The organism is Tepidamorphus gemmatus, assembly GCF_004346195.1.
GTDB classification, from domain to species: domain Bacteria; phylum Pseudomonadota; class Alphaproteobacteria; order Rhizobiales; family Tepidamorphaceae; genus Tepidamorphus; species Tepidamorphus gemmatus.
This window is the reverse complement of sequence record NZ_SMAK01000004.1, coordinates 1-114,012: the sequence shown is the minus strand read 5'-3', so window position 1 is coordinate 114,012 and position 114,012 is coordinate 1. Positions and strand designations below refer to the sequence as shown.

The 114,012-nt window shown below is 65.8% G+C and carries 100 protein-coding genes, 4 tRNA genes and 1 pseudogene (1 of these 105 only partly in view); 66 read left to right on the top strand and 39 right to left on the bottom strand.

Annotated elements, in window-relative coordinates; translation table 11 throughout:
* From EDC22_RS07970 to ruvX, 4 genes are all read right to left on the bottom strand, one after another.
* Window positions 1-1,107 carry the 5' portion of a dihydroorotase gene (locus EDC22_RS07970; RefSeq protein WP_132806114.1) on the bottom strand. 231 nt of this gene lie to the left of the window's left edge, so 1,107 of the gene's 1,338 nt are visible here — the first part of the coding sequence; it begins with the start codon at window positions 1,105-1,107; its stop codon lies off the left edge, out of view.
* Between the two features lie 10 nt (window positions 1,108-1,117).
* A complete protein-coding gene (locus EDC22_RS07965; protein ID WP_132806113.1) occupies window positions 1,118-2,074 on the bottom strand; it encodes an aspartate carbamoyltransferase catalytic subunit in 957 nt (318 codons plus the stop codon).
* Between the two features lie 152 nt (window positions 2,075-2,226).
* Window positions 2,227-3,528, bottom strand: coding sequence for a GGDEF domain-containing protein (locus tag EDC22_RS07960; RefSeq protein WP_132806112.1), 1,302 nt, complete (start codon window positions 3,526-3,528; stop codon window positions 2,227-2,229).
* A 153-nt stretch (window positions 3,529-3,681) separates the two neighbouring features.
* Window positions 3,682-4,170: a Holliday junction resolvase RuvX gene (gene ruvX / locus EDC22_RS07955; protein ID WP_132806111.1), complete on the bottom strand. Its 489-nt coding sequence runs from the start codon at window positions 4,168-4,170 to the stop codon at window positions 3,682-3,684.
* A gap of 280 nt (window positions 4,171-4,450) precedes the next feature.
* On the opposite strand from ruvX, the gene EDC22_RS07950 reads away from it, so the two are divergent.
* The 6 genes from EDC22_RS07950 to der all read left to right on the top strand — a co-directional run bounded on the left by EDC22_RS07950 (window position 4,451) and on the right by der (window position 10,941).
* Window positions 4,451-5,149: a metal-dependent hydrolase gene (locus tag EDC22_RS07950; RefSeq protein ID WP_132806110.1), complete on the top strand. Its 699-nt coding sequence runs from the start codon at window positions 4,451-4,453 to the stop codon at window positions 5,147-5,149.
* A gap of 167 nt (window positions 5,150-5,316) precedes the next feature.
* Entirely contained in the window at window positions 5,317-5,604 is a 288-nt protein-coding gene (gatC, locus tag EDC22_RS07945) for an Asp-tRNA(Asn)/Glu-tRNA(Gln) amidotransferase subunit GatC (RefSeq protein WP_132806109.1), read from the top strand.
* A gap of 202 nt (window positions 5,605-5,806) precedes the next feature.
* Window positions 5,807-7,285 carry an Asp-tRNA(Asn)/Glu-tRNA(Gln) amidotransferase subunit GatA gene (gene gatA, locus EDC22_RS07940; protein WP_132806108.1) on the top strand — a complete coding sequence of 493 codons (1,479 nt, stop codon included), beginning with the start codon at window positions 5,807-5,809 and terminating at the stop codon, window positions 7,283-7,285.
* Window positions 7,286-7,454: 169 nt separating this feature from the next.
* Window positions 7,455-8,192: a tetratricopeptide repeat protein gene (locus tag EDC22_RS07935; protein WP_132806107.1), complete on the top strand. Its 738-nt coding sequence runs from the start codon at window positions 7,455-7,457 to the stop codon at window positions 8,190-8,192.
* Window positions 8,189-9,556 carry an outer membrane protein assembly factor BamB family protein gene (locus tag EDC22_RS07930; RefSeq protein WP_132806106.1) on the top strand — a complete coding sequence of 456 codons (1,368 nt, stop codon included), beginning with the start codon at window positions 8,189-8,191 and terminating at the stop codon, window positions 9,554-9,556. The genes EDC22_RS07935 and EDC22_RS07930 overlap by 4 nt, the downstream gene beginning before the upstream one ends.
* Window positions 9,557-9,573: 17 nt before the next feature.
* A complete protein-coding gene (gene der / locus EDC22_RS07925) occupies window positions 9,574-10,941 on the top strand; it encodes a ribosome biogenesis GTPase Der (RefSeq protein ID WP_132806105.1) in 1,368 nt (455 codons plus the stop codon).
* A gap of 166 nt (window positions 10,942-11,107) precedes the next feature.
* Here der and EDC22_RS07920 read toward each other — a convergent pair whose 3' ends face one another.
* The 7 genes from EDC22_RS07920 to EDC22_RS07895 form a co-directional block, all read right to left on the bottom strand.
* Complete coding sequence (locus tag EDC22_RS07920; protein ID WP_132806104.1) at window positions 11,108-12,085, bottom strand: VOC family protein; 978 nt, start codon at window positions 12,083-12,085, stop codon at window positions 11,108-11,110.
* 226 nt (window positions 12,086-12,311) lie between these two features.
* Entirely contained in the window at window positions 12,312-13,706 is a 1,395-nt protein-coding gene (lpdA, locus tag EDC22_RS07915) for a dihydrolipoyl dehydrogenase (protein ID WP_132806103.1), read from the bottom strand.
* Window positions 13,707-13,711: 5 nt separating this feature from the next.
* Window positions 13,712-15,055, bottom strand: a complete 1,344-nt coding sequence (locus EDC22_RS07910; protein WP_132806102.1) for a dihydrolipoamide acetyltransferase family protein — start codon at window positions 15,053-15,055, stop codon at window positions 13,712-13,714.
* The gene (locus EDC22_RS07905; RefSeq protein WP_132806101.1) at window positions 15,056-16,069 is read right to left on the bottom strand and encodes an alpha-ketoacid dehydrogenase subunit beta; all 1,014 of its coding nucleotides are present in this window, start codon (window positions 16,067-16,069) and stop codon (window positions 15,056-15,058) included.
* Between the two features lie 3 nt (window positions 16,070-16,072).
* Window positions 16,073-17,305 carry a 3-methyl-2-oxobutanoate dehydrogenase (2-methylpropanoyl-transferring) subunit alpha gene (locus EDC22_RS07900; protein ID WP_132806100.1) on the bottom strand — a complete coding sequence of 411 codons (1,233 nt, stop codon included), beginning with the start codon at window positions 17,303-17,305 and terminating at the stop codon, window positions 16,073-16,075.
* Between the two features lie 9 nt (window positions 17,306-17,314).
* Window positions 17,315-17,455 carry a hypothetical protein gene (locus EDC22_RS17920; RefSeq protein WP_165926835.1) on the bottom strand — a complete coding sequence of 47 codons (141 nt, stop codon included), beginning with the start codon at window positions 17,453-17,455 and terminating at the stop codon, window positions 17,315-17,317.
* A gap of 355 nt (window positions 17,456-17,810) precedes the next feature.
* Window positions 17,811-21,539, bottom strand: coding sequence for a vitamin B12-dependent ribonucleotide reductase (locus EDC22_RS07895; protein WP_132806099.1), 3,729 nt, complete (start codon window positions 21,537-21,539; stop codon window positions 17,811-17,813).
* Between the two features lie 566 nt (window positions 21,540-22,105).
* Between EDC22_RS07895 and EDC22_RS07890 the strand changes: the two genes are divergently transcribed.
* A complete protein-coding gene (locus EDC22_RS07890) occupies window positions 22,106-22,798 on the top strand; it encodes a response regulator (RefSeq protein WP_132806098.1) in 693 nt (230 codons plus the stop codon).
* A gap of 37 nt (window positions 22,799-22,835) precedes the next feature.
* Here EDC22_RS07890 and EDC22_RS07885 read toward each other — a convergent pair whose 3' ends face one another.
* Window positions 22,836-23,276, bottom strand: a complete 441-nt coding sequence (locus EDC22_RS07885) for a hypothetical protein (protein ID WP_132806097.1) — start codon at window positions 23,274-23,276, stop codon at window positions 22,836-22,838.
* Window positions 23,277-23,523: 247 nt separating this feature from the next.
* Here EDC22_RS07885 and EDC22_RS07880 point away from each other — a divergent pair, with 247 nt between their 5' ends.
* Together EDC22_RS07880 and EDC22_RS07875 are read left to right on the top strand one after the other, a co-directional pair.
* Window positions 23,524-23,934: an NADH:ubiquinone oxidoreductase subunit NDUFA12 gene (locus EDC22_RS07880; protein WP_132806096.1), complete on the top strand. Its 411-nt coding sequence runs from the start codon at window positions 23,524-23,526 to the stop codon at window positions 23,932-23,934.
* Between the two features lie 83 nt (window positions 23,935-24,017).
* Entirely contained in the window at window positions 24,018-24,449 is a 432-nt protein-coding gene (locus EDC22_RS07875; RefSeq protein ID WP_425385523.1) for a DUF2155 domain-containing protein, read from the top strand.
* Here EDC22_RS07875 and aat read toward each other — a convergent pair.
* The 5 genes from aat to EDC22_RS07850 all read right to left on the bottom strand — a co-directional run bounded on the left by aat (window position 24,389) and on the right by EDC22_RS07850 (window position 29,295).
* Window positions 24,389-25,060: a leucyl/phenylalanyl-tRNA--protein transferase gene (gene aat, locus EDC22_RS07870; protein WP_132806094.1), complete on the bottom strand. Its 672-nt coding sequence runs from the start codon at window positions 25,058-25,060 to the stop codon at window positions 24,389-24,391. The two genes, EDC22_RS07875 and aat, sit on opposite strands and share 61 nt — an antisense overlap.
* A gap of 87 nt (window positions 25,061-25,147) precedes the next feature.
* Window positions 25,148-26,500 carry an acetyl-CoA carboxylase biotin carboxylase subunit gene (accC, locus tag EDC22_RS07865; RefSeq protein ID WP_132806093.1) on the bottom strand — a complete coding sequence of 451 codons (1,353 nt, stop codon included), beginning with the start codon at window positions 26,498-26,500 and terminating at the stop codon, window positions 25,148-25,150.
* A gap of 16 nt (window positions 26,501-26,516) precedes the next feature.
* Window positions 26,517-26,984 (bottom strand): acetyl-CoA carboxylase biotin carboxyl carrier protein, encoded by a 468-nt coding sequence (gene accB, locus EDC22_RS07860; protein ID WP_132806092.1) that lies wholly within the window; start codon window positions 26,982-26,984, stop codon window positions 26,517-26,519.
* A gap of 123 nt (window positions 26,985-27,107) precedes the next feature.
* Window positions 27,108-27,917 (bottom strand): DsbA family protein, encoded by an 810-nt coding sequence (locus tag EDC22_RS07855; protein ID WP_132806091.1) that lies wholly within the window; start codon window positions 27,915-27,917, stop codon window positions 27,108-27,110.
* A 52-nt stretch (window positions 27,918-27,969) separates the two neighbouring features.
* Complete coding sequence (locus tag EDC22_RS07850) at window positions 27,970-29,295, bottom strand: M48 family metalloprotease (RefSeq protein ID WP_245499678.1); 1,326 nt, start codon at window positions 29,293-29,295, stop codon at window positions 27,970-27,972.
* 356 nt (window positions 29,296-29,651) lie between these two features.
* On the opposite strand from EDC22_RS07850, the gene EDC22_RS07845 reads away from it, so the two are divergent.
* The gene (locus EDC22_RS07845; protein WP_132806345.1) at window positions 29,652-30,761 is read left to right on the top strand and encodes a pyridoxal phosphate-dependent aminotransferase; all 1,110 of its coding nucleotides are present in this window, start codon (window positions 29,652-29,654) and stop codon (window positions 30,759-30,761) included.
* A 30-nt stretch (window positions 30,762-30,791) separates the two neighbouring features.
* Here EDC22_RS07845 and EDC22_RS07840 read toward each other — a convergent pair whose 3' ends face one another.
* Window positions 30,792-33,470: an Rne/Rng family ribonuclease gene (locus tag EDC22_RS07840; RefSeq protein ID WP_132806089.1), complete on the bottom strand. Its 2,679-nt coding sequence runs from the start codon at window positions 33,468-33,470 to the stop codon at window positions 30,792-30,794.
* Window positions 33,471-34,147: 677 nt separating this feature from the next.
* Here EDC22_RS07840 and EDC22_RS07835 point away from each other — a divergent pair.
* The 3 genes from EDC22_RS07835 to prfB all read left to right on the top strand — a co-directional run bounded on the left by EDC22_RS07835 (window position 34,148) and on the right by prfB (window position 39,214).
* Complete coding sequence (locus tag EDC22_RS07835) at window positions 34,148-35,401, top strand: N-acetylmuramoyl-L-alanine amidase (RefSeq protein ID WP_132806088.1); 1,254 nt, start codon at window positions 34,148-34,150, stop codon at window positions 35,399-35,401.
* Window positions 35,402-35,601: 200 nt separating this feature from the next.
* Window positions 35,602-38,061 (top strand): penicillin-binding protein 1A, encoded by a 2,460-nt coding sequence (locus tag EDC22_RS07830; RefSeq protein WP_132806087.1) that lies wholly within the window; start codon window positions 35,602-35,604, stop codon window positions 38,059-38,061.
* 33 nt (window positions 38,062-38,094) lie between these two features.
* Window positions 38,095-39,214, top strand: a protein-coding gene (prfB, locus tag EDC22_RS07825; protein ID WP_132806086.1) for a peptide chain release factor 2 whose coding sequence is annotated in 2 segments (ribosomal slippage) — window positions 38,095-38,163 and window positions 38,165-39,214 — 1,119 coding nt in all. Because the reading frame shifts where the segments join, the coding sequence is not laid out codon by codon here.
* Between the two features lie 14 nt (window positions 39,215-39,228).
* On the opposite strand, the gene EDC22_RS18215 is transcribed toward prfB, so the two are convergent.
* Both EDC22_RS18215 and EDC22_RS07815 read right to left on the bottom strand, forming a co-directional pair.
* On the bottom strand, window positions 39,229-40,449 hold the full coding sequence (locus EDC22_RS18215) for a M23 family metallopeptidase (RefSeq protein ID WP_132806085.1): 1,221 nt from the start codon (window positions 40,447-40,449) through the stop codon (window positions 39,229-39,231).
* A gap of 240 nt (window positions 40,450-40,689) precedes the next feature.
* Window positions 40,690-41,187 carry a peroxiredoxin gene (locus EDC22_RS07815; protein WP_132806084.1) on the bottom strand — a complete coding sequence of 166 codons (498 nt, stop codon included), beginning with the start codon at window positions 41,185-41,187 and terminating at the stop codon, window positions 40,690-40,692.
* Between the two features lie 187 nt (window positions 41,188-41,374).
* Between EDC22_RS07815 and EDC22_RS07810 the strand changes: the two genes are divergently transcribed.
* Window positions 41,375-44,872, top strand: coding sequence for a DUF3971 domain-containing protein (locus EDC22_RS07810; RefSeq protein ID WP_132806083.1), 3,498 nt, complete (start codon window positions 41,375-41,377; stop codon window positions 44,870-44,872).
* Between the two features lie 4 nt (window positions 44,873-44,876).
* Here the strand turns inward: EDC22_RS07810 and tyrS are convergent, their stop codons facing one another.
* Window positions 44,877-46,127 carry a tyrosine--tRNA ligase gene (tyrS, locus tag EDC22_RS07805; protein WP_132806082.1) on the bottom strand — a complete coding sequence of 417 codons (1,251 nt, stop codon included), beginning with the start codon at window positions 46,125-46,127 and terminating at the stop codon, window positions 44,877-44,879.
* 83 nt (window positions 46,128-46,210) lie between these two features.
* Here tyrS and EDC22_RS07800 point away from each other — a divergent pair, with 83 nt between their 5' ends.
* Window positions 46,211-47,335 (top strand): anhydro-N-acetylmuramic acid kinase, encoded by a 1,125-nt coding sequence (locus tag EDC22_RS07800; protein WP_132806081.1) that lies wholly within the window; start codon window positions 46,211-46,213, stop codon window positions 47,333-47,335.
* Between the two features lie 229 nt (window positions 47,336-47,564).
* Here EDC22_RS07800 and EDC22_RS07795 read toward each other — a convergent pair whose 3' ends face one another.
* Complete coding sequence (locus EDC22_RS07795; RefSeq protein WP_132806080.1) at window positions 47,565-48,230, bottom strand: alpha/beta hydrolase; 666 nt, start codon at window positions 48,228-48,230, stop codon at window positions 47,565-47,567.
* A 276-nt stretch (window positions 48,231-48,506) separates the two neighbouring features.
* Between EDC22_RS07795 and EDC22_RS07790 the strand changes: the two genes are divergently transcribed.
* The 8 genes from EDC22_RS07790 to EDC22_RS07755 all read left to right on the top strand — a co-directional run bounded on the left by EDC22_RS07790 (window position 48,507) and on the right by EDC22_RS07755 (window position 55,814).
* On the top strand, window positions 48,507-49,655 hold the full coding sequence (locus EDC22_RS07790; RefSeq protein ID WP_132806079.1) for a cysteine desulfurase family protein: 1,149 nt from the start codon (window positions 48,507-48,509) through the stop codon (window positions 49,653-49,655).
* A gap of 43 nt (window positions 49,656-49,698) precedes the next feature.
* Complete coding sequence (gene sufB, locus EDC22_RS07785; protein ID WP_132806078.1) at window positions 49,699-51,168, top strand: Fe-S cluster assembly protein SufB; 1,470 nt, start codon at window positions 49,699-49,701, stop codon at window positions 51,166-51,168.
* A gap of 17 nt (window positions 51,169-51,185) precedes the next feature.
* Window positions 51,186-51,503, top strand: a complete 318-nt coding sequence (locus EDC22_RS18075) for an antibiotic biosynthesis monooxygenase family protein (RefSeq protein WP_132806077.1) — start codon at window positions 51,186-51,188, stop codon at window positions 51,501-51,503.
* Between the two features lie 23 nt (window positions 51,504-51,526).
* Complete coding sequence (sufC, locus tag EDC22_RS07775; protein ID WP_132806344.1) at window positions 51,527-52,279, top strand: Fe-S cluster assembly ATPase SufC; 753 nt, start codon at window positions 51,527-51,529, stop codon at window positions 52,277-52,279.
* A 22-nt stretch (window positions 52,280-52,301) separates the two neighbouring features.
* On the top strand, window positions 52,302-53,615 hold the full coding sequence (sufD, locus tag EDC22_RS07770) for a Fe-S cluster assembly protein SufD (protein WP_132806076.1): 1,314 nt from the start codon (window positions 52,302-52,304) through the stop codon (window positions 53,613-53,615).
* 1 nt (window position 53,616) lies between these two features.
* Complete coding sequence (locus EDC22_RS07765; protein WP_132806075.1) at window positions 53,617-54,867, top strand: cysteine desulfurase; 1,251 nt, start codon at window positions 53,617-53,619, stop codon at window positions 54,865-54,867.
* Between the two features lie 160 nt (window positions 54,868-55,027).
* The gene (locus EDC22_RS07760; RefSeq protein WP_132806074.1) at window positions 55,028-55,399 is read left to right on the top strand and encodes an SUF system Fe-S cluster assembly protein; all 372 of its coding nucleotides are present in this window, start codon (window positions 55,028-55,030) and stop codon (window positions 55,397-55,399) included.
* Between the two features lie 40 nt (window positions 55,400-55,439).
* Window positions 55,440-55,814: a HesB/IscA family protein gene (locus EDC22_RS07755; protein ID WP_132806073.1), complete on the top strand. Its 375-nt coding sequence runs from the start codon at window positions 55,440-55,442 to the stop codon at window positions 55,812-55,814.
* 222 nt (window positions 55,815-56,036) lie between these two features.
* On the opposite strand, the gene EDC22_RS07750 is transcribed toward EDC22_RS07755, so the two are convergent.
* From EDC22_RS07750 to EDC22_RS07740, 3 genes are all read right to left on the bottom strand, one after another.
* On the bottom strand, window positions 56,037-57,095 hold the full coding sequence (locus tag EDC22_RS07750; protein WP_132806072.1) for a GGDEF domain-containing protein: 1,059 nt from the start codon (window positions 57,093-57,095) through the stop codon (window positions 56,037-56,039).
* A gap of 145 nt (window positions 57,096-57,240) precedes the next feature.
* Window positions 57,241-58,665 carry a DEAD/DEAH box helicase gene (locus EDC22_RS07745; RefSeq protein ID WP_132806071.1) on the bottom strand — a complete coding sequence of 475 codons (1,425 nt, stop codon included), beginning with the start codon at window positions 58,663-58,665 and terminating at the stop codon, window positions 57,241-57,243.
* A gap of 160 nt (window positions 58,666-58,825) precedes the next feature.
* On the bottom strand, window positions 58,826-59,278 hold the full coding sequence (locus EDC22_RS07740; protein WP_132806070.1) for a hypothetical protein: 453 nt from the start codon (window positions 59,276-59,278) through the stop codon (window positions 58,826-58,828).
* A gap of 114 nt (window positions 59,279-59,392) precedes the next feature.
* On the opposite strand from EDC22_RS07740, the gene EDC22_RS07735 reads away from it, so the two are divergent.
* Window positions 59,393-60,088, top strand: coding sequence for an alpha/beta fold hydrolase (locus EDC22_RS07735; protein WP_132806069.1), 696 nt, complete (start codon window positions 59,393-59,395; stop codon window positions 60,086-60,088).
* Between the two features lie 19 nt (window positions 60,089-60,107).
* Here the strand turns inward: EDC22_RS07735 and parE are convergent, their stop codons facing one another.
* A complete protein-coding gene (parE, locus tag EDC22_RS07730) occupies window positions 60,108-62,159 on the bottom strand; it encodes a DNA topoisomerase IV subunit B (protein WP_132806068.1) in 2,052 nt (683 codons plus the stop codon).
* A gap of 258 nt (window positions 62,160-62,417) precedes the next feature.
* Between parE and EDC22_RS07725 the strand changes: the two genes are divergently transcribed.
* From EDC22_RS07725 to EDC22_RS07715, 3 genes are all read left to right on the top strand, one after another.
* Window positions 62,418-62,852 carry a curlin gene (locus tag EDC22_RS07725; RefSeq protein WP_132806067.1) on the top strand — a complete coding sequence of 145 codons (435 nt, stop codon included), beginning with the start codon at window positions 62,418-62,420 and terminating at the stop codon, window positions 62,850-62,852.
* A gap of 101 nt (window positions 62,853-62,953) precedes the next feature.
* Window positions 62,954-63,349 (top strand): curli-like amyloid fiber formation chaperone CsgH, encoded by a 396-nt coding sequence (gene csgH, locus EDC22_RS07720; protein WP_132806066.1) that lies wholly within the window; start codon window positions 62,954-62,956, stop codon window positions 63,347-63,349.
* Window positions 63,350-63,545: 196 nt separating this feature from the next.
* The gene (locus EDC22_RS07715) at window positions 63,546-63,986 is read left to right on the top strand and encodes a curlin (RefSeq protein ID WP_245499677.1); all 441 of its coding nucleotides are present in this window, start codon (window positions 63,546-63,548) and stop codon (window positions 63,984-63,986) included.
* A 62-nt stretch (window positions 63,987-64,048) separates the two neighbouring features.
* Here the strand turns inward: EDC22_RS07715 and EDC22_RS07710 are convergent, their stop codons facing one another.
* The 5 genes from EDC22_RS07710 to EDC22_RS07690 form a co-directional block, all read right to left on the bottom strand.
* On the bottom strand, window positions 64,049-64,423 hold the full coding sequence (locus tag EDC22_RS07710) for a hypothetical protein (protein ID WP_132806065.1): 375 nt from the start codon (window positions 64,421-64,423) through the stop codon (window positions 64,049-64,051).
* Between the two features lie 26 nt (window positions 64,424-64,449).
* Window positions 64,450-64,842, bottom strand: a complete 393-nt coding sequence (locus EDC22_RS07705) for a hypothetical protein (RefSeq protein ID WP_132806064.1) — start codon at window positions 64,840-64,842, stop codon at window positions 64,450-64,452.
* Window positions 64,843-64,950: 108 nt separating this feature from the next.
* Window positions 64,951-65,178 (bottom strand): hypothetical protein, encoded by a 228-nt coding sequence (locus EDC22_RS07700; protein ID WP_132806063.1) that lies wholly within the window; start codon window positions 65,176-65,178, stop codon window positions 64,951-64,953.
* Between the two features lie 809 nt (window positions 65,179-65,987).
* Complete coding sequence (gene glnA / locus EDC22_RS07695; RefSeq protein WP_132806062.1) at window positions 65,988-67,397, bottom strand: type I glutamate--ammonia ligase; 1,410 nt, start codon at window positions 67,395-67,397, stop codon at window positions 65,988-65,990.
* A gap of 71 nt (window positions 67,398-67,468) precedes the next feature.
* Complete coding sequence (locus tag EDC22_RS07690) at window positions 67,469-67,807, bottom strand: P-II family nitrogen regulator (protein WP_132806061.1); 339 nt, start codon at window positions 67,805-67,807, stop codon at window positions 67,469-67,471.
* 185 nt (window positions 67,808-67,992) lie between these two features.
* On the opposite strand from EDC22_RS07690, the gene EDC22_RS07685 reads away from it, so the two are divergent.
* The 9 genes from EDC22_RS07685 to EDC22_RS07645 all read left to right on the top strand — a co-directional run bounded on the left by EDC22_RS07685 (window position 67,993) and on the right by EDC22_RS07645 (window position 76,989).
* Complete coding sequence (locus tag EDC22_RS07685; RefSeq protein ID WP_132806060.1) at window positions 67,993-69,519, top strand: NAD(P)H-hydrate dehydratase; 1,527 nt, start codon at window positions 67,993-67,995, stop codon at window positions 69,517-69,519.
* Between the two features lie 162 nt (window positions 69,520-69,681).
* Window positions 69,682-69,766 (top strand) — tRNA-Leu (locus EDC22_RS07680).
* 90 nt (window positions 69,767-69,856) lie between these two features.
* Window positions 69,857-71,314: a trigger factor gene (tig, locus tag EDC22_RS07675; protein ID WP_132806059.1), complete on the top strand. Its 1,458-nt coding sequence runs from the start codon at window positions 69,857-69,859 to the stop codon at window positions 71,312-71,314.
* Window positions 71,315-71,436: 122 nt separating this feature from the next.
* Entirely contained in the window at window positions 71,437-72,084 is a 648-nt protein-coding gene (locus EDC22_RS07670) for an ATP-dependent Clp protease proteolytic subunit (RefSeq protein ID WP_132806058.1), read from the top strand.
* 185 nt (window positions 72,085-72,269) lie between these two features.
* Window positions 72,270-73,535 carry an ATP-dependent Clp protease ATP-binding subunit ClpX gene (gene clpX, locus EDC22_RS07665; RefSeq protein WP_132806057.1) on the top strand — a complete coding sequence of 422 codons (1,266 nt, stop codon included), beginning with the start codon at window positions 72,270-72,272 and terminating at the stop codon, window positions 73,533-73,535.
* Between the two features lie 217 nt (window positions 73,536-73,752).
* Window positions 73,753-76,179: an endopeptidase La gene (gene lon, locus EDC22_RS07660; RefSeq protein ID WP_132806056.1), complete on the top strand. Its 2,427-nt coding sequence runs from the start codon at window positions 73,753-73,755 to the stop codon at window positions 76,177-76,179.
* 160 nt (window positions 76,180-76,339) lie between these two features.
* Entirely contained in the window at window positions 76,340-76,612 is a 273-nt protein-coding gene (locus EDC22_RS07655; protein WP_132806055.1) for an HU family DNA-binding protein, read from the top strand.
* Between the two features lie 148 nt (window positions 76,613-76,760).
* A tRNA-Val gene (locus EDC22_RS07650) sits at window positions 76,761-76,836 on the top strand.
* A gap of 76 nt (window positions 76,837-76,912) precedes the next feature.
* Window positions 76,913-76,989 (top strand) — tRNA-Asp (locus EDC22_RS07645).
* 142 nt (window positions 76,990-77,131) lie between these two features.
* Here the strand turns inward: EDC22_RS07645 and EDC22_RS07640 are convergent.
* Both EDC22_RS07640 and EDC22_RS07635 read right to left on the bottom strand, forming a co-directional pair.
* Complete coding sequence (locus EDC22_RS07640; protein ID WP_132806054.1) at window positions 77,132-79,507, bottom strand: xanthine dehydrogenase family protein molybdopterin-binding subunit; 2,376 nt, start codon at window positions 79,505-79,507, stop codon at window positions 77,132-77,134.
* Window positions 79,508-79,657: 150 nt separating this feature from the next.
* On the bottom strand, window positions 79,658-80,200 hold the full coding sequence (locus EDC22_RS07635; RefSeq protein WP_132806053.1) for a hypothetical protein: 543 nt from the start codon (window positions 80,198-80,200) through the stop codon (window positions 79,658-79,660).
* 319 nt (window positions 80,201-80,519) lie between these two features.
* On the opposite strand from EDC22_RS07635, the gene EDC22_RS07630 reads away from it, so the two are divergent.
* The 22 genes from EDC22_RS07630 (at window position 80,520) to EDC22_RS07525 (ending at window position 102,841) form a co-directional block, all read left to right on the top strand.
* The gene (locus EDC22_RS07630; RefSeq protein WP_132806052.1) at window positions 80,520-80,885 is read left to right on the top strand and encodes an NADH-quinone oxidoreductase subunit A; all 366 of its coding nucleotides are present in this window, start codon (window positions 80,520-80,522) and stop codon (window positions 80,883-80,885) included.
* Complete coding sequence (locus EDC22_RS07625) at window positions 80,876-81,457, top strand: NuoB/complex I 20 kDa subunit family protein (RefSeq protein WP_165926833.1); 582 nt, start codon at window positions 80,876-80,878, stop codon at window positions 81,455-81,457. The genes EDC22_RS07630 and EDC22_RS07625 overlap by 10 nt, the downstream gene beginning before the upstream one ends.
* A gap of 24 nt (window positions 81,458-81,481) precedes the next feature.
* Entirely contained in the window at window positions 81,482-82,084 is a 603-nt protein-coding gene (locus EDC22_RS07620) for an NADH-quinone oxidoreductase subunit C (RefSeq protein WP_132806051.1), read from the top strand.
* Window positions 82,085-82,091: 7 nt separating this feature from the next.
* Window positions 82,092-83,282, top strand: coding sequence for an NADH-quinone oxidoreductase subunit D (locus tag EDC22_RS07615; RefSeq protein ID WP_132806050.1), 1,191 nt, complete (start codon window positions 82,092-82,094; stop codon window positions 83,280-83,282).
* Window position 83,283: 1 nt separating this feature from the next.
* Window positions 83,284-84,363, top strand: coding sequence for an NADH-quinone oxidoreductase subunit NuoE (gene nuoE / locus EDC22_RS07610; protein ID WP_132806049.1), 1,080 nt, complete (start codon window positions 83,284-83,286; stop codon window positions 84,361-84,363).
* A 3-nt stretch (window positions 84,364-84,366) separates the two neighbouring features.
* Window positions 84,367-85,668 (top strand): NADH-quinone oxidoreductase subunit NuoF, encoded by a 1,302-nt coding sequence (nuoF, locus tag EDC22_RS07605; protein WP_132806048.1) that lies wholly within the window; start codon window positions 84,367-84,369, stop codon window positions 85,666-85,668.
* An 8-nt stretch (window positions 85,669-85,676) separates the two neighbouring features.
* Complete coding sequence (locus EDC22_RS07600) at window positions 85,677-85,886, top strand: hypothetical protein (protein ID WP_132806047.1); 210 nt, start codon at window positions 85,677-85,679, stop codon at window positions 85,884-85,886.
* Window positions 85,887-85,907: 21 nt separating this feature from the next.
* Window positions 85,908-88,019, top strand: a complete 2,112-nt coding sequence (gene nuoG / locus EDC22_RS07595) for an NADH-quinone oxidoreductase subunit NuoG (protein ID WP_132806046.1) — start codon at window positions 85,908-85,910, stop codon at window positions 88,017-88,019.
* Window positions 88,012-89,034: an NADH-quinone oxidoreductase subunit NuoH gene (gene nuoH / locus EDC22_RS07590; RefSeq protein ID WP_132806045.1), complete on the top strand. Its 1,023-nt coding sequence runs from the start codon at window positions 88,012-88,014 to the stop codon at window positions 89,032-89,034. The genes nuoG and nuoH overlap by 8 nt, the downstream gene beginning before the upstream one ends.
* A 20-nt stretch (window positions 89,035-89,054) precedes the next feature.
* The gene (gene nuoI, locus EDC22_RS07585; protein ID WP_132806044.1) at window positions 89,055-89,546 is read left to right on the top strand and encodes an NADH-quinone oxidoreductase subunit NuoI; all 492 of its coding nucleotides are present in this window, start codon (window positions 89,055-89,057) and stop codon (window positions 89,544-89,546) included.
* Between the two features lie 111 nt (window positions 89,547-89,657).
* Window positions 89,658-90,272, top strand: a complete 615-nt coding sequence (locus EDC22_RS07580; RefSeq protein ID WP_132806043.1) for an NADH-quinone oxidoreductase subunit J — start codon at window positions 89,658-89,660, stop codon at window positions 90,270-90,272.
* Between the two features lie 2 nt (window positions 90,273-90,274).
* Window positions 90,275-90,583: an NADH-quinone oxidoreductase subunit NuoK gene (gene nuoK / locus EDC22_RS07575; RefSeq protein WP_132806042.1), complete on the top strand. Its 309-nt coding sequence runs from the start codon at window positions 90,275-90,277 to the stop codon at window positions 90,581-90,583.
* Between the two features lie 7 nt (window positions 90,584-90,590).
* Window positions 90,591-92,645 (top strand): NADH-quinone oxidoreductase subunit L, encoded by a 2,055-nt coding sequence (gene nuoL / locus EDC22_RS07570; protein ID WP_132806041.1) that lies wholly within the window; start codon window positions 90,591-90,593, stop codon window positions 92,643-92,645.
* Window positions 92,645-94,156 (top strand): NADH-quinone oxidoreductase subunit M, encoded by a 1,512-nt coding sequence (locus EDC22_RS07565; RefSeq protein ID WP_132806040.1) that lies wholly within the window; start codon window positions 92,645-92,647, stop codon window positions 94,154-94,156. Before nuoL ends, EDC22_RS07565 begins: the two co-directional genes overlap by 1 nt.
* A 10-nt stretch (window positions 94,157-94,166) precedes the next feature.
* Window positions 94,167-95,609: an NADH-quinone oxidoreductase subunit NuoN gene (nuoN, locus tag EDC22_RS07560; protein WP_132806039.1), complete on the top strand. Its 1,443-nt coding sequence runs from the start codon at window positions 94,167-94,169 to the stop codon at window positions 95,607-95,609.
* A 2-nt stretch (window positions 95,610-95,611) separates the two neighbouring features.
* Window positions 95,612-96,442 (top strand): biotin--[acetyl-CoA-carboxylase] ligase, encoded by an 831-nt coding sequence (locus EDC22_RS07555; RefSeq protein WP_132806038.1) that lies wholly within the window; start codon window positions 95,612-95,614, stop codon window positions 96,440-96,442.
* 8 nt (window positions 96,443-96,450) lie between these two features.
* Window positions 96,451-98,121 carry a ribonuclease J gene (locus tag EDC22_RS07550; protein WP_132806037.1) on the top strand — a complete coding sequence of 557 codons (1,671 nt, stop codon included), beginning with the start codon at window positions 96,451-96,453 and terminating at the stop codon, window positions 98,119-98,121.
* 31 nt (window positions 98,122-98,152) lie between these two features.
* Entirely contained in the window at window positions 98,153-98,557 is a 405-nt protein-coding gene (gene mce / locus EDC22_RS07545; RefSeq protein ID WP_132806036.1) for a methylmalonyl-CoA epimerase, read from the top strand.
* Between the two features lie 17 nt (window positions 98,558-98,574).
* Window positions 98,575-98,850 (top strand): DUF1467 family protein, encoded by a 276-nt coding sequence (locus EDC22_RS07540; protein ID WP_132806035.1) that lies wholly within the window; start codon window positions 98,575-98,577, stop codon window positions 98,848-98,850.
* A 501-nt stretch (window positions 98,851-99,351) separates the two neighbouring features.
* Window positions 99,352-100,671 carry a proline--tRNA ligase gene (gene proS, locus EDC22_RS07535; RefSeq protein ID WP_132806034.1) on the top strand — a complete coding sequence of 440 codons (1,320 nt, stop codon included), beginning with the start codon at window positions 99,352-99,354 and terminating at the stop codon, window positions 100,669-100,671.
* Between the two features lie 145 nt (window positions 100,672-100,816).
* Window positions 100,817-102,091, top strand: coding sequence for a lipoprotein-releasing ABC transporter permease subunit (locus tag EDC22_RS07530; protein WP_132806033.1), 1,275 nt, complete (start codon window positions 100,817-100,819; stop codon window positions 102,089-102,091).
* Window positions 102,092-102,094: 3 nt separating this feature from the next.
* The gene (locus EDC22_RS07525) at window positions 102,095-102,841 is read left to right on the top strand and encodes an ABC transporter ATP-binding protein (RefSeq protein ID WP_132806032.1); all 747 of its coding nucleotides are present in this window, start codon (window positions 102,095-102,097) and stop codon (window positions 102,839-102,841) included.
* 105 nt (window positions 102,842-102,946) lie between these two features.
* Here EDC22_RS07525 and EDC22_RS07520 read toward each other — a convergent pair whose 3' ends face one another.
* Together EDC22_RS07520 and EDC22_RS07515 are read right to left on the bottom strand one after the other, a co-directional pair.
* Window positions 102,947-103,996, bottom strand: a complete 1,050-nt coding sequence (locus tag EDC22_RS07520) for a cytochrome-c peroxidase (RefSeq protein ID WP_132806031.1) — start codon at window positions 103,994-103,996, stop codon at window positions 102,947-102,949.
* Window positions 103,997-104,185: 189 nt separating this feature from the next.
* Entirely contained in the window at window positions 104,186-104,818 is a 633-nt protein-coding gene (locus tag EDC22_RS07515) for a MarC family protein (RefSeq protein ID WP_132806030.1), read from the bottom strand.
* Window positions 104,819-105,075: 257 nt separating this feature from the next.
* Between EDC22_RS07515 and gyrA the strand changes: the two genes are divergently transcribed.
* On the top strand, window positions 105,076-107,856 hold the full coding sequence (gene gyrA, locus EDC22_RS07510) for a DNA gyrase subunit A (RefSeq protein WP_132806029.1): 2,781 nt from the start codon (window positions 105,076-105,078) through the stop codon (window positions 107,854-107,856).
* Here the strand turns inward: gyrA and EDC22_RS07505 are convergent.
* Window positions 107,853-108,173: a hypothetical protein gene (locus tag EDC22_RS07505; RefSeq protein ID WP_132806028.1), complete on the bottom strand. Its 321-nt coding sequence runs from the start codon at window positions 108,171-108,173 to the stop codon at window positions 107,853-107,855. The genes gyrA and EDC22_RS07505 overlap by 4 nt on opposite strands.
* 185 nt (window positions 108,174-108,358) lie before the next feature.
* On the opposite strand from EDC22_RS07505, the gene coaD reads away from it, so the two are divergent.
* The 6 genes from coaD to tgt all read left to right on the top strand — a co-directional run bounded on the left by coaD (window position 108,359) and on the right by tgt (window position 112,611).
* On the top strand, window positions 108,359-108,853 hold the full coding sequence (coaD, locus tag EDC22_RS07500) for a pantetheine-phosphate adenylyltransferase (RefSeq protein ID WP_132806027.1): 495 nt from the start codon (window positions 108,359-108,361) through the stop codon (window positions 108,851-108,853).
* Window positions 108,850-109,260, top strand: a complete 411-nt coding sequence (locus tag EDC22_RS07495) for a hypothetical protein (protein WP_132806026.1) — start codon at window positions 108,850-108,852, stop codon at window positions 109,258-109,260. The genes coaD and EDC22_RS07495 overlap by 4 nt, the downstream gene beginning before the upstream one ends.
* Before the next feature lies 1 nt (window position 109,261).
* Window positions 109,262-109,816: a peptidylprolyl isomerase gene (locus EDC22_RS07490; protein ID WP_425385519.1), complete on the top strand. Its 555-nt coding sequence runs from the start codon at window positions 109,262-109,264 to the stop codon at window positions 109,814-109,816.
* A 33-nt stretch (window positions 109,817-109,849) separates the two neighbouring features.
* Complete coding sequence (locus EDC22_RS07485) at window positions 109,850-110,323, top strand: peptidylprolyl isomerase (RefSeq protein WP_132806025.1); 474 nt, start codon at window positions 109,850-109,852, stop codon at window positions 110,321-110,323.
* Between the two features lie 69 nt (window positions 110,324-110,392).
* On the top strand, window positions 110,393-111,481 hold the full coding sequence (gene queA / locus EDC22_RS07480) for a tRNA preQ1(34) S-adenosylmethionine ribosyltransferase-isomerase QueA (protein ID WP_132806024.1): 1,089 nt from the start codon (window positions 110,393-110,395) through the stop codon (window positions 111,479-111,481).
* The gene (tgt, locus tag EDC22_RS07475; protein WP_132806023.1) at window positions 111,478-112,611 is read left to right on the top strand and encodes a tRNA guanosine(34) transglycosylase Tgt; all 1,134 of its coding nucleotides are present in this window, start codon (window positions 111,478-111,480) and stop codon (window positions 112,609-112,611) included. The genes queA and tgt overlap by 4 nt, the downstream gene beginning before the upstream one ends.
* Here the strand turns inward: tgt and EDC22_RS07470 are convergent, their stop codons facing one another.
* The gene (locus EDC22_RS07470) at window positions 112,612-113,067 is read right to left on the bottom strand and encodes a DUF4864 domain-containing protein (protein WP_165926832.1); all 456 of its coding nucleotides are present in this window, start codon (window positions 113,065-113,067) and stop codon (window positions 112,612-112,614) included.
* Between the two features lie 130 nt (window positions 113,068-113,197).
* Between EDC22_RS07470 and EDC22_RS07465 the strand changes: the two genes are divergently transcribed.
* Window positions 113,198-113,273, top strand: a tRNA-Lys gene (locus EDC22_RS07465).
* Between the two features lie 153 nt (window positions 113,274-113,426).
* Here EDC22_RS07465 and EDC22_RS07460 read toward each other — a convergent pair.
* Together EDC22_RS07460 and EDC22_RS07455 are read right to left on the bottom strand one after the other, a co-directional pair.
* Window positions 113,427-113,539: pseudogene (locus EDC22_RS07460) on the bottom strand (IS481 family transposase); the annotation flags it as partial.
* Window positions 113,540-113,608: 69 nt separating this feature from the next.
* On the bottom strand, window positions 113,609-113,890 hold the full coding sequence (locus EDC22_RS07455) for a hypothetical protein (RefSeq protein ID WP_132806021.1): 282 nt from the start codon (window positions 113,888-113,890) through the stop codon (window positions 113,609-113,611).
* Window positions 113,891-114,012: the final 122 nt, after the last annotated feature.

Genomic DNA, 114,012 nt, shown 5'->3' with positions numbered 1-114,012 from the left:
GATCAGCCGCAGCAGTGTCACGTCCCCTGAATGGTACAGCCTCAACGCCGCTGCAAGCAGGGTCTCCAGTCCGATCGCGCCGTCCTCGCATTCCGCGAAGGGATGGCGCTTGGTCTCGACGTCCTGCGGATCGTGGCTCGAGACGATGACGTCGATCAATCCCTCGGCGACGGCGGCGACGAGCGCCCGGCGGTCGTCCTCGCTTCGCAGCGGCGGCGACAGCTTGAAGAAGGTGCGGTAGGCGCCGACGTCGATCTCGTTGAGCGTAAGGTTGTTGATGGAGACGCCCGCCGTGACCGGCAGCCCCTGGGCACGCGCGCGCCGCAGATGGTCGAGCGAGGCGGCCGCCGACAGTTGCGCGGCGTGATAGCGGCCGCCGGACAGCCCGACCAGCTGCAGATCGCGGCTGAGCATGATCGTCTCGGCCTCTGCCGGAATACCGCGCAGGCCGAGCCGGGCGGCGGTCTCGCCCTCGTTCATCACGCCGTCGCCGGCGAGATCCGGGTCCTCGACATGATGTACGATGAGCGCCCCGAAATCCCGCGCGTAGGTCAGTGCCCGCCGCATCAGCCGCGCACTGGTCAGTGCCTTGCGCCCATTGGTGAAGGCGACGGCGCCGGCCTGCGACAGCAGCCCGATCTCCGTCATCTCGACGCCGGCGAGCCCCTTGGTGAGCGCCGCCATCGGCCGCACCCGTACGATCGCCGTATCGCGGGCCAGCCGCTGCACGTAATCGACCAGCGCGACATCGTCGATCGCCGGCTCGGTGTCCGGCATGCAGACCATCGTCGTGACGCCACCGGCCGCCGCCGCCCGGCTGGCTGTGGCGATCGTCTCCCGGTGCTCATATCCCGGCTCGCCGGTGAACACACGCATGTCGACGAGACCCGGTGCCAGCACGCAACCGCCGCCGTCGATCACCTCCGTACCGTCGGGAAAGGGACCCCATGTCAGATGCGGACCGACATCGGCGATGACGCCGCCGGTGGCGAGCAGGCCGCCGATCTCGTCGCGCCCGGTCGAGGGATCGATCAGCCGGACATTGCGGAATCCGAGCGGCGCGGCCGACTGCCGCTCGAACGGTTCGGGCGATCCCCAGACCGGCATTCTGTGCACCTCACCGGTTGGGCAGGTTGCGGGCGAGCGCGTCGAGCACCGCCATGCGTACCGCCACGCCCATCTCGACCTGTTCGCGGATCAGGCTCTGCGGCCCGTCGGCGATGTCGGAATCGATCTCGACGCCCCGGTTCATCGGGCCTGGATGCATCACCAGCGCATTCGGCTTCGCCAGGGCGAGCTTCGCCGCGTCGAGCCCGAAGAAGTGGAAGTACTCCCGCACGGACGGCACGAAGGAGCCGTCCATCCGCTCGCGCTGCAGGCGCAGCATCATCACCACGTCGGCATCGCGCAGACCCGAGCGCATGTCGCGATGCACCTCGACGCCGAACCTGTCGATGGCGGCCGGCAGAAGGGTGGACGGCGCGACAACCCGTACCCGCGCGCCCATCGCGTTGAGCAGCAGGATGTTGGAGCGCGCGACGCGGCTGTGCAGGATGTCGCCGCAGATCGCAACCGTCAGGCCCTCCAGCCGCCCGGTATGCCGGCGGATGGTGAGCGCGTCGAGCAGCGCCTGCGTGGGGTGTTCATGGGCTCCGTCCCCGGCATTGATCACCGAGCAGCCGACCTTGCGCGACAGGAGCTCCACGGCGCCGGCCGCATGGTGACGCACGACGATGATGTCCGGATGCATGGCGTGCAGCGTCACCGCCGTGTCGATCAGCGTCTCGCCCTTCTTCACCGAGGAAGAGGCCACCGACATGTTCATGACGTCGGCGCCCAGCCGCTTGCCGGCCAGCTCGAACGAGCTCTGTGTGCGGGTCGATGCTTCGAAGAACAGGTTGATCTGGGTGCGGCCGCGCAGGGTGGACAGCTTCTTGTCCGGCCGCCGGTTCAGCTCGACGAACGCGTCGGCGAGGTCGAGCAGTGCAGTGATCTCGGCGGGAGACAGATCCTCGATGCCGAGCAGATGTCGGGAGCGGAATATGATCGGCGCGGGTGTCTCGGCGAGGCTCATCAAAGCCGTCCGTATAGGGGCATCGTGGCGCAGCGACAAGCCGCATGACGTTGCGGGCAGTCGAAATCGGACTTGTCCCCAGACCGGTCTGCCCATGGCGGGGGCAGCGTCTTGGCGGTGCGTGCTCAGATCCCGCCGTTCATGGGGCCAGGTCAGGTCGGACGCGGCTGGCGCGAGTCGGGGCCGGTCGGGCTCCAGGTGCCCGCTGCAGTCGCGATGCGGTTGCGACCGTCTTGCTTTGCCGCGTAGAGCTGGCTGTCGGCGCGCGACAGCAACGCGACAAAGGTCCTGCCGTCGTCGGGTGCGGTGGCAACACCGATGCTGATCGTGGCGGGGCCGTGTCCCCCCGCGAACCGGAGTTCGGAGGCCTCCCGGAGCAGCCGCTCTGCCAGGCGCATCGCGCCGCTGACCCCGATGCCCAGTCCCACGACCACGAATTCGTCGCCACCGAAGCGATAGACCTGGTCACTCTCGCGCAGGTTCGCCTGCAGCATCGCCGCCAGCGACCGCAGCAGGGCATCGCCGGCGATGTGGCCATATTGGTCATTGACCATCTTGAAGTTGTCGATGTCGATCAGCAGCACGCTGACCGGCAGGCTGCGCGCCAGCGTCCGGGCGATCTCGCGCTCGCACTCGCGTTCCATTCGTCCGCGATCGCCGACCCCGGTCAGCCCGTCGCGGCCACTCGCCTCGAGCAGGCATTCGTATCGCTGCCGGTAGGTCAGGGCGTCGAATACATCGCCGAGGCGCGGATGGTTCAGTCCGTCGAACATCCGCTTCTCGACGAATCGCAGATAGGCGCCGACCAGCAATGCGCAGGCGACTGCCGTCGTCGATTTCGCCACCCAGCCGCTCAACAGCGTGACCAGAGGCACACCGGTCACCATGTGCAGCACCGGCCAGAACAGGAACTGATCGAACGTCAGCACGGCGACACCGCTGACCGCGATCCGCAGCGTCACGTGGCGGCCGAACCAGCGGCCGATCCTCTCGTAGATGAGGATAATCAGGATGCCGTCGGCGAGCAGCAGGACGGTGCCCCACAGCATCAGCAGCCCCATCTGGTCCATGAAAAGGAAGTCGGGGTTGGGTCCGATGCCGGCGACATGGCCGGTGTGCCGCAAGATCGCGACAAGCCCGATCATCAGCAGGTTGCCGGCAAACAGCCCGTAGATCGGCTGCCGCACGGCGGTGGCATCCTCGCGGATGTAGACCAGGAGCAGCAGCACGATCTTGCCGGCGAACAGGATGGTCGAGCCTGGCGAGACGAGAAATCCCCCGGGCACCGCGACATAGAAGGTCGCTGCGAGGTAGGTCTCGAGGAAATGCATCGCGCCGAGCGCGCAGAAGAAGATGCCGATGCCGTATCGGTGCCGGAGCCCGAACAGCAGGGTCATCACGCAGACATAGAAGACGAGCTGGAGTGCGAGCAGCGCGACGTCCGGATAAGGCATGGTCCGAGCCCGGAAGGGCCTCCGCGGCCGCAGGCGCGAACCTGCCCCGGAAGGTCGATTCTCCGCCTATCTTTACGTCAGCCCGATCGGCATTGGGAGGGCCACATCTGCACAATTTCTGGCCATCTGCGGGATGCGGCGATCCGTTGCAGATCAGCCTGGGCGTTGCGACAGTCGGTCGAGCAGTCCCTGCAGGATGAAGGCCGCCGCCATCTTGTCGATCACCTCGGCACGCCGCTTCCGGCTCGCATCCGCTTCGATCAGTGTTCGGGTCACCGCCGCCGTCGACAGCCGTTCGTCCCACATCAGCACCGGAAGGCCGGTGAGGGCGGCAAGATTGCGCGCGAAGGCACGCGCCGACTGGGCACTCGGACCGGAACTGCCGTCCATGTTCAGCGGCAGGCCGACCACGAGGCCCGCAACGGCATGCCGCGCGCACAGGTCGGCGATCTCGGCGCCGGTCCGGCTGAACTTGCCCTTGCGGATCGCCGTGAGCGGGGAGGCAATGCGCCGGCCCGGATCGCTCAGCGCCACGCCGACGGTTCGCTCGCCGTGATCGAGCCCGATCAGCGCCCCGCGCTCCGGCAATCGCGCGGCGAAGGCGGCCGGATCGTTTGCCGGTTCGGCTGTTGGCTCGGACATGACGTTCTCGTAGCAGCTGCGATGTGATTCACGTAGTCGGATGCCGCACCCACGGGATCGCGGCAGGAGTGCCGAAGGTGCGAAGAGGGGATCGGGAGGCTGCCGCGTTCCGGTCCTGCACTATTGGTCTCTGATCGGCCGGGAAGCCGCCCGGGATGTCGCGGGTCGTGCGCCGACGGCGGTTGTTGGCCGACGGTCCTCGCGCTACGTTCCGCCGCAACTGCCCGATGGCGGCAGTCTGGCAGGACCGAGGCTGGCAGGAGCGAGGGAGAATGACGCCATGAAGATCACCTGGTTCGGACATTCCGCCTTCCGCGTCGAGACGGGCGGTGCGGTGGTGTTGATCGATCCGTTCCTGAGCGGCAACCCGACCTGGAAGGGCGGCGTCCAGGCGGCCGCGGCCGGGGCGACCCATGTCGCGCTCACGCATGGTCATTCCGATCACATTGGCGACACCGTGGACATCTGCAGGTCGACCGGTGCGACGCTGGTCGCCAATTTCGAGATTTGCATGTATCTGGCCGGCAAGGGCGTCGAGAACGTCAGCCCCGGCAACCACGGCGGCCGTCAGGATTTCGACGATTTCTCGCTGGCCTTCGTCCAGGCTTGGCACTCCTCCGCCGAGATCGTCGACGGCAAGCCGCTCTATCTCGGCAATCCGGCCGGCATCGTGCTGATATCGAAGGCGGAGCCGGGCAAGATCGTCTACCACATGGGCGACACCGACATATTCTCGGACATGGCGTTGATCAACGAGATCTACGCGCCCACGATCGGGATCGTGCCGATCGGCGATCGCTTCACCATGGGCGCCGAGCTCGCCGCGATGGCCTGCCGCCGCTACTTCTCCTTCAAGACCGTCATCCCCTGCCACTACGGCACCTTCCCGATCATCGACCAGACGGCGGACAAGTTCGTCGCGGCGATGGGCGGCTCGGGCGTCGTCGTGCCGGAGCGGGGGACGGCCGTCGAGGTATGAGCCGCATCGTACAGGTCGGGATGCCGGGTGGATCAGGCCAGTCGGTTCGGCCGGGACTCGGGGCGATCGTGCGCCGCGGCAGGCGGGGAGGCGTTGCCCCCCTTGCCCGGCCGATGCTATAGCCCCGCCACATTCCTCATCCGCCACGGATCCGGACATCAAATCCCATGTCGGTCGATATCGACACCGTCAGGCGCATTGCCAGGCTTGCGCGTATTGCGGTCACCGAGCAGGAGGCCGAGTCGCTGAAGGGCGAGCTGAACGCCATTCTCGGCTTCGTCGAGCAGCTCGAGGAAGTGGATGTGACAGGCGTCGAGCCGATGACCAGCGTCGTCCATGTCGCCATGAAGATGCGCGACGACGTGGTCACCGACGGCGGCATCGCCGACAAGATCGTCGCCAATGCGCCGGAGACAGAGGATCACTATTTCGTCGTGCCGAAGGTGGTAGAGTAGGCGATGTCGACGGGCCTGCCGGTGGAGGTCGAGCGGCAGCGCGCGCCGGATGTCGGCGCGCCGACCGGAACGCCCGGCGACCGTCCCATGTCGCTCTGTCCCCTCGCAGCGGTCAAAGGCGGCGGTTCCAATCTCGGCTGAGAGGACGATGGCATGTCGATGTTCCTGAAGAAATCCCTCAACGCGTGACGCAGACCGAGGCATGACCGATCTCACCCGACTGACGATCGCCGAGGCCCGCGACTGCCTTGCCCGCAGGGAAATCTCGGCTCTCGAACTGACCGAGGCCTATATCTCCGCGATCGAGGCAGCGCGGCGGCTGAACGCCTACATTGTCGAGACGCCCGACAAGGCTCGCGAGATGGCCAAGGCCTCGGACGCGCGGCTTGCCAGGGGCGAGGCGCGTCCGCTGGAGGGCATCCCGCTCGGCATCAAGGATCTGTTCTGCACCGAGGGGGTGCACAGCCAGGCTGCAAGCAGGGTGCTGTCCGGCTTCCGGCCACCCTACGAATCGACCGTCACGGCCAATCTGTGGGCCGACGGGGCGGTCATGCTCGGCAAGCTCAACATGGACGAATTCGCCATGGGCTCGTCGAACGAGACGTCGTGCTACGGTCCCGTGATCAACCCTTGGCGCGCGGCGAACTCGAACGCCGATCTGGTGCCGGGCGGTTCGTCCGGCGGCTCGGCGGCGGCAGTGGCGGCCTGGCTCTGCGCGGGGGCCACCGCGACCGACACCGGCGGCTCGATCCGTCAGCCGGCCGCGTTTACCGGCACCGTGGGCATCAAGCCGACCTACGGGCGCTGCTCGCGCTGGGGGATCGTGGCGTTCGCCTCCTCGCTCGACCAGGCTGGCCCGATCGCCCGCACCGTGCGTGATGCGGCGATCCTGCTGAAGTCGATGGCCTCGGTCGATCCGAAGGATACCACGTCGGTCGATATCGAGGTTCCGGACTACGAGGCAGCGGTTGGTGGCTCGATAAGAGGCATGCGCATCGGCATCCCCCGCGAGTACCGCATCGACGGCATGCCGGCCGAGATCGAGACGATGTGGGCGAGGGGCGCCGACTGGCTGCGGGCGGCCGGCGCCGAGCTGGTCGACATCTCGCTGCCGCATACCAGGTACGCCCTGCCAGCCTACTACATCGTCGCCCCTGCCGAAGCGTCCTCGAATCTCGCTCGATATGACGGCGTGCGCTACGGCCTCCGCGTCGAGGGCACCGACATCGTCGACATGTATGAGAAGTCGCGCGCGGCCGGCTTCGGCGCCGAGGTGAAGCGGCGCATCATGATCGGCACCTATGTGCTGTCGGCCGGCTACTATGACGCGTACTATCTGAGGGCACAGAAGGTCCGCACCCTGATCAAGCGCGACTTCGAGACGGTCTTCGCCAGTGGCGTTGATGCGATCCTGACGCCGGCGACACCCTCGGCCGCGTTCGAGGTGGCGTCGATGGCAACCGCCTCGCCGATCGAGATGTATCTGAACGACGTGTTCACGGTCACGGTGAACATGGCCGGCCTGCCAGGCATTGCCGTTCCGGCTGGGCTGTCGGCGGATGGACTGCCGCTTGCGCTCCAGCTCATCGGCCGCCCGTTCGACGAGGCGACGCTGTTTCGCGCCGGTCAGGTCATCGAGGACGCCGCAGGCCGCTTCTCGCCCGAGGTCTGGTGGGCCTGAAGCGGCAGGGCTCGGTCGGCGAGCCTTGATATCGGCCAAATGAACGCTTAACACGGCGCGATCGGTCGGCCTGGCACCGCGCGTTGGCGTGCGGCGCGGGGCTTGTTATCGTCGGCCCGGATGGGCCCGCCGATCATGGCGTAACGGGTGAAGGCGCGGGCTTGGCCGCATGTCGGATATCTTTCGCGAAGTCGAAGAGGAAATTCGCCGCGAACAGGCGAAGGTGCTGTGGGATCGCTACGGCATCTATGTCGTGGCGGTCGCCGTGCTGGTCGTCGCCGTCACGGCGGGCTGGCGAGGCTGGCAGTGGTATGTGGCGCGCCAGGCGGCTGAGACCGGCCAGCAGTATTACGAGGCCTTGCAACTTGCCCGCGACGGAAAGCATGCCGAGGCGGACGCGGCCTTCGCCGAGATCGCCCGCAGCAGCACCGGATTCGCGGCGCTGGCGCGGCTGCGCGCCGCGGCCACGCTCGCCGATGCCGGCAAGGTCAGCGAGGCAGTCGCCGCCTTCGACGCCGTCGCCAACGATGCCGCGATCGAAGATCGCCTGAGGGACGTGGCCCGGGTTCGGGCGGCCTATCTGCTGCTCGACGCTGGCGATCTGTCCGGCATCGACGAGCGCGTCGGGCGGCTCGCCGCAGAGGGCAATCCGTGGCGCCATTCGGCGCGGGAAATCCTCGGCCTCGCCGCCTTTCAGGCTGGCGACCTGTCAACCGCCAACGCGCGTTTCGAGGAACTGCTCGCCGACACCGCGACCCCGCAGGACATGCGTCAGCGTGCCCAGCTGATGGTCGCGCTGATTGCGTCGGAGGCGCCGCCGGCTGTGCCGGCCGCAGCGGCCGCGCCTGCCACTGCGACGCCCGAGGCAGAACAGCCGGCTGCATCCGGGGAGGGCGATACGCAATGAGCACCACCATTCCCCCGCGCAGTCGGCTGGCGCCGGCGACGCTGCTGGCGCTGGCCGTTGCCCTCACCGGCTGCAGCGACGTGTCGTCGCTCGAAGACATCAACCTGGTCAGCTTCAACCCCTTCGCCGAGAAGGAGAAGCGTGTTCCCGGAGATCGCCGGCCGGCGATCGAAACGACGGATGGACTGCGCGTCGCCGAGAACACCGCGACGACCCCTGTCAGCCTGCCGGCACCACGTGATCTCGGCGACTGGTCGCAACCCGGGGGCAATGCTGCCAACGCGCCGGGCAACGTCGCACTTGGTTCCGGCGGTGCGACCTGGTCGGTTTCGGTTGCCAGCGTCGATCGTCGCGGCCGGCTCACCGCCAAGCCGATCGTCTATCGCGGTCTGGTCGTCGTGATGGATCAGCACGCCCGCGTGTCGGCCTATTCGCTCGAAGGCGGTGGCCGCGGCTGGTCGGTGTCGCTCAAGCCTGAGAAGGAGAAGAGCGTCGTCTTCAACGGCGGCATCGCCGCGGAGGGCGGTATCGTCGTCGCCGCCACCGGCTACGGTACGATGGTGGGGATCGGCGCCAGTGACGGTGGCGTGTTGTGGACGACCGAGCTTGGTGCCCCGGCCCGCAGTGCGCCGACGATCGCGGACGGCATCGCCTATGTGGTCAGTGCCGACAATGTCGTCCACGCGGTCAACATCGCCGATGGTTCGGTGCTGTGGACCCAGATCGGCATCGGCCAGGCTGCCGGCGTGATCGGCAATGCGAGCCCTGCGGTGTCGGGCGGCATTGTCGTGGTGCCCTATTCGTCCGGCGAGATCCTCGCATTCGACGCCAAATCCGGCGAGCCGCGCTGGATCGATGCGCTGACCGGCGCCAACCGCTTCACCGCCGTCTCCGGCATCAGCGACGTCGCCGCCTCGCCGGTCATCTATGAGGGCGACGTCTATGCGGTGTCGGTGTCTGGCCGCATGATCGGCGTCAGCGCGCGCAACGGCGACCGCATCTGGGCGCAGAATGTGTCCAGCGCCCATACGCCGGCGGTCGCCGGCAACACCATCTTCGTTGCCACGATCGGCGCCCAGGTGGTGGCGCTCGACCGCAAGACGGGCCAGGTTCGCTGGATGACGGATCTGTCCGAGAAGGCCAATCCCAAGGACAAGCTGCCGGTGAATCTTGCCGGACCGCTCCTGGCCGGCGGGCGGCTCTGGGTTGCCACCTCCGACGGGCGGATGATCACCCTCAACCCGGAAACGGGGGCCGTGCTGTCCACGCAGACGATCGGCAGCCCGGTCTACATCAGCCCGATCGCCGCCGGCGGGCGCATTCTCGTGCTCGACAACACTGGCAAGCTCACGGCCTTCAACTAGGACGGAGAGGCCTGGACATGCGCGAGGCCCAGCGGCCGCTCCGGGTGGCGATCGTCGGGCGCCCGAATGTCGGCAAGTCGACGCTCTTCAACCGCCTGATCGGACGGCGTCTGGCGCTCGTTGACGACCGGCCGGGCGTGACGCGTGATCGCCGCGAGGGCGAGGCCAGACTGGGCGACCTGGCACTTGTCGTCGTCGATACGGCCGGTCTCGAGGAAGCCGATCCGAACAGCCTCGAGGGGCGCATGCGAGCGCAGACCGAGACCGCCATCGCCGAGTCCGACGCCGCCCTGTTCCTGATCGACGCGCGCGCCGGCGTGACACCGGCCGACAGGCATTTCGCCGCGCTGCTGCACCGGACCGGCAAGCCGGTGGTGGTGGTTGCCAACAAGTGCGAGAGGTCCTCTGGCGAGCCGGGCTTCTATGAAGCGTTCGAACTGGGTCTTGGCGAGCCGATCGCCGTCTCGGCCGAGCATGGCCTCGGTCTCGCCGACCTTACCGAGGCGCTGGTGCGGATCGATGCCGCGCGTGAGCAGCATCCGACTGAAGCCGAGGCGCACGAAGCGGGGGAGGGTGATCCGGTCAGGATCGCTATCGTCGGCCGGCCGAATGCCGGAAAGTCCACCCTGCTCAACCGTCTGATCGGTGAAGAGCGCATGCTGACCGGTCCGGAAGCGGGCATCACCCGCGACGCGATCGCGGTCGACTGGGAATGGAAGGGCCGGCCGGTGCGGCTCGTCGATACCGCCGGGTTGCGGCGCAAGGCGCGCGTTCAGGAGAAACTCGAGAGGCTGTCGGTCGGTGACGCCCTCAGGGCGATCAGGTTCGCCGAGGTTGTCGTCGTCGTCCTGGATGTGCAGAGCCCGTTCGAGAAGCAGGACCTGCAGATCGCCGACCTGGTGACGCGGGAGGGCAGGGCGCTGGTCATCGCCGTGAACAAGTGGGACACCATCACTGATCCCGATGTGCGGCTGAGGGACCTGCGCGAGGCAGCCGACCGACTGCTTCCGCAGGTGCGCGGCATGCCGCTGGTGCCGGTGTCGGCCCTGACCGGCTTCGGGCTCGACCGCCTGATGAAGGACGTGTTCGATATCCATGCGCGCTGGAACACCCGGGTGCCGACCGGCGAGCTCAACCGCTGGTTTGCGGCGCTGATCGATCATCATCCGCCGCCGGCCGTTGCCGGGCGCAGGATCAAGCTTCGTTACGTCACCCAGACCGCAGTGCGGCCGCCGACGTTTGTCGCCTTCGGCTCGCGCACGGACGCCATTCCCGATTCATACAAGCGCTACCTCCTGAACGGTTTGCGCGACACGTTCGGGCTCGTCGGCGTCCCCGTCCGCCTGCATCTGCGCAGCGCCGACAACCCCTACGCCAAGGATTGACGGTGGCTGGTGGCTGAACGTGCCGGCCGGCCCGCGCCCCCCACTCCATTCGCCACACCGTCATCCCGGGCCGCCAAACCGACGCGGGATCGGGAGGGCACACGCCCGATCCCCGTCAGGTTTCGATGAATGACGTTGCCCCGCCCGAGCGAACCCGGCTTCGGGTCTATTCAACCGTCAATCGCAGGGCCATGCCCCACGGATCGAGGACCTCGAGCACGCCGTCATCCGCCCGCACTTCGTGGCCGAGCCCGACCAGGCGTCCGCCGATTTCCTCGAGACTCGCTGCGTCGGTCACCTTGAACCCGACGAAGGCGAGTCCGCTGGTCGCTTCGGGACGTCGACCCGCACCCGCGCTGTGCCAGACATTGGCGCCCAGGTGATGATGGTAGCGTCCGCTCGACAGGAAGGTCGCGCCGGACAGCCTGCGGGTCACGGCGAAGCCGATCGCGTTGCCGTAGAATCGCTCCGCCTCATCGACGTCGCCGACCCTCAGATGCACATGACCGATCCGCAGGCCGGCCGGAGCCGCGCCCGACCAGCCTCGCCCGTCTGCGGCGCCTTCGGCCATGATGCTCTCGATGTCGAGTGGCGCCGTCGCCATCACCACGCCGCCGCTGTCCCAGGCCCAGCCATCGACGGGCCGGTCGGCATAGACTTCGATGCCGTTGCCCTCCGGATCGTCGAGATAGATCGCCTCGCTGACCAGATGGTCGGCAACGCCGGTCACCGGTATCCGGTTGCCTGCGACATGCATCAGCCAGCGCCCGAGATCGGCCCGCGTCGGCATCAGGAACGCCGTGTGGAACAGCCCGGCCAGCCGCGCGCTGTCCGGCCGGTCGTCCGGCCGCGATTCGAGCGCCAGCAACGGAACGCCCGGAACGCCGAGGATCGCGGTCGTGTCGGTCTGCGCCAGAACCGCAAGCCCGATCACGTCGCGGTAGTAGGCCATCGTCCGCTCCAGATTGCGGACCCGGAGGCCGATCTCGCCGACATGGATGACCGTGGTGCTGGCGAAGGTCGGTCGGTCCGATGCGGACCCGGCCCGGGTGTCGGCGGGTCCTGTCGCCGCGCCGCCGGCCGTCGCAAGCTGGGCAAGACCTTTCAGCACGCTGCGGCGGGTCTGATCATCGACGAAGCTCATGCGCGCTCTCGCAGTGGAAGGATGATGCGCGGTCCGGGCGGCCCGACTGATCCACATTAGGGCATTTTCCGATCAGGTGGGCGCATTCTGTTCGTGAGCGGCGCTGCGATCCTGCGGTCAGCGCGCCGCGGGGCGATGCCGCGCGTCGTTCGCGGCGCCATGGCGTCAACCGTCGGGCCCGACGTGGGGGGTGCCGGAGTCGGTCGCGCGCGACGCTTTCCCGGAGCTAGATGTGCAGCGCGTGGCCGAGTGCCTTGAGGGCCGCTTCCTGAAACGCCTCGCCCTGGGTCGGATGGGCATGGATGGTGCCGGCGATATCCTCGAGCCGCGCCCCCATCTCGATCGCCAGGCCGAATGCGGTCGACAGCTCCGAGATGCCTTGCCCGACCGCCTGGATGCCGAGCACCAGATGGTTGTCGGCGCGCGCGACGACCCGCACGAATCCGTCCTCGGCCAGCTTCGTCATCGAACGCCCGTTGGCGCTGAACGGGAATTGCCCGATCTTGATCTCGCGCCCGCCGGCCCGTGCTTCCTCTGGCGACAAGCCGACCGACACGATCTCGGGATCGGTGAAGCAGATTGCCGGGATCGCCCTCACGTCCCACGAGCGGCGTTTGCCGGCGACGATCTCGGCGACCATCTCGCCTTGCGCCATCGCGCGATGCGCCAGCATCGGCTCGCCGGTGACGTCGCCGATCGCATAGACGCCGCGCATCGACGTGCGGCACTGGTCGTCGATGCGGAGGAATCGCCCGGCCATGTCGAGATCGATCTCTTCGAGCCCGACACCGCCGGTCACCGGCCGCCGGCCGACGGTGACCAGCACCTTGTCCGCAGCGATGCTACGGGCACCTTCGGCTGTCTCCACGATCAGCGCGTCGCCTGCTGGCGACAGTCCGCGCGCCCGCGCGCCGGCCAGGACATCGACGCCGAGCTCCTTCAACCGTTTCGCCACCGGCCGCGTCAGCTCCGGATCATAGAGCGGCAGGATGCGAGGCTCAGACTCGATGATGGAGACCCTGCTGCCGAGTCTGGCGAAGGCCATGCCGAGTTCCAGCCCGATATAGCCGCCTCCGATCACGGCGAGGCGGTTTGGCAGCTCGGTCAGCGTCAATGCATCGGATGAGGAGATTACCGGTCCGCCGAACGGCAGGTCCGGCAGCGTCACCGGCTCGGAGCCGGTGGCGATCACGATCGTCTTCGCCTTGACGACCTGGATGCCGGTCTCGGTCTCGACGGTCACGGTTTTGCCGTCGCGGAAGCGTGCATGCCCGTGCAGCGTCTTGACGCCCGCCCTCTTCAGCAGACCCGCGACACCGATGCTGAGGCGGCCGACGATGTGGTCCTTCCAGGCGATCGCCTGCGCAAGATCGAACGCCGGTGCGGAGACCGAGATGCCGAGCGGGGCGGAGTCCTGTGCCCAGCGCACCGCCTTCTCGAACTCCTCGGCGACGTGGATGAGAGCCTTGGACGGGATGCAGCCGACATTCAGACAGGTGCCGCCCGGCCGATCCTTCTCGACGATCACGGTATCGATGCCGAGCTGGCCGGCGCGGATCGCGCAGACATAGCCGCCGGGACCGGCACCGATCACCAGCAGCGAACAGACGATCTCGTTCATCCCGTTCAGCCTTCCATGAAGATCAGGGCCGGGGTCTCCAGCAGCGTCCTGATGCGCTGGACAAACACGGCGGCGTTCCATCCGTCGACGACACGGTGGTCGAACGAGGATGACAGGTTCATCACCTTGCGCGGCACGAACTCGGAGCCGTTCCACATCGGCCGCACCGCCATGCGGTTGACACCGACGATGGCGACCTCGGGATGGTTGATCACCGGGGTCGTGGCGATGCCGCCGAGCGCGCCCAGCGAGGTGATGGTGATCGTCGAGCCCGACAGCTCCTCGCGTGTCGCCGTTCCCCTGCGCGCGGCCTCCGCCAGACGCGCAAGCTCGGCGGCGCAGTCCCAGATGTCGCGCGCCTCGACATGCCGAACGACCGGGACCGTAAGGCCGGCGTCCGTCTGGGTCGCGATGCCGACATGCACGCCGCCGAACCGCCGGATGAGTCCTGCCTCGTCGTCATAGTGGGCATTGACGATCGGCTGCTCGCGGATCGCGGCCACCATCGCGCGCATCAGGAAGGGCAGAAGGGTCAGTCGCGGCCTGCCTGTGGAGCCGGCGTCGGCGTTGAGCTTCGCGCGGAGCTCCTCGAGGGCCGTGACGTCGATCTCCTCCACATAGGTGATCGGCACGATGCGGGCATGGGCGAGTTCCATCCGCTCGGCGATGCGCCGCCGCAGACCGATGACCTTGATCTCCTCGACCGAAGTGTCCGGCGCCGGACCCGACCGCGCCGGGGTGCCCGGGGTGCGGTTCAGGAAGGCGTCGAGGTCCTCGTGCGTGATGCGGCCGGCCGGGCCGGTACCGGGCACCTGACGCAGGTCGATGCCGGCCTCGCGCGCGCGCCGGCGCACGGCCGGCGAGGCGAGCGGCTTTTCGCCCGCCGGCCGCGGCGCCCCGTATCCAGCCGGTGCCCGTGCGGCGGGCATCGCCGCCAGTGCTGGACGCCGCGCCGGCTTTGCGGCCGCCGACGGCTCAGCGCCTGCCTGGGGCGCCGCGGCCATGCGCTGCCGTTCCGGCTGCGGTTGCGGCTCGGGACCCGTCTGCGGCTGTTCCATCGGCGCCGTTCCTCCCATCTGCGGCGGCTGGCTTGCGGAACCGTCGGAACCGGGGACGCGCAGCCTCACCAGCGGCGCGCCGACGGCAACCTTCTCGCCGATCTCCGCAGCGAGCCAGGCAACCGTGCCGGCGACCGGGGAGGGAATCTCGACCGTCGCCTTGTCCGTCATTACCGCGGCAAGCACCGTGTCCTCGAGCACCGGATCGCCCACCTTGACGTGCCATTCGACGAGCTCGGCCTCGGCGATGCCTTCGCCGACGTCGGGCAGCTTGACCACGTGCTCGCCCATTCAGGCCTCCATCGTGCGCACGAGCGCCTCGCCGACACGCGCGGGACCCGGGAAGTAGTCCCATTCCTGAGCGTGCGGATAGGGTGTGTCCCAGCCGGTCACCCGGGCGATCGGCGCCTCGAGATGGTAGAAGCAGTGCTCCTGGACGAGGGCCGCCAGTTCCGCACCGAAGCCTGAGGTGAGCGTCGCCTCGTGCACCACGACGCACCGGCCGGTCTTGGAAACCGACTCGACGATGCAGTCGAGGTCGAGCGGCAGCAGCGTCCGCAGATCTATGATTTCGGCGTCGATGCCCGTTTCCCGTGCTGCCGCTTCGGCGACATGAACCATGGTTCCGTAGGTCAGCACCGTCACGGCGCTGCCTTGCCGGCGTATCTCGGCCTTGCCGAGCGGCACGGTGAAGTGACCGTCATCGACGTCGCCGAGCGGATGCTTCGACCATGGCGTCACCGGCTGCTCGTGATGGCCGTCGAAGGGGCCGTTGTAGAGCCGCTTCGGTTCCAGGAAGATCACCGGGTCCGGATCCTCTATCGAAGCGATCAGCAGACCTTTGGCATCGCGCGGATTGGACGGCACGACCACCTTGAGCCCGCAGACATGGGTGAACAGCGCCTCCGGGCTCTGGCTGTGGGTCTGGCCGCCGAAGATGCCGCCACCGGTCGGCATGCGCACGACGATCGGGCAGGTGAACTGGCCGTTCGACCGGTAGCGGATCCGCGCCGCCTCCGAGACAATCTGATCATAGGCCGGGTAGACGTAATCGGCGAACTGGATCTCGACGCAGGGTCTGAGGCCGTACGCGGCCATGCCGATCGCGGTGCCCACGATGCCGAGCTCGCTGATCGGCGTATCGAAGCAGCGGGTGACGCCGTATTTCTGCTGAAGCCCGGCCGTGCAGCGGAAGACGCCGCCGAAATAGCCGACATCCTCGCCGAACACGACGACCTTCGGATCACGCCCCATCGAGATGTCGAGGGCCGAGCGGATCGCCTCGATCATGGTCATTCTGGCCATGGATCAGACTCCCGCCTGATGACGCTGACGTCGCAGATGCGGCGGCATCTCGGCATAGACGCCCTCGAACATGTCGCGTACCGAGGGTTTGCCGCCCGAATGCAACGTGCCGTGCTTCTCGGCCTCCTTCTGGGCGGCGATGACGGTGTCCATGACTTCTGCCTCCGCCTGCCGATGCCGCTCCTCGGTCCAGGCACCGCGCCGGATCAGGTGGTTCTTCAGCCGAATGACCGGATCGCCCAGCGGCCAAGCTTCCGACTCATCCTTGGGGCGGTAGGCGGAGGGATCGTCCGACGTTGAGTGGGCACCCACGCGGTAGGTGACGTACTCGATGAGGGTCGGGCCGAGATTGCGCCGGGCCCGTTCCACCGCCCATCTGGCAACGGCATAGACGGCGAGATAGTCGTTGCCGTCGACCCTGAGCGAGGGAATGCCGAATCCGAGCCCGCGCGCGGCGAATGTGCCCGAGCCGCCGCGGGCGATGCCCTGGAAGGTCGATATCGCCCACTGGTTGTTGACAATGTTGAGGACGACCGGCGCCCGATAGGTCGAGGCGAAGACGAGGGCGGCATGGAAATCGCTTTCCGCCGTCGATCCGTCGCCGATCCAGCCGGCGGCGATCCTGGTGTCGTTGCTGATCGCCGATGCCATCGCCCAGCCGACGGCCTGCACGAATTGGGTTCCCAGATTGCCGGAAATCGAGAAGAAGCCATGCTCCTTCGAGGAGTACATGATCGGCAGCTGGCGGCCCTTCAGGGGATCGGCCTCGTTGGAAAAGATCTGGTTCATCATGTCGACCATCGGGTAGCCGCCGGCGATCAGAAGGCCGGCTTGCCGGTAGGTCGGAAAGTTCATGTCGCCAGGCTCGAGCGCCTTGCGGAACGCGCAGCTCACCGCCTCCTCGCCCATGTGCTGCATGTAGAAGGAGGTCTTGCCCTGCCGCTGTGCCATCAGCATGCGCGCGTCGAAGGCGCGCAACGTCATCATGTGGCGCAGCCCCTCGAGCAGGTCGTCGTCCGTCAGCAGCCCCGCCCAGGGGCCCACTGCCTCGCCCTCGCGGTTGAGCACGCGGATGATCGAGAAGGCGAGGTCACGGATCTCGCGCGGATCGACATCGACCGGCGGTCGCGGCACCGAGCCGGCCTTCGGAATCGCCACCATGGAGAAGTCCGGCGTGCCGCCGGGGCGCACCTCCGGCTCGGGCACGTGCAGGCTGAGCGGTACGACATCGTCCATCGGGCAAGCCTATCGGTCCATTGCACCAGTCCACCACGGGGCGGGCGCAGGCGTTCCGACCCGCCCGAGCCGATCATCGACCGGATCGGCGCGGATTTCCACTGCCGGACGGCGCGCGGGGTAGGGAATGAACTCCTCCTCGATACGCATCCGCTGCCTCCGGCGGCTGGACTGCCCGCGTGTAACCCGGCGGCAACATGTGAAATGATTGATGAGTCCCGGGACCGTTCGAGGGAATGAGCCCGGCGGCCCGGCATCGCCAACGCGCCGTTGTCGCCCGGCTCACGCGAGCAGGGCCAATGCAATTCGGGATCAAGACGCCCCGAGCGCCATCGCGATCGTCGTGCCCGCCCGCTTCCGGAACGCCGTAGCGTCGGTCCCCGGAATGACACGGGACAGCGGGACACTCGGGTGTGGGTAAGCCTTGACAGGCCTGCCACGCAGCCGCAACGAAAAGGGGCGGCCGTGGCCGCCCCATCGCTTCTCGCCAATCGGCAAGCGTCGCTCAGCTACACCCGCTCGTCGATCCGCAGGTGTCGCACTTCAGGCAGGTGCCGTTGCGCACCATGGTGAAGTTGCCGCATTCGGTGCAGGACTCCCCGACATAGCCCTTCAGCATCGCCTGCGCGCGGCGTTCGGCCACGGTCGGCTGGGGGACGACGGCGGTCTGCGGTTCGATCGCCACGGCGACCTCGCGCTTCAGTGCCGTCGCCTGGCTGCCGGCCTGACCGGTGAAACTCTGCGCGCGGGCTTGGATCTGGCCGACGGTACCGCCGCGTGGCGTCTCGGCACGGTGATCGTGTCCCCGCCCCTCGCTCCGACCATCGCCGTGCACGACCACCAGCTTCTCGCTGACCTTGCCGCGCACCAGACCCGTCGACACGAACCGAGTCGCCGGCACGGCCGGGATCGGCTTGCCCTCATCGACGCCGGCCCCCATCGCAGTCGAACCGATGTCGGAGGGATCGACATGGCCGAGGTCGTGGCGGCCAAGATACGAGATCGCCAGCTCGCGGAAGATGTAGTCGAGGATCGAGGTGGCGTTCTTGATCGAGTCATTGCCCTGGACGAATCCGGCAGGCTCGAAGCGCGTGAAGGTGAAGGCCTCCACATATTCGTCGAGCGGCACGCCGTACTGCAGGCCGAGCGAGACGGCGATAGCGAAGTTGTTCATCAGGCTGCGGAAGGCGGCGCCCTCCTTGTGCATGTCGATGAAGATCTCGCCGAGCCGGCCGTCCTCGTACTCGCCGGTCCTGAGATAGACCTTGTGTCCGCCGACGATGGCCTTCTGGGTATAGCCCTTGCGTCGGTGCGGCAGCTTCTCGCGCTCGCGGATCGTCTTCTCGACGATGCGCTCGACGATCCGTTCGGCGACCGCGACCGCCTTGGGCTGAACCGGGCCGGTGGCGGCGAGCGCCTCGACCGCGTCCTCCTCGTCCTCCTCGTCGTCGGCCAGAAGCTGCGCCGACAGCGGCTGCGACAGCTTGGAGCCGTCGCGATAGAGGGCGTTGGCCTTGAGCCCCAGTTTCCACGACAGCATGTAGGCGGACTTGCAATCCTCGACGGTGGCCTCGTTGGGCATGTTGATCGTCTTGGAGATGGCACCCGAGATGAACGGCTGGGCGGCCGCCATCATGCGGATGTGGCTCTCGACGGACAGATAGCGCTTGCCGGTGCGCCCGCACGGATTGGCACAGTCGAAGACCGGCAGGTGCTCCTCCTTCAGGTGCGGCGCGCCTTCCAGCGTCATCGCGCCGCACACGAAGGTGTTGGCCCTGTCGATGTCACGGCGGCTGAACCCGAGCTCCGACAACAGGTCGAAGCTCGGGTCCGCCAGTCGGTCCGCCGCTACGCCCAGGGCCCCCTGGAGGAAATCCTCGCCGAGAGTCCACTTGTTGAAGACGAACTTGATGTCGAAAGCGGATTTCAGCGCGCCTTCCACCAGTTCGAGCTTCTCGCGGGTGAACCCCTTCGCGGCGAGGGTGTCGTGATTGATCGCCGGCGCTCCGGCGAGAGTGCCGTGTCCGACCGCATAGGCGACGATCTCGTCGATCTGGGCCGGCTGATAGCCGAGCTTGGCGAGTGCTTCCGGCACGGCCCGGTTGATGATCTTGAAGTAGCCGCCGCCGGCAAGCTTCTTGAATTTCACCAGCGCGAAGTCGGGCTCGATACCGGTCGTATCGCAGTCCATCACCAGGCCAATCGTGCCAGTTGGCGCAATCACGGTGACCTGGGCGTTGCGATAGCCATGTTCCTCGCCCAGCGCCAGCGCCCGGTCCCAGGCATGACAGGCCGCCGCAACGATCGACGCGTCGGGGCAGGAGGCATGATCGAGAGGCACGGGCAGGGTGTTCAGCCCCTCGTAGCCGTCCTTCTCGCCGTGCGCGGCCCGGCGATGGTTGCGGATGACCTGCAGCATGTGCTCGCGGTTCGGCTCGTAGCCGGGGAACGCGCCGAGTTCGCCGGCCATCTCGGCCGAGGTCGCATAGCACACGCCCGTCATCAGGGCGGTGATCGCGCCGGCAAGCGCGCGGCCTTCGTCCGAATCGTAGGGGATGCCGGATGTCATCAGCAGTCCGCCGATATTGGCGTAGCCGAGCCCGAGAGTGCGGTAGGCATAGGACAGTTCCGCGATGCGGCGGGACGGGAACTGCGCCATCAGCACCGAGATCTCGAGCACGATCGTCCACAGACGCGTGGCGTGCTCGAACGAGGCGACGTCGAACGAGCCATCCGCCTTGCGGAACTGCAAGAGATTGAGCGACGCGAGATTGCAGGCCGTATCGTCGAGGAACATGTACTCCGAGCACGGATTCGAGGCGCGGATCTCGCCGGCCGCCGGGCAGGTGTGCCAGTCATTGATGGTGGTGTGGAACTGGATGCCCGGATCCGCGCAGGCCCATGCCGCGTGCCCGATCTTCTCCCACAGGTCGCGGGCCTTGCGCGTCGCGGCGACCGTGCCGTCCAGCCGGCGGGTCAGCTTCCACTCGCCATCGTTCTCGACCGCGCGCAGGAACTCATCGGTGACGCGCACCGAGTTGTTGGAATTCTGGCCGGCGACGGTGAGATAAGCTTCCGAGTCCCAGTCCGTGTCGAACAGCGGGAACTCGACCGACGTATAACCTTGGCGGGCGAACTGGATCACCCAGCGGATGTAGTTCTCCGGCACATGCGCCTTCTTTGCGGCACGGATCTCGCGCTTCAGTGCCGGGTTCTTCTGCGGATCGAAGCAGTCGTCACCGGAGCCCGCGCAGTTCACGCAGGCCTTCATGATCGCCGACAGGTGCTTCTGGCAGATCTTGGAACCGGTCACCAGCGCGGCGACCTTCTGTTCCTCGACCACCTTCCAGTCGATGTAGGCTTCGATGTCGGGATGATCGACGTCAACCACCACCATCTTGGCGGCGCGCCGTGTCGTGCCGCCCGACTTGATGGCGCCGGCCGCCCGGTCGCCGATCTTCAGGAAGCTCATCAGTCCCGACGACTTGCCGCCGCCCGACAGCGCCTCCCCGTCACCGCGCAGCTTCGAGAAGTTCGAGCCGGTACCCGAGCCATACTTGAACAGCCGTGCCTCGCGCACCCAAAGGTCCATGATGCCACCCTCGTTGACGAGGTCGTCCTCGATGGACTGGATGAAGCAGGCATGCGGCTGCGGATGCTCGTAGGCGGAGGTGGAGGCGACGACTTCGCCGGTCTCGAAGTCGACATAGTGGTGGCCTTGGCCGGGGCCGTCGATGCCGTAGGCCCAGTGCAGGCCGGTGTTGAACCATTGCGGCGAATTCGGCGCGCATTTCTGCGTCGCCAGCATGTAGGCGAGCTCGTCGAAGAAGGCGCGCGCATCCGCCTCGCTGTCAAAATATCCGCCCTTCCAGCCCCAGTAGGTCCACGTGCCGGCGAGACGGTCGAACACCTGACGCGAATCGCGTTCCGGGCCGAAGCGTTGGGATTCCGGCAGTTCTGCCAGCGCCTCGGTGTCGGGCACAGAGCGCCACAGCCAGGGCGGAACGGAGCTCTCCTCGACCGGCTTCAACCGCGCCGCGACACCTGCCTTGCGAAAATACTTCTGTGCAAGAATGTCCGCGGCGACCTGTGACCAGGTCGCCGGCACCTCGATGTCCTCGAGGCGGAAGACGACCGAGCCGTCGGGATTGCGGATCTCGCTGGTGGTCTTGCGGAACTCGATGCCCTCATAGGGCGACTTACCCTCGACCGTGTAGATTCGTTCGATCCGCATCTCGGCTCCCCGCTCGCGCCTCGGCGCATTCCTGCCGCCCCGGGTCCAGTCGGCCCGGCCATCAAAGCCCCGTCCCGACACGTTGACTCGACCCGACTGGGGGCCTCACCGACGCCGTCGGAGCAGTCGGATGCCGTCCCCCGCGCCCCAGCCGCAAACAACATCTCGCCCTCCGGCCATGCGCCGGAGATAACGCATTGAGTCTACTGTTGATTTCCCCGGAAACCGGGTCGGCCCGACCCGCCGCCGAGGCAGAATTAACGGTATGAGACTCGACCAACGGGCGTCAAGGCCATTCCCCGGCGCTGACATCAGATTTTCACAAGCTCTAGTATCCCGCCCAATTTCAACGGCAATATATAGTGACGCGGCGTTAAGAATGTCCTAACCGCCGCTGAACAGCGGGGACAACCGGGCCAGGTCCCGCCAATCCGTCCGTGCCGGGCTCGCCGCGCCCGGCACATGGGAGATTGATTCAGATTCGAAGCGAATTGTCGAAGGCCGTTTCAGGCGGACTTAAAGCCGGCCGGGTAGGGTTCCGACGCGATGAGGGGAGCATCCTGCACATGCCGAAAAGCCTCGCCTACGGACTGCCGCTGGACTCGCTGGACGTCGTGCTCGTGCACGACAACCGGGGCGCCCAGGGAATCCTCCGCTCGATGATCTCCTCGATGCGGATCGGCCGGCTGCGCGTCTACGAGCACGCCGAGAAGGCACTCAACGACATGTTGATCGATCCGCCCAGCGCGCTGATCGCCGAGTGGGACATGAAGCCGATGAGCGGCTACCGGCTGACCCGGCTGATACGAAACCGGACGATGGAGCCGCTGTCCTTCGTGCCCATCCTGGCAGTCACGCCGATGCCGACGCTCAGCCTTGTCGACCGGGCCTTCTCGGTCGGTGTGACCAACATCATCGTGATGCCCGTCTCACCGGTCGTCCTGCGCCGGCGCATCGAGCTTCTTGCCCATGACGACCGGGAGTTCGTCCTGCAGGGTGACAACTACGTCATTGATGGCATCGAGGAGGTGCTGGAGGAGCGCGTGCGGCGCACGAACATCGCCGACATGCTCAAGCGTCAGAAGGCGATGCAGGAAGCCCTGGCCCGGCGCGCCCAGACCGCGCAGGATCTCGTCGACCGCATCGTCAATGGGGAGGTCGATCTGGACGACCTGGAAGGCACGTCGCCGCCGCCACCGGTACCGGCCAAGACGCCGCGCAAGCCGCGCAGCACCTGGAGCGGCTGGACCGTGCGCTGAGGCCCGCGGACGCGTCGGTTGAACGAAACATTGCCGCTCAACGCCGCAGCGCGATGCTCAGTCCCTCGAGGTTGACCGAGAGGTCGACGCCCAGCTGGGTTCCGATCAGCTCGAGCGTGACGCCCTTGGCGTTGACCATCACTGCCGCCTTGCCGCCGGCCGCCACAGCCAGGCCCGCTCCGGCCGCCGAGTAGATGCCCTCGATGTCCTCCGGGCGGTTGATGTTCTTGACGGTGCTCTGCAGGTTGACGACCGACAGTGTGAGTTGATAGCCGGCGCTGAGACCGCCGATCGACAGCGGATAGGACCGGCCGTCAAGGACGAGCGTACCCTTGCCGCCCGTCCCGCCGACGATGAACGCCGCCTTGACCAGCTCCATGCTGATCTGCCCGGTGCCGGCATGGGCGGACATCTGACCGACCATGAGGCCCGCAAGCATCATGACCGCGCTCGCGAGCGCCGCAAACCTCTTCCGCATTTCCAAGGCCTCCCGCCGATGGATCGCAGCCGCCGCTCTGCCGTGCACGGCAGCTGCCACGGGCAGCGTCTCACGAAATGGCGAGTCGGGATACGGGCCTTGTCGCATGCCCCTGCCGTCGCGCCGACCACAAGCTGCAATGTCGGGACATCCGACATGCGCATCAGGGGCATCGGTCAGGACCTCTGCAAAGCTGGACACCCGGATGCTTTCCGGCCATAGTCCGCCCGGATTTCAAGGGCGGACGATGCGCGACTTCATCATCCAGATCTTCGCCTGGTGGCACAAGGCGACCCTCGGCACCCGCTTTCTGACGTGGCGCAAGGGTGAATATGTGGGCAGCGACGAGCAGGGCAACCGCTACTACCGGACCCGCGGCGGCGCCAAGGACCCTGCGCTCGGCTTCGAACGGCGGTGGGTGATCTATGCCGGCGAGGTCGAGGCGAGTGCTATTCCGCCCGGCTGGTATGGCTGGATGCACCATCGCTACGATGTGCCGCCGACCGAGGAAGCCTACACGCCGCATCCCTGGGAGAAGCCGCATCTGCCCAACCTTACCGGCACCGCGGCCGCCTACCGGCCACCGGGGAGTGCATTGACTCCGGAGCGCCGGCCGCGCGTGACCGGGGACTACCAGGCCTGGTCGCCGGACGCCTGAGCTGCAGACCGGCAGCTGCAGACCGGCGCCCGGCGACCAGATTTCGGCACAATTCCCTTCGATAGATGCCTGTCATGAACGGCATGATCCGAGACTGTTGCAGGCCAGCGCGGCGTACCCGCCTGCGGCCGGCCGTGCTCGGTCTGATCGTCGGACTGGCCGCTGGTGGGCCTGCGGCAGCGGAGAAGATCGCGAACCCGATCGCCGAATTCACCGGCCTCGACAAGATCACCGGGCAGATCCGGACCTTCGACGTGTTAATTGACGAGACCGTCCAGTTCGGCGCCCTGCAGCTCACCCCGCGGGTCTGCTATTCACGTCCGCCGACGGAACCGCCGCAGACCGACGCCTTCGTCGAGGTTGACGAGGTGACGCTCGACCGCAGGATCCAGCGCATCTTCACCGGCTGGATGTTCGCCGACAGCCCCGGTCTCAACGCCGTCGACCATCCCATCTATGACGTCTGGCTGACCAACTGCAAGATGACGTCGGAAGAGCTCGGCATCGGCAACTGATCGAACCGGGCCTCGCCGGCAAGAGCCGTTTCCAGCAGCCGGTGGTACTGGTGCCGCGAGATCTCGATCGCGCCGAACCGCCTCAGGTGGTCGGTGACGAACTGCGTGTCCAGCAGCGTGTAGCCGCCGCGCCGGAGGATCGCCACCAGATGGACCAGCGCGATCTTGCTGGCGTCACGCTCCCGGTGGAACATGCTCTCGCCGAAGAACGCCGCGCCGAGACTGACGCCATAGAGCCCGCCGATCATCCGGCCGTCCCGCCACACCTCGACCGAATGGGCGTGTCCGGCGTCGAACAGGGCGCGATAGAGACGGCGGATTTCGCGGTTGATCCAGGTCTTGCGGCGGCCGGGACCCGGCTCGGCGCAGCCATCGATCGTCGAATCGAAATCGCGATCGACATGAACCTCGAAGTTGCCCTGCCGGATGGTGCGGGCCAGCCGTGTCGGCACGTGGAAGGCATCGAGCGGTAGGATTCCGCGCTCGCGCGGCTCGATCCAGTACAGGCCTGGGTCGGTCGCGCTCTCGGCCATCGGAAAGATCCCGCAGGAATAGGCCTTCAGCAAGACCTCCGGCGTGATCTCGATCTCTGCGTCGCTGCGGGATGCCATGCGCCGCACCATAGAGCGGCGGCCCATTGGACGGAAGGGGAAAGGCCCGCCCGGTCGCGACCGGCCACGCACCCGACCGACATCAGGTCAGCTGTCCGGGCCGCTCTGCGCCAGATAGCGTTCCAGCCAATGGATGTCGTAGTTGCCGTTGACGATATCGGTTTCGCCGAGCAGCCGCTGGAACAGCGGGATCGTCGTTGCGATGCCGTCGACGACATACTCGCCCAGCGCCCGCCGCAGCCGCATCAGGCACTCGTTGCGGGTCTTGCCGGAAACGATCAGCTTGCCGATCAGGCTGTCGTAATGGGGCGGGATCGAGTAGCCCTGATAGACTCCGGAATCGACGCGCACGCCGAGACCCCCGGGCGGGTGATAGTAGCGGATGACGCCCGGTGACGGCCGGAATGTCTGCGGATCCTCGGCGTTGATCCGGCATTCGATGGCGTGTCCCGAGAAGACGATATCCTCCTGCCGCACCGACAGGGGCGCTCCGGAGGCGACCCGGATCTGCTCGTTGACCAGGTCGATGCCGGTGATCATCTCCGTCACCGGGTGCTCGACCTGGAGTCGCGTGTTCATCTCGATAAAGTAGAACTCGCCATCCTCGTACAGGAACTCGACCGTTCCGGCGCCGCAATAGCCGAGGTCGGCCATTGCCCTGGCGACCCGGGTTCCGATCGCCTCGCGTTCGGTGCCGTTGATGCCTGGGGAAGGCGCCTCTTCCCAGACCTTCTGGTGCCGTCGCTGCAGCGAGCAGTCGCGCTCGCCCAGGTGGACGGCGTTGCCCTGGCCGTCGCCGAATACCTGGATCTCGATGTGGCGCGGTTTCTCGAGATACTTCTCGATGTAGAGCGCATCGTCGCCGAAGGCCGCCTTCGCCTCCGCCCGCGCGGTCCTGAGCGCGGTGTCGAGATCGCCGGCCGACCGCGCCACCTTCATGCCGCGCCCTCCGCCGCCGGCGGCCGCCTTCACCAGCACCGGATAGCCGATTGCGGCGGCGATCTTCTGCGCCGCCGCGTCGTCGGTGACGGCACCCTCGGAACCGGGGACCACAGGGATGCCGAGGCGGGCGGCGGTGCGCTTGGCCTCGATCTTGTCGCCCATGATGCGGATGTGTTCGGGCGAGGGGCCGATGAAGGCGATACCGTGCGCCCGCAGGATCTCCGCGAAGCGCGCATTCTCTGACAGGAATCCGTAGCCCGGATGCACCGCATCGGCGCCGGTGATCTCGCAGGCGGCCAGCAACGAGGGAATGTTGAGGTAGCTGTCGCGGGCCGGTGGCGGTCCGATGCAGACGCTCTCGTCGGCGAGGCGGACATGCATGGCGTCGGCGTCCGCCGTCGAATGCACCGCCACCGTCGATATGCCAAGCTCCTTGCAGGCGCGCAGGACCCTGAGCGCAATCTCGCCGCGGTTGGCGATCAGGATCTTGTCGAACATGAGCGACCTGCCGGGGCTATTCGATGACGATCAGCGGCTCGCCGAACTCGACCGGCTGGGCATCCTGGACGAGGATGGCCGTCACCGTGCCGGCGCGCGGCGCCACGATCGGGTTCATCGTCTTCATCGCCTCGACGATCAGCAGCGTCTGTCCCTGGTGCACCGTGCTGCCGACCTCGACGAAGGGCGCAGCGCCAGGCTCGGGTGCCCGATAGGCGGTGCCGACCATCGGCGAGGTGACCGTCCCCGGCGGCAGGCCACCTTCGGCGCTCTGGCCCGGGCGGGAGGCAGCAGCCGGCTGGGTCGGGGCCGCCAGAGCGGGCGGTGGCGAGGGGACTGCGACGGCAGCCACCGTGACGGTGCGGGCGACCCTGACGCGCAGGCCGTTCTGCTCGATCTCGATCTCGCTGAGATCGGTCTCGGTCAGCAATGCCGCCAATTCGCGGATCAGTCCCTGGTCGATGTCCCGTGCGGGTCGTTCCATCAGCTTCAATCCAACATGGGGCGCCGCGGCGCCGTTTTGGTTCGGCTCGCGCCGCACATATATCCGGTTGCACGCGATCCGCAAATCACGCGCTGCCAGCCACTCATGGCAGATCGGATGTTGTCAGCAGGTGCGGCAGCCGTCGTCACGCACCCGGGCGATCTTCTCCTGCAGCATCTCGAAGCTGACCGCTCCTGGAATGACCTCATCGCCCAGCACGTAGGACGGCGTGCCGCGCAGGCCGAGCGCTTCGGCGATTAGGTAGTTCTCCGCGATGGCGTCATTCACTTCCTTGGACTGGGCAGTCGTGGTGACCGCCTCGGCATCGATGCCGAGATCCTCGACCACCTTCATCGCCAGTGTCTTGTCGGCGCCGCTGCCGCTCTGCGCCGACATCAGCGCGACATGGAAATCGAGATATCGCTCCGGCGCGACCTTGCTGACCGCCAGTCCGATCCGCGCCGCCTCGGCCGAGCCGTCGCTCAGCACCGGCCATTCCTTGAACACGACCTTGAGATTCGGATCAGTCTTCAGGAGATCGAGCATCGCCGGCAGCATGCGTTTGCAGTAGCCGCAATTGTAGTCGAAGAACTCGACCAGCGTCACGTCGCCGTCGGCGTTTCCGGCGACGGGCGAGGTCGGCGAGCGGAAGATCAGGTCGGCATTCTGGCCGAGCGCCTCGGCGCGGGCGGCGAGCTCGTCGCGCTGGCGCTTCTCCTCCAGCGCGGTCAGCGCCTCCTCGAGCACCTCGGGGTTCTTCAGGAGGTATTCGCGGACGAGGGGGCCAATCGTCTCGACGCTGAGACCCGACTGGTCCTGGGCCTGGGCCTGAGAAATGCTGCCTGGCAGGATGCCCCGATCGAAGGCCGGCAGCGAGGCTGCGAGTGCCGCGGCCAGGGCGATAGTCGTCCACAGGCGGGGCAATGTCTTCATTGTCGACGGATCCTTCCTGCCAGTCGTGGATGTCGCAAGCACGGTCGCAGATTCACTGCGGCCGGAACCTGATGATGTCGTCGGCGCGAAGCCAGCCGGGCGAGCCGGTCTTCAGACCCTGCTGGGCGCGTTGAGCGAAGCGCTTCGCCATCTCGTAGTCGCCGTCGTTGAAATATCCCTGCGCCGTCGCGAGCTCCGCTTCGGCGACGCGGCCGGCCTTGCCGTAGGCGATCGCCAGCCGACGATAGCCGCCGCCGAACTCCGTTTCCGACTGAAGCCCCTGCGACATCAGATTGATCGCCTGGTCGAGCAGCTTCGGATCGTCGGTGGCCATCAGTGCCTCGCCGAGCAGCACCTTCAGCAGGCCGGATTTCGGATCGAGGCTGACCGCCTTCTGCAGCGGCGCCACCGCCTCGCGCGCGCGGCCGGACTTGAGCAGCAGATCCCCCTTCAGCTCCCAGAAATAGGCGTGGTTCGGCAGCGCCGCGATCAGCGCCTCCGCACCGGCCAGCGCATTGCGATAGTCGCCCGACCGCATCTGGGCGATGGTTCGGGCATAGCGCGCCGGCAGCGAGGAGTCGGAGGGCGGATAACGCCGCATGACCGAACTGGGGTGGTCGAGATGGCCGTAAAGCTTCGCCCGCGCCAGATCGTGGCGGAACTGCAGTTCCGGCGGGTCGGTCTTGTCGAAATACTTGCTCTGCCGCGCCAGATTCTCGAGCGCCGCGATGCGTTCACGCGGCATCGGATGGCTCTGGGCATAGGGATCGGCATACTTGGTTGTCAGGAACGCCTGGTCGGCCAGAGCGGCGAAGGTGGCCAGCATGCCACGGGCAGACTGTCCGGTGGCATTGAGGTAGGTGACGGCGGCCCGGTCGGCTGCTTGTTCCTCCGTGCGCTGATAAGCGAGGAGGCTGCGCTCGACCATGCTCTGGCCGCCCATCATGATCGCCTGACCGGCTGCGGCGCCGTCGCCGGCGCTGCCCGCCACGGCGCCCGCTGCGACTGCCCCCGCGCCAAGCAGGGTCGCCAGAATCGCCATGGCCTGCGCATTCTGCAGCTCGAGACGCTGCCGAGCCAGGTGGCCGCCGGCGATGTGGCCGGTCTCGTGCGCAATGACGCCGATGACTTCGTTCGGCGTCTTCGCCTGCATCAGCACGCCGGCATTGATGAAGATGCGCCGGCCTGAGGCGACGAAGGCGTTGAACTGAGGGGATCCGATTATGTAGATGCGGACGGCGGACTCTCCCACGCCCGCGGCGCGGATGATCGGCACCGCATAATCTCTGAGCAGGCCCTCGATCTCCGCGTCGCGGATGAAGCTGACCCGCTGGGCATTCGCCGTGGTCGATGATGCCGCGGCCGTGGCAATCGCCATAACCGACGCCAATATCAGCCGCCGGAAGCGCCGCACGCCGTATCCCACGCTATCGCCCCGTCGGTCGGGTGCCGTCGCAGCCATCGGGTGTGAGTCTCCTCGTTAGGGGGAAGGTAAGGGCGCAGCCGCATCCGGTCAAACATTGCCGCCGCGACCATCGGTCCGCCGGCGGTGGACCCGCTTCAACCCCTGCGCTACGACAACGCACCAAATGCGGCGACAGATTGGCGCCTTGGCCGGCAGGAGGCTCCTAACGAAATGGTGAGGGTCGCGTGAGCACGAAGTCCGACGACACGCATTTGCACGCCGTCCGGCCAGCGGCGTCCCGCCGCTCCGACGTGGCGCCCTTTCTGGCCATGGACGTGCTGCGGGACGCCCGGACGCTGGAGGCGGCGGGACGACGCATCCTGCATCTTGAGGTCGGCCAGCCGGGCGCGCCGACACCGGCCGGTGTTCGGCAGGCAGCCGAACGGGCACTGGCTGACGGTGCGATCGGCTATACGGAGGCGCTCGGCACCGCCGCCTTGCGGCACCGGATCGCGCGCCACTACGGCGAGGCCTATGGCCTTGACGTTGCTCCGGCGCGGGTCGTCGTGACGACAGGTTCGTCGGCCGGCTTCGTCCTCGCCTTCCTCGCCTGCTTCGATCCGGGCGGCCGGGTCGCGCTGGCGCGACCGGGCTATCCGGCATATCGCAACATCCTGCAGGCGCTCGACCTCGCAACCGTCTGGCTGGAGACCGACGCGACCACGCGCTGGGTCCCGACGCCGGCCCTGATCGAGCAGGCTGCTGCCGACCGGAAGCTGGATGGACTGCTCGTTGCCAGCCCCGCCAATCCAACCGGGACGGTGGTCCCGGCCGCCGGGCTCAGTGATCTCGTCGCGGCTGCGGCCGCTCTGGGCCTGTGGTTCATCTCCGACGAAATCTATCACGGCCTGACCTATGGCGAGCCGGCGGATACCGCGCTGCGCCACGATGGCGACGCCATCGTGATCAACAGCTTCTCCAAGTACTACTGCATGACAGGCTGGCGGATCGGCTGGATGGTGGTTCCGGAACGGCTGGTCCGGCCCATCGAGCGACTTGCTCAGAACCTCTACATCTCCGCGCCGGCGCTGTCCCAGGCCGCCGCCCTGGCCGCGTTCGATTGCACCGAGGAGCTTGAGGCCAACAAGGCCGTCTATGCGCGTAACCGCGACCTCCTGACATCGGCCTTGCCCCGGCTCGGTCTTGAGCGGGTGCTGCCCATGGACGGCGCCTTCTACGCCTATGTCGATGTCGCCGATTTCACCAACGATTCAAGCGAGTTCGCGGCGCGGATGCTGCACGAGGCAGGCATCGCCGCGACCCCTGGCCTGGATTTCGATGCCGAGCACGGGCGGCGCTACCTGCGCTTCTCCTTCGCCGGTGCGACGGCGGACATCGAGGAGGCGGTCGCACGGTTGGACCGCTGGCTGAAGCGGTAACGGCGGGACCTCAGTCCCGCCGCAATCCGTCTACGACTGGCCGAACAACCGTCGGCGCTGCCACCAGCCCTTTCGGCGCTCGGCGGCTTCGCCCGCCTGCCGTGTCGCGGCGTCCGCGGTCGATTCAACGGCGACTGTGCCCGCAGGCACAGCAGGCTCCTGCTTCTCTGCATCCGCCGCAGCAGGTGCCGGCTGGCCTTCCTCAGAGGCCGCAGGCTCGGCGGCCTCTGTCGCCTCGCCGACCGACGCGGGGACCTCTGCCGATTCACCGAGCGGCTCGGCGGCCGGAGTTTCGGTAACGCTATCCGGTCCGGCCTCGGCCGGCTCCTCGACGACCTTCTTGCGCCGGCGGCGCGGCTTCTTTGGCGCGTCGTCGGCTGCCTCGGTCTCCTCCACTGCCGGGTCGGCAGCAGCAGCCGGTGCGGCATCAGCCGCACCCGTCATCATCGCATCGTCCGAGACCGGTTCCATCGGTTCGGTCGTTGCCATCGCCCCGAACGCATCTGTCGGTCCGCTCGCCTCAACGATCGCGCTGTCCTGCACGACGAACGCCTCGGCGGTGCCGACATCCTGCCCGGCCGGCGCCGGGGCTTCGGAGTCGCGGCGATGGCGGCGCCCGCCGCGACGGCCGCGCCGCCGGCGGCGTTGGCCGCCCTCCTCGCCGCTGGCGCGCTCCTCGCCGTCACCACCGTCGGATTCCTCGCCGGGCGGCGAGTCGGTGTCTGCGGTCTCGGTCGATCCTTCGGCGACCGACTTGCGCGCATCGGCCTCTGCGCCTTCGCCGGTCCCGCCGCGCCGGCGCCGGCGTCGCCTGCGCCGACGGCCGGCACCGTCTTCGCGAACCTCTTCGCGCTCCCGCGCGGCCTGGCGCTCGGCCCGGTTCTCCTCCGCATCCTCCTCGGCCTCGACATCCGCTTCCGCGTCGTCAGGCTCGACCGAGACGGGGCGCACCACGGCATCCGGATGTGGTCGGGGCCGGGCAGGCTCGCCCTTCTCCAGCTTGAACACGACGCCCCCGAGGCTGTCGTCGGCATTGATGGTAATGACGACCGAGAACCGGGCCTCGAGATCCGCAAGATGCCCGCGCTTCTGATTGAGAACATAGAGCGCCACGTCGCTGCGGGTCCGGACGGTGATGTCGGTCGGCCGACCCTTCAGCAGTTCGTGTTCAATCGAGCGCAACAGGTGCAGCGCGACCGACTCGACCGAGCGGATCCGACCGGTGCCTGCGCAGTGGGGGCAGGGTTGCATCGAACCTTCGAGGATTCCGGCACGGATGCGCTGGCGCGACATCTCGAGCAGGCCGAAATGGCTGATCCGGCCGACCTGGATGCGCGCCCGGTCGTGTCGCAGCGCCTCCTTGAGGCGGCGCTCCACCGCGCGGTTGTTGCGCTTCTCCTCCATGTCGATGAAGTCGATGACGATCAGCCCGGCCAGATCCCGAAGCCGGAGCTGTCGCGCCACCTCGTCGGCTGCCTCGAGATTGGTCTTGAGCGCGGTGTCCTCGATATTGTGTTCGCGCGTCGAACGGCCCGAGTTGACGTCGATGGAGACGAGCGCTTCGGTTTGGTTGAGGACGATGTAGCCGCCAGACTTGAGCGTCACCACCGGCGAGAACATCGCGTCGAGCTGGTTCTCGATGCCGTGGCGCGCGAAGATCGGTTCGGTCTCGCGATACGGCTGCACATTCTTGGCATGGCTGGGCATCAGCATGCGCATGAAATCCTTGGCCTCGCGATAGGCATTGTCGCCGGCGACGAGAACCTGGTCGATGTCCTTCGTGTAGAGGTCGCGGATCGCCCGCTTGACCAGGCTGCCCTCCTCGTAGACGAGCGTCGGCGCGATCGACTTCAGTGTCAGCTCGCGGACATTCTCCCAGAGCCGCAGGAGGTACTCGAAGTCGCGCTTGATCTCGGCCTTGGTCCGCGAGGCGCCGGCGGTGCGCAGGATCACGCCCATCCCCTCGGGCACGTCCAGATCGCCGGCCACCTCCTTCAGGCGCTTCCGGTCTGCGGCGTTGGTGATCTTGCGGGAGATGCCGCCGCCGCGGGCAGTGTTGGGCATCAGCACCGAATAGCGGCCGGCGAGCGACAGGTAGGTGGTCAGGGCAGCGCCCTTGTTGCCGCGCTCCTCCTTCACGACCTGCACCAGCAGGATCTGCCGCTTCTTGATGACTTCCTGGATCTTGTAGCTGCGGCGCGGCCGGGCCTTGCGCACCGGCAGTTCCTCGAGCGCGTCGTCACCGCCGATCGACTCGACCGTCTCGTCGCCAGCTGCGGCGACCTCGACGACGCTGCCACCGCCCTCGACGGCGCCGCTGCCATCATCGGCGGATCCATCCTCGGCGATTTCAACCGCCGAGCTATCCGTCTCGGCGGACGACTGATCCTCGGCGGCCTCGGCGGCCGCCTCTTCGGCATCTTCCGCCTCGTCCTCCTCGATCAGCGCGCGCCGATCAGCGTAGGGGATCTGATAGTAATCGGGATGGATTTCGCTGAAGGCGAGGAATCCGTGGCGGTTGCCGCCGTAGTCGACGAAGGCGGCCTGCAGCGAGGGCTCTACGCGGGTGACCTTGGCCAGATAGATGTTGCCGCGAAGCTGCTTGCGGGCAGCCGCCTCGAAATCGAACTCCTCGACCTTACCGTCGCGTACCACCACGACCCGGGTCTCTTCCGGGTGGGTGGCATCGATGAGCATTTTTGCTGGCATGTTGTGGACTCTGATGTCGGTCGGACGACGCGCAGCCGTCCGGCTGCCTGAACGGCAACCAGGTCCGCGCGTCCCAGGGATGGGCTTCCGGCAACCTCGATCGGGCCGGAAACGGCGATGCGGAATGGCGGGGAGGGCTGGTCAGAGCATGGCGTGCGAGCCGGTCCGCACGTTCTTGCGACTTTGGCCGGCAGCTCGTCCACACCCAGCATCCGCAACTCTCAATGGACCGCCGGGAGCGGCGGTCGGTTCAATCTGCTCGCCCCACCATCGACCCGCGGCGCCGGCGGCGACACGGACGTGTCGTCAGCTGGGCGGCCCGCGCAAACCGGTCGCGCTGCGGCGGCATTCGTCCCTCGGCGGAGGATTTGGCGGCAAGGTCCAAGCGCAAGGGCGACCGGACGCTCGGCGCCGTGGCGGTCATGGAAGGGTAACGGTCCATGCGGGCGGTCACCCGTCCGACCCATGTTCGTGCTCGAGGCCGAGGACGCGAATACGAAACTTTCGCGCTTTTAATGCGTCACGCTCGCCTTTGGCAAGCATTGTGTTCCGGCGGCAACAGCTCCCAAGATTGCCGGAAATTCATCAAGGTCTGGTTAACCCAAAGGCTTTAATCGACGGGGGGAGTCCGCCATAGTTGCGCCGAGAACCGGGGTAGGAGCGGGGGCCGCTGGCCGGTGAATCTTCCAGTCCGCAATCTCGTCGTCGTCCTCGTCGCGGCACTGCTGGTCGCCGTTTCGCCCGGTGCCGTGAGCGCCTCCGGCGACGGTGCGTCGGCGCGCTCCGCACCGGTCACCGCATTGCAGTCGCGCATTGCCGGTGACGACAAGCGGACCCGATTCGTCGTCGACGTCGACAGCGAGGTGGTATTCGGGGTCTTCACGCTCGCCGATCCGTACCGTGTCATCCTTGATCTACCGGAGACGGTATTCCGTCTCGCGCCCGAGGAAGGGCGCGAAGGCAGGGGGCTGGTCGCTGCCTACCGGTTCGGCCTCATCGGGCCGGGCAAGTCGCGAATCGTGCTCGACACGAACGGCCCGGTCAAGGTGGACAAGGCCTTCGTCGTTGCCGCGGTCGACGATCAACCCGCCCGCATCGTCGTCGATCTGGTCGCCACCTCCCGGGAGGAATTCCTCGCCGCGCTCGCGCTCGAGCCGGCGCGTCCGCGCGTTGGCCGCACCGCTCCCTCGAACGGCATCCTCGAGGCCGTCCGTCCCGGTGCGGGACCGCAGGCACGCGAGATCGTCGTCGTCATTGATCCGGGGCATGGAGGCATCGATTCGGGTGCGCGCAGCAAGAACGGCACGCTTGAGAAGGACGTCGTCCTGGCGTTCTCCAAGCAACTGCGGTCGGCGCTGAGTGCCGGGGGGCGATTCCGGGTGGAAATGACGCGAACGGACGATGTCTTCGTTCCGCTCGCCGAGCGCGTGGCGTTCGCACGGTCCAGGGAAGCCTCGCTGTTCATTTCCGTCCACGCGGATTCGGTCGCCGCCGGTGGCGTGAGCGGCGCGACGGTCTACACGTTGTCGGAGCGCGCCTCCGATGCGGTCGCAGCCGCGCTGGCCGAGCAGGAGAACCGCTCCGACGTGATCGCCGGCGTCGATCTTTCAGGCGAGACCGACGACGTTGCCGACATTCTGATCGACTTGGTCCAGCGCGAGACGAAGAACTATGCGGTGTTCTTCGCGCGCACGCTCGTCGACAAGCTCAAGGCGCATACAGGTGTGGTGAAGAATCCGCACCGTTCGGCCGGCTTCAAGGTGCTGCGGGCGCACGACGTCCCCTCGGTGCTGCTGGAGCTCGGCTACCTGACCAATTCCGACGACGAGAAGCACCTCACCGACAGCGAGTGGCAGCAGCGCATCGCGCGCTCCGTCGCCGAGGCGGTTTCGAGCTATTTCGGCGAGAATCACGCCCGCGCGCCGTTCTGAACACGCGGCAGGGGCAGGGTCGGTCACAATTTGGCCAAGGCCCTGCCGTTCATCGGTACCAGGGACGATTTGATCAGCCGGGGGTTCCGCGCTATGAGCACGCCAGGATCTTGTCGGCTGGCGGGCCGGGCGCCCGTTCCGCCGCATGCAGGTGGGGCCAGGTCGGACACCATCGGGCGACGAATGGCGCTGGCGAAGTCATGCTGCTGAGATTTCTGGGTTTCCTGTTCACGCTGGGCGTCATTCTGTTCGTCGTTGTCTCGGCGGCGGTTGCCTATGTTCTCTGGCAAGTGTCCGAGGATCTGCCCGACTATGCGAGCCTTCGCGAGTACGAGCCGCCGGTGATGACCCGCGTGCACGCCGCCGACGGCCAGCTCGTCGCCGAGTACGCCAAGGAGCGTCGGCTTTTCATTCCGATCCAGGCGGTTCCCAGCACCGTCATCAATGCCTTCCTGTCGGCCGAGGACAAGAATTTCTACAGCCACTTCGGCCTTGACCTTGTGGGCATCGGCCGCGCCGCGCTGGAGAACATCGAGGCACTGCTGTCGAACTCGAACCGCAGCCTGGTCGGTGGGTCGTCGATCACCCAGCAGGTCGCCAAGAACTTCCTGCTGACCAACGAGAAGTCCTACGAGCGCAAGATCAAGGAAGCGCTGCTGGCCCTGAAGATCGAGAACGCCTTCACCAAGGACCAGATCCTCGAGCTCTATCTCAACGAGATCTATCTGGGCGTGGGCGCCTATGGAATTGCCGCGGCAGCGCTCATCTATTTCGACAAGTCGGTAGACGCACTGACGATCCCGGAAGCGGCCTATCTGGCGGCGCTGCCGAAGGCGCCGAACAACTATCATCCGTTCCGCGAGCCCGAGCGGGCCCTGGAGCGCCGCAACTGGGTCATCGACCGGATGGAGGAGAACGGCTTCATCACTGCGGACCAGGCGATCGAGGCGCGTAACACCCCCATCGAGGTGAAGCTGCGCCCGACCGGGCCGCGCCTGCAGGCGGCGGATTACTTCGTCGAGGATGTCCGGCGCACGCTGTATCAGCTTTACGGTGAGTCCGGGCTCTACGAGGGCGGCCTGTCGGTCCGCTCGACCCTCGATCCCAAGCTGCAGGTGCTGGCCCGCCGGGTACTGGTCAAGGGGCTGGTCGACTACGATCGCAAGCGCGGCTGGCGCGGCCCGATCGAGACAGTCGAGCTCAGCGGGGACTGGGGGCTTGCCGTCGGCAAGATCGAGCCGCTCTATGATGTCGCGCCGTGGCGTCTGGCGGTGGTCCTGAAGACCGACGATGAGGGGGCAGTCATCGGTCTGCGCCCCGACAAGCTGCCCTCCGGTCGGTTCAGCGAGGATCGCAAGGTCGGCCGTATTCCGACCGACAAGCTGACATGGGCGCGGTGGGCCGTCGGTCCCGAGAAGGGCAAGCCGATCAAGTCGGCCGCGCAGGTGCTGAAACCTGGCGATGTTGTATACGTCTCGCCGGTCGGCGACAGCGCGAGCGAGTTCGACCTCCAGCAGGTTCCCAAGATCAGCGGCGCGATCGTGGCGATGGACACCCATACCGGCCGTGTCCTCGCGCTTGTCGGCGGCTTCAGCTTCGCCGAAAGCGAGTTCAACCGCGCAACACAGGCGATGCGGCAACCCGGATCCGCCTTCAAGCCCTTCGTCTACGCGGCCGCGCTCGACAACGGCTATTCTCCGTCCAGCGTCGTGCTCGACGCGCCCATCGAGATCGTCTCCGGCGGAAAGATCTGGCGTCCGCAGAACTACGGTCGCAAGTTCTACGGTCCCTCGACCCTCCGTCGCGGCATCGAGCTGTCGCGCAACGTCATGACGGTGCGTCTCGCCCAGGACATGGGCATGCCGCTGATCAGGGAATATGCGAGGCGGTTCGGCATCTATGACGACATGCTGCCCTATCTGCCGATGGCGCTCGGCGCCGGCGAGACCACCGTGCTGCGCATGACGGCGGCCTATGCCACCATCGCCAATGGCGGCCGCAAGATCACCCCGACATTGATTGACCGCATCCAGGACCGTTACGGCCGGACCATCTACAAGCATGACCAGCGCATCTGCGAGGGCTGCACGGCCCAGGCCTGGACCGGCCAGGACGAGCCGCAGCTGATCGACAACCGCGAACAGGTGCTGGACCCGTATACGGACTATCAGATGATCTCGATGCTCGAGGGAGTCGTGCAACGGGGTACCGCGACCGTCGTCCGCGAGGTCGAGAAGCCGCTCGCCGGCAAGACCGGTACCACCAATGACGAGAAGGATGCCTGGTTCGTCGGGTTCTCGCCCGATCTGGCCGTAGGCGTCTATGTCGGCTACGATCAGCCGCAGCCGCTCGGCCGCGGCATGACGGGTGGCCAGCTGGCGGCGCCGATCTTCAGGGATTTCATGAAGGAGGCGCTTGCAGACAAGCCGGCGATTCCCTTCCGCGTGCCGCCCGGCATCCAGCTGGTGCGCATCAATCCGGCCACAGGGTTGCGGGCCGGTCCGAACGAGACCAACGTAATTCTGGAGGCGTTCAAGCCCGGCCAGGTTCCGCCTGACAGCTATTCCGTGATCGGATATCAGGATCAGTTCGGGCAGCCGACCGCCGTGACCCCGGAAGCCGATCGTGCGGTTCGCACCGGAACCGGCGGCCTGTACTGACGCCGCATCGACCCGTAAACGGAAACCTGACACATGCGTGCAGAACATCAGCAGCTGGTCGACGAGATTCGTCAGTCGATCAGCCTGCTAAGGAGGCATCTTTGACTGGGACAACGCGCTCGCACGGCTGGAGGAGCTGAACCACCGCGCCGAGGATCCGTCGCTGTGGGAGAACGCCGAGATGGCGCAGGCGCTGATGCGCGAGCGTCAGCAGCTCCAGGACGCGACCGACGTCGTGGCGCGGATTGAGGGCGAGCTCGCCGACACGATCGGCCTGATCGAGCTTGCCGAGGCGGAGGACGAGGCGTCCGTCCTCGCTGATGCGGAATCCGCACTGCGCGAGCTGCATCGCGAGGCGCAGAAGCGCCAGATTGAATCGCTCCTCTCCGGCGAGGCCGATCGCAACGACACCTATCTCGAAGTGCATGCCGGCGCCGGTGGTACCGAAAGTCAGGACTGGGCAGCGATGCTGCTCAGGATGTACAGCCGCTGGGCAGCAGCGCACGGCTACAAGGTGGAGGAAATCGGCTACAATGAGGGGGAAGAGGCCGGTATCCGCTCGGCGACCCTGCTCATCAAGGGGCCGAACGCCTACGGATGGCTGAAGACTGAATCCGGCGTCCACCGGCTGGTACGGATTTCGCCGTTCGATTCGAGCGCCCGCCGCCACACCAGCTTCGCATCGGTCTGGGTCTATCCGGTCATCGACGATTCGATCGAGATCGACATCAAGGAGTCGGACGTCCGGGTCGATACCTACCGCTCCTCAGGCGCCGGCGGCCAGCACGTCAACACCACCGACTCGGCCGTGCGCCTGACGCACATTCCCAGCGGTATTGTCGTCGCCTGCCAGAATGAGCGCTCGCAGCACAAGAATCGCGCCACCGCCTGGGCGATGCTGCGATCGCGACTGTATGAGCTCGAACTGCAGAAGCGCGAGGAGAAGGCGCAGGCGGAAGCTGCCTCGAAGACCGACATCGGATGGGGGCACCAGATCCGATCCTACGTGCTGCAACCCTATCAGCTGGTCAAGGATCTGCGCACGGGCGTCGAGAGCACCAATCCCCAGGCGGTCTTGGACGGCGATCTCGACATGTTCATGGAAGCTTCGCTCGCCCAGCGGGTCAATGCCCGGGAAGCCGCCACCGCCTGAGCGCGGCCGCTGGCTCAGAAGCCTGGCGGCAGCAGCTCGGCGGCGGCTAGATAGTCCATCGGGTCGCGCACGGTGCCGAGCAGCCGGGTCTCGAAATGGAGGTGTGGCCCGGTGCTTCTGCCGGTGCTACCGACCCTGCCGACGATGTCGCCAGGCGCGACATTGTCGCCCGCTTTCACCAGAATGCTGCTGAGGTGGCTGTAGCGCGTGGAATAGCCGTTACCATGGTCGATCTCGACCATGTTGCCATAACCGCCGCTGTATTCTGCGATCTCCACCGTTCCGCCGGCGGCGGCCAGGACCGGATCGCCCGGTTCGCTGCGAAAGTCGACGCCGGTATGGAGTGCCGGGCGGCCCAGGAACGGGTCGATGCGGGTGCCGAAGCCGCTGGTAATCTCGGCTTCTCCCGGAAGCGGAAGGCGCACGGGCAATCTGGAGACCTGGAAGCGGAGTTTGTCGAGGCGGTCGAGACCGGCTTCAAGGCGCCTCAGCTCCATGTCCGGCGCCCCCCGCACCACCACCGAATCGCGCAATTCGATCAGCGGTCCGCCCATGCCGGGAGCAGCGGGGGAACTTCCGCGCGAGCCCACCGAATTCATCACCTGCTCGAGACGGCTGTTGAGAGCCTCGACCGACGCAGCGAGCGTCGCGACGATCTCGCCCTGTACCGCGTCAACATGGTTCATCGAAGCCTCGATCGCTGCCATCGGACCGTCCCCAAGCGCCTTTGTCACCACCAGGGGACGGCTGGGTGCGTCCGGCGCGGCCGCGGTATTCCGTGAGGGGATGGTGCCATCGAGCGGTGCCGGGCGATCCTGGCGGTACGACGTCATCAACGGGCTGGCGACGCCGGCGTCGGCAAAGTTGGCCGTTGTCTGCGGGGCAGACGGAACGGCCAGAGTCACCTTGCGCTGGCGGGCGGCCTCGATCAGCGCGGCGATCCGGTGCTGGCGCTCCTCGAGTTCCTGCTGGCGCCGCAGCACCGCCGCGAGGCGCGATTCGAATGCCTGCTGGTCGAGATACTGGCGGGTGTTGATCTCGTCGATCTGGCGTCGGAGATGGGCGATCCGGTCCTCGTAGGACCGCTCCACCGCTACCCGGTGCTCAAGCGCCGTCGCGAGGATCTCGTCATGGAAGGCGATGTAGGCGGTTGCGCCGACAAGCCACACCAATACGGCGCAAAGGCCGGCGAGGCACGCCCAGCCGGCCCAGTGGGGCAGGGTGAGCGCACGCACCCGTTCGCCTCGCGCGAGGATGATCCTGTGCGGCTGGGCGCGGCGGCCGAAAGCGGAGGGTGGCGTCTGCATCGTCCGAGCGGCGGTTGATCACGATCGTCGGCCGCCATTCTCGAAGGATTAGGGTTAACGAACTGCCAATTGGACGCCCGGACCCTGCTGGTGCGAGCGTCGGCCAGACGTGCCTCATGGGCCGCCGGAACGCCAATCCGTCCGAAATTGCCTGGGCCGGAGGGGTGGTCAAGGCGCAAAGTGCCTGACTGCCTCGAGGACCTCGGCCGCATGGCCAGGCACCTTGACGTTTCTCCAGACCCGCCGGATCACACCCTCGCCGTCGATCAGGAAGGTCGAGCGTTCGACGCCCATGTACTTTCGCCCGTACATGGATTTTTCCTTCCACACCCCGTAGGCCTGAAGCGTCGTCGTTTCCGGATCCGAGGCAAGTGCAATGTCGAGGCCATGCTTCGTGCGGAACTTGTCATGCGACGTCGCCGGATCGGGAGACATGCCGATGATCGTCGCACCGGCTGCCTCGAACTGCTCGCGCAACTCCTGGAAATCAAGCGCTTCCCGGGTGCAGCCGCTGGTGTCGTCCTTGGGATAGAAGTAGAGCACCAGTACACGGCCCTTGAAATCCGCGAGCCGCAACCGGCCACCGCCGGCGGCCGGCAGGTCGAAGTCCGGGGCGCGCTCGCCGATCTCGGGGCCGGATGAAGCCGCGTCTGCCTGCTTGACCATTGGTCTGCCTTCCTTTCGTCCGTATTGTTGGATCACAACGCCACCGGGGAATCGGTGGTGCCGCTAATGTCCCGTGTACGAATAGTACGGTTTTGCGGATTGTTGTGCCGGCCGATCGAACGCGCCGCCGCTAGCCTGCCTAGCATTCGGGGTCGCGCGACGCGTCGAATGTGAATCCTGGGATCTGATGGAATCCAGCACCCGATCCACTGCGGATGGCAAGCAGTACCTCCAGCGCGCGGCGGTCGCGGGACTGGCACGAATCCGACTGATTGCGGCACGCCGCCGACTCTGGCTGCGCGTCGGGCAGGGATTCGCGGCGGTGGCGCTGCTGGCCGTCGTGGCGCTCGTTCTGCTCATGGTCAGACTTTCCGACAGTCCGCTGTCGGTTGCCTTCCTGACGCCGCGAATCGCCGATGCCGTGCAGCAGCAACTGCCAGTCGGCTATCGCGTGACGATCGAGGATACGGTCATCGAGCGCGACCGCGATACGCTCGATCTTGTCCTGAGGTTGCGAGATGTCGCGGTGACCGGGCCGGACGGCAATGCCGTGTTTGCCGCGCCGCGGGCTGCAATCGGGCTTTCAGGCCTCGCGCTGGTCACCGGGCGGATCGCGCCGAGCAGCGTCTGGTTGATCCGGCCGCGGATGAATCTCCGGCAGGTCGATGGCAGTCTGCGCTTCCAGACGGCCTCGCCCGACGCCGAGACAGCCGCGGGTCTTTCACAGCCGCCGCGCTCCGCGCCCCTGGTTGCTCCGGTAGAGGCATTCGCCGTCCTGTTCGCGCTGCTCGGCGCCGAGAACCGCCAGGGCCTGTCCAGGTTCGGTGTCCGCAATGCCCGAGTGAGCGTATTCGATGAGGCGGGCAGTCGGCATGACATCGACAATGTCGAGCTCGTGGTCTCGCGCAGTGACCGGGAGGGAGAGATCGCATTCGCGGTCGGAATCGGTGACGGAGCCGGCATGCCGAGCTTCGAGGGGTCGGCGCGGCGCTCGCTCGGCGGGGGCGTGATCCTGTCCGGGGGAATACGCAACCTCGCGATCGCCGATCTCGAGCCGCTGCTGCCGAAGCAGCTGCCCTTCGTGATGACCAGTCCGATCTCTGCCGACTTCTCGCTGACCATCGGTGTCGACGGCGCCCTCGACTGGCTGTCGAGCGAGGTGCTGATCGGAGCTGGTCATGTCGGGATCGGCGAGCATCGTTTTCTGATCGACGAGGCCGATATCGCCGTCGACTGGCGGTATTCGACGGGCACCATCATCATCCGGCCGTCGCGGCTGCTGGCGGGGGAGACCGGATTTCGCCTAACCGGGCAGATCGCCGTGCCGGAGCGAGGCGATTTCAGCTATGGCACCATCCCCCTCAAGCTCGATTTCTCGGATATCTCGATCGCCGATCCGAATGGCGATCTGCCGAGCAGCTACAATTCCATCACGCTCGAGGGGTTTCTCGTCCCCGACCAGCGTGTCCTGCATGTGTCCCGTCTGGATCTGATCAGCGGACAGACGGCCGGTTCATTCGTGGGCTTTGTCGGCGGCCGCGGCGAGAGCCCCGGCGTTAAGCTGGCCGGCTCGGTAACGGACATGACCGTCGACACGCTCAAATCGGCCTGGCCCGCGGTCCTGGCACCCAAGGCGCGGCGCTGGGCCGTGCGCAATCTCCTGTCGGGCGACATCCTCGATGCCCGGATCAATGTCGACATAAAGCCGGAGGAGATCGCCTCGGCGCTGCGCGGTGTGCCGCTGCCGCAAGGCGCCTTCGACCTGTCGTTCCGAGCGCGTGACGTGTCGTTTCGGTATCTGGGTGATCTTCCTCCGATGGTCGGGGTTGCGGCCACGGGCCGCGTCGATGGCCAGCGGTTCGACATTCGCCTCACCTCCGAGGCGCGGATCGAGCTTCCTCAAAGCGGCGTCCTTCGCGTGGCCGCCGGCCGCTTCGAGGTCCCCGACATTCCCTCCCATCCCTCGACCGGGATCGTCGATTTGAAGCTCGAAGGCAAGCTGAGCGATGCACTCGTGCTGCTCGATCAGCCGCCGATCGATTTCGCCGCCTCGCGCGGCATGAATGTCGATGACTTCGAGGGCAACGGCCGGTTCGACATCCACATGACGATACCATTCATCGACGATCTGCGCTTCCCGGACATCGAGCTGCAGGTTGAGGGTCGGATCGAGGACTTCGCCGCGAACAACTTCGCCGGTGCCCGTCGCGTCACCGACGGTGACGTCGATCTGCGAATTGAGGATGGCCGGATCTCCATCGCCGGCACTGCCGAACTCGACGGCGTGCGTGCCGCCGTTGCCGTCGACGACCCGCTGCTGCCCGGTGGGGAGCCCGGCGCCCGATCCGTGACGATGACGCTCGACGAGGCTGCCCGGCGCCGGCTCGGTCTTCCGCTCGACGAGATCCTGTCCGGTCCGATCGTCGCGACGGTCTCCGATGTCCGGGCGACCGCCGACGGCACCTCCCAGCACATTCATGCCGACCTCACGCGGGCCCGTATCGGGTTCGCGGCCCTTGGGGTGGAGAAGCCTGCCGGCGAGCAGGCCACGGCCGAGTTCGTGTTGGCGCAGACCAGCAACGCGGTCCGTCTGACCAATCTGAAGCTCGTCTCGAGCTCGCTGCAGGTTGAGGGATCGGCCGAGTTCGAGAAGGGCGGCGGACTCTCGCGCATCAACCTGCCGGTGCTCCGGTCGGCGCGAGGCACCGACATCTCGGTTGATGGTCGGACCGTGAACGGGGTCCGGAACGTGTCCCTGACCGGCAAGTCGATCGATCTTCGCGGGGCGCTCGTGAACCAGCGAAGTGGCGCTGGCGGCGCCGAGGTCGGCGGCAGCGGGATGCGGATCGACATCGACGTGGAGCGGGCGATCGGAGCGGGTGGCGTCACCCTCACCAACCTGTCGGGGACGATCTCGCGCACCGGCGGACGTATCGCGCGCCTCGAACTCTCGGCTTCCGGCGAGGGGGGTGCGCCGATCAGTCTGCGCCATTCCGACGACGGAACAAATGCCGATCTCAGCGTGGAAAGTGCCGATGCGGGGACCACGCTGGCCTGGAGTGGTATCTATGCGAACATGCGGGGTGGCCGGTTGCGGCTCGCGGCAGCGCGTCGCGGCGCCAACGCGTCCATGGCGGGGACCATCGACGTCGACCGCTTCCGGATCGCCAACGATCCCTCGCTTGCCCACCTGATCGAAGGCGGCGAGCAGCAGTCGCGGGGACGTCCCGATTCCGCGACGGTGACCACCTCACCGCAGCAGGGTCTTAACGTTTCGGATGTCGGGTTTGACCGGTTCTCCGCCTCGTTCCAGCGCATTGGCCCGACGATCTTGGTCAGCGACGGCGTGCTGCGCGGAGTTGCTGTCGGCGCCACCGTCGAAGGCTCGCTCGACCTCGCGGCCAAGCGCCTGGCGATCCATGGCACCTATGTGCCACTCTACGCATTGAACAACCTGTTCGGCCAGTTGCCGCTCTTCCTCGGGCCACTGCTCGGCGGCAAGCCCAACGAAGGCCTGCTCGGCATCACCTATTCGATATCGGGCACGATGGACGCGCCGGTTCTGACCATCAATCCGATCTCGGTCGTGGCGCCAGGCGTGTTCCGCTACATCTTCGGCATGGACAATCCGCGCGCCGCCGTACCGCGCACGGCGACCGATGCGATCGAGCCGCTGCAGCGCTGAGGGCTCAGCGTGGTCTGAGCAGCACGTGTCTCTTGCGCCCGAACGAAAGCTTGATCACGCCCTGCGCCGTCACGTCTGCGGCGCGCAGCAATGCGGCAGGGTCGGTTACGGGATTGTCGTTGACGCGCAGCGCGCCGTTGGCGACGGCCCTGCGGGCCTCGCCGTTGGAGGTGACAAGGCCGGCGCGGACGAAGGCAGTCAGCACGCCGATGCCCTCGTCTAGCTCGCCGCCGGAAATCTCGACCGTAGGCAGCGTCTCGGCGAGCGTGCCTTCCTCGAACGTCTTGCGCGCCGTCTCGGCGGCTGCCTCGGCGGCGGCGCGGCCGTGCAGCAACGCCGTCGCCTCGTTCGCCAGCACCTTCTTCGCCTCATTGATCTCTGCGCCCCGCAGCGCCTCGAGCCGGGCGATCTCGTCCAGCGGCAGGTCGGTGAACAGCCTCAGGAAGCGGCCGACGTCGCCATCCTCCGTGTTGCGCCAGAACTGCCAGTAGTCCCAGGGGCTGAGCATGTCGGCCTTGAGCCAGACGGCGCCGGCGGCGGTCTTGCCCATCTTGGCACCCGACGCGGTGGTGATGAGCGGACAGGTCAGCGCATAGAGCTGCGGCGTGCCCATGCGTCGGCCGAGATCGATGCCGTTGATGATGTTGCCCCACTGATCGGATCCGCCCATCTGCAGCACGCAGCCGTAGCGCCGGTTCAGCTCCACGAAGTCGTAAGCCTGTAGGATCATGTAGTTGAACTCGAGGAAAGACAGTTCCGACTCGCGATCCAGCCTCAGCTTCACGGAATCGAAGCTGAGCATCCGGTTGACGGAGAAGTGCCGGCCGACCTCGCGCAGGAAGTCGATGTAGTTGAGCGGCGCGAGCCATTCGGCATTGTCCGACATGATCGCGGCGTTCGCGCCCTCGTACGCGACGAAGCGCGAGAACACCTCCTTCAGGCTCTGCTTGTTGGCCTCGATCTGCTCGTAGGTGAGCAGCTTGCGCATCTCGTCCTTGCCGGACGGGTCGCCGACGCGGGTCGTGCCGCCACCCATCAGCGTGATCGGTGTATGCCCCGTCTTCTGGAACCAGCGCAGCATCATGATCGACAGCAGGTGCCCGACATGCAGCGACGGCCCGGTGCAGTCGTAGCCGACATAGGCGACGAGGGAGCCCTCGTGCGCCTTGGCATCGAGCCCGTCCGCATCAGAACATTGATGGATGTAACCGCGCTCGGACAGAACGTGCAGGAAATCGGACTTGAAACCGCTCATCGCGTGGTATCCAGACTGCGGTCGCGGCCAGCCATCGCCAGCCGGCGACCTCGATTGGAATGGCGGCACCCTCTAGCAGAGGCATGGGCGTGACGAAAGCGCTGACGGCGATCGGTCTGATGAGTGGCACGTCGATGGACGGTGTCGATGCAGCCGTCCTCGTCACGGATGGAGAGACGATAGCAGCCTATGGCGCGCTGGCGGAACGACCATACGTGCCGGCCGAGCGCGCCGTCCTGCGCGAGGCGCTCGTCGCAGCGCGCGCCATCGCCGACCGCTCCGATCGGGCGGGCGTGCTCGCGGAAGCGGAGCGCATGGTCACGGCCGCCCATGCGGAGGCTGTCGAGGCGCTCTTCGTCGCTGCGGGACTGTCGGCCGCGGATGTGGATGTCGTTGGGTTCCATGGCCAGACGGTGCTGCACCGGCCCGAGCAGCGCCTGACCGTGCAGATCGGCGACGCGGCGGCGCTCGCCGATCGGCTCCGCATTCCCGTCGTCTACGATTTCAGGGCGGCCGACGTTGCCGCGGGCGGTCAGGGCGCGCCACTCGTGCCCGCCTATCACCGCGCGATCGCCCGTCGTCACGGCTGGAGGCTGCCGGTGGCGATCCTCAACCTGGGTGGCGTCGGCAATGTCACCTTCGTTGGAGAGGGCGATCCTGTCGCTTTCGACACCGGGCCGGGCAATGCGCTGATCGACGACTGGGTGATGCAGCGGGCCGGCATCGCCTTCGACGAGGACGGCCGCATCGCGGCCGCTGGCCAGGTCGACACGGTGGCGTTGGCGACGTTGATGGACGACGCCTATTTCGACCGGCCGCCGCCGAAGTCACTCGATCGCAACGACTTTCCGCTCGGGGCGGTCTCCGCGCTGTCGCTTGAGGACGGTGCGGCGACGCTGGCTGCCTTCACGGCGGCATCCGTGGCCGCAGCCGAACGCTGGTTTCCGGCGCCGGTCCGCCGCTGGATCGTCGCCGGTGGCGGTGCCCGCAATCAGACGCTGCTCGCGATGCTGAGCGCACGGCTGTCGGCGCCCGTCACGACCGCCGACGCTGCCGGCTTGTCGGCGTCCCATATCGAGGCCCAAGCCTTCGCCTATCTCGCCGTGCGCTCGCTGAAGGGCCTGCCGCTCAGCTACCCGACGACGACGGGCGTGCCGAAGGCGATGACGGGCGGGGTCGTGGCGAGGGCAGTCGCATCGGGGCGCTGATCGATCGGGAAGGGTCCGGATGCCCAGGGGTGCTGGCTCGGGTCCGGCAGGGGCTTCGGGGCAGACAGCAGGCGCGCGGCGTGGTGCCATCTGCGCACAGCTGAAAGGTGTGTCCGAGCCCGCAGCCCGTCTGATTCCGCCCTCTCGACGCCGATCCCACACATGCCCGGGCTTGACCCGGGCATCTCGCTGGGTTTGGGGGGCTGCGACAGCGGGTGCGGCCCGCCGCTCAGGCGGCGTCGTCTTCCTTCGCGGCAGCGGCCAGCCGCCTGTCGAGGTAACTGCCGCAGATCGCCATCAGTTCGTCGACCTTGTTCTCGAAGAAGTGGTTGGCGCCCTCGACGATCTGCTGGTCGATGACGATTCCCTTTTGCGTCTTGAGCTTCTCCACCAGCGTCTGGATGTCGGACGGCGGCACGACGCGATCGGCGGAGCCGTGAACGATCAGCCCCGATGAGGGGCAGGGCGCGAGGAACGAGAAGTCGTAGAGATTGGGTTGCGGTGCGATCGAGATGAAGCCTTCGACCTCGGGACGTCGCATCAGCAGCTGCATGCCGATCCAGGAACCGAACGAGAAGCCGGCGATCCAGCAGGCCCGCGCGTCGGGATTGAGGCCCTGAACCCAGTCCAGCGCGGCGGCGGCGTCCGATAGCTCACCCTGGCCGTGGTCGAAGGTTCCCTGGCTGCGCCCAACCCCGCGGAAGTTGAAGCGCAGCACGGCAAAGCCGCGTTCGGCGAACATGTAATAGAGCTGGTAGGCGATCTGATTATTCATCGTCCCGCCGAACTGCGGGTGCGGATGCAGGATGAGCGCAATCCGCGAGTGCCGGGTCTTCGGCGGCTGATATCTGCCTTCGATGCGACCGGCTGGTCCCGTGAAGATTACTTCCGGCATGAGACGGACCGTCCTCTGTTGTCGTTGCGCAGGAAGGCCATCGCCGAGGACGAAGACTCTGCGCCGCCGCGGACCTGAGCGCGCGGACGCATTCTTGACACCCGCGCGACGCCCTCCTACAACAGTTTAGAACACTTCGAAAGTGGGTGACGCGGCCCGGGCTTTCGCCGCAGCGGCGCAAACACTGCGCGTTTCCCGGACAGACATCACATATCTTGTGTCGGACGCAAGAGTTCAAGACACGAGGTTCCTGTCGGCAAGAGGAGCCAGCGACAGGTGGGGACGACGGCCTACCTGGATTTCAACGCGACTGCGCCGGTCCGGCCCGCGGTGGCCGAGGCCATGGCCGCAGCGATGCGCATTTCGGGTAATGCGTCCTCGGTGCATGCCGCCGGGCGCGAGGCGCGTCGGCTGATCGAGGAGGCGCGTGCGGCCGTGGCCGGGTTGGTCGGCGCCGACCCGGCCAATGTCGTCTTCACCAGCGGCGGTACCGAGGCCGCGGCCCTGGCGCTTGCGCCACGTGCTCCGGGCGACCGGCTGCTCGTCTCCGCCGTCGAGCATCCCTGCGTCCTGGCCGGTGGCCGCTTCGCCCCGGACCATGTCGAGACGATCCCGGTAGATGGCGATGGCGTCATCGATCTGGAGTGGCTCGAGCGGCGCCTCGCGACGACGCCGGTGCCGGCGATGGTGTCGGTCATGGCCGCCAACAACGAGACGGGCGTTCTTCAGCCGGTCGCCGAGGCAGCGCGACTCGCCCATGCCGCCGGCGCCTTGGTACATTGCGATGCCGTGCAGGCGGCCGGTCGGACAGGAACGGACCTCGAGTCGCTCGGGGTCGACCTCCTCAGCCTGTCGGCCCACAAGCTGGGCGGGCCGCAGGGTGTCGGCGCGCTCGTGCGTCGCACGCGGTCGGTTCCGGTCGTGCCGCTCTGGGGTGGCGGCGGGCAGGAGCGCTCGCTCAGAACGGGCACCGAGCCGGTTCCGGCGATTGCGGGTTTCGGCGCGGCGGCCCGACTTGCGGCCGCAGACGTGTCTGGTGAGGACAAGATCTGCGAGCTGAGGGACTGGTTCGAGCGGTCGTTGCGCACTATCTCGCCCTCTGCGGTCATCTTCGCTTCCGGGCGGGCGAGACTGGCGAATACCAGTTGCTTTGCGGTTCCCGGTATTGCCGCCGAGAGTGCGATGATCGCGCTAGATCTGGACGGTGTGTGCGTCAGTTCTGGATCGGCCTGCTCGTCCGGGAAGGTCGGGCGCTCGCACGTGCTTGCCGCCATGGGGGTGTCGCCGGACCTTGCCTCCGGCGCGATCCGCATGAGCCTCGGCTGGTCCAGCACGCGCGAGGACGTCGAACGCCTCCTGAAGGCGTGGCGGAGACTCGAGGAGAGATTTGCCGGACGCCGGCAGGCCAGTGTCGTCGCGGCATGAGCGAAACCCACGGCCCTTGAAGCCGTGAGCGAAGGAGCAATGAATGCCAGCAGTTCGCGAGACGATCGAGCAGGTTCGCGAGATCGACGTCGATAGGTACAAGTACGGCTTCTTTACCGAGATCGAGTCGGAGAAGGCGCCGAAGGGACTGAACGAGGACATCGTCCGGTTCATCTCCGCCAAGAAGGGCGAGCCCGACTGGATGCTCGACTGGCGCCTCGATGCCTATCGGCGCTGGCGCACGATGACCGAGCCGACCTGGGCGCGGGTCAGCTATCCTAAGATCGACTTCGATGACCTCTACTATTACGCCGCGCCGAAGACCGCTAAGGCGCCGAAGAGCCTCGACGAGGTCGATCCGCAGCTTCTCGAGACCTACGCCAAGCTCGGCATTCCGCTCAAGGAACAGGCGGTGCTGGCCGGCGTCGAGGGCGCGCGGGTCGCCGTCGACGCAGTGTTCGACTCCGTCTCGGTGGTGACGACCTTCCGCGAGGAACTCGCCCGGCACGGCGTCATATTCTGCTCGATCTCCGAAGCGCTGCGCGAGCATCCGGATCTGGTGCGCAAATATCTTGGATCGGTTGTGCCGACGAGCGACAACTTCTATGCCACGCTCAATTCCGCGGTGTTCTCCGACGGATCGTTCGTCTACGTGCCGCCGGGCGTGCGCTGCCCGATGGAACTGTCCACCTATTTCCGCATCAACGAGAGGCAGACCGGCCAGTTCGAGCGTACGCTGATCATCGCCGACAAGGGCGCCTATGTGAGCTATCTCGAAGGCTGCACGGCGCCGATGCGCGACGAGAATCAGCTGCATGCTGCTGTCGTCGAACTGGTCGCGCTGGATGACGCCGAGATAAAGTATTCGACCGTGCAAAACTGGTATCCGGGCGACAAGGACGGGAAGGGCGGAATCTACAACTTCGTCACCAAGCGTGGCGATTGCCGCGGCCGCAACTCGAAGATCTCCTGGACGCAGGTCGAGACCGGGTCGGCGATCACCTGGAAGTACCCGAGCTGCATCCTGAGGGGCGACAATTCGCGTGGGGAATTCTATTCGATCGCCATTTCCAACGGTCACCAGCAGGTCGATTCCGGCACCAAGATGATCCATCTCGGCCGCAATACCTCGAGCCGGATCATCTCGAAGGGCATCGCTGCAGGGCAGTCCAACAACACCTATCGCGGCCTGGTCTCGGCGCACGCCAGGGCGACCGGGGCGCGCAACTTTACCCAGTGCGACTCGCTGCTGATCGGCAACCGCTGCGGCGCCCACACCGTGCCCTATATCGAATCGAAGAACGCCACGGCGGTGTTCGAGCACGAGGCGACCACCTCGAAGATCTCCGACGACCAGATGTTCTACTGCATGCAGCGCGGTCTGTCGGAAGAGGAGGCGGTGGCGTTGATCGTCAACGGATTCGTCCGCGACGTCCTGCAACAGCTGCCGATGGAGTTCATGGTCGAGACCCAGAAGCTGATCGGCATCAGCCTAGAGGGATCGGTGGGCTGACCGGAGGCGATGCAACGATGATCCTTCGCATCTGGCACGGCTACACCGCACCGGAGAATGGCGATGCCTACGAGACCCTGCTGAAGCGGGAGATCTTCCATGGCATCGAGCAGATGCACATCCCCGGCTTCAGGGGGATCGACCTGCTGCGCCGTTCGCTCGACGGTGAGGAGGAGTTCATCACCATCATGCGCTTCGAGACGCGCGACGACGTCAAGGCTTTCGTCGGCGAGGACTATGAATTGGCGTATGTCCCCGATGCAGCGCGCAAGCTCCTGAAGCGTTTCGACGCACGCTCTCAGCACTACGAGATGCGCGAGAGCCGCAGCTATTGAAGAAAGATCAAGACATGACCGCTCTGCTCGAAATCAGGAACCTTCACGTCAGGATCGCAGAGGACGGGACCGAGATCCTCAAGGGGCTCGACCTGACGGTGAACGCCGGCGAGGTGCACGCGATCATGGGGCCGAATGGCTCCGGGAAGTCGACGCTGTCCTATGTGCTGGCCGGCAAGGAGGACTACGAGGTCACGGACGGCGAGATCCTCTACCGTGGCGAGGACCTTCTCGACATGGAGCCCGACGAGCGGGCAGCGGAGGGCGTGTTTCTCGCCTTTCAGTATCCGGTCGAAATTCCCGGCGTCGCCTTCATGACCTTCCTCAAGACGGCGCTCAACGCCCAGCGCAAGGCGCGCGGCGAGGGCGAACTGTCGACCCCGGAGTTCATGCGGCTGGTTCGCGAGAAATCGGCTGCGCTGAACATCTCCCAGGACATGCTGAAGCGCCCCGTCAATGTCGGCTTCTCGGGCGGCGAGAAGAAGCGCAGCGAGATCCTGCAGATGGCGCTGCTGCAGCCGCGGCTGTGCGTGCTCGACGAGACCGATTCGGGGCTCGACATCGATGCGCTGCGGGTGGTCTCCGAGGGCGTCAACGCGCTGCGCTCGCCGGAGAGGGCGATGATCGTCATCACCCATTACCAACGGCTGCTCGATCACATCGTGCCGGACATCGTGCACGTCATGTCCGACGGTCGGATCGTCAGGACGGGGGGCAAGGAGCTTGCGCTCGAGCTCGAGAAGTCCGGCTACGCCGCCTACACGACGGCAGCCTGAGACGGGCAGACAGGTGGCGAAAATGAACATCGGAGTTCGTAACGTCCAGACCCCGGCGGAGCTGGCGGCGGCCGAACAGTTCGAACGGCTGTGCGCCAGCCTGCCAGGCGGAGCGGCGGCCAGTGCCGCGCGGAGCGAAGCAATCGCCCGCTTCGCCGCCTCGGGCCTGCCCCACCGCCGTCTGGAGGACTGGAAGTACACCGATCTCAGGACACTGCTGCGCGAGCTGCCGGAGCCGGCGACGCCGTCACCCGCGCAGGTCGAACCGGAGGTACTCGGGGCGATCGACGCTTGGCGCATCGTGATCGTGGATGGCGGGGCGCCCGTGCTGCCGCAGGAGCTGGCGGCGGCCGGCGTGACGGTTCGGGCGCTGTCGGAATCGCTCGAGTCGCAGCCCGAGCTGGTCTCCGCATGGCCCGCCCATTCGCAGACGCCGATCCTCGATCTCAATACCGCCTTCGTCCGCTCCGGTCTCGTGCTCGATATTCCGGACGGGGTGATCCTCGACAGGCCGGTTCACCTGGCCTGCGTTGCCACTGTGCCGGCGCCGGCCGCGATCTACCTGCGCAACCGCATCAGGGTCGGCAAGGCCGCCTCGGCAATCGTTGTGGAGACCTACGAAGGACCGGACGCAATCGCCTATCTGGTCAACACCGCAAGCCGCCTCAGTGTCGCCGATGAGGGCAGGCTGGTGTGGGGCAAGGTCCAGGCCGACGGTGATGCTGCCGTCCATCTGGCGACTGCGGCGGCCGATGTCGGGGCCGGCGCGCGACTGGTTTGCGCGCCGTTCACGGTTGGCGCCGCCGTGTCGCGCAACCAGATTGCGGTAACCTTCGTCGGCGCCCAGGCATCGGCCGACATTGCCGGCGTTCAGCTGCTCGGCGGGCGTCAGCATGGCGACACGACTCTCTTCGTCGATCACGCACTGCCGGGATCGGCGAGCCGTGAGCTGTTCAAGACGGTACTGGACGGACGCGCGCGCGGCGTCTTCCAGGGCATGATCCTGGTCCGGCCGGTCGCCCAGAAGACGGATGGCCGCATGATGAGCCAGGCGCTGATGCTGTCCGACGACGCCGAGATGGACAACAAGCCGGAGCTCGAGATCTATGCCGATGATGTCCAGTGCGGCCATGGCGCTACGGCAGGCCGGATCGACGAGGATCTGCTGTTCTATCTGCGCGCCCGTGGCATTCCCGAGGTGCAGGCGAAGGCACTCCTGATCGAGGCGTTCGTATCCGAGGCGATCGACGTCATCGGTGATGACGCGATCTGCGCGGCCCTGTCGGAGATGGCTCATGCATGGGTCGCCGATCGCACGCCAGCCGGAGAGAGCTGAGATGACCGTCGCCGCAGATGTCGCGCCAGGGCGAACCCACTACGATGTCGATCGCATCCGCCGGGACTTTCCGATCCTCGCCCGCCAGGTCTACGGCAAGCCGCTCGTCTATCTCGACAATGCCGCGTCGGCACAGAAGCCGCGACAGGTGATCGAGGCGATCACCCGCGCCTATGAATCGGAATATGCGAACGTACACAGGGGATTGCATTACCTTTCGAATGTTGCGACCGAAAACTTCGAGCTGGCCCGCGAGAAGGTGCGACGCTTCCTGAATGGCGAAGCCGCGGACGAGATCGTGTTCACCCGCAATGCCACCGAGGCGATCAACCTTGTTGCCTCGTCCGTCGGGCAGGGGATCGGTGCAGGTGACGAGATCGTCCTGTCGATCATGGAGCATCACTCCAATATCGTGCCCTGGCATTTCCTGCGCGAGCGCAGGGGCGCCGTGCTCAAATGGGCACCGGTCGCGGATGACGGGTCATTCCTGCTCGAAGAGTTCGAGAAGCTTCTCACCGAACGCACCAGGATCGTCGCCATCACCCACATGTCGAACATGCTCGGCACCGTCGTGCCGGTAAAGGAGGTCGTGCGGATCGCGCATGAGCGCGGCATTCCGGTGCTGGTCGATGGCAGCCAGGCGGCGGTGCATCTGCCGGTCGATGTGCGCGATCTCGATTGCGACTTCTACGCCTTTACCGGCCACAAGGTGTATGGCCCGACCGGTGTTGGCGTCCTGTACGGCAAGCGCGCGGCGCTGGAGACGTTGCCGCCCTTCAATGGCGGCGGCGAGATGATCCGCGACGTCACGACCGACTGGGTGACCTATGGCGAGCCGCCACATCGGTTCGAGGCGGGGACGCCACCGATCGTTCAGGCGATCGGCCTTGGCGCCGCCTTGGACTACATGGAGACGATCGGCCGCGACGCGATCGCAGCGCATGAGGCGCGCCTCAGGGATTACGCCCACCAGCGGTTGGGGGAAATGAATTCGCTGCGGATCTTCGGTACTGCACCGGGAAAGGGCGCGATCGTCTCATTCGAATTGGCGGGAGCCCACGCCCACGACGTGTCGACCGTCATCGACCGCTACGGGGTTGCGGTGCGTGCGGGCACGCATTGCGTCCAGCCGCTGCTTGCCCGATTCGGCGTGACCTCGACCTGTCGCGCTTCGTTCGCCATGTATAATACATTCGAGGAGATCGACCGGTTGGCCGAGGCGCTCGGCAAGGCGCAGCAGATGTTCGCATGACGCTTCTGCCTGCCGGTCTCGGACGGTCATCCCGGAGGGGCGACAGGCCGATCCGGGTCCGGAAGGGCAGGACGACACATCCGATGCGCCCCGATCCCGACCTTGCGGCCTTGCCTGCAGACGGGATGGCGGCTGCGACTTGTGGCGAGAAAGGTTCGCAATGAGCGACATCACCGAAACGACCGCGATTCCGGCAGAACCCGGCTCCACCATTCCGCCCGCCGAACTCGAGCGGCTGACCGACGGCATCATCGGCGCATTGAAGACGGTGTACGATCCGGAGATTCCTGCCGACATCTACGAGCTAGGGCTGATCTACCGAATTGATGTGGATGATGACCGCAACGTGTCGATCGACATGACATTGACCGCGCCGGGTTGTCCGGTCGCCGGCGAGATGCCGGGCTGGGTGGAGAACGCCGTGAGCGCCGTTGACGGCGTCGGCGACGTCAAGGTGCGGATGGTGTTCGACCCGCCCTGGGATCCGAGCCGAATGTCGGAGGAGGCACGGGTCGCCCTCGACTTCTTCTGACCCTATATAGCGGCTGGACGAGCGATCAGGGGCGATACGGATGAACGTTGCTGTGCGACCGCGACCCAAGGTGATCACGCTGACCGAACGGGCGGCGGAGCGCGTCCGCGAGATCATGGCCAGTTCCGACCGGCCGTTGGCCGGCCTGCGCATCGGCGTGCGCAACGGTGGCTGTGCCGGCATGACCTATACGATGGAATATGCCGAAACGGTCGCTCCGAACGACGAGGTCGTCGAGGACAAGGGCGTTACCGTGCTGGTCGACCCCAAGGCGGTCCTGTTCCTGCTTGGTACGGAGATGGACTATCAGGTCGACAAGCTGTCGGCCCGATTCGTCTTCAACAATCCGAACCAGACGTCAGCCTGCGGCTGCGGCGAATCGGTGCTGCTGACGCCAGCGGTGCAGGGCAGCTGAGTCCGCCGCGACGACACCCTGCCGTACGTGTCTGGTTCATGTCGAAGACCCGTTCGCCGGCGTGGAGGACCTCCAGATCCGGCAGATGTTCGGCGGCGCCGACGTCAGGATTGATCGCATCTTGCCCGCGCTTGCCGTCGGTTCACTGATCGCCGTCCATGCCCGGACCTGATGGAACGACGATGACCGGCGAAAAGAGACTCTGAGGCGTAGCCCGGATCGTCAGGCAACCGCCGAACTTGTCGAGGGATCGAGTTCGGCTTCACTGGTGACGCGGTTGCGACCGTTATGCTTCGAAGCATAGAGGCAGGCGTCGGCCCTCTCGATCAAGGAGTCGCGCGATTCGAGCGGCCTCAGGGTCGCAACGCCGGCCGACATAGTGATGCGTCCGAGGCTCTCTCCAGTCGAGCGTTTGATCAGTTCCTTGGCCATGACGGCAGAACGGATCTGGTTTGCGACCGTGACGCCGGCCTCGAGTGAGGTGTTGGGCAGGATGATGCCGAATTCCTCGCCGCCGTAACGCGCGGCAAGATCGCGGCCCTTCACCGTGCTCTTGATTGCGGCTCCGACCAGCCGCAACACCTGGTCGCCGGTCTGATGGCCATAGGTATCATTGAACTTCTTGAAATGATCTATGTCGCACAGAACGAGCGACAGTGGCTCGCCGCGGCGTGCGGCAACGTCGATCGCGCGCTCCAGGCTCTGGTCGAAATGCTTGCGGTTGGCAAGCCCGGTCAGCTGATCGGTGAGGGATTCGTAGCGGATCGCCTCGAGGCTTTCCTGCAGTTCCGTGATCTGGACGCGGGACTCCTTAAGCTGTTTCTCCAGCGCGGAATTGTACCGCTCCATCGACACCGTGGCGGCAATGACCTTTTCCAGCGCGGTGCGGATCTGCTGTTTCGTGCCCGCAGAGCCAAGGATATCGGCGGCGCTCCGCAGCGATGCCCCGTAACTCTCGGCGTTCCCACCCGATTCCTCGAGCAGATTGATGATCTGGTCGAGTTCGCGCGAGACGCGGGTGCTGACTTCGCCGACCCGGTCACTCAACCGTACCGGGGAAAGAAACTCGTCGTAGAACCGTTGCGTGAGTTCCTCGGGAAGGTGACCGAGGCGCTTCAACGCCTCGTTGACCGCCTTGTTGAGTTCCCGGTTGAAGCCCGCCGCATAAACGTACCAGAGCTCGTAGTTCCGGGGGTAGGCAGGCGTGCGATTGCCTTTCAGGTAGGTGAGTGCTGCCTCACCGTAGGCGATCGATCGCTCGAACTCGTCCGTTCGGGTCACCTGTCAATTCCCCCCTGCGACCAACTCAGGCATCGACCAATTGATCCACCAGTCAGCAATAAGCCCGCTACCCTTAAATTCCGGTTAAGTCGTGCCGGCAAACTTCCCGAGCGGAACGAGTCTGTAAGTATCTGAAAATGTTTAGCTAATCTTCTCTATTGAGCTTGCGGACCGGCCGCAGGAGGAAGTCGGGGACGTGACCGCCGAGTCCGACGACCGGTTCATCCGGCTCCTCATCGGCTCGCGGTCGGCGTGCGGCTGATCGCTGCGACGGAGCCTTCCGCGACTCCACTGCACCAGTTGACGCCTCCTGGCCACGGCGATCGGAGCGGCCTTCGTGCTGCGCGCCGCGACCGCGTCCGGCACCCTTTCGGTTACGAGACGCGCGGCGCCCGCGACTGTCGCCGTCTTCGGCTACGTCCTCTGCGCCGAGGGCCGTATCGTCCGGTTCGGTGTCCCGTCTCGGTATCGGCCGTCCCAGCATCGCCTCGATGGCGGCCAGATGGCGTTTGTCCTCGGGCGTCACGATCGTCACCGCGTCGCCCTCGCGACCGGCCCGTCCGGTACGGCCGATTCGATGGACATAGTCCTCCGCATGCGTCGGCACGTCATAATTGAAGACGTGGCTGACGGCGGGGATGTCCAGGCCGCGCGCCGCAACGTCGCTTGCTACCAGCAGATTGATCTCGCCGGCGCGGAACTTCGCCAGCGTCGCCATTCGCTCGCGCTGGTCCAGGTCGCCATGCAGCGCGCCGGCATTGAAACCGTGCCGTTTCAGAGAGTTGTAAACGACGGAGACGTCGCGCTTGCGATTGCAGAAGATAATCGCCGTCGTCAGGTTCCGGGCACGGCGGATCTCGCCTCGCAACACTGCCCGCTTGTCCTTGGGAAAGGACGGAGCGCTGACCAGCACCTGTCGCACCGTCTCCGCGGCCGTAGCCTGGCGTGCAACCTGAACGTGCACAGGGTTGTGCAGGAACTGCCCCGTCAGCTTCTCGATCTCCGGCGGCATCGTCGCCGAGAAGAACAGTGTCTGCCGGGTGAAGGGCACCAGCTTGCAGATGCGCTCGATATCGGGAATGAACCCCATGTCGAGCATCCGGTCGGCTTCGTCGATGACCAGGATCTCGACACCGGTGAGAAGCAGCTTGCCCCGCTCGACATGATCCAGCAGACGTCCCGGGGTGGCGATCAGAACATCCGCGCCACGATCGAGCTTCTTGTCCTGTTCGGCGAAGGATACACCGCCGATCAGCAGCGCGACGGTCAGCTTGTGGTTCTGGCCGTAGATCGCGAAGTTCTGCTCGACCTGGGCGGCAAGCTCGCGAGTCGGCTCGAGGATGAGCGTGCGCGGCATCCGTGCGCGGGCGCGGCCCTTCTCGAGCAGGGACAGCATCGGCAGGACGAAGCTGGCCGTCTTGCCCGTTCCGGTCTGTGCAATCCCGACGATATCCTTGCGGGCAAGCACATGGGGAATCGCCTGCGCCTGGATTGGCGTCGGCGACTTGTAGCCGGCGGCTTCGACGGCCGCGAGCACCTTCGCGCTGAGCCCAAGCTCCGCGAACGTCATCTATCAGCCACCATTGCGCGCGTGGCAGTCCGCCAAACGTACGGGGATGTCAAGGAGTCTCGATCCGTTCTGAGTTTGCGCGGAACATAACGGGTACCCGTCACTTGTCAACGCCGCGAATCGGCGCAGGAGCCGCATCGGACGAATTTCACGTGGCAGGTCAGTTCGAGGCCGGGGTCGCGACGTAACTCCCGGGTCCCTCGAGGAACACGGTGATGCCGCCGATCGTTGCGGTGGCGAGATCCACGGTGTCCAGATGCAGTGTCGTGCCCTCGGACTCGGTCTCTGCCTGGAATCCGGTCAGTTCGTGCTCGGTCTCTGTCAGTTCGGTGATCTCGGTCGTCGCAACGATGGTTTCGCCGGACGATTCTCCGGCGGAGTCTATCCACTGCACGATCAGTCGGGCGGCGCGCGACCCCGGCGCGGCCCGTGCCACGATGAACCGATGATATCCGGAAGTACCGTCCTCGCCGTCCCAGCGTCCGCCGATCCGCAGATGCACGATCTCGACGGGCAGGGCCTGCGCTGCCGCGACGACGGGATCGGCCTGAAGGGAGACGGGTGCCGTCACTGCGGCAAGGAACGCGAAAACCGCGAGACGTCCGGAGCGCATGGGCCTTGATCTCGTCCGTCGGCATCCGGCGGCTCGCGCCGCCGGCAACCTTGTGCCACAGTCGATCATGCGGGCCCGTGCGTCAATTGTCGCTGGTTTCGCGGGAGATGGAGAATGGAGCGGACGATCGTCTTCGTGCCGGGCCTGCTGTGCACGGGCGAGCTGTATGCGCCGCAGATCGCGGCACTTGAGGCTTCGAGGAGATGCCTGGTTGCAGATCATCGCCAGCAGCTGTCGATCGGTGCGATCGCTGACGACATACTGGCGTCCGTTCCGGGCCGTTTCGATCTCGTTGGCCTGTCGATGGGTGGTTACATCGCGTTCGAAATGGCGGCGCGTGCGCCGGAACGCATCCGTCGGCTGGTGCTGATGGATACCTCGGCGCGCCCCGACCGTCCCGACCAGACGGCCTTGCGTCCCGAGCTGATCGCGCTGGCCGAGGTCGAGGGCCTCGGACCCGTCGTCGATCGGTTGCTGCCGGCTTTCCTGGCCGAACGCCGCCTCGGCGATCGCGAACTCGTCGGAATCATCCGACGGATGGCCGCCGACACCGGCGTCGAGGCCTTCCGACGGCAGCAAACGGCGATCATGAATCGCAAGGACGCGCGGCCCGAACTGGCTGCGATCACCTGCCCGACGCTCGTGATGGTCGGCGAGCACGACCGATTGACGCCTCCCGAAATTGCGCGGGAGATTGCCGAGGGCATCGGCTCGGCAGTGTTGCGCACGATTCCCCGCGCGGGCCATTTGGCGACGCTGGAAGAACCGGAGGTCGTCAACGCGCTCTTGGCAGATTTCCTGATCGACTAGCGACAGCCGCGCGGTCAGGTCAGATGTCGAGATCCTCGGCGAACGCGGCGTTCTCCTGGATGAAGCGGAAACGGGCGTCGGGGTTGTTCCCCATCAGGCGCGACACCGCGTCCGCCGTGCCGTCCCGATCCTGCGCGATCTCGACGCGCAGCAGGGTGCGCCGTTTCGGATCCATCGTGGTCTCGCGCAGCTGGCCCGGCAGCATCTCCCCCAGACCCTTGAACCGGCTGATCTCCACCTTGCCACGCCCGTTGAAGACGGTGCGCAGCAATTCGTCCTTGTGCGCGTCGTCCCGGGCATAGCGAGTCTTGCCGCCCTGGCTCAGCCGATAAAGCGGGGGAACCGCCAGATACAGGTGGCCGTCATCGATCAGCTGCGGCATCTGCCGATAGAAGAAGGTCATCAGCAGCGAGGCGATGTGCGCGCCGTCGACGTCGGCGTCGGTCATGATGATGACCTTGTCGTAGCGCAGATCCTCGCTGTTGTACTGCTTGCCCGTCCCGCAGCCGAGCGCCTGGACGAGATCGGCAAGTTGCTGGTTCTGGGCAAGCTTCCCGGAGGCGGCGCTCTCGACATTGAGGATCTTGCCGCGCAGCGGCAGCACCGCCTGTGTCTGCCGGTCGCGCGCCTGCTTCGCCGATCCGCCGGCCGAGTCGCCCTCGACGATGAAGATCTCGGACCCTGCCGCCGCCGTCGCCGCGCAATCGGCGAGCTTTCCGGGCAGGCGCAGCTTGCGGACGGCGGTCTTGCGTCCGACCTCCTTCTCCTGGCGCCGCCGCATGCGCTCCTCGGCGCGCTCGATCACCCAGTCGAGCAGCCTCGTCGCCTGTTGCGGGCTCGCCGCCAGCCAGTGGTCGAACTCGTCGCGCAGCGCCTGCTCGACGATCCGCGTCGCCTCTGCGGTGGCCAGCTTGTCCTTGGTCTGGCCCTGGAACTCCGGTTCACGGATGAACACCGACAGCATTGCCGCGCACGACGTCATCACGTCTTCGGCGGTGAAGATCTGCGCCCGCTTGCGACCCGTCAGTTCCGCATGGGATCGGAGACCCCTCAGCAAGGCGGAGCGCAGTCCGGCCTCATGCGTGCCGCCCTCGGGCGTCGGGATGGTGTTGCAGTAGGACGAGACGAATCCGTCGCGCCCCGCACACCAGGCGACGGCCCATTCGACGCCGCCATGGCCGCCCTCCTTCTGCACCCGGCCCGCAAAGATGTCGCCCGCGACCAGTGTCTCGCCCGCGATCTCGGCGGCCAGGAAATCCTTGAGACCGCCGGGGAAGTGGAAGGTTTCCCGCGCCGGGACGGACCCGTCCTCGGGCAGCAGTTCGGGCGCGCAACTCCAGCGGATCTCGACGCCGCGGAACAGATACGCCTTGGAGCGCGTCATCCGGAACAGCCGGGCAGGACGGAACTGCGCTGCCTTGCCGAAGATCTGCGGATCCGGCCGGAAGCGCACCTTGGTGCCGCGCCGGTTCATCGTCTCGCCGAGCGATTCGACCGGCCCGAGCGGTATGCCCCGCTCGTAGACCTGCCGGTAGAGCTGGCGTCCGCGCGCGACCTCCACCTCGAGGCGCTCCGACAGCGCGTTGACGACCGATACACCCACGCCGTGCAGGCCGCCAGACGTGTCGTAGACCTTGGAGTCGAACTTTCCGCCGGCGTGCAGGGTGGTGAGGATGACCTCCAGTGCTGACTTGTCCCTGAACTTTGGGTGCGGATCGACAGGAATGCCGCGGCCGTTATCGGTGACAGTGAGGAAGCCGTCGCGCTCCAGGGTCACGTCGATCCATGTGGCATGGCCGGCCACCGCTTCGTCCATGGAATTGTCGATCACCTCGGCGAACAGATGGTGCAGGGCCTTCTCGTCGGTGCCGCCGATATACATGCCGGGGCGTCGCCGTACCGGCTCGAGCCCCTCCAGCACTTCGATGTCCGCCGCCGTATAGGCATCTTCCGCGCCATGTGCGACGACCCGAGGGGCGGGGCGTTCGGCGGCCCGGGGCTTCGGCGCTGCCGCCTCGACCTTCGGAGCGTCGTCATCGAACAGCGTGAACAGGTCCTGCGATTTCGCCATGGGCCTTCCGGATGCGCAAATACGGGAACAGCGGCCGACGCTGTAACGAATCAGGAGCGATTGTGCCACTTCGCGTCCGCCGACACGAATGGCCTATCGCGAGGCCAACTGGGCGGCCGACGGTCTCGTACGGCGCAAGACCATTCCTGGAAGATGAATACCACCTGAATGCGGGGTTCAGGCCCGGTTCCATCTGGGGTCGCTAGAACCGTCACCGTCAACAGCGCGGAACGATCCGCGAGAGCAGGAGACGGAAAAATGACCCGCACGTTCATCCTCACCAGCGCCATCGCCGCGATCATTGGTTTCGCCGCGGTTCCCGCCATGGCCAACAGCGTCAACATCCATCAGTCCGGCGGCTGGAATGCCGCGGGGGGCGCCCAGACCGGCTGGAACAACCAGATCGGCGTGCACCAGACCGGCGTGTTCAACTCGGCGGTTGCCAACCAGCGCGGTCGCAACAATGTCAGCGCCATCGGCCAGACCGGCGTCAACAACTTCGCCGACACCTGGCAGCGCGGTCGCGGCAACGCGGCTGGCGTCGGCCAGTTCGGGGCCAATCACACTGCCATCATCACCCAGGACGGGAACCGCAACGTCGCCGCCGGCGTGCAGGTCGGCAATGGCTGCTCGGCCGACGTGGTTCAGGCCGGTCGCGACAACGTCGCCGCCTTCGTCCAGACCTGCCCGTGATCTGTCGGGGGCAGACAAGGGGTTGAACCGGGGGGAGCACGGCTTCCCCCAACACCCGTCACAGGCGAGCCCGGTCTCGTCGCACGAGCAAGGAGATCGACATGTCCACGTTCCGCATCCTCACCCTGATGGCTGTGCTGCCAGCCGCACTTGGTATCGGAATGGCCGGAGCCGCCCTCGGCACCGACCCCGCCGCGGCGACCAGCCAGCCGCTCAGCTGCGAGATTCGCGAGACGTCGATCAACGGCATGGTGGCGCTTGAGGCAATCGTGCGCGCCGATGCCCCGGTCAGCGGCTCGTACAGCTTCAAGGTGGTCAGCACCGGCGGCGGCGGTCGCTCGAACATCAGCCAGGGAGGAGAATTCCAGGTCGGGCCGGGCGTGCCCGCCACCCTCGGCACTGTCACGCTCGGCCAGCGTGGCGTCACTTTCAACGCACAGCTCGAGGTGACGTCCGACGGCAAGCGCATTTCCTGCAGCGAACGCATCTCGCTGTAGGAAGGTGGCTGCCCCCTCGGCCCCCGGCGGACGGGCTCCGGGCAACCGGAGCCTGTCCGTCCTCGGAGCGGAGACGGACTCCCGCCTCGTCGGATGAACGCAGTCTGAACGCCGGGTTCCGCTCGGGTTCAGGGCAGGGAAGGCACACTCCCATCATCGGTGCCCCGGTGGGCCGACCAGAAACAGGAGACCTCGGATGATTTCCATGATTCGCACCACGGCTACCGCCGCCGTTCTGGCAGTCGGGTTCGCGACCGTCTCGCCGGTCGGCCTGGCCTCAGCGCAGACGACCAAGATCGTCAGCGGCAACCAGGTGACCATTCATTTCGTCCCGGAGGACCAGCTCCAGCGCGACGTCCTTACCGGCGGCCTGAAGATGTTCGGTCAGGCCAACGGGCTGGGCAACGGCGCCGGCATCGTCCAGAAGGGCTCCGGGAATGTCGCCGGCATGGTCCAGACCGGTCGGGGCAACCACGGCATCATCTATCAGCAGGGCAGCGGCCACACCGGCACCCTTCGGCAGCACGGCGATGGCAACAGCTATGGTCTGCTGCAATACGGCCATGGCACCACCGGTCATGTTGGTCAGGCCGGCACTGGCCAGGCGGGTGTCACCGTCCAGTACGGCTGGAGGTGACTCCGTTCCCGGACGACGGCAATCGCGACAGCCGGGGCGACCGCAGCCCGCCCCGGCTCAACCTATGCGAAACGGGCGATTAGCCAGGCGATGATCGCCACCGCGCCGGCCCCTGCGATCATCAGCGCGGGAAAGACGATCAGCGCCAGTCCGTCCTGCGCGTCGGGGGTAGGGTTCCACCAGAACACTGCCCCGAAGGCCCAGATCCAGAACGCTGACAGGGCTGCCAGTCCGAGACCGCACACGATCCGCGCGACATCAGAGTCTACCTGGCGCGACAGCGCTGCCAGCAGTGCGTAAGGCGCCGCGGTTGCGGCGATGATGAAGCCCGCAAAGGTGATGGCGAAGATGTCGACAGCGTTGAGTTCCAGCAGGATGCTGCCGGTCACCGCCACCATGCCGGCGCCCGCGAGGATCAGGTTGAAGCTGTGAAGCACTGCATGTCAGCCTTTCCGCCGATGGTCTAGGTGGCCAGGTGCCGGCGGGCGATCCAGTCGCCCAGTCCGGCAGCCAGGAGCAGAGCGATGCCCAGCCCCGCCATCATCATCGGAATGAGGATGAGCGTCAGGCCGTTCTGGCCGTCGGGAGCTGCGTTCCACCAGGCCAGGCCGCCGAACGCCCAGACCCAGAACAGCCTGAGCGCCGTCAGTCCGGTCAGGCAGATGAAGCGGCCGGTTGCGGTGCGCGAGAAATGGTGCGCTCCGACCAGCGCGAGATAGGGCGCCGATGCGATCGCAATGATGAGCCCGTTGCGCGCGAGCCCCGCCCCGCCAGCCTCGCCCAAGCCGAAAGTCAGGCTCCCCGCGACGAGGGCGATCCCTGCAACCGCGAGCACGACACCGAACCAGTCGCGCATCCCGTCCCCCCGCCGATCGTCCAACAGGCAAAGCATACAACGGTCATCGATTCGATGTTCAGTCCACGCGCCGCACCGGTCGGCGCGGCCTGCGCGACCGCCGGCCGATCAGGCGACGCGGCCGCCGGCAGCCTGTGCCGGGTTCGCACCCATAAGGGCGAGCGGGCTCGCTGAGGCTGCAATCGCGGCAACGCCGGGCGCGCCATGCACGATGTCGCGCCTGTCGTAGCGAGCGGCGATCACGTCGCCACGCGTCACCTTGGTCGAGACGGTGCGACCGATGTCGTCCGACGCCTGCAGATCGTGGAACCGCCGAGTGTTGGGCGATGTGCCCATCATATCGTCTCCAAGGATCCGGCGAGGGCTATGCCCAGAACCCGGACCGAGACGACTGTCATTGCCCTGTCACGATACCCCGGTGACATATCGGTGCGGCCATATGTCAACCGATCTTGCAGCGCTGCGGGCTGGCGCTACAGCAGAACGGCTCCGCGTATCGCTCGCGGAGCCGTCAGGGCATCTCGCCGATCACATCTGTGGCGCAGTCATGCCAGAAAAAGTCCGGTTTCCCGGAATTCCGTTCGCTCCTCGCGCGAGAGAGCGATCACCTTTCGAGTGAACAACGTCGCTCGCGGAAACGATGATGCGAAGTATTCGATTGTCGGAGTTCTGCCGCCGCCAGGAGTAGCGCAACTACGCATCCCGCGACGGCGGAAATCGGGTCGGTGGAGTCATTGTCCTAGACCTCCTTTCCTTGAACTGATCGGGATTGTGCGGCTGATCTGCCCGCCTGTCAACGCCTGTTTGCCGACTACAGTCTGCCGAGGACTGAATGGCGGAGAATGACCGCCAGAGAAAGGCGGGGCCGCGCAGCGGCGGCCCCGGAGGGATGTTGTACGTTCGGCCGAAGTGACGCGAGCGCCGCCGTACCGTGTGGGCGGGGGCCAGCGCGGCACGGATTGTCGCAGGCGGCGGATGATGGGACGGGCGACATGAAATCGACGCTCATCCTCGACCGCTGACGACGCTACAGCCTTCGCTTGACAGCCCGATGACATCAACGGGGCCACCCTGGCGAAGAGGCGCCAGGGCGGCGATGCGCCCTGGCTTCGGCAGTCTGGACGTCGAACGGTCGGACCGGACGATCAGACGCTGTAATAGAGGTCGTATTCCACGGGATGCGGCGTCATCTCGAAGCGCATCACCTCGTCCATCTTGAGCTCGATGTAAGCATCGATCTGGTCGTCGGAGAATACGCCGCCAGCCTTCAGATAGTCGCGGTCGGCGTCGAGAGAGGCGAGCGCCTCGCGCAGCGAGCCGCAGACGGTCGGGATTTCCTTGAGTTCCTCCGGCGGCAGATCATAGAGGTTCTTGTCCATCGCGTCGCCGGGGTGGATCTTGTTGCGGATGCCGTCGAGGCCTGCCATCAGCATGGCTGCGAAACCGAGATAGGGGTTCGCGCCCGGATCCGGGAAGCGCACCTCGACGCGCTTTGCCTTCGGCGAGGACGCGATCGGGATGCGGCACGACGCCGAGCGGTTGCGCGCCGAGTAGGCGAGCAGCACCGGCGCCTCGTATCCTGGCACCAGCCGCTTGTAGGAGTTGGTCAGCGGATTGGTGAAGGCGTTGATCGACTTCGCGTGCTTGAGGATGCCGCCGATGTAGTAGAGGCATTCGTCCGACAGACCGGCATACTTGTTGCCGGCGAAGACCGGCTTGCCGGCCTTCCAGATCGACTGGTGGACGTGCATTCCCGAGCCGTTGTCGCCGAAGATCGGCTTCGGCATGAACGTGGCGGTCTTGCCGTAGGCGTTGGCGACCTGGTGCACGACGTACTTGTAGATCTGCATCTTGTCGGCGTTGCGGGTCAGCGTGTCGAACTTGATGCCGAGTTCGTGCTGGGCCGCGCCCACCTCGTGATGGTGCTTCTCGACGGCCACGCCCATGCCTGCCATCACCGACAGCATCTCGGACCGCATGTCCTGGGCCGAGTCGACCGGCGGGACAGGGAAATAGCCACCCTTTGTGCGCGGCCGATGACCGAGATTGCCGGTCTCGTACTCCGTGCCGGTGTTCGAGGGCAGTTCGCCGGAATCGATGACGAAGCCGGTGTTGAACGGATCGGACGTGAAGCGGACGTCATCGAAGACGAAGAACTCCGCCTCGGGGCCGAAGTAGCACGTGTCGCCGATCTTGGTCTGCTTCAGGTAGGCCTCCGCCTTCTTGGCGATCGAGCGCGGATCACGTTCGTAGGCCTCGCCCGTTGACGGCTCGAGGACGTCGCAGAACAGGACCAGCGTGCTCGCGGCGAAGAACGGATCCATGTGCGCCGTCTCGGGATCGGGCATCAACGTCATGTCCGACTCGTTGATCGCCTTCCATCCGGCGATCGAGGAGCCGTCGAACATCACGCCTTCGGCGAACATGTCCTCGTCGACCGCGGCGACGTCCATGGTGACATGCTGCAGTTTGCCGCGCGGATCGGTGAACCGCAGGTCGACGAACTTGACGTCGTTCTCCTTGATCGTCTTGAGAACGGTCTTTGCTTCGGCCATTTAATTACCTCGTTGCGTTTTATGCTGAATTTCCGGTCCGATGAAGGGTCCGCAGGACCCTGCGCCGCCCATCAGATGGCGTCTGTACCGCGCTCGCCGGTGCGGATGCGGATCGCGTCCTCGATCTGCGAGATGAAGATCTTGCCGTCGCCGATCCGACCCGTTTGTGCAGCCTTCTGGATCGCCTCGACGGCCTTGTCCACCTGCTCGTCGCCGAGCACGACTTCGACCTTCACCTTGGGAAGAAAGTCAACGACATATTCGGCGCCACGATAGAGTTCCGTATGACCCTTCTGGCGGCCGAAACCCTTGGCCTCGGTCACGGTGATCCCCTGCAGGCCGACCTCCTGGAGGGCCTCCTTTACCTCGTCGAGCTTGAACGGCTTGATGATGGCCTCGATTTTCTTCATCTGGACGTGACTCCTCGCGTGGGGCACCCGATCGGTAGGCGGCCCAGCAACCCATTAGCACAGCATGTGCCAATCTCGCCCCGTCGCGAAACTGGCGTCAAAACAAGGGATTGAACGCACATGCCCGAATTGAGTGCAGTGCGCCGCACGCATCGTAGACTGTTTCGTGTGCAATTGCACAAGGAATGATCAATGATTGGAAGCGCGACGGGCGCCGCAGCAGGGTGACGGAGGTGAACGAACTCCTGACCACCGCCGAGATGGCAGAGGCCGACAGGCTGGCGATCGCCTTGGGGATTCCCGGCATCGAGCTGATGGAAAATGCCGGTCGCGCGGTTGCCGCGGCGGCGCTGCCGCTGGCGCGCGGCACGGAAGTCCTGGTCATGTGCGGGCCGGGCAACAACGGCGGTGACGGCTTCGTTGCCGCGCGCCATCTTGCTGCGGCCGGTCGCAAGGTGCGCGTGATGCTGCTCGGAGAGGTCGGGCGTCTGCGCGGTGATGCGGCCGTCATGGCGGCGCGCTGGGACGGCGATGTGCATCTGCTCGGCCCGGATGTGCCCGGGGCGGCTGGGGTCGTGGTTGATGCGCTCTTCGGCGCAGGGCTGTCTAAGCCGGTCGATGGTGCAGCGGCAGCGGCGATCGAGGCCGTCAACCGGTCCGGCCTGCCGGTGGTGGCGGTCGACGTACCCACGGGACTGGACGGCAGTAGTGGCCAGGTGCGCGGCATTGCCGTGCGTGCGACGCGCACGGTGACCTTCTTCCGGCTGAAACCCGGTCACCTGCTGATGCCGGGCCGGGACCTGTGTGGCGAGGTCCGCCTGGCCGATATCGGCATTCCGGGATCGGTGCTCGACGACATCAGGCCGAGCGCCTTCGCGAACCGGCGTGAGATTTGGGCCGGCCGGCTGTGCTTGGGCCGGCGCGATATCCACAAATATGACCGGGGGCATGTGCTTGTCGTCGGCGGAGACCAGTGGAACACGGGCGCCGCGCGCCTTGCCGCCCGTGCCGCGCTGCGCGCGGGTGCCGGTCTGGTGACGGTCGCAAGCCCGACTGCGGCGCTGCCCGTTTACGCTTCGCATCTCACATCGGTGATGCTTCGGGACGGGGAGGGCGTCGAGGGCGTCAAGGCAGCGCTCGCCGACCCCAGACGCAACGCCGTCGTCATCGGACCTGCCGCAGGCGTCGGCGATGCGACCCGCGACAAGGTGTGCGCCGTGCTCGCGGCTGGCCGGTCGGCGGTACTCGACGCCGATGCCCTGACCAGTTTCGAGGCAAGTCCCGAGCAGCTCTTCGGAGCAATCCTGTCGGACCGGGCCCGTCCTGTCGTGATGACCCCGCACGAGGGCGAATTCCGCCGGCTGTTCGGATCGGTCGTCGACATGGACGCCGACAAGCTTGCCCGGGCCCGCGCCGCGGCCCGCTTGTCCGGTGCCGTCGTTCTCCTCAAGGGCACCGACACGATTGTCGCAGCTCCCGACGGCAAGGCGTGGATCAATGACAATGCGCCGGAGTGGCTGGCGACCGCCGGTTCGGGAGATGTCCTGGCCGGGATCGTCGCGGCCTTGCTGGCCCGCGGACTTCCTGCGCCCTTGGCCGCGGCGGCTGCGGCGTGGTTGCACGGCGCCGCCGCGCTGCGGGCGGGGCCGGGGCTGATCGCCGAGGATCTGCCCGAAGCCATCCCCTCGGTGCTGCGGGAGCTGCGGAATTGATCGCCCGGCATCCTCGCCTTCGGTCTGGCCGAGGGCGGGCGCGGCCGGTGCGAATTCGGTACGTGCGATCGGCAGGGCGCGGGGTGTCCTTTTCGCTGGCACGCCCGCAAAACCCTATGCTATAGACCGCGCCCGTGCGCGGGGTCGCCCGCCGGCCGTGTCGCGGGCGTGGTGGAACTGGTAGACACGCGAGATTTAGGTTCTCGTGGCGAAAGCCGTGGGGGTTCAAGTCCCTCCGCCCGCACCAGGCCACCGACGAGGCCACCCTCATCCAGCAGGTCGAAGCCACAGGCCGAAGCCAAGGTCCATTCCAGCAAGAGCCAACGATCGAAACGTCATGCAGGTCACTGAAACCCTCAACGAAGGACTGAAGCGCGAACTGCGGATCACGGTGCCCGCCCAGGAGCTCGACTCCCGCCTCAACGATCGGCTGGCCGAGCTGAAGGATCGCGTGCGCATTCGCGGTTTCCGGCCTGGCAAGGTGCCGGTCGCCCACCTGAAGCGGGTCTACGGCCGCTCGGTGATGGCGGAGGTGATCGAGCAGACGGTCAGCGAGTCGAGCCAGAAGGCTGTGACCGACCGCAACGAGCGTCCTGCCTTCCAGCCCGAAATCACGTTTCCGCAGGACAAGGATGAGATCGAGCGGGTGCTCAGGGGCGAGGCCGATTTCGGCTTCACCATGTCCTTCGAGGTGCTGCCGGCTGTCGAAATGCCGGACTTCTCGAAGATCTCGATCGAGAAGGAGGTGGCCATCGTCGATGATGCCCTCATCGAGGAGGGCATCGCCCGCATCGCCGCACAGAACCGCCCGTTCGCCCCGCGCGAGGCGGGCGGCAGGTCCGAGAGCGGCGACCGCCTGATCATCGACTATGTCGGCAGGATCGACGGCGAGCCCTTCGAGGGCGGCTCCGACGAGGGCGGCCAGATCGAGCTTGGCAACGGATCGTTCATTCCCGGCTTCGAGGAGCAGCTCGTCGGCCGTGCCGCCGGCGAGCAGGTTCTCGTGAAGGTGACCTTCCCGGAGACCTATCCGGCCCGGCACCTGGCCGGCAAGGAGGCGGAGTTCGATGTGACCGTGAAGGAGGTGCTTGCCCCCGGCGAGGTCAAGATCGACGACGAATTCGCCAAGTCACTCGGCCTGGAATCGCTTGACAAGTTGCGGGAGGCGGTGCGCGAGCGCCTCACCGCCGACTTCGCCGCCCAGACCCGCCGCAAGGTCAAGCGCAAGCTGCTCGACGCACTTGACGGGGCGACGAGCTTCGAGTTGCCGCAGAAGCTCGTTGAGTCCGAGTTCGAGTCCATCTGGCGGCAGGTGACGGCCGATCTGGAGCGGTCCGGCCGCAGCTTTGCCGATGAGGGCATGAGCGAAGAGGACAGCCGGGCCGAGTATCGCAGGATTGCCGAGCGGCGCGTTCGGCTCGGTCTGCTCCTTGCCGAAATCGGCGCGAAGCACGACATAAAGGTCACTGACGAGGAAATGAATCGCGCGCTGATCGAGCGCGTCCAGCAGTTCCCCGGTCAGGAGCGGGCGGTCTGGGATTACTACCAGAAGAACCCCGGGGCATTGGCAGCGTTGCGCGCCCCGGTTTTCGAGGAGAAGGTGGTGGACTTCATCCTAGAGCTCGCCAACGTCACCGAGAAGACGGTGACTCGCGAGGAGCTGTTCGACGATCCGGACGATTGGCACGATCACGATCATCACCACGATCATGATCATGACCATCATCATCACCATCACCATGATCATGGTCACGACCATCACCATGACCATGATGGCGGTGAGGCGAAGGGCTAAGCCGGATAGCTCGGACCTCAGCCGGCCGGGCTTCATGGCCAGCCGGTTCCGTCTAACATGCGGGCAGGCGAATCGGGCGCGCCACATCGCGTGGCGCGCCTCCAGATTGAGCGGAGACATCCATGCGCGATCCCGTTGATACCTACATGAACCTGCTCGTCCCCATGGTGGTTGAGCAGACGAACCGCGGCGAACGCGCCTTCGACATTTACTCGCGGCTGTTGAAGGAGCGGATCATCTTCGTGACCGGTCCCGTCGAAGACAACATGGCGACTCTGGTTACGGCGCAGCTCCTCTTCCTTGAGGCGGAGAATCCCAAGAAGGAAATCGCCATGTACATCAACTCGCCTGGCGGCGTCGTCACGTCCGGCCTGGCGATCTACGACACGATGCAGTTCATTCGTCCTGCGGTGTCGACGCTGTGCATCGGCCAGGCTGCCTCGATGGGCTCGCTGTTGCTGACCGCAGGCACGGCCGGCATGCGTCATGCGCTCCCGAACGCCCGCATCCTGCTCCACCAGCCCTCCGGCGGGTTCCAGGGGCAGGCCTCGGACATCGAGCGTCATGCCGAGGACATCATCCGCATCAAGCGGCGCCTCAACGAGATCTACGTCAAGCACACCGGCCGCGATTACGACACGATCGAACGGACGCTCGATCGCGACTACATCCTCACCGCCGCCGAGGCGAAGGAATTCGGCCTCGTCGACTCTGTCCTGGAGAAGCGGGCGGAGCCGGACGCCGAACCCGTCGTCAAGGGGCGCGGATGAGTCGGCGGCGATAAACGTTAATGTCCTGTTGATCGATGCATACCTAGCATGGTTGCATTGGCCAACGGTGTTCCGGGGGCTATAACCATCGACGAGACCGGGATTGCGGCGCGGGGGCCGCGCTCCAGGTCGAAACCGAAGTCCGACGGGCCCCAGCGGCCCTCAGGACGAACCGGAGTGACCGAATGAGCAAGGTCAGCGGCAGCGATACCAAGAACACGCTCTACTGCTCCTTCTGCGGCAAGAGCCAGCATGAGGTGCGTAAGCTCATAGCAGGACCGACGGTGTTCATCTGCGATGAGTGCGTCGAGCTGTGCATGGATATCATCCGCGAGGAGAACAAGAATTCCTTCGTCAAGTCGAACGACGGCGTTCCGACCCCGGCGGAGATCTGCAAGGTTCTCGACGATTACGTGATCGGCCAGCCGCACGCCAAGCGCGTGTTGTCGGTGGCCGTGCACAATCACTACAAGCGCCTCAACCACAGCTCGAAGTCGAACGACGTCGAGCTGGCGAAGTCGAACATCCTGCTGATCGGCCCGACTGGCTGCGGCAAGACGCTGCTGGCCCAGACGCTCGCCCGCATCCTCGACGTGCCGTTCACGATGGCCGACGCGACGACTCTGACGGAGGCGGGCTATGTCGGCGAGGATGTGGAGAACATCATCCTGAAACTGCTGCAGGCCGCCGATTACAATGTCGAGCGGGCGCAGCGTGGCATCGTCTACATCGACGAGGTCGACAAGATCAGCCGCAAGTCCGACAACCCGTCCATCACCCGCGACGTGTCCGGAGAGGGCGTGCAGCAGGCGCTCCTGAAGATCATGGAAGGGACGATTGCCAGCGTTCCGCCGCAGGGCGGTCGCAAGCACCCGCAGCAGGAGTTCCTGCAGGTCGACACGACCAACATCCTGTTCATCTGCGGAGGCGCCTTCTCGGGGCTCGAGAAGATCATCTCGGCGCGCGGCCGGGGTACGTCCATCGGCTTCGGTGCGGAGGTGAAGGCCCCCGACGATCGCAAGACGGGCGAGATCTTCCGGGATGTCGAACCGGAGGATCTGCTGAAATTCGGTCTCATTCCGGAGTTCATCGGCCGCCTGCCGGTCATCGCGACGTTGAACGACCTCGACGAGCAGGCGCTCGTGCGCATCCTGACCGAGCCCAAGAACGCACTCGTCAAGCAGTATCAGCGGCTGTTCGAAATGGAGGGCGTCGAGCTGTCGCTGCCGCAGGACTCACTCGAGGCCATCGCCCGCAAGGCGATCGAGCGCAAGACCGGCGCGCGCGGCCTGCGCTCGATCATGGAATCGATCCTGCTCGACACGATGTTCGATCTGCCGAGCCTCGACGGCGTCGAGGAGGTTGTGCTCGGACCGGATGTCGTCGAAGGCAAGGCGCGGCCACTCTACATCTACGCCGACCGGGCCGAGAGCGTCGAATCGAGCGCCTGAATCTTCGGTCGGAACCGCCCCGGCAGGATCCGGGGCGGTACTTGACTTGCTCCGGGGGCGTGGCCACCTATTGAAGCGACATTTGGCGTCGCCGCAGAGCGAGTCGACCGGTTCGGGCCCATCGACGGCCCGAGGATTGCCAACCGGCCGTTGACCCGTGCGCGTTCTCCGGGCGTATAGCTGGCGTTCGCCTCAGCAATTGTGAGAGGACCAATTCATGGCCGACGACACGACGCGCGTCATCGGAGCCGGCGGCGGCGCGGACATCTATCCGGTGCTGCCGCTGCGCGACATCGTCGTCTTCCCGCACATGATCGTTCCCCTGTTCGTGGGGCGCGAGAAGTCGATCCGCGCGCTTGAGGAGGTGATGCGGACGGAACGTCCGATCCTGCTCGCGACACAGAAGAACGCCGGTGACGACGAGCCGGCCACCGATGCCATCTATGAGGTGGGAACGCTGGCCTCGGTCTTGCAGCTGCTCAAGCTTCCCGACGGAACCGTCAAGGTGCTGGTCGAGGGCCAGAGCCGGGCGCGACTGATCAGCTACACTGACGAGACGGAGTTTTTCGAGGCGCGCGCCGTGGTCCTCGCCGAGGAGCTGGGCGATGAAGTCGAGGTGGAGGCGCTCGCACGCTCGGTGGTCGCCGAGTTCGACAACTACGTGAAGCTCAACAAGAAGGTGTCACCCGAGGTTCTCGGTGCGGTTACCCAGATCGACGACTATTCCAAGCTCGCCGACACCATAGCCTCGCATCTGGCCGTCAAGATTCCCGAGAAGCAGAAGATCCTGGAGACGGTCTCCGTATCCGCGCGCCTCGAGCAGGTGCTTGGCATGATGGAGAGCGAGATCAGCGTCCTGCAGGTCGAGAAGCGCATCAGGAGCCGCGTCAAGCGTCAGATGGAGAAGACGCAGCGCGAGTACTACCTGAACGAGCAGATGAAGGCGATCCAGAAGGAGCTTGGCGACTCGGAGGACGGCCGCGACGAACTGGCCGAGATCGAGGACAAGATCGCCAAGACCAAGCTGTCGAAGGAGGCCCGCGACAAGGCCCAGGCCGAGCTGAAGAAGCTTCGCCAGATGAGCCCGATGTCGGCCGAGGCAACGGTGGTGCGCAACTACCTCGACTGGCTTCTGTCGATCCCGTGGGGCAAGAAGTCGCGGATCAAGAAGGACCTCGCCCACGCCCAGGCCGTGCTCGACGCCGATCACTTCGGGCTGGAGAAGGTGAAGGACCGGATCGTCGAATACCTGGCCGTCCAGCAGCGCGCCAACAAGCTGCGGGGACCGATCCTTTGCCTGGTCGGCCCGCCCGGAGTCGGCAAGACCTCGCTCGGCAAGTCGATCGCCAAGGCGACTGGCCGCGAGTTCGTGCGCGTGTCGCTCGGCGGCGTGCGTGACGAGGCCGAGATCCGCGGTCACCGCCGTACCTATATCGGCTCGATGCCCGGCAAGATCATACAGTCGATGCGGAAGGCGAAGACGTCTAACCCGCTCTTCCTGCTGGACGAGATCGACAAGATGGGCGCCGATTTCCGCGGAGATCCCTCGGCAGCGCTGCTGGAGGTGCTCGATCCGGAGCAGAACGCGACGTTCAACGACCACTATCTGGAGGTCGATTACGACCTGTCGAACGTCATGTTCGTGACAACGGCGAACACGCTGAACATTCCGCCGGCACTGATGGACCGTATGGAGATCATCCGCATTGCCGGCTACACCGAGGACGAGAAGGTCGAGATCGCGCGACGCCATCTGATTCCCAAGGCGATCCGTGAGCATGGCCTGAAATCGAAGGAGTTCTCGATCTCCGACGATGCGCTGTTGACCGTCATCCGCCGCTACACGCGGGAGGCCGGCGTGCGCAATCTCGAGCGGGAACTGGCGACACTCGCCCGCAAGGCGGTCAAGGATCTGATCGTGTCGCAGAAGAAGACGGTCAAGATCACGGCCCGGAACCTCGCCGATTATCTCGGCGTGCCCCGCTATCGCTACGGCGAGGCGGAGCTCGACGACCAGGTCGGCGTCGTCACGGGCCTTGCCTGGACCGAATTCGGCGGCGAACTGCTGACCATCGAGGGCGTGATGATGCCCGGCAAGGGCAAGATGACGGTCACCGGCAACCTGCGCGACGTCATGAAGGAGTCGATCCAGGCGGCGGCGGCCTATGTTCGCTCCCGGTCGATCGATTTCGGCATCGAGCCGCCGTTGTTCGACCGGCGCGACATTCACGTCCACGTGCCGGAGGGTGCGACCCCCAAGGACGGCCCCTCGGCAGGTGTGGCGATGGCGACGGCGATCGTCTCGATCATGACCGGGATTCCGGTGCGCAAGGACGTCGCGATGACGGGCGAAATCACCTTGCGCGGCCGCGTCCTGCCGATCGGCGGCCTCAAGGAGAAGCTGCTGGCTGCGCTGCGCGGCGGGATCCGCACGGTGATCATACCCGAGGATAACGCCAAGGATCTGGCGGACATTCCGGACAACCTCAAGAGCGGCCTCGAAATCGTGCCGGTCGCGCGGATGGACGAGGTGCTGAAGCGGGCGCTGGTACGTCAGCCCGAGCCGATCGAGTGGGAAGAGCCGGTCGCCGGCCCCCGCGTCAGCGGCGAGGACGAATCCCAGTCCGGGCTTGTGGCGCACTGAATCTTTTTCGGATATGAAGGCGCCCGCCACTCAGGCGGGCGCCTTTTCCTTTGCCCGCCGCGAAACGAGGCGATAAACGTCGACGCTCGGGCGTCAGTCCGGTTCCCGGCGAGAGGTTCCGGACGCAACAACGTGAAACGCAGGACGAAAGGAAAAGACCGTGAACAAGGCCGATCTCATTGCGAAGGTCGCGAGCGACACCAGCCTGCCGAAGGCCCAGGCCACGGCAGCCGTGGATTCGGTGTTCGGCGCGATCGAGGGGGCGCTCAAGAGCGGCGAGGAGGTCAAGCTCGCCGGGTTCGGTACCTTTACGGTTGCCAAACGCGCCGCGTCTACCGGGCGCAATCCCAAGACCGGTGAGGCGATCAAGATTCCGGCCACCAAGCTGCCGAAGTTCAAGCCCGGCAAGGGGCTGAAGGACGCAGTGAAGTGATCGGCCCGGCACCTTGGTGCCGGATCGCAGCGGATGACGAGCCCCGCGCCCCGTGCGTGGGGCTTTTCATTGCCCCTAGATGGCTTGAACGGCATTTCGGAGCGGGATAAACCCGACGCCGGTTGCCGCGGGATCCTGCGGCTTTCAGGGGCGGTTAGCTCAGCTGGTAGAGCGCCACGTTTACACCGTGGATGTCGGGAGTTCGAATCTCTCACCGCCCACCATCCCGCCGCTTGACTTGCCGCGGGCGGTCACTTAAGTCGGGGCATCCTGATGCGCGGCCGCTGCGCTGCGCAGTCCGGGGGTGTAGCTCAGTCGGTTAGAGCGCCGGCCTGTCACGCCGGAGGCCGCGGGTTCGAGTCCCGTCACTCCCGCCATTCTCCCTTGATCTGTTCCGGCCCGAGCGCGCTCCGAGCGAAGCACGCGCAGCCGCTGGAGCCACATGTCGGTCGAGCGGTCTTCTCGGCTGGTTGAAGACCGCGCAGGCCGATCCGTCCGGTGAAACCGGTGACAGGAGCGTCAGGCGGCCTCGGCCGCCCTGGCATCACGGATTGCCTTCCAGACCACCTCCGGGGTCGCCGGCATGTCGATCGACCGGATGCCCAACGGCGCCAGCGCGTCGATGACGGCGTTGATGATCGCGGCAGGCGCCCCGGTGGTGCCGGCCTCGCCCGCGCCCTTGACCCCGATCGGATTGTGGACGCACGGCACCTCGTTCAGCGCCGTGTCGATCGACGGTACGTCGTCGGCGCGTGGCAGGCAGTAGTCCATGTAGGAGGCCGTCAGCAACTGGCCTTCCTCGGAGAAGGCCACCCGTTCCAGCAAGCACTGACCGATGGCCTGGGCGACCCCGCCATGCATCTGGCCTTCGACGATCATCGGATTGATGGCGATGCCGACGTCGTGGATGCCGACCAGCTTCTCGACGGCGACCTTGCCGGTATCCGGATCAACCTCGACCTCACAGACGAATACCCCGTTCGGGAACGTGAAATTCGGCGGATCGTAGAAGGTCGTCTCCTCGATGCATGGCTCCATCTGATCGAGCGGATAATTGGCCGGCACGTGGGCTGCGAGCGACATCTGCACCCATCCGAGCTCCTTGTCGGTACCGGCGACCTTGAAGGTGGCATTCTCGAACACGATGTCGTCGACGGAAGCCTCGAGGATGTGGGCGGCGATCCGCTTGCCCTTCTCGATCACCTTGTCGGCGGTCAGCGCCAGCGCCCCGCCGCCGACCGCCATGGACCGCGAGCCATAGGTGCCCATGCCGAACGGGACAGTGGCCGTGTCGCCGTGCACCACCTCGATCTGGTCGACGCTGAGCCCGAACTTGTCGGCGACCACCTGGGCGAAGGTCGTCTCATGGCCCTGGCCGTGGCTGTGGGCGCCGGTGAACAGCGTCACCGATCCCGTAGGATGGACGCGGATCTTCGCCGCCTCGAACAGGCCGGCGCGGCAGCCCAGCGCGGTGACGGCGGCCGACGGCGCCGCCCCGGAAGATTCGATCCAGCAGGCAATGCCGCGCCCGCGCAGCCTGCCGGCCTTGCGGCTGGTCTTCCGGCGCGCCTCGAAACCCTTCCAGTCGGCCTTCTCGAGCGCCATGTCGAGGGCCTTGGCGAAGGCGCCTGAGTCGTAGACGACGCCGACCGGCGAGTGGAAGGGAAAGCCGTCCTCGGGGATGAAGTTCCGACGGCGGATTTCGGCAGGATCGAGCCCCATCTCGCGCGCTGCCGCATCCACGACCCGTTCCAGCGCGTACATGCATTCCGAACGTCCGGCGCCGCGATAGGCATCAACCGGGGTCGTGTGGGTGAAAGCCGCCCGCACACGCGCATGGATCGCTGGCGTCGCATACTGGCCTGAGAACATCAGCGCGTAGAAGTAGGTCGGAATCGACGGCGCGAAGGTGGACAGATAGGCACCGAGATTGGCGGTGGTGTCGACTTTCAGCGCGAGGAAGCGCCCACGCCTGTCCATGGCCAGCTCCGCCGTGGTGACGTGGTCGCGGGCATGCGCGTCGGTGAGGAAGGCATCGGTGCGCTCGGCGGTCCATTTGACCGGGCGGCGCAACGTTCGAGAGGCCCAGGTGACCAGCGCCTCCTCGATGTAGTGATAGATCTTCGAACCGAAGCCACCGCCGACATCCGGAGCGATGATCCTAAGCTTGTGCTCGGGGATGTGCAGCACGAAGGCACCCATCAGCAGACGGATGACGTGCGGATTCTGGCTCGTCATGTAGAGGGTGCACGCGTCGCTGGTGGCGTCCCAGTGCGCGTTGGCGGCGCGTGTTTCCATGGCGTTGGGCACCACGCGGCTGTTGACCAGTTCGACACGGGCCGTCCTGGCGGCTCTGGCGAAGGCAGCGTCGACGGCCGCCTTGTCGCCGATCTCCCAGTCGTAGCAGAGGTTGGAGGGAAGTTCGTCGTGTACCTTCGGCGCCCCGGGCTCCAGCGCCGCAACGGGGGAGGTCACAGCAGGGAGGGGCTCGTAATCGATCTCGATCGCCTCCAGTGCGTCTCGCGCCTGTTCGATACTCTCCGCGACGACCATCGCAACCGTATCGCCGACGTGGCGGACCTTGCCGGTGACGAGCAGCGGATGCGGCGGCTCGGCCATCGGTTGGCCGTTGCGGTCGGTCACAAGCCAGCCACAGGGCACGCCGCCAAGCCCGGCCGCGGCCACGTCCTCGCCGGTGAACACGCCGACGACGCCGGGCATCGCCGTCGCCTTGGCGACGCTGAGAGAACGGATGCGCGCATGCGCGATCGGCGAGCGCAGGAACAAGGCATAAGTCTGTGCAGGCAGCACGATGTCGCCGGTATAGCGCCCGTCGCCCCTGATGAAGCGCTCGTCCTCCTTGCGCTTCAACGACACGCCGATCGACCCGCCCATGCTTGTTCTCCTCCCGCTGGTCGACATGGCCGCACGCCCGGGGGGTGGCGCAGCAGCGCTGTCCCAAGGTCATCTTGGGGGCAGGCGCGCCGGTGCGCAAGGCGGATATGGAAGTTGGGCATCGTCGCGCCGGGGCGGCGGGATGCGCCATCAGTCCGAGTTGAGCCGCTTAAGTTCGGAGACCAGCAGCATCGGCGCAAGGAAGGTCGCGCCGGCCGGCACCTTGAGATCGACGACCCGGGCCATGTCGGCAACGAAGCTGTTGCAGTTGTAGCCGACCCAGCTCCAGTCCGGCGGATCCGCCCGCGCCGCCTCGATCGCAGCCAGCAACCGGGCATATTCGTCAGACGTCAGCCGGTGTCGGAAGACGATGCTCGGAGGAATCAGTTCGTCGAGGGGGACGGCTGTCATCGTCGATTCGGTTCCTGTGATGCCGAACACGAACCCGCCGATATTGTCCTTCGGATAGAGGCCAGCCGTCATCTCGTCGGCGATGGTATTGTCCTCGGCGACGCGGCCATAGGCGATGAAGGTATGGCCGACAATGTCCGGCCCTGTCCGGGCGCGAAATTCCACCACGAAGTCGCCGGGTCGGGCGATCTCGTCGTCCTCGACCGGGGCTTCCAGGGCAGGATCCGCGAGCGCGTCGTCCGCAAAGGCGAGCATATAGGAGGGGGCGTCCTTCCGGAGCATGTTGCAGCCGCCCAGAAGCAGTCCAGACACAAGAATCACCAGATGCCGACAACGCAACATGCGAACTCAAGGCTTCGGCTTCCGGACCGGATGGAACCGAATCCATTGTCCTCCGTGTCGAGGCCGCGGCAATGGCGGGCCACGCGACACATTGACATAACCGATGTTCTTCGGGAAGGCACGGAGATCGGAGGAATCCCGTGCGGGTCAGGCCGGCGGCGCTTGCTCTCGGTGGGGGCGTGGGCTAGTTCTACGCCCCGAGAAGGATGGAGCTGTGCGGCGCAGCATCGCGCCGCCATGAGGAGCACGATCAGGCGTCATGCCGGAGTTTCTCCAGGAGTATCTACCGATTGCGATCTTCATCGGTGTGGCCGGCATCGTCGGCCTCGCCCTGATGGTATCCCCCTTCGTGATCGCCTACCGGAACCCGGACCCGGAGAAACTCTCCGCATACGAATGCGGCTTCAATGCGTTCGACGATGCGCGGATGAAGTTCGACGTTCGATTCTATCTCGTCTCGATCCTCTTCATCATCTTCGATCTTGAAGTGGCGTTCCTGTTCCCCTGGGCCGTGGCCTTCGGCGAGCTCGGCTGGTTCGGCTTCTGGTCGATGATGATCTTCCTCGCCGTGCTGACGGTCGGCTTCGTCTACGAGTGGCGCAAGGGAGCTCTGGAATGGGATTGATCCGCAGTTCCGACGATACGCTCGTCGCGCCGAAGCCCAAGGGCCTCGTCGATGCGGCCGGCCGGCCGGTTGGTGCCGACGATCCGTTCTTCACTGGTGTCAACGCCGAGCTCGCCGACAAGGGGTTCCTCGTCACCGCGACCGATGCCCTCATCACCTGGGCGCGCACCGGCTCGCTGATGTGGATGACCTTCGGCCTCGCTTGCTGCGCGGTCGAGATGATGCAGATGTCGATGCCGCGCTACGATGCGGAACGGTTGGGCTTTGCGCCGCGCGCCAGCCCGCGCCAGTCGGACGTGATGATCGTCGCTGGCACGCTGACCAACAAGATGGCCCCTGCGCTGCGCAAGGTCTACGACCAGATGCCGGAGCCTCGCTACGTCATTTCGATGGGCTCGTGCGCGAACGGGGGCGGCTACTATCACTATTCCTATTCGGTCGTGAGGGGGTGCGATCGCGTGGTTCCGATCGATGTCTATGTGCCGGGCTGTCCGCCGACGGCCGAGGCGCTTCTGTACGGCGTGCTGCTGCTGCAGAAGAAGATCAGACGGACCGGCACCATCGAGCGCTGACCTGGCGCCTCTCGGAGCACTGGCATGGACGAAGCGCTGACGGAACTCGGCGAGTATATTGCCCAATCTCTCGGGGGCGAGCGGCTCGATTGGGTCGTGGCGCATGGCGAGTTGACGGTCACCGTGCCGTTGGAGCGGCTCGTCGAGACCGCGCGCTTCCTGCACGATGACATCCGCTGCCAGTTCGTGTGCTTCATCGATGCCTGCGGGGTGGACTACCCCGAGCGCGAGAAGCGATTCGACGTCGTCTATCACCTGCTGAGCCCGCGCCAGAACCAGCGGATCCGGGTTCGGGTTGAGACCGACGACATGACCCCGGTGCCGAGCCTGACCGAGATCTGGCCCGGTGCGCTGTGGTTCGAGCGCGAGACGTACGATCTGTTCGGCGTGCTGTTCTCTGGCCATCCCGACCTTCGGCGCCTGCTGACCGATTACGGCTTCGAGGGGCATCCGCTGCGCAAGGACTTCCCGCTTACCGGCTTCGTCGAGGTGCGCTACGACGCCGCCGCCAAGCGCGTGGCCTACGAGCCGGTCCGGCTCAACCAGGAATTCCGCAACTTCGACTTCCTCTCGCCCTGGGAGGGGACCGACTACCTGCTGCCCGGGGACGAGAAGGCGAAGCAGTGAGCCCACCATGCCAGAAGTAGACGTTCGCAACTTCTCCATCAACTTTGGTCCGCAACACCCTGCGGCGCATGGTGTTTTGCGTTTGGTGCTGGAGCTTGATGGAGAGGTCGTGGAGCGCGTCGATCCGCATATCGGGCTGTTGCACCGTGGCACCGAGAAGCTGATCGAGTACAAGACCTACCTGCAGGCGGTCCCGTATTTCGACCGGCTCGACTATGTCGCGCCGATGAACCAGGAGCATGCCTTCGCGCTTGCCGTCGAGCGTCTGCTCGGCATCGAGGTGCCGAAGCGCGGTCAGCTGATCCGGGTGCTGTATTCGGAGATCGGTCGGCTGCTGTCGCATCTGCTCAACGTCACGACGCAGGCGATGGACGTTGGCGCGCTCACCCCGCCGTTGTGGGGGTTCGAGGAGCGCGAGAAGCTGATGGTCTTCTATGAGCGCGCGTCTGGGGCGCGCATGCACGCGGCCTATTTCCGGCCCGGCGGCGTGCATCAGGATCTTCCGCCGCAGCTCATCGACGATATCTGGGCTTTCTGCGATCCGTTTCTGAAGGTTTGCGACGATATCGAGGGACTTCTCACCGAAAACCGCATCTTCAAGCAGCGCAACGTCGACATCGGCGTCGTCAGCCTCGAGGATGCCTGGTCCTGGGGCTTTTCGGGCGTGATGGTGCGCGGTTCGGGAGCCGCCTGGGACCTGCGCAAGGCGCAGCCCTACGAGTGCTACAGCGAGCTGAAATTTGACATTCCGGTCGGCAAGAACGGCGACTGCTACGACCGCTATCTCATCCGCATGGAGGAGATGCGACAGTCGGTTGCCATCATGAAGCAGTGTCTCGAGAAGTTGCGTCGGCCCGAGGGGCAGGGACCGGTATCTTCGACCGACCACAAGATCGTGCCGCCCAAGCGCAGCGAAATGAAGCGCTCCATGGAAGCGCTCATCCATCACTTCAAGCTCTACACTGAGGGCTACAAGGTGCCTGCCGGACAGGTGTATGCGGCGGTCGAGGCGCCAAAGGGCGAATTCGGGGTCTATCTCGTCTCCGACGGCTCGAACAAGCCGTATCGCTGCAAGATCCGGGCGCCCGGCTTCGCCCATCTGCAGGCGATGGATTTCCTGTGTCGCGGCCACATGCTGGCGGATGTCTCCGCCGTGCTCGGCTCGCTCGATATCGTGTTCGGCGAGGTGGATCGCTGATATGGCCGTACGTCGACTCTGGCACGAGCAGCCTGCGGATTTTGCGTTCACCGAGGCCAATCTGGCCTGGGCGCGCAAGATGATCGGGCGGTATCCCGAGGGGCGCCAGGCATCTGCGGTGATCCCGCTGCTGTGGAAGGCGCAGGAGCAGGAAGGCTGGGTGACGGAGCCGGCCATCCGTTACGTGGCCGACATGCTGTCAATGCCATACATCCGCGTCTACGAGATCGCCACCTTCTATACCATGTTCCAGCTGCAGCCGGTCGGGCGGAAGGCGCATGTGCAGGTTTGCGGCACGACGCCGTGCATGCTGCGCGGGGCGGGCGACCTGATCGCGATCTGCAAACGCCGGATCGCCGAGCACCAGCACGAAGTCTCGCCGGACGGCGACTTCTCTTGGGAGGAGGTCGAGTGTCTGGGCGCCTGCGTCAACGCGCCGATGGTCCAGGTGTTCAAGGACACCTACGAGGACCTGACACCGGAGAGTTTCGAGGCGTTGCTCGACAGCTTCGCCTCGGGCAACACGCCAAAGCCGGGACCGCAGAACGGTCGGCATTATTCCGCACCGCTCGGCGGACCGATAGCCTTGACCGATCCGGCGATCTACGGGCTCGCCGAATCAAAATCGCATGCTGCGAGCAAGGCGCATGGCGAGGCGGCCACGCGTGAGGCACCGGAGACGCCGAAGGCGCGGCGTCAGAATGCCGGCCGCCCCAGGCTGTCCGACAGGCCGGAGGCGGAAGCCGCCCGCTTGCCTGACGGTACGCAGCAACCCGAAGCCGGCGCCCCTGTGTTGGACGATAGCCACAAGCCGGAGGGTCTCAAGGCCGCGCGCGACGGCAAGCCGGACGATCTGAAGCGGATTTCGGGAATCGGACCCAAGATTGAAGGCATCCTTCACTCGCTCGGCATCTTCCACTACGACCAGATCGCTGCATGGAATGAGGACAACGTCGCCTGGATAGATGGATATCTGAAGTTCAGGGGGCGCATCGGCCGGGAGAAGTGGATCGAGCAGGCCAGGACGCTCGCCAGCGGCGGTGAGACCGATTTCTCCAAGCGGTACGGAAAGGACGATTGAACCATGCTTTCCGACAAGGACCGCATCTTTACCAACCTCTACGGCCTCCACGACTGGCGCCTGAAGGGCGCGCTGAGCCGCGGCACCTGGTCGAACACCCGGGAGATCATTGCCAACGGACCGGACTGGATCATCGAGCAGATCAAGGCCTCGGGCCTGAGGGGGCGGGGCGGTGCCGGCTTTCCGACAGGGCTCAAGTGGTCGTTCATGCCCAAGGAGGTGGGAGATCGGCCGCACTATCTGGTCGTCAACGCAGACGAATCCGAACCCGGCACCTGCAAGGACCGGGACATCATGCGCTTCGAGCCGCACCAGCTCATCGAAGGCTGCATGATCGCCTCCTTCGCGATGCGTGCGCATGTCTGTTACATCTACGTGCGCGGTGAGTTCATCCGCGAGCGCGAGCATCTCGAATATGCGATCGAGGAGGCTTACGAGGCCCGCCTCGTGGGCAAGAACAACAGGAACGGCTGGGATTTCGACATCTACGTCCATCACGGCGCCGGTGCCTACATCTGCGGCGAAGAGACCGCGCTGCTCGAAAGTCTCGAGGGTAAGAAGGGGATGCCGCGGCTGAAACCGCCGTTCCCGGCCAATGCCGGTCTTTATGGCTGTCCGACCACGGTCAACAATGTCGAGTCGATCGCGGTGGCGCCGACCATTCTGCGGCGCGGCGCAGCCTGGTTCGCGGGTCTCGGCAAGCCGAACAACACCGGCACCAAGCTGTTCTGCATCTCCGGCCACGTGAACACGCCGTGTAACGTCGAGGAGGAGATGGGCATCCCGCTGCGCGAGCTCCTCGAGAAGCACGCCGGCGGCGTCCGTGGCGGCTGGGACAATCTGCTTGCCGTCATTCCCGGCGGCTCGTCGGTTCCCTGCCTGCCTGCCGAGCTGTGCCAGAACCTGTCGATGGACTTCGATTCGCTGCGCGACGTGAAGTCCGGCCTCGGCACGGCCGCGGTGATCGTCATGGACAAGTCGACCGACATTGTCCGCGCCATTGCTCGCCTGTCCTACTTTTACAAGCACGAGAGCTGCGGCCAGTGCACACCATGCCGTGAGGGCACGGGCTGGATGTGGCGTGTCATGGACCGCATGGCCCGCGGCGAGGCGCACAAGCGCGAGATCGACATGCTGCTCGACGTCACCTACCAGGTGGAGGGTCACACCATCTGCGCGCTGGGCGACGCGGCGGCATGGCCAATCCAGGGGCTGATCCGCCATTTCCGTCCGGAGATCGAGCGGCGAATCGACGAATTCTCGGCGCGCGCCAAGGGCGCACCGGTCCTTGAGGCGGCTGAGTAGGGGGCGAAATGACGGCAACCGACCGGATCGACATCGTCTTGCAGTTCCTGCGAAGGCCGAATGGAAAGATCGATCGTCTGTTCGACGTCGAGCACGTCTTGAAGCAAGGCATGACGATGTTGGCGGACACCCGGGCGGGCACCGACCGGCCATTGGCCCCAATGGAGATGCGGGGCGGGCGCATGGAACGCCAGTTGAACCTTGTCGAGCTGCACTGAACCGGAGACCACGGAAGCGCCATGTCCAGACTGATCGTCGACGGCACCGAGGTCGAGGTACCGGCCGAGTTCACGCTGCTGCAGGCTTGCGAGGAGGCCGGCGCGGAAATCCCGCGCTTCTGCTTCCACGAGCGCCTGTCGGTCGCAGGCAACTGCCGAATGTGCCTCGTGCAGGTAAAGGGGGCTCCGAAGCCGGTCGCCTCCTGCGCAATGGCGGTTCGCGACCTCAGGCCCGGCCCGAACGGCGAGCCGCCCGAGGTCATGACGCGGACACCGATGGTCAAGAAGGCGCGCGAGGGGGTGATGGAGTTCCTGCTCATCAACCATCCGCTCGATTGTCCGATCTGCGATCAGGGTGGGGAATGCGACCTGCAGGACCAGGCGATGGCCTACGGGGTGGATTCCAGCCGCTTCCACGAGAACAAGCGCGCGGTCGAGGACAAGTATATCGGACCGCTGGTCAAGACGATCATGACGCGGTGCATTCATTGCACCCGCTGCATCCGCTTCGTCACGGAGGTCGCCGGCGTTCCGGAACTCGGCGCCATCGGGCGCGGCGAGGACATGGAGATCACGACCTATCTCGAGAGCGCCATGTCGTCCGAACTGCAGGGCAACGTGATCGACCTGTGTCCGGTCGGAGCCCTCACCTCGAGACCCTATGCCTTCCAGGCGCGGCCGTGGGAACTGCAGAAGACCGAATCGGTCGACGTCATGGACGCGGTCGGTTCGGCGATCCGCGTTGACGTGCGTGGCCGTGAGGTGATGCGGGTCCTGCCGCGCCTCAACGAGGACGTCAACGAGGAATGGATCTCCGACAAGACCCGCTTCATCTGGGACGGACTCAGGACCCAGCGGCTCGATCGGCCCTATGTGCGCGACGGCGGCCGTTTGCGTGCCGCGACCTGGCCGGAGGCCTTCGCCCGGGTGGCGGAGAAGGTTAAGGGCACGTCGCCGCAACGAATCGGCGCGATCGTCGGCGATCTCGCCGCCGTCGAGGAGATGTATGCGCTGAAGGGGCTGATGTCGTCACTCGGTGTCACCTCGATCGACTGCCGGCAGGACGGTGCGGCGCTCGACCCGGCGGCCGGACGCGCCTCCTATCTGTTCAACGCGACCATCGCCGGCATCGACACCGCCGACGCCGTCCTGCTGGTCGGCACCAATCCGCGTCTCGAGGCGACGGTGCTCAATGCCCGCATCCGTCGCCGCTGGCTGACCGGCCGGCTGAAGGTTGGGGTCGTTCTGGGAGACCGCCCGGATCTCACCTACGGCTACGATTATCTCGGCGCAGGGCCCGAGACGCTGGCGGAGCTGGCGGATGGCGTCGGCAGCTTTGCCGATACGCTGAAGTCCGCCGAGCGGCCTATGGTGATCGTCGGCCAGGGTGCGCTCACGCGCCCCGACGGAGCCGCAGTGCTCTCCCTTGCCGCGAAGCTCGCCGTCGACGTCGGTGCGGTCGGTCCCGAGGGGGACGTCGGTTGGAACGGCTTCTGTGTCCTGCATTCGGCGGCGTCCCGCGCCGGTGGGCTCGATCTCGGCATGGTCCCGGGGGAGGGCGGCCGCGACGTTGCCGCGATGCTCGATGCCTCGGCCAAGGGGGACCTCGACGTCCTGTTCCTTCTCGGCGCAGACGAGATCGACGTGCCGGCCGGAGCCTTTGTCGTCTATATCGGCACCCACGGCGACCGAGGTGCCCACCGTGCCGACGTGATCCTGCCGGGGGCGGCCTACACGGAGAAGTCAGGCACCTATGTGAACACCGAGGGCCGGGTCCAACTCGCCAACCGTGCCGCTTTCCCGCCTGGTGATGCCCGCGAGGACTGGGCCATCCTGCGGGCGCTGTCGGACAGTCTGGGGCATCGACTGCCGTTCGATACGCTGGACCAGCTTCGCGCCCGGCTCTACCAGGACCACCCGCACCTTGGCCGTCTGGGCGTTATCGAGCCGGCCGATGCCGCAGCCGTCGGCAACCTCGCACAGCGCGGCGGCAAGCTGACGAAAGCGAGCTTTGTCACCGTCATATCCGATTTCTACCTGACCAATCCGATCGCCCGCGCCTCGGCTGTCATGGCCGAGATGAGCGCGCTGGCGCGGGCGCGGCGCGAGGGGGCGACCGGGACCCATGGCTGACTTCTTCTCGACCTGGCTCTGGCCGCTGCTCGTCATGATCGGTCAGAGCGTCCTGCTGCTTGTCTGCCTGCTGTTGATCATTGCGTATCTGCTCCTCGCCGACCGCAAGATCTGGGCGGCCGTCCAGCTCAGGCGCGGACCCAACGTCGTGGGCGCCTTTGGCCTGTTGCAGTCGTTTGCCGACCTGCTCAAGTTCGTTTTCAAGGAGCCGGTGATCCCGGACGGTGCCAACAAGGGCGTGTTCCTGCTGGCACCGCTGGTGACCTGCGTGCTGGCACTATCGGCCTGGGCCGTGGTTCCGGTCGATTCCGGGTGGGTAATCGCCGACATCAATCTCGGCATCCTCTACATCTTCGCGATCTCCTCGCTCGGCGTTTACGGCGTCATCATGGGCGGCTGGGCGTCGAACTCGAAGTATCCGTTCCTCAGTGCGCTACGCGCCGCCGCGCAGATGGTGTCCTACGAGGTCTCGATCGGCTTCGTGCTGATCACGGTTCTGTTGTGCGTCGGGTCATTGAATCTGACCGCCATCGTCGAGGCGCAACGCAGCGACTGGGGCCTGTTCGGCTGGTTCTGGCTGCCGCTTCTGCCGATGTTCGTGATCTTCTTCATCTCGGCGCTGGCCGAAACGAATCGTCCGCCGTTCGATCTGACCGAGGCGGAGTCCGAGCTCGTCGCCGGCTTCATGGTCGAATACTCGTCGACACCCTACCTCCTGTTCATGCTCGGCGAGTACGTCGCGATCGTACTGATGTGCGCGCTGACGACGATCCTGTTCCTTGGCGGATGGCTGCCGCCCTTCGACGTGGCTCCGTTCACCTGGGTGCCTGGCGTCATCTGGTTCGTGCTGAAGGTCTGCCTGGTCTTCTTCATGTTCGCGATGGTCAAGGCGATGGTGCCGCGCTATCGCTACGACCAGCTTATGCGCCTTGGCTGGAAGGTGTTCCTGCCTATTTCCCTGTTCATGGTCGTCGCCGTGGCTGCCGTGTTGCAGCTGACCGGCTGGGCGCCCTGAGCAAAGATCGAGGAGTAACCATGGCGAGGCTCGATCAGGCCGCGCGGTCGATCTTCCTGAAGGAGTTCGTCTCGGCGTTCTTCCTGGCGATGCGATACTTCTTCAAGCCGAAGGCGACGCTGAACTATCCCTTCGAGAAGGGGCCGACATCACCGCGCTTCCGGGGCGAGCACGCGCTGAGGCGCTATCCGAACGGGGAGGAGCGCTGCATCGCGTGCAAGCTGTGCGAGGCGATATGCCCCGCCCAGGCGATCACGATCGAGGCCGGGCCGCGCCGGAACGACGGAACGCGCCGCACCACGCGCTACGACATCGACATGGTCAAGTGCATCTACTGCGGCTTCTGTCAGGAAGCCTGCCCAGTCGATGCAATCGTCGAGGGACCGAACTTCGAATTTGCCGTCGAGACGCGCGAGGAGCTCTACTTCGACAAGGAGCGTCTGCTGGCAAATGGCGAGCGCTGGGAACGCGAGATCGCCCGCAGCATCGAGCTCGACGCACCCTATCGCTGAGACCGAAATCCACATGTCCCGGCGTCGGTAGACGCGTATCGGGAACCGTTCTATAGAGGCCGCAGCGCCGGAGTTCCGGCCTGTCGCCTTCCCCCGGGGGACCATCCTGACATGATCCTTGCGACAGCCTTCTTCTACCTGTTCGCAGCGGTGATGATTGCCTCTGCGGTCATGGTGATCGGGTCGCGCAATCCGGTCCACTCGGTGCTGTTCCTGATTCTCGCCTTCTTCAACGCTGCCGGCCTGTTCCTGCTGCTCGGGGCCGAGTTCCTGGCGCTGATCCTGCTCGTCGTCTATGTCGGCGCGGTGATGGTGCTGTTCCTTTTCGTGGTCATGATGCTGGACGTCGATTTCGTTCAGCTGCGCGAGGGCTTCCTCGATTATCTGCCGGTCGGCGGGCTGATCGGGCTGATCCTGCTGGTCGAGCTGCTGCTGGTTGTCGGCGGATGGGTGATAAGCCCCGATATCACGGCGACGGCCACTGCACCGATTCCCGTGCCCACGGAGACGAGCAACATCGAGGCACTGGGCCTCGTCCTCTACACGCGCTACGTCTTCTTCTTCCAGCTGTCCGGGCTCGTTCTGCTGGTCGCGATGGTCGGCGCGATTGTGCTGACGCTGCGCCACAAGGAGAACGTCAAGCGCCAGTCGATCGCCGCCCAGGTCGGGCGCACCCGCGAGGCCGCCATCGAGGTCCGCCGGGTCGAGAGCGGCAAGGGGCTTTGAGGATGGCAGTCGATCTCTCCAACTACCTGGCCGTCGCCGCGATCCTGTTCACGATCGGCATCTTCGGCATCTTCATCAATCGCAAGAACGTCATCGTCATCCTGATGTCGGTCGAGCTGATGCTGCTCGCGGTCAATATCAACCTGGTGGCGTTTTCGGCGCATCTCGGCGATCTCGTCGGCCAGGTCTTCGCGCTTCTCGTCCTCACTGTCGCCGCTGCCGAGGCCGCCATCGGCCTGGCGATCCTGGTCGTCTTCTTCCGCAACCGCGGCTCGATCGAGGTCGAGGACATCAACATGATGAAGGGCTGAGGCCGGGATGTATTCGGCGATCGTCTTCCTGCCGCTGATCGGTGCGATCCTCGCCGGACTGATCACGCTCCTGGGTGCGCGCAAGCGCCATCCTGCCGGGATCGATATGCATTCCGGACATGGGGGCGGACATGCTGGTGCGCCCTATCACGGTGATGGGCATGGCGGGCACCACGACCATCACGAGGCGGCCGAGGGATCGCGTGCCGCCGAACTGATCACCACGGGCTGTCTCATCGTCTCGGCGATCCTCTCCTGGGTATCCTTCGTCGATGTCGGCATCAACGGCAACGATGCCCGCGTGCAGGTCCTGCCATGGGTCGTGTCGGGGTCGCTGACGGCGGAGTGGGCCTTCCGGATCGACACGCTGACGGTCGTCATGCTGGTGGTGGTCACCACCGTCTCGGCGCTCGTCCACATGTACTCGATCGGCTACATGTCGCACGACCCGCATCGGCCGAGGTTCTTCGCGTATCTATCGCTGTTCACCTTCGCCATGCTGATGCTGGTGACGGCTGACAACTTCCTGCAGATGTTCTTTGGCTGGGAAGGCGTCGGCCTCGCCTCGTATCTGCTGATCGGCTTCTGGTATCAGCGGCCCTCGGCGAACGCCGCGGCGATCAAGGCGTTTGTGGTCAATCGCGTCGGCGATTTCGGCTTTGCGCTGGGCATCTTCGGCGTGTTCATGATCTACGGCTCGATCTCCTTCGACGCCGTCTTTGCCAACGCCGCTGACGCAACCGGTCGAACCATCCACATCTTCGGGGCCGACATCGACGCGCTGACCGTCATGTGTCTCCTGCTGTTCATGGGCGCGATGGGCAAGTCGGCGCAGTTCCTGCTGCACACCTGGCTGCCGGACGCCATGGAGGGTCCGACGCCGGTTTCGGCGCTGATCCACGCGGCGACGATGGTGACGGCCGGTGTCTTCATGGTCGCCCGTCTGTCGCCGATGTTCGAGCTGTCGGAGACGGCGCTGACGGTCGTCACCTTCGTCGGAGCGACCACGGCATTCTTCGCGGCGACAGTCGGGCTCGTCCAGAACGACATCAAGCGGGTGATCGCCTATTCGACCTGCTCGCAGCTCGGCTACATGTTCGCCGCGCTCGGCGTGGGCGCCTATTCGATCGGCATCTTCCACCTGTTCACCCATGCCTTCTTCAAGGCTTTGCTGTTCCTCGGATCAGGCTCGGTGATCCATGCAATGTCCGATGAGCAGGACATGCGCCGGATGGGCGGTCTCAGGAAACTGATCCCCTTCACCTACTGGATGATGATCATCGGAACGCTGGCGCTGACGGGCTTCCCGTTGACCGCCGGCTGGGTGTCGAAGGATGCGATCATCGAGGCGACCTATGTCGGCCACAACCCGATGGCTGGCTATGCCTTCGGACTGACCACCTTCGCCGCGCTGCTGACGGCATTCTATTCATGGCGACTGATCTTCATGACGTTCCACGGCAAGTCGCGCGCGCCGTCCGACGTGCTGCATCATGTCCACGAGTCGCCGCCGGTCATGCTGGTTCCGCTTGCGGTGCTGGCCGTCGGCGCCTTGGGTGCGGGCCTCGCCTTCAAATCCCTGTTCATGGGCGAGGGATATGAGGCGTTCTGGCGTGGCGCACTCTACCTGTCGGAGGAGAACCACATCCTGCACGACATGCACGAGGTGCCGGCGCTGATCGTCTGGACGCCGACCGTGGCGATGCTCCTCGGCCTCGGCCTGGCCTGGTATTTCTACGTCGTCAGTCCGGCAACGCCGGGCGCGCTCGCGCGCCAGTTTGACGTCCTGTACCGCTTCCTTCTCAACAAGTGGTACTTCGACGAGATCTACGACTTTCTGTTCGTGCGGCCCACGAAATGGGTCGGCCGTTTCCTGTGGAAGAAGGGCGATGGCTGGCTGATCGACGGATTCGGTCCTGACGGCATCTCGGCGCGCGTGCTCGACGTGACCCGCAAGGTGGTCCGACTCCAGACCGGCTACCTCTACCACTATGCCTTTGCCATGCTGATCGGGGTGACGGCCCTGATCACCTGGTACATGTTCGCGGGGGGCGTCCGCTGATGTCTGGTTGGCCGTTGCTCTCGCTGGTCACGTTCCTGCCGATCGTCGGGGCACTGTTCATCTTCGCCATTCGTGGCGAGGACGAGACGGCCGTGCGCAATGCCCGCTTCGTGGCGCTGTGGACGACCTTCATCACCTTCCTGCTGTCGCTGCTGATCTGGATCTATTTCGATCCGGACACGTCGGCCTTCCAGTTCGTCGAGAAGCACGAGTGGCTCGGCGGCACGATCACCTACCACATGGGTGTCGACGGCATCTCGATGCTGTTCGTCATCCTGACCACCTTCCTGATGCCGTTCTGCATCCTGGCGAGCTGGCAGTCGGTGACGGTCCGCGTCAAGGAGTACATGATCGCCTTTCTCGTGCTCGAAACGCTGATGATCGGCGTTTTCTGCGCACTCGATCTGGTACTCTTCTACCTGTTCTTCGAGGGCGGGCTGATCCCGATGTTCCTGATCATCGGGGTTTGGGGCGGCAAGCGGCGCATCTATGCAAGCTTCAAGTTCTTCCTTTACACGCTGGCCGGCTCGGTGCTGATGCTCCTGGCCATCATGGCGATGTACTGGCAGGCCGGGACGACCGACATCCCGACCCTGATGACTCATTCCTTCTCGTCGGCAATGCAGCCATGGCTCTGGCTCGCCTTCTTCGCCTCCTTTGCGGTCAAGATGCCGATGTGGCCGGTCCACACGTGGCTTCCCGACGCCCATGTCGAGGCACCGACCGCGGGGTCGGTGATCCTCGCCGGCATCCTGCTGAAGATGGGCGGATACGGCTTCCTGCGATTCTCGCTGCCGATGTTCCCCGAAGCATCGGAGATGTTCGCGCCGTTCGTGTTCACCCTGTCGGTGGTGGCGATCATCTATACCTCGCTGGTCGCGCTGGTGCAGACCGACATCAAGAAGCTGATCGCCTACTCCTCGGTGGCGCACATGGGCTTCGTCACCATGGGCATCTTCACCGGCTCGGTGCAGGGCATCCAGGGGGGGCTGTTCCAGATGCTGTCGCACGGCATCGTGTCCGGCGCGCTGTTCCTGTGCGTCGGTGTCGTCTACGACCGGATGCACACGCGCGAGATCGCCGCCTATGGCGGGCTGGTCAACCGGATGCCGCTCTACGCGGCCGCGTTCATGGTCTTCACGATGGCCAATGTCGGCCTGCCGGGTACATCGGGCTTCATCGGCGAGTTCCTGACGCTGCTGGCGGCCTTCCAGGTCAACAGCTGGGTTGCCGTATTCGCCACCAGCGGCATCATCTTCTCCGCCGGCTATGCGCTCTGGCTCTATCGCAGGGTCATTTTCGGCAAGCTCGACAAGGAGAGCCTGAAGCCAATCCGCGATCTCACCCGACGCGAGATCGCGATCCTTGCGCCGCTCGTCGCCTTGACCATCCTGTTCGGCATCTATCCCATGCCGATCTTCGATGCCACCGCCGTTTCCGTCGACAACCTGGTAAGCCAGTACCACGCCGCGCTCGACCAGGCCTCGCGCCTCGCCGCCCTGGCCGAGTGAGGGAGCAGCCATGCAGCCGGACCTGACGATCCCCACCCTCCTGCCAGCCGCGCCGGAGATCCTGCTGGCCGTTGGCGCCATGGTGGCGCTGATGATCGGCGTGTTCCGCAACGACAAGAACTCGTCGATAACCGCCGGGCTGTCGATGGCACTTCTGATTGCGGCGGGCATTCTCGTCTGGCTTGTGCCGGCCGACGGCGCGGCGCTGTTCGGCGGTTCCTTTGTCCTCGATCCCTTCGCAAGGCTGATGAAGACGCTCGTGGCCATCGGGTCAGCGGTCGCGATCCTGCTGTCGGTCGATTACATGCGCTACGGCCATCTGACCCGGTTCGAGTATCCGGTGCTGATGGTGCTCGCGACCTGCGGCATGTTCGTCATGGTGTCGGCCAACGACCTGATCGCGCTCTATCTCGGGCTCGAGCTGCAAAGCCTGTCGCTCTACGTCATTGCCGCCATCCAGCGCGATTCCGTGCGTTCGACCGAGGCAGGCCTCAAGTACTTCGTGCTCGGGGCATTGTCGTCGGGGATGCTGCTCTACGGCGCCTCGCTGATCTACGGGTTCACCGGAACCGTCTCCTTCACCGGGATTGCGGGTTCGGTCGCCGCCACCGGCGCCTCCGTCGGTCTGATCTTCGGCCTCGTGTTCGTACTCGCCGGACTTGCCTTCAAGATCTCGGCCGTGCCATTCCACATGTGGACTCCCGATGTCTACGAGGGCGCGCCGACACCCGTCACGGCCTTCTTCTCGGCCGCACCGAAGGTCGCGGCGATGGCCCTCATGGTGCGCGTAGTCATAGAAGGTTTTCCGGCGCTGACCGGCGAGTGGAAGCAGATCATTGTCTTCCTATCGATCGCCTCCATGGCACTCGGTGCCTTCGCCGCCATCGGCCAGCGCAATATCAAGCGGCTGATGGCCTATTCCTCGATCGCCAACATGGGCTACGCGCTGGTAGGGCTGGCTGCGGGCAGCGAGGCGGGCGTGCGCGGCGTCATCATCTACATGGCGATCTACATCGTCATGTCGCTCGGGACGTTCGCCTTCATCCTGGCGATGCGGCGCGGCGACACGACGGTCGAGACCATCGATGATCTTGCCGGTTTGTCGCGCAACAATGGCTTTGCCGCGTTCATGCTGGCGATGCTGTTCTTCTCGCTCGCGGGCATTCCGCCGCTCGCCGGATTCTTTGCCAAGTTCTACGTTTTTCTGGCTGCGATCGAGGCCGAGCTCTACGCGCTTGCGGTCATTGGCGTGCTGACCAGCGTTGTCGGCGCCTATTACTATCTGCGCATTGTCAAGATCATGTACTTTGACGAGCCGGTCGCCCGGTTCGAGCCGATGGGCGGCGAACTCAAGGCGGTCCTCGGCGTTTCAGGCTTCGCCATGCTGATCTACTGCCTTTATCCAGCGCCGCTCGTCGCCATAGCCGGAACCGCCGCCCGGTCGCTGTTCTGACGATGCGGTTCGTGCTCGGCGCGGCCGCGGCGGCCGCCGGATACCGCCTCGCAGCGTTCGACAGCATCGGATCGACCAACGACGAGGCGCTTGTGCGGGCCCGGGCCGGCGATCCCGGCCGGTTGTGGGTTGTCACTGCGCATCAGTGGAAGGGACGGGGGAGGCGCGGCCGGACCTGGCAGACACCGGTGGGCAATCTCGGTGCCAGTCTCCTGCTGGTCGGTCCGGTACAGATCGCTGCAGCAGCGAGCCTCGGGTTCGTCGCGGGACTGGCGTTGTCCGATGCCCTTAGCCGGATCGCACCGCGACTTTCGACCGCAACGGCACTCGACGGTGCTGAGGCGCCGGGCGGGACACGATTCGAGCTGAAGTGGCCGAACGACGTTCTGGCCGGTGGCGCCAAGCTTGCCGGGATCATGCTCGAATCCGAGGCTTTGCCCGGCGGGGTTACGGCCATCGTGATCGGTATTGGCGTCAATGTCGCGGCATCACCGGTCGATGTTCCCTATCCCGCCACGAGCCTCGCCGACCTGGGTATCGAGGCCGATGCGGGTGCGGTGTTCGCTGCCCTCTCCGACGCCTGGGTCGTACGTCATGCCCAGTGGGACGGGGGCAGGGGGCTGGCGGCGGTTCGGGCGGACTGGCTCGACCGGGCTGCTGGACTCGGCGGCTCCGTGGCAGTGCGGGTCGGCGAGCGGATCGTGCGCGGGACGTTTGAAACGCTGAATGAGGATGGATGCCTGGTTGTGGCGACCGAGGCGGGTGAGCGCATCAGCATCGCAGCCGGTGAGGTGCATTTCGGGACCGTCGCATCGCTTGGCACGACGTCGTGAGGATCGCGATGGCGAGCAAGACGGATCTGGTCTTCCTGCCGCTTGGTGGTGTTGGCGAGATCGGCATGAATCTCGCCCTCTACGGCTACGGTACATCACGCGGTCGCAAATGGCTGATGGTGGACTGTGGCGTCAGCTTTGCGGCCGAGGAGCATCTCCCCGGCATCGACCTGATCCTGCCGGACATCGCCTTCATCGAGGCCGAACGCGCGGATCTGGTCGGCATCCTGCTCACCCATGCACACGAGGACCATTTCGGCGCGCTCGCCGAGCTGTGGCCGCGCCTGCGGGTACCGGTCTACGCGACGCCATTCACGGCGGGGCTGCTGGCCGCAAAGCTTGCCGAGGAACATGGTGCGGCCGAAATTCCGGTGGAGGTGGTGCCGCTCGGTGGTCGGTTCGCGGTAGGACCCTTCGATATCGAGCTGATCTCCGTCACACATTCCATTCCCGAGCCGAATTCGGTCGTGATCCGCACGCCTGCCGGCACCGTGCTGCATACGGCCGACTGGAAGGTCGATCCGCAGCCGGTCGTCGGCGTTCCGTTCGACCCGGCGCCCTTCGTCGCGCTGGGCGCCGAGGGCGTCGACGCGCTTGTGTGCGATTCCACCAATGTGATCCGGGACGGTCGCTCGCCAGGCGAGGGCGACGTTGCCAGGTCCCTGGGCGAGATCATCAAGGCAGCGGAGAACCGTGTCGCGGTCACGGCATTCGCATCCAATGTCGCCCGGATCCGCTCGGTCGGTGAGGCGGCGCTCGCCGCCGACCGGCAGGTCGTCGTCGTCGGACGGGCGATGAAGCGGGTGATCGCGGTTGCGCGCGAACTCGGTCTGCTCGACGGTCTGCCGGCCTTCCTCGGCGAGGATGGCTATCAGCGCCTGCCGCGCGACAAGGTGGTGGTCCTGTGCACCGGCAGCCAGGGTGAGCCACGTGCCGCCCTGACGCGGATCGCCGGTGGCAATCATCCGACAATCGAATTGGCGCGCGGCGACATGGTCGTCTATTCGGCCCGCACGATACCCGGCAACGAACGGGAGGTCGGAGCGGTGGTCAATGCGCTCGTCAAGGCAGGGATCGAGGTGGTTACCGACCGGACCCATCTCGTGCACGTGTCCGGCCATCCGCGGTCCGACGAATTGCGTGACATGTATGCCTGGGTGAAGCCGCGCGCGGCCGTCCCGGTGCACGGGGAGGCACTGCATCTGCACGAGCACGCGAAACTGGCCCGTTCGATGGGCGTCGAGCGGGTGATCGTCGCATACAACGGCGACATGGTGCAGCTCGCCCCTGGTCCTGCCGGGATCATCGACGAAGCACCGGTAGGCAGGCTCTACAAGGACGGTCGGGTCATCATCCGGGCGGATGCCGAGGCGATCCGTGAGCGCCGCAAGCTCGCTTTTGCGGGGTTTGTCGGAATTGGCGTGGCAATCGACGAGCGCGGCGAGATCGCGTCCGATCCGCAGATCGAGCTGATCGGCCTTCCGGAGCGCACCGGCGACGGAGAAGCCTTCTTCGAGCTCGTTGCGGACAGTGTGGATGCCGCGCTCGACAGCCTGCCCCGCGCCCGCCGGCGCGATCCCGAGGCGCTGGCTGAGACGCTGCGGCGCACGGTCCGAAATTCGGTTCAGGCCAAGTGGGGCAAGAAGCCGATTTGCCACGTGTTCGTGCTCGAGGTATGAGCGGCGTAGGCTTGCAGCGGAGGAGGTCGGCATGATCGGGCGTCTCAATCACGTGGCGATCGCAGTGAAGGATCTCGCAGCGGCGACAGCAGTCTATCGAGACACGCTGGGTGGCCGGGTGTCCGACGCCGTGCCCCAGCCCGATCACGGCGTCACCACCGTCTTCGTCGAGCTTCCCAACACCAAGATCGAGCTGCTCGAGCCACTCGGCGAGGATTCCCCCATCGCGCGGTTCCTGGACCGCAATCCCGACGGCGGAATTCACCATCTGTGCTACGAGGTGGAAGACATACTGGCGGCCCGCGACCGGTTGATCGGCGAGGGCGCCCGTGTTCTCGGCGGCGGCGAACCGCGCATCGGCGCCCACGGCAAGCCGGTTCTGTTCCTTCATCCCAAGGACTTCTGTGGGACGCTGGTCGAACTTGAGCAGGCCTGATCGGACGGCAAGACACCATGACGCTGCTCAGCGCGCTCGCGATCTATCTGGTCATCTGGTGGATCGTGCTGTTCGCCATCCTGCCGTGGGGGGTGCGCACGCAGGAGGAGGCGAACGACGTGGTGCCGGGCTCGGCCGCGAGCGCACCCATGAACCCACAGCTGATGCGCAAGGTTCTTGCAACGACCGTCGTTTCGGGCGTGATCTTCTTCCTGCTGTGGTTCGTCGTCGCAGTCCTCGGCGTCACGCTCGACGATATCCCCTTCCTGCCGGACTTTTCGGTGCCGCTCTGACCCTCTGTTGCGACGCGAGTTCTGCGTAGAGCCGGTTCGCAGTCCGGTGCAGCTGATCCGAGGCATCACGCCGCAAGGCAGGAACGGCCCGCGGCAAAACAAAAAAAGCAAGGCGACGCCTTGCTTCTCAGTCATCGAATATCCGTCGGTCGGGCGACCTCAACCAAACCTACGACACAACGGCGGCCGCCGTTTTCGGCGTACCGGCATGTTGCGTTCCTCCCGAGACCTGGACCGTTGTGCCTTGCTGCTGCAAGACATCATGGGCAGTGGGCCTCTTTTTTATGCAGCGATATTACAGGCCCGCGGCAACGTTGCAATATGCTTCTCGATGCGACACGTTTGCCGGACCATATGTCCGCAAAGTCGCCGGCATGTTCGACATCCGAACGGAGCGACGCTCGGGCGACTGGATTGGCAGTCCCTGACTCGCCCTTGTGTTTTGCCCGTCAATGCGCTTTGTGTCGCCCGACGATCGCCAACGACAAGGTGCCGAACTCCATGCGCCTCTCCCGCTATTTCCTGCCGATATTGAAGGAAACCCCCAAAGAGGCGGAGATCGTCTCGCATCGCCTGATGCTGCGCACAGGCATGATCCGACAGGAAGCCGCCGGCATATATGCCTGGCTGCCGATCGGACTCAAGGTTCTGCGCAAGGTCGAGCAGGTGGTTCGCGAAGAACAAAACCGCGCCGGCGCGATCGAGCTCCTGATGCCGACCATCCAGTCCGCCGACCTCTGGCGCGAGAGCGGCCGCTACGACGATTACGGCAAGGAGATGCTGCGTATCCAGGACCGGCACGAGCGCGAAATGCTGTTCGGGCCGACCAATGAGGAGATGATTACCGAGATTTTCCGCGCCTATGTCAGGAGTTACCGCGACCTGCCGCTGAACCTCTATCATATCCAGTGGAAGTTCCGTGACGAGGTGCGGCCGCGCTTCGGCGTGATGCGTTCACGCGAATTCCTGATGAAGGACGCCTATTCCTTCGATCTCGACCAGGAAGGCGCGCGGGCCTCCTACAACCGCATGTTTGTCGCCTATCTGCGCACTTTTGCCCGCCTTGGCCTGAAGGCGATCCCCATGGTGGCGGAATCAGGTCCGATCGGTGGCGACATGAGCCACGAATTCATCATCCTCGCCAGGACAGGCGAGAGCGAGGTGTTCTGCGACAAGGCGCTGCTCGATCTGCCGATTCCGGCCGAGGATACCGATTTCGACTCGGATCTGTCGCCGATCGTCAGCGAATGGCTCTCCTTCTATGCCGCGACGGACGAGAAGCACGAGCCGACCCGCTTCGAGGCGGAAGTCCCGGCCGAGCGGCGCATCTCGGCCCGCGGTATCGAGGTCGGTCACATCTTCTATTTCGGCACCAAGTACTCCGAGCCGATGAAGGCCGTCATTGCCGGCCCGGACGGGGTGGAGCGGCCTGTCCACATGGGTTCCTACGGAATCGGACCGACACGCCTTGTCGCCGCCATCATCGAGGCCAGTCATGACGAGGCTGGAATCGTCTGGCCCGATTCCGTCGCGCCGTTCGATGTCGGCCTGATCAACCTCAAGGCGGGGGATCCGATGACCGATACGGCTTGCGGTGACCTGTACGACAAGTTGCGGGCGGCCGGTCGCGACGTGCTCTACGACGATACCGACGAGCGGGCCGGGGCGAAGTTCGCGACCATGGATGTCATCGGCCTACCCTGGCAACTCATCGTTGGGCCCAAGGGACTCGCCGAGGGAACCGTCGAGATCAAGAGGCGCGCAACCGGCGAGCGGCACGCGCTGTCGGCCGAATCGGCGCTCGCGCGACTGGCGGGGTGAAGTGGGCAGGGGAGTTGATGCCGCTCGCTTGGCCGCAATGTCACCAAATCATCGCGGCCGGAGTGCAGCGGAAAGCCGGGATGACTGCGGCGGGTGAGTGGCGGACGGCGCAGATGGCAGCGGCACGGACCGGAGGGGCTCGAACATGACCGACCGCGCCGTCGCCGGTACGCGCCCGTTTGCCGGGTTCGAGTGGCTCCTGGCGCTTCGCTATCTGCGCGCTCAGCGCAGGGCCGGCTTCATTTCGGTCATCGCCGGGTTCTCGTTTCTCGGCATCATGCTGGGCGTCGCCACGCTGATCGTGGTGATGGCGGTGATGAACGGCTTCCGCACTGAACTCATGGACAAGATCCTCGGACTGAACGGCCACGCCGTCGTTCAGGGCTACGATACCCCCTTCGTCGATTACGAGGCAGTCGACGCGGCGATCGAGACCATTCCGGGAGTGCGCCTGTCCTTCCCCTTCGTCGAGGGACAAGCGCTCGCCTCCTCGCCGCTCGGCGGATTCGGGGCGCTGGTCCGTGGAATGCGGGAGGCGGATCTGCAGCAGCTCGGCAGTGTCGCCCGCAACGTCCTTCAGGGCACGCTCGAAGGCTTCGACAAGGGCGAGGGGATTGCGGTCGGTGCCCGCCTTGCCGAGCGGCTCGGCTTGAGCGCCGGCGACAGGCTGACGCTGATCTCGCCACGCGGCGCCGCAACACCGTTTGGCACGACGCCGCGGATCAAGGCCTATCCTGTCGTAGCTGTCTTCGAGATCGGCATGTCCGAGTACGACGGCGCCTTCATCTTCATGCCGTTCGAGGAGGCGCAGGCATACTTCAACATGGACGGTATGGCCACCGGCGTCGAGGTGATGATCGACAATCCCGATCATGTCGACGCCCTTCGTCGTTCGCTCGACGAGGTGATCGACCGGCCGATCTTCGTGTCGGACTGGCGCCAGCGCAACCAGACCTTCTTCTCGGCCCTCGAGGTTGAACGCAATGTCATGTTCCTGATCCTGACCATGATCGTCCTGGTCGCCGCGCTGAACATCGTCTCGGGCCTCATCATGCTGGTGAAGGACAAGGGCCACGACATTGCCATTCTGCGCACCATGGGGGCGACGCGCGGCGCGGTGATGCGCGTGTTTCTGATCACGGGTGCCTCGATCGGCTTCGTCGGCACCTTCGCCGGGCTGATGCTCGGCATGGTGATCTGCTGGAATGTCGAGTCGATCCGCCAGGGCCTGTCCCGTCTCACCGGAACCGAGTTGTTTTCGCCGGAACTCTACTATCTGAGCCGTCTGCCCGCCGAAATGGACGCCCGCGAGGTCATTGCGGTCGTGGTCATGGCGCTGGTCCTGTCGTTCCTGGCGACGCTCTACCCTTCTTGGCGGGCCGCCCGTCTCGACCCGGTAGAAGCGCTGCGCTACGAGTAGCCGATGGTCGATTTGCACCAGGGCAGCGAGTCAGAAGCCGCGGCAGATCCGCTGATCGACCGGCCGTTCCGCGACCCCGATGCGCTGGTACTCGCCGGGGTCACGCGGTCCTACAGCCAGGGTAAGACGAGGCTCGAGGTTCTGCGCGGCGTCGATCTCGTGGTCTCGCCCGGCGAGATCGTCGGGCTCGTCGGCCCGTCGGGTGCCGGCAAGTCGACATTGTTGCACGTGGCCGGGTTGCTGGAGCGACCTGACGAGGGCTCCGTCTATGTCGGTGGCAGCGATACGACCGGGCTCGATGACGGTCGGCGTACGGCGCTGAGGCGCAGCGCCATCGGCTTCGTCTATCAGTTCCATCACCTTCTGCCGGAGTTCACCGCGCTGGAAAACGTCGTCCTGCCGCAGCTGATCGCTGGTCTCGACAAGACCGAGGCGAAGCGTCGTGCGGCCGAGCTTCTGGCGTTCCTGGGGCTCGGCGAGCGCGCCATGCATCGGCCGGGCGAACTGTCCGGAGGTGAGCAGCAACGCGTGGCGATCGCGCGTGCGGTCGCCAACGCGCCGCGGATCCTGCTTGCCGACGAACCGACCGGCAATCTCGACCCGGATACTGCCGAACATGTCTTCGCAATGCTGCTGAAACTCGCCCACGGAACCGGACTGGCGGCACTGATTGCCACCCACAATCTCGACTTTGCGGCGCGCATGGACCGCCGCGTCACCTTGCGCGAGGGACGGATCGTCGAGCTGTAGGATCGGTGCACCGGCGGCGTCCCTGCCGGTACAGCGCGACCGACGCCCGGTGGATCCGGGCGTCGGGTCAGGTCAGTCGCCGATCTCGGGACCGCCAGGTCCTGCCTACTGGAGTTCGGCTCGCGGCCGGGGCGTCGTGGCCGTTTCCGGCGGAAGGACGGGATAGGCGATGGCGGGCATCGTTCCGGTCAGCGAACCGAGAAAGGCGACGATCGCCTCGACTTCCTCATCGTCCAGTTCCTCGCCGAGCTGCGCGGTCCCCATGATTGCGACAGCCACGCCAAGGTCCCAGACACGTCCCGAGTGGAAGTAGGGGGCCGTGACCGCGATGTTGCGCAGCGGCGAGGCGCGAAACACGTAGGAGTCGTCGACGGTCTTGGTAACCTCGAACCGGCCCCGGTCATTCTCCGGCAGGATGTCCGCACCCGGCTTTTCGATCAGGCCGAACGGATAGTAGCCGTGCCCGCCGACATTGACGCCGCTGTGACAGGCCGCGCAGCCCTTGTCCATGAACAGGGCGAGGCCCCGCTTCTCGAGGTCGGTGAGCGCCGCGTCGTCACCGTTGAGATAGGCATCGAACGGCGCGGGCGTGATCAGGGTGGCCTCGAATGCCTCGATTGCCTTGGCCATGTTGTCGAAGGTGACCGGATCGTCCTCGTCGGGGAATGCCGCTTCGAACCATGCCACGTAGAGCGGCATCGACTTGAGCGTGGCGACGACCTGGTCGGGCGTATTGGCCATTTCGACGCTGGCCTGGACGGGGCCCTTCGCCTGCGCCTTGAGGTCTTCCGCGCGGCCGTCCCAGAACTGAGCCTCGTTGAGAACGGCATTCAGCACCGTCGGCGCGTTGCGCGGTCCCCGCTGCCAGCCGTGCCCGATCGACGTTTCGAGGTTGTCGTCACCGCCGGTCGCAAGGTTGTGGCACGAGTTGCAACTGAAGACGCCGCTCGCCGACAGGCGCGGGTCGAAGAACAGAGCCTTGCCGAGTTCGATCTTTTCCGTGGTGATGCGATTGTCCTTGACCGCCGGAATGGTCGAGGGCAGCGGCCTGAACACCTCGAGTGCCTGCTCGCGCAAGTCCTCTGCGGTCGCGAGGGATACGGCGCAGACCAACGCTACGGCTGTCGTCGTTGCGATATGCAGGAGTCTCTTCATGGCGTGCCTCGTTCGCGTTCGCCGCACTCCGCTGGCCCCGCGGTACCGGCTCGCGCGCCATGTGCATTCCGCGCGGGCATTCGGGCGGCGTCTCCACTGGAACAAGCCTAATCGGGACCGGACGCAGCCTCTTGACCTGGATCAACCGGAGGGCGAGCCGAATGTCGCAGTTCCTCCGCAGGTGTTCGCTCAGGTCGTTCCCGCCAGGGCGAGGACACCATCCGCGACGAACTGAACCGCCAGCGCAGCCAGAACCACGCCGAGCAGGCGCGTGACCACCATCCGCACGGTGTTGCCCATGATCCGGTCGAGGGGCACCGCCACCAGAAGCACCGCCAGCGTGGCCGCAAGCACCGCCAGCACGACGCCGACGACAAGGGCAAGTCTGACGGCATCGCTACCTGCCGGGGCGGCGAGCAGAATTACCGCAGTGATGGCTCCCGGCCCGGCCAGCAGGGGAACGGCCAGTGGCACGGCGGCGACGTCGTCGTGGGCCTCTTCGGCAACCGAGCGTTCGGCCGTGGTGGATTTGCGCTGCTGACGCCTTTCGAACACCATCTCGAAGCTGATCCAGAACAACAGCAGTCCGCCCGCGACGCGGAAGGCGGCAAGCGTTATGCCCATGGCCCCGAGCAGCCAGCGGCCGACCAGCGCGAACAGGATCAGCACTGCCGCCGCGATCAGGACGGCCCGCAGCGCGACCCGCCGGCGCCCGGCGGGTGTCCGGTCACCGGTGAGGGCGAGGAAGATCGGCGCAATGCCGACCGGATCTATGATCACGAACAGCGTGACGAAGGCCGCGATCAGGCTTTCAAGGCTCATGTCCAACCCCGGACGGCAAGGGGCCGCGCGCACACCTGCGCGGAGTCTGGTCCCTCGCTGGCGGGCCGGCAAGCCGCTGTGGGGCGTGCCGCTGGCCGACGGCGCCGCAGCGGTGCCGGTATTCCTCTCCAACCCGCCTCATAATCGCCTGATTTTTCGATAGAATTCGTCTGTGCAAAGCCGCCCGCCGGGTTTGCCCGAACGGCCCGGAATCGGGTAAGAAAAAGGTTCCTCGGAACCCTCCGGAAGAGAACACCTTGGCAGAGTCAGAGCTTCCCCCGTCCGGCGAAGGACTGCCGGGCGCGCCCAGCGACATTCGCCCGGTCTCGATCACCGACGAGATGCGCCGCAGCTATCTCGATTACGCGATGAGCGTGATCGTCAGCCGCGCGCTGCCGGATGTTCGCGATGGCCTGAAGCCGGTACATCGGCGCATCCTCTACTCGATGCACGAGAACGGCTACGAATGGAACAAGCCGTACCGGAAGTCGGCTCGCGTCGTCGGTGACGTCATCGGCAAGTATCACCCGCACGGCGACCAGTCGATCTACGACGCGCTCGTTCGCATGGCGCAGGATTTCTCGATGCGCCTGCCGCTGCTCGACGGGCAGGGCAATTTCGGCTCCATCGACGGCGATCCGCCGGCGGCGATGCGATACACCGAGGTGCGCCTCGCCAAGGTTGCCCAGGCAATGCTGGAAGACATCGACAAGGACACGGTCGACTTCCAGGACAACTACGACAATTCCGAGCGCGAGCCGACCGTCCTTCCGGCGCGTTTCCCCAACCTGCTGGTCAATGGCGCTGGCGGCATTGCCGTTGGCATGGCGACCAACATCCCGCCGCACAATCTTAGCGAGATTGTCGATGCCTGCATCGCCTGGATGGAGGATCCTGCGCTCGATTTCGAGCGGCTGAGCGAGCTCGTCCCGGGACCGGATTTTCCGACTGCAGGCATCATTCTCGGTCGCGGCGGCATTCGACAGGCCTACACCACCGGGCGCGGCTCGATCGTGATGCGCGGCCGTGTCCACACCGAGACGGTGCGCAAGGAGCGCGAGGCTCTGGTTATCACCGAAATCCCGTATCTGGTGAACAAGGCGACGATGATCGAGAAGATCGCCGAGCTGGTTCGCGACAAACGCGTCGAGGGCATCTCGGACATACGCGACGAGTCCGACCGCCAGGGCATGCGGGTGGTGATCGAGCTGAAGCGCGATGCGATGGCTGATGTCGTGCTGAACCAGCTTTACCGGTACTCGCCACTGCAGACCAGCTTCGGCGTCAACATGGTGGCACTGAACGGCGGTCGGCCGGAGCAGATGTCGCTCCTCGACATGATCCAGGCCTTCGTCACCTTTCGGGAGGAAGTGGTCGGCCGCCGAACCAAGTTCCTGCTGGCCAAGGCCCGCGATCGCGCCCACGTGCTGGTCGGTCTGGCGATTGCGGTCGCCAACATCGACGACGTGATCCACCTGATCCGCACCGCTCCGGATCCGGCAACCGCGCGCGAAGCGCTGATGGCGCGCGACTGGCCGGCGAGAGACATGGCACCGCTTATCGAGCTGATCGCCGATCCACGTCATCGCCTCAATGAGGACGGCACCTACCGGCTGTCCGAGGAGCAAGCACGGGCGATACTCGATCTGCGCTTGCAGAGGCTGACAGCGCTCGGGCGCGACGAGATTGGCGACGAACTGCACAAGCTCGGCGAGTCGATCGCCGACTATCTCGACATCCTGCGCTCGCGCTCCCGCATCCAGTCCATCGTCCGGGCCGAACTGACCGCTCTGAAAGAGGAGTTCGGAACGCCCCGGCGCACCGAGATCGTCGAGGCGGAAAGCGATTTCGAGGACGAAGATCTGATCCAGCGCGAGGACATGGTCGTCACGGTCAGTCACGCCGGCTACATCAAACGGGTGCCCTTGTCCACCTACCGCGCGCAGCGCCGCGGCGGCAAGGGCCGGTCCGGAATGTCGACGCGCGACGAGGATTTCGTCACCCGGCTGTTCGTCGCCTCCACCCATGCGCCGGTTCTGTTCTTTTCCTCACGCGGCATGGTCTACAAGATGAAGGTCTGGCGCCTGCCAGTCGCCGCACCGCAGGCGCGCGGCAAGGCGCTGGTCAACCTGCTGCCGCTGGCCGAAGATGAGCGGATCACCACGGTGCTGCCGCTGCCCGAGGACGAGGAGAGCTGGGCTTCGCTCGACGTGATGTTCGCGACGAACCGCGGCACGGTGCGTCGCAACAAGCTGTCCGATTTCGTCCAGGTCAACCGCAACGGCAAGATCGCAATGCGTCTCGACGAGGGCGATGCGATCGCCGGAGTATGGACCTGCTCGGAGGATGACGACATCCTGCTGACCACCGCCCGCGGCCAGTGCATCCGCTTCCCGGTCACCGAGGTGCGGGTGTTCAAGGGGCGGGAGTCGACGGGAGTGCGCGGCATCGCGCTTGCCGACGGCGACAGCGTCATCTCGATGACCGTGCTGCGGCATTTCGATGCGACGCCGGCCGAACGCTCGACCTACCTGAAGATGCGCCGCGCACTCGCCGGCGAGGTCGCCGAGGAGACGCAGGAAGAGGGGGAGCCGGAGGCCGGCAACGGCGTCGAATTGGGCGAAGCCCGCTACGCCGAGATGAGCGCTGCCGAACAGTTCGTGCTGACCGTCTCGGCAAACGGCTACGGCAAGCGCACCTCGTCCTTCGAGTACCGGGTGACGGGACGCGGCGGCAAGGGCATCGTCGCCATGGTCGTCAATGAGCGCAACGGCCCGCTGGTCGCCTCCTTCCCGGTGGAGGAGACAGATCAGATCATGCTTGTCACCAATGGCGGCCAGCTCATCCGGGTGCCGGTGGACGGAATTCGTGTCGCAGGGCGCAACACTCAGGGCGTCATCGTCTTCAACACCTCCAAGGATGAGGAGGTGGTCTCCGTCCAGCGCATCAGTGAGGAAGAGGATGCCGGCGAGCAGGTCGGCGGCCACACCGGTCCCGGTGTCGAGGGCGGCGGCGAGAGCTTGCCGGGGCCTCGCTAACCGCCGATCGAGATGCGATACAGCTCCTCGCGCTTCTGCCGGATCGTCCGGTCGTCGACCTCGATCCGCCGGATGCTGCGGGTCGCGGTCTCGGCGCCGCTGTGCAGGATGCATTCGGCGGCCAGATTGGGCCAGACCGCTTCCGGGCAGCGCCGTGCCACGTCGGATGAACGGTCATGGATGGACATGCGCAGATCGCGCGTGATAGCCCCGTCGCGCGAGGCCTCGGCCTCTCCGGGCTCGTTCGCGATCGCGAAGGCGAGAATACCGGCAATGGCGCACAAGGTCACAGGTGCATAGCGATTGATGAACTTCATGTCTTGACGCCCCAGCTCTTCGGATTTGCCCGATTGTTGAAGGCGATCATAGGGATCAATTCTGAACGAAGGCCGAATCGGCCGTTCAGGTCTCGTTCATCCTGAATATTCCGTTACCTGCAGCCGCCGAGACGGTCCGGCAGACACGGCTTGTGTGGCGGCGCCCGGCGGGCTATCCACGCGCCATGATCCGCATCGGTCTCTATTCCGGCTCGTTCGACCCCATCACCAACGGCCACCTCGACATCATCGGGCGTGCGGCGCGCATGGTGGACATGCTGGTGGTCGCGGTCGGCGTCCATCATGGCAAGACGCCGCTGTTCGAGCCGGCCGAGCGCTGCGCCATGATCGAGCAGGAAGCGGCCGGGCTTGTGGCCGCGGCCGGGGCGAAGCTGCGGGTGGTCACCTTTTCCGGCCTTGTGGTCGATGCGGCGCGCGAGGCCGGTGCGGCCGTCATCTTCCGCGGCCTGAGGGATGCGACCGATTTCGACTACGAGATGCAGATGGCCGGTATGAACGCCGCAATGGCTCCAGCCGTAGATACGGTCTTTCTTGGCGCCTCGGCCGGTTGCCGCCACATTGCCGCCAGTCTCGTGCGTCAGATCGCCGGCATGGGCGGCGATGTCTCGGCCTTTGTGCCGGCCGCCGTCGCCCGGCGGCTGAAGGAAGTCCTTGGATGATCCCGACTTCAGGCTTACTCGAAGGGGGTGTGCAGATCGCCCTCGGCCTTGCCATGCCCGCGGTCATCGTCGAGACGATACACTTCGCCATGCTCGATGCTTCCGACACCTATGTGGAGATCAACCGCGGCTTGCCCGCGGTCCATGCGTCGACCTGGAACCGCGTCGGCACGGCAGACGCGGTCGGGACGTCGGCAGCGGCGGGTCTCGTCGAGGATCCGGCAGCACGTTCGGTGATGATCGGGCAGTCCTCCGTCTATGCGGGCGGTGCGGCCGATCACGGTGTCAACGACCCGCTCGCCGCTGCACGGCTTTTCCGCAACGAGGAAGCCGGAACGACCCGCCAGCATGGCTGGCTGCAACTGCACGGTCGATCCATTCGTCCGCTAGCCTGTGATGGTCCCTGACATGAGCATGATGTCCCGCGCTGCGGCGATCCTCGTCGCTGCCCTGTTCCTTGCGCTTCCGGCCAAGGCCCAGTCTTCCGATCCCGAGAACACGCTCATCCTGGAGGTGCCGTCGGGCAGGGTGGTGATCCGTCTGAGGCCGGACCTCGCGCCGGCTCATGTCGAGCGGATAAAGACGCTGACGCGCGAAGGATTCTACGACGGTGTCCCGTTCCACCGGGTCATCGAGGGCTTCATGGCGCAGACCGGCGATCCGACCGGAACCGGCACCGGCGGCTCGAAGTATCCGGATTTGCAGGCCGAATTTACCGGGACACCCTTCGAGCGCGGCGTCCTCGGCATGGCGCGCACGTCCGATCCGGACAGCGCGAACAGCCAATTCTTCATCATGTTTGCCCCGGCGCCGCATCTGAACGGCCAGTATACCGCGTTCGGAGAGGTGATCGAGGGAATGGAGCATGTCGACGCGATCAAGAAGGGTAGCGTCGCGCAGAACGGCATGGTGAGTAATCCCGACCGGATCGTCAGAGCCAGGATCGCTGCCGACGTCAATTGATCCACATCGAAGCGCGCATCGAGGAGACCTCCCATGTCCCAGTACGCCGATCCCGAGAATACCCTCATCATGGAAACCACCAAGGGCAGGGTGGTCATCGAGATGCGTCCGGACCTGGCGCCTGGCCATGTTGCCCGCATCAAGGAACTGGCACGGCAGGGCTTTTATGACGGCATCGTCTTCCACCGCGTCATTGACGGCTTCATGGCCCAGACGGGCTGTCCGCACGGCACAGGCACCGGAGGGTCCGGACGGAAGCTGAAGGCCGAGTTCAACGCAGAGCCGCACAAGCGCGGGACCGCCTCGATGGCGCGTGCCGCCAATCCGGACTCCGGCGACAGCCAGTTCTTCATCTGCTTCGAGGACGCACCGTTCCTGGACCGTCAGTACACGGTCTGGGGCAAGGTGATCGAGGGCATGGAGAACGTCGACAAGATCAAGCGCGGCGAGCCCGTGCGCGATCCCGACAGCATCGTCTCGATGAAGGTCGCGGCGGATCTGAATTGAACGGCGAAAGCCGCGGAACAGCCGCCGCGGCTCGCCGGGCGTTGCGGCCGGTCGGCCGGGCAGGAAAGAATGCGCGTCGACCTGTTCGATTTCGAGCTTCCGCAGGAGCGCATCGCCCTGCGTCCGGCGGAGCCGCGCGATGCGGCGCGATTGCTCGCGGTGCGCCCCGGCGCGATACCGGAGCTCGAGGATTGCGGCGTCCTCGACCTGCCGCGTCTGTTGGCGTCCGGCGACCTGCTCGTGTTCAACGACACCCGTGTCATCCCGGCGCGGCTGCACGGGCGCAGGATCGGGCGCGGCGGTACCAAGCCGAAGATCGAGGCGACGCTGCACATGCGCCTCGACGGCTCGCGCTGGCAGGCATTCGTCAAGCCGGCCCGCAAGCTGCAGCCGGGCGACGTCGTCCGCTTCGGCGGCGAGGGGCGCGTGTGCCTGCTCGGCATGCTCGACGCGGTGGTCGAGGCGAAGGGCGAGGGCGGCGAGGTGACGCTTTCCTTTTCCTTCCACGGTCCCGCGCTCGACCAGGCGATTGCCGAGCTCGGCGAGCTGCCGCTGCCGCCCTACATCGCAGCGCGCAGACCCGTGGACGAGCGCGACGCCGTCGACTACCAGACGATCTTCGCCCGCGTGGAGGGGTCGGTCGCCGCCCCGACCGCCGGTCTGCACTTCACCGACCGACTGCTCGCCGCGTTGGACCAGCGCGGGATCGGCCGTGTCGGCGTCACCCTGCATGTCGGCGCAGGCACCTTCCTGCCGGTCAAGGCCGACGATACCGCGGCGCATCGCATGCATGCGGAAATCGGTTCCGTCACGCCTGCGGCGGCCGAATTGATCAACCGGATGCGGGCGGCTGGCGGGCGCATCGTCGCGGTCGGCACGACCTCGCTGCGCCTGCTGGAATCGGCAGCCTCGGAGGATGGGCGAGTCCGGCCGTTCTCGGGGCCAACCGACATCTTCATCACACCGGGCTACCGGTTCCGCGCAGTTGACGTGCTGTTGACCAACTTCCACCTGCCGCGCTCGACATTGTTCATGCTGGTTTCGGCCTTCTCCGGGCTGGAGACGATGCGGCGGGCCTATGCGCACGCCATCGAGTCGGGCTATCGCTTCTACTCCTATGGCGATGCCTGCCTGCTGTTTCCGGGGCCGACCGAATGAACGTTCCGCACAGCTTCAGCATCCATGCCAGGGACGGCGCCGCCCGGCTGGGCACTCTGGCCTTCCATCGCGGCGCTGTGCGAACGCCGGCGTTCATGCCGGTCGGCACGGCTGCCACAGTCAAGGCGATGTTCCCGGAGACGGTGCGGGCGACCGGCGCCGACATCGTTCTCGGCAACACCTATCATCTGATGCTGCGGCCCGGCGCCGAGCGGGTCGCGGAACTCGGCGGACTGCACCGCTTCATGAATTGGCCGCGGCCGATCCTCACCGATTCCGGCGGTTTCCAGGTCATGTCGCTGTCAAGCCTGCGGAAGCTGACCGAGGACGGCGTCATCTTCCGTTCGCATCTCGACGGCAGCGAGCACAGGCTCAGCCCGGAGCGTTCGGTGGAGATCCAGCGGCTGCTCGGCGCCGACATAACCATGCAGCTCGACGAATGCGTTGCGCTGCCATGCGCCGACGCCGAGGCCGAGCGGGCGATGGAGCTGTCGCTCAGATGGGCGGAGCGCTCGAAGCGGGCGTTCGGCTCCGATTCCTCCCGCGCCCTGTTCGGGATCGTTCAGGGTGGAACGGTGCCGGCCCTGCGCCTGCGCTCGGCCGCCGGCCTCGTCGACATCGGTTTCGATGGCTATGCGGTCGGCGGACTCGCGGTCGGCGAACCGCAGGCGGTCATGCTGGAGACGCTCGACGTGACCGTTCCCGCGCTGCCTGCCGACCGGCCCCGCTATCTCATGGGCGTCGGGACCCCGGAGGACATCCTGCTGTCGGTGATGCGCGGCATCGACATGTTCGACTGCGTGATGCCGACACGGGCGGGACGCCACGGCCAGGCCTATACACGGCGCGGCCGCATCAACCTGCGCAATGCCCGTCATGCCGACGATCCGCGTCCGCTCGACGAGGAGAGCGACTGTCCTGCTGCCCGCGACTATTCGCGCGCCTATCTGCACCATCTGATCAAGGCGGGCGAGATGCTCGGCGCAATGCTGCTCACCTGGGCCAATGTCCATTACTACCAGCAGCTCATGGACGGCATCCGCGCAGCGATCGCAGCGGGGAGGCTCGCTGACCATGCCGAGGCGATTCGGCGCGCTTGGGCGGCAGGCGACATTCCGCCGCGCGGATGATCAGGCCCCGGTCCCGGGTCGCAGGTAGCAGCCGCTGATGCGCCAGGTTCCGTCCGGCTGTTTCTCGAGGGTATAGACCGCGACCCAGAAGGCGCCGTCGGGACCGACAACTTCGAGCATCTGCAAGGCGCGGTTGCCCTCTGCCGTGAAGTCGGCGAAGGCAAAGCTGCGCGGACGGAAGACCGGCTCATAACCTTGTTCGACCATCCGCATGAAAATCGCCGGAGTGCGGAAGCGCATCTGGATCGACGGGGCGGCGTGGGCGAAGGCGCGGGCGCTGTCTCCGGCCGCGAATGCGGCGATCTGGTCGGCGATGATGTGCTGGACGTCGGTGGCGTCGCGGTTCTTCTCGGCGGAGGCGGTCGCCGAGACACTGGCGAACATCACCGCGCCAGCCACCACAAGCAGCCAGCGACGCCAGGCCCGTACCCGGAACATGCTTTGACTGTCGACCATCTTGATCATAACCCATTTTACGCTCTCCGGCGCGATCCGGATCTGACCACAGGGTGCCAGGCGCGCGGCGCGCGGAGGCGAGCTTGAGCTTGACCGATAGCCTGCGGACCCCTACGGTCCCGGCACTTCCGAGCCCGTAGCTCAGCCGGTAGAGCAACTGACTTTTAATCAGTAGGCCGTGGGTTCGAGTCCCACCGGGCTCACCAAAATCCCTGAAAAAGCAATTACTTACAGGTACGTCGCGGCGGAATTTGGACATCGGCTGGTTGGTGTCCGCACTGTGTCCACGAAAAAGCCCCGGCGCTGGTCGGGGCCTTACAAGGCTGATCTTATCGCCCAAGGGCTGATCACCTGTCCTCTTAAGCTTCTTGACTGACGAATGAGTTGATCGTCTCGATCGGCCTGCGCCCCTGGTTTCGGTAGCCGAGGTGCGGCCGTTCGGTGTTGTAGTGGCCAGCCACTGGTCGAGGTCGTTGAAGCCCGCGGCCTGACACGGCCTTGATCGACGACTGAAGCCCCGCCGAAAGGCGGGGTTTCTTTGTCAGCCGTTGCGGTAGTCGTAGGCGAGCCGCATCAGCTCCTCAATCGCATCCTTATGGTTTTCGACGTCGCCCGTCCCGAGGCGAATACGATACAGACCCCATCTCTTGCTGTATTCGAGGGTGTCGAGCCCTGCGCCATTGATCTTGGCATCAATCTCATCAGACTGCTTCAGCTTTAGCTCCAGCGTCATGTGCCCCTTCTTCGGGCGGAAGGTCACGAAATTGTACGGCTGGCGGTTGCGCGCGAGCCCGATGTAGAACTTGTTGTACTTCAGCTCCAATGACGGATCGAAGGTCCGTGCGATCTCTAGTGGATCACGTCTGACATTTGAATCCCGAGAGGGATTCCCTCGAGCGGCGTCGCATGCGAGTCTGGGCCATGCGCCCCGGGATTTCCATCACC

Bases quoted from the DNA above. Each gene is read 5' to 3' on its own strand.
- EDC22_RS07965 (WP_132806113.1), bottom strand. From the start codon at position 2,074: ATGAGCCTCGCCGAGACACCCGCGCCGATCATATTCCGCTCCCGACAT.
- EDC22_RS07960 (WP_132806112.1), bottom strand. From the start codon at position 3,528: ATGCCTTATCCGGACGTCGCGCTGCTCGCACTCCAGCTCGTCTTCTAT.
- ruvX (WP_132806111.1), bottom strand. From the start codon at position 4,170: ATGTCCGAGCCAACAGCCGAACCGGCAAACGATCCGGCCGCCTTCGCC.
- EDC22_RS07950 (WP_132806110.1), top strand. From the start codon at position 4,451: ATGAAGATCACCTGGTTCGGACATTCCGCCTTCCGCGTCGAGACGGGC.
- gatC (WP_132806109.1), top strand. From the start codon at position 5,317: ATGTCGGTCGATATCGACACCGTCAGGCGCATTGCCAGGCTTGCGCGT.
- gatA (WP_132806108.1), top strand. From the start codon at position 5,807: ATGACCGATCTCACCCGACTGACGATCGCCGAGGCCCGCGACTGCCTT.
- EDC22_RS07935 (WP_132806107.1), top strand. From the start codon at position 7,455: ATGTCGGATATCTTTCGCGAAGTCGAAGAGGAAATTCGCCGCGAACAG.
- EDC22_RS07930 (WP_132806106.1), top strand. From the start codon at position 8,189: ATGAGCACCACCATTCCCCCGCGCAGTCGGCTGGCGCCGGCGACGCTG.
- der (WP_132806105.1), top strand. From the start codon at position 9,574: ATGCGCGAGGCCCAGCGGCCGCTCCGGGTGGCGATCGTCGGGCGCCCG.
- EDC22_RS07920 (WP_132806104.1), bottom strand. From the start codon at position 12,085: ATGAGCTTCGTCGATGATCAGACCCGCCGCAGCGTGCTGAAAGGTCTT.
- lpdA (WP_132806103.1), bottom strand. From the start codon at position 13,706: ATGAACGAGATCGTCTGTTCGCTGCTGGTGATCGGTGCCGGTCCCGGC.
- EDC22_RS07910 (WP_132806102.1), bottom strand. From the start codon at position 15,055: ATGGGCGAGCACGTGGTCAAGCTGCCCGACGTCGGCGAAGGCATCGCC.
- EDC22_RS07905 (WP_132806101.1), bottom strand. From the start codon at position 16,069: ATGGCCAGAATGACCATGATCGAGGCGATCCGCTCGGCCCTCGACATC.
- EDC22_RS07900 (WP_132806100.1), bottom strand. From the start codon at position 17,305: ATGGACGATGTCGTACCGCTCAGCCTGCACGTGCCCGAGCCGGAGGTG.
- EDC22_RS17920 (WP_165926835.1), bottom strand. From the start codon at position 17,455: ATGCGTATCGAGGAGGAGTTCATTCCCTACCCCGCGCGCCGTCCGGCA.
- EDC22_RS07895 (WP_132806099.1), bottom strand. From the start codon at position 21,539: ATGCGGATCGAACGAATCTACACGGTCGAGGGTAAGTCGCCCTATGAG.
- EDC22_RS07890 (WP_132806098.1), top strand. From the start codon at position 22,106: ATGCCGAAAAGCCTCGCCTACGGACTGCCGCTGGACTCGCTGGACGTC.
- EDC22_RS07885 (WP_132806097.1), bottom strand. From the start codon at position 23,276: ATGCGGAAGAGGTTTGCGGCGCTCGCGAGCGCGGTCATGATGCTTGCG.
- EDC22_RS07880 (WP_132806096.1), top strand. From the start codon at position 23,524: ATGCGCGACTTCATCATCCAGATCTTCGCCTGGTGGCACAAGGCGACC.
- EDC22_RS07875 (WP_425385523.1), top strand. From the start codon at position 24,018: ATGATCCGAGACTGTTGCAGGCCAGCGCGGCGTACCCGCCTGCGGCCG.
- aat (WP_132806094.1), bottom strand. From the start codon at position 25,060: ATGGCATCCCGCAGCGACGCAGAGATCGAGATCACGCCGGAGGTCTTG.
- accC (WP_132806093.1), bottom strand. From the start codon at position 26,500: ATGTTCGACAAGATCCTGATCGCCAACCGCGGCGAGATTGCGCTCAGG.
- accB (WP_132806092.1), bottom strand. From the start codon at position 26,984: ATGGAACGACCCGCACGGGACATCGACCAGGGACTGATCCGCGAATTG.
- EDC22_RS07855 (WP_132806091.1), bottom strand. From the start codon at position 27,917: ATGAAGACATTGCCCCGCCTGTGGACGACTATCGCCCTGGCCGCGGCA.
- EDC22_RS07850 (WP_245499678.1), bottom strand. From the start codon at position 29,295: ATGGCGATTGCCACGGCCGCGGCATCATCGACCACGGCGAATGCCCAG.
- EDC22_RS07845 (WP_132806345.1), top strand. From the start codon at position 29,652: ATGGACGTGCTGCGGGACGCCCGGACGCTGGAGGCGGCGGGACGACGC.
- EDC22_RS07840 (WP_132806089.1), bottom strand. From the start codon at position 33,470: ATGCCAGCAAAAATGCTCATCGATGCCACCCACCCGGAAGAGACCCGG.
- EDC22_RS07830 (WP_132806087.1), top strand. From the start codon at position 35,602: ATGCTGCTGAGATTTCTGGGTTTCCTGTTCACGCTGGGCGTCATTCTG.
- EDC22_RS07815 (WP_132806084.1), bottom strand. From the start codon at position 41,187: ATGGTCAAGCAGGCAGACGCGGCTTCATCCGGCCCCGAGATCGGCGAG.
- EDC22_RS07810 (WP_132806083.1), top strand. From the start codon at position 41,375: ATGGAATCCAGCACCCGATCCACTGCGGATGGCAAGCAGTACCTCCAG.
- tyrS (WP_132806082.1), bottom strand. From the start codon at position 46,127: ATGAGCGGTTTCAAGTCCGATTTCCTGCACGTTCTGTCCGAGCGCGGT.
- EDC22_RS07800 (WP_132806081.1), top strand. From the start codon at position 46,211: ATGGGCGTGACGAAAGCGCTGACGGCGATCGGTCTGATGAGTGGCACG.
- EDC22_RS07795 (WP_132806080.1), bottom strand. From the start codon at position 48,230: ATGCCGGAAGTAATCTTCACGGGACCAGCCGGTCGCATCGAAGGCAGA.
- sufB (WP_132806078.1), top strand. From the start codon at position 49,699: ATGCCAGCAGTTCGCGAGACGATCGAGCAGGTTCGCGAGATCGACGTC.
- EDC22_RS18075 (WP_132806077.1), top strand. From the start codon at position 51,186: ATGATCCTTCGCATCTGGCACGGCTACACCGCACCGGAGAATGGCGAT.
- sufD (WP_132806076.1), top strand. From the start codon at position 52,302: ATGAACATCGGAGTTCGTAACGTCCAGACCCCGGCGGAGCTGGCGGCG.
- EDC22_RS07765 (WP_132806075.1), top strand. From the start codon at position 53,617: ATGACCGTCGCCGCAGATGTCGCGCCAGGGCGAACCCACTACGATGTC.
- EDC22_RS07760 (WP_132806074.1), top strand. From the start codon at position 55,028: ATGAGCGACATCACCGAAACGACCGCGATTCCGGCAGAACCCGGCTCC.
- EDC22_RS07755 (WP_132806073.1), top strand. From the start codon at position 55,440: ATGAACGTTGCTGTGCGACCGCGACCCAAGGTGATCACGCTGACCGAA.
- EDC22_RS07745 (WP_132806071.1), bottom strand. From the start codon at position 58,665: ATGACGTTCGCGGAGCTTGGGCTCAGCGCGAAGGTGCTCGCGGCCGTC.
- EDC22_RS07740 (WP_132806070.1), bottom strand. From the start codon at position 59,278: ATGCGCTCCGGACGTCTCGCGGTTTTCGCGTTCCTTGCCGCAGTGACG.
- EDC22_RS07735 (WP_132806069.1), top strand. From the start codon at position 59,393: ATGGAGCGGACGATCGTCTTCGTGCCGGGCCTGCTGTGCACGGGCGAG.
- parE (WP_132806068.1), bottom strand. From the start codon at position 62,159: ATGGCGAAATCGCAGGACCTGTTCACGCTGTTCGATGACGACGCTCCG.
- EDC22_RS07725 (WP_132806067.1), top strand. From the start codon at position 62,418: ATGACCCGCACGTTCATCCTCACCAGCGCCATCGCCGCGATCATTGGT.
- csgH (WP_132806066.1), top strand. From the start codon at position 62,954: ATGTCCACGTTCCGCATCCTCACCCTGATGGCTGTGCTGCCAGCCGCA.
- EDC22_RS07715 (WP_245499677.1), top strand. From the start codon at position 63,546: ATGATTTCCATGATTCGCACCACGGCTACCGCCGCCGTTCTGGCAGTC.
- EDC22_RS07705 (WP_132806064.1), bottom strand. From the start codon at position 64,842: ATGCGCGACTGGTTCGGTGTCGTGCTCGCGGTTGCAGGGATCGCCCTC.
- EDC22_RS07700 (WP_132806063.1), bottom strand. From the start codon at position 65,178: ATGGGCACATCGCCCAACACTCGGCGGTTCCACGATCTGCAGGCGTCG.
- glnA (WP_132806062.1), bottom strand. From the start codon at position 67,397: ATGGCCGAAGCAAAGACCGTTCTCAAGACGATCAAGGAGAACGACGTC.
- EDC22_RS07690 (WP_132806061.1), bottom strand. From the start codon at position 67,807: ATGAAGAAAATCGAGGCCATCATCAAGCCGTTCAAGCTCGACGAGGTA.
- EDC22_RS07685 (WP_132806060.1), top strand. From the start codon at position 67,993: ATGATCAATGATTGGAAGCGCGACGGGCGCCGCAGCAGGGTGACGGAG.
- tig (WP_132806059.1), top strand. From the start codon at position 69,857: ATGCAGGTCACTGAAACCCTCAACGAAGGACTGAAGCGCGAACTGCGG.
- EDC22_RS07670 (WP_132806058.1), top strand. From the start codon at position 71,437: ATGCGCGATCCCGTTGATACCTACATGAACCTGCTCGTCCCCATGGTG.
- clpX (WP_132806057.1), top strand. From the start codon at position 72,270: ATGAGCAAGGTCAGCGGCAGCGATACCAAGAACACGCTCTACTGCTCC.
- lon (WP_132806056.1), top strand. From the start codon at position 73,753: ATGGCCGACGACACGACGCGCGTCATCGGAGCCGGCGGCGGCGCGGAC.
- EDC22_RS07640 (WP_132806054.1), bottom strand. From the start codon at position 79,507: ATGGGCGGGTCGATCGGCGTGTCGTTGAAGCGCAAGGAGGACGAGCGC.
- EDC22_RS07635 (WP_132806053.1), bottom strand. From the start codon at position 80,200: ATGCTCCGGAAGGACGCCCCCTCCTATATGCTCGCCTTTGCGGACGAC.
- EDC22_RS07630 (WP_132806052.1), top strand. From the start codon at position 80,520: ATGCCGGAGTTTCTCCAGGAGTATCTACCGATTGCGATCTTCATCGGT.
- EDC22_RS07625 (WP_165926833.1), top strand. From the start codon at position 80,876: ATGGGATTGATCCGCAGTTCCGACGATACGCTCGTCGCGCCGAAGCCC.
- EDC22_RS07620 (WP_132806051.1), top strand. From the start codon at position 81,482: ATGGACGAAGCGCTGACGGAACTCGGCGAGTATATTGCCCAATCTCTC.
- EDC22_RS07615 (WP_132806050.1), top strand. From the start codon at position 82,092: ATGCCAGAAGTAGACGTTCGCAACTTCTCCATCAACTTTGGTCCGCAA.
- nuoE (WP_132806049.1), top strand. From the start codon at position 83,284: ATGGCCGTACGTCGACTCTGGCACGAGCAGCCTGCGGATTTTGCGTTC.
- nuoF (WP_132806048.1), top strand. From the start codon at position 84,367: ATGCTTTCCGACAAGGACCGCATCTTTACCAACCTCTACGGCCTCCAC.
- EDC22_RS07600 (WP_132806047.1), top strand. From the start codon at position 85,677: ATGACGGCAACCGACCGGATCGACATCGTCTTGCAGTTCCTGCGAAGG.
- nuoG (WP_132806046.1), top strand. From the start codon at position 85,908: ATGTCCAGACTGATCGTCGACGGCACCGAGGTCGAGGTACCGGCCGAG.
- nuoH (WP_132806045.1), top strand. From the start codon at position 88,012: ATGGCTGACTTCTTCTCGACCTGGCTCTGGCCGCTGCTCGTCATGATC.
- nuoI (WP_132806044.1), top strand. From the start codon at position 89,055: ATGGCGAGGCTCGATCAGGCCGCGCGGTCGATCTTCCTGAAGGAGTTC.
- EDC22_RS07580 (WP_132806043.1), top strand. From the start codon at position 89,658: ATGATCCTTGCGACAGCCTTCTTCTACCTGTTCGCAGCGGTGATGATT.
- nuoK (WP_132806042.1), top strand. From the start codon at position 90,275: ATGGCAGTCGATCTCTCCAACTACCTGGCCGTCGCCGCGATCCTGTTC.
- nuoL (WP_132806041.1), top strand. From the start codon at position 90,591: ATGTATTCGGCGATCGTCTTCCTGCCGCTGATCGGTGCGATCCTCGCC.
- EDC22_RS07565 (WP_132806040.1), top strand. From the start codon at position 92,645: ATGTCTGGTTGGCCGTTGCTCTCGCTGGTCACGTTCCTGCCGATCGTC.
- nuoN (WP_132806039.1), top strand. From the start codon at position 94,167: ATGCAGCCGGACCTGACGATCCCCACCCTCCTGCCAGCCGCGCCGGAG.
- EDC22_RS07555 (WP_132806038.1), top strand. From the start codon at position 95,612: ATGCGGTTCGTGCTCGGCGCGGCCGCGGCGGCCGCCGGATACCGCCTC.
- EDC22_RS07550 (WP_132806037.1), top strand. From the start codon at position 96,451: ATGGCGAGCAAGACGGATCTGGTCTTCCTGCCGCTTGGTGGTGTTGGC.
- mce (WP_132806036.1), top strand. From the start codon at position 98,153: ATGATCGGGCGTCTCAATCACGTGGCGATCGCAGTGAAGGATCTCGCA.
- EDC22_RS07540 (WP_132806035.1), top strand. From the start codon at position 98,575: ATGACGCTGCTCAGCGCGCTCGCGATCTATCTGGTCATCTGGTGGATC.
- proS (WP_132806034.1), top strand. From the start codon at position 99,352: ATGCGCCTCTCCCGCTATTTCCTGCCGATATTGAAGGAAACCCCCAAA.
- EDC22_RS07530 (WP_132806033.1), top strand. From the start codon at position 100,817: ATGACCGACCGCGCCGTCGCCGGTACGCGCCCGTTTGCCGGGTTCGAG.
- EDC22_RS07525 (WP_132806032.1), top strand. From the start codon at position 102,095: ATGGTCGATTTGCACCAGGGCAGCGAGTCAGAAGCCGCGGCAGATCCG.
- EDC22_RS07520 (WP_132806031.1), bottom strand. From the start codon at position 103,996: ATGAAGAGACTCCTGCATATCGCAACGACGACAGCCGTAGCGTTGGTC.
- EDC22_RS07515 (WP_132806030.1), bottom strand. From the start codon at position 104,818: ATGAGCCTTGAAAGCCTGATCGCGGCCTTCGTCACGCTGTTCGTGATC.
- EDC22_RS07505 (WP_132806028.1), bottom strand. From the start codon at position 108,173: ATGAAGTTCATCAATCGCTATGCACCTGTGACCTTGTGCGCCATTGCC.
- coaD (WP_132806027.1), top strand. From the start codon at position 108,359: ATGATCCGCATCGGTCTCTATTCCGGCTCGTTCGACCCCATCACCAAC.
- EDC22_RS07495 (WP_132806026.1), top strand. From the start codon at position 108,850: ATGATCCCGACTTCAGGCTTACTCGAAGGGGGTGTGCAGATCGCCCTC.
- EDC22_RS07490 (WP_425385519.1), top strand. From the start codon at position 109,262: ATGAGCATGATGTCCCGCGCTGCGGCGATCCTCGTCGCTGCCCTGTTC.
- EDC22_RS07485 (WP_132806025.1), top strand. From the start codon at position 109,850: ATGTCCCAGTACGCCGATCCCGAGAATACCCTCATCATGGAAACCACC.
- queA (WP_132806024.1), top strand. From the start codon at position 110,393: ATGCGCGTCGACCTGTTCGATTTCGAGCTTCCGCAGGAGCGCATCGCC.
- tgt (WP_132806023.1), top strand. From the start codon at position 111,478: ATGAACGTTCCGCACAGCTTCAGCATCCATGCCAGGGACGGCGCCGCC.
- EDC22_RS07470 (WP_165926832.1), bottom strand. From the start codon at position 113,067: ATGGTCGACAGTCAAAGCATGTTCCGGGTACGGGCCTGGCGTCGCTGG.